The organism is Vibrio sp. Y29_XK_CS5, assembly GCF_024181835.1.
Classification (GTDB): Bacteria; Pseudomonadota; Gammaproteobacteria; order Enterobacterales; family Vibrionaceae; genus Vibrio; species Vibrio harveyi.
Window position 1 is genome coordinate 57,672 of record NZ_JAMZAM010000004.1, and the last position, 115,343, is coordinate 173,014.

88 protein-coding genes and 2 pseudogenes (2 of these 90 cut by a window edge) are annotated in these 115,343 nt (G+C 44.4%); 42 read left to right on the forward strand and 48 right to left on the reverse strand.

All coding sequences use genetic code 11. From position 1 onward, the window contains the following. A protein-coding gene (locus tag NL647_RS27260) for an ATP-binding protein (RefSeq protein WP_366777435.1) crosses the window boundary here: on the reverse strand, positions 1-360 show its 5' portion. The gene continues 828 nt to the left of window position 1, outside the view; the window shows 360 of its 1,188 coding nt (coding positions 1-360); its start codon is at positions 358-360; its stop codon lies beyond the left edge, outside the window. 296 nt (positions 361-656) lie between these two features. Further along, positions 657-728, reverse strand: a complete 72-nt coding sequence (locus NL647_RS27265; protein WP_227742443.1) for a sortase B protein-sorting domain-containing protein — start codon at positions 726-728, stop codon at positions 657-659. A 1,190-nt stretch (positions 729-1,918) separates the two neighbouring features. On the opposite strand from NL647_RS27265, the gene NL647_RS16605 reads away from it, so the two are divergent. Next, positions 1,919-3,511: an ABC-F family ATPase gene (locus tag NL647_RS16605; RefSeq protein WP_005427581.1), complete on the forward strand. Its 1,593-nt coding sequence runs from the start codon at positions 1,919-1,921 to the stop codon at positions 3,509-3,511. Between the two features lie 284 nt (positions 3,512-3,795). On the opposite strand, the gene NL647_RS16610 is transcribed toward NL647_RS16605, so the two are convergent. Then, positions 3,796-4,620 carry a formate dehydrogenase accessory sulfurtransferase FdhD gene (locus NL647_RS16610; RefSeq protein ID WP_005427802.1) on the reverse strand — a complete coding sequence of 275 codons (825 nt, stop codon included), beginning with the start codon at positions 4,618-4,620 and terminating at the stop codon, positions 3,796-3,798. A 327-nt stretch (positions 4,621-4,947) separates the two neighbouring features. On the opposite strand from NL647_RS16610, the gene NL647_RS16615 reads away from it, so the two are divergent. The 10 genes from NL647_RS16615 (at position 4,948) to cobB (ending at position 14,775) form a co-directional block, all read left to right on the forward strand. After that, positions 4,948-5,400, forward strand: a complete 453-nt coding sequence (locus tag NL647_RS16615) for a DUF3305 domain-containing protein (RefSeq protein ID WP_009697781.1) — start codon at positions 4,948-4,950, stop codon at positions 5,398-5,400. Beyond that, entirely contained in the window at positions 5,390-6,013 is a 624-nt protein-coding gene (locus NL647_RS16620) for a DUF3306 domain-containing protein (RefSeq protein WP_050938192.1), read from the forward strand. Before NL647_RS16615 ends, NL647_RS16620 begins: the two co-directional genes overlap by 11 nt. A gap of 310 nt (positions 6,014-6,323) precedes the next feature. After that, entirely contained in the window at positions 6,324-7,985 is a 1,662-nt protein-coding gene (locus NL647_RS16625; protein ID WP_253650419.1) for a 4Fe-4S dicluster domain-containing protein, read from the forward strand. 9 nt (positions 7,986-7,994) lie between these two features. Beyond that, positions 7,995-8,627, forward strand: a complete 633-nt coding sequence (locus tag NL647_RS16630) for a molecular chaperone (RefSeq protein ID WP_029788466.1) — start codon at positions 7,995-7,997, stop codon at positions 8,625-8,627. A 73-nt stretch (positions 8,628-8,700) separates the two neighbouring features. Beyond that, complete coding sequence (locus NL647_RS16635; RefSeq protein WP_005427585.1) at positions 8,701-8,901, forward strand: twin-arginine translocation signal domain-containing protein; 201 nt, start codon at positions 8,701-8,703, stop codon at positions 8,899-8,901. A gap of 10 nt (positions 8,902-8,911) precedes the next feature. Next, a complete protein-coding gene (locus tag NL647_RS16640; RefSeq protein WP_045452372.1) occupies positions 8,912-11,767 on the forward strand; it encodes a formate dehydrogenase subunit alpha in 2,856 nt (951 codons plus the stop codon). 11 nt (positions 11,768-11,778) lie between these two features. Continuing rightward, on the forward strand, positions 11,779-12,387 hold the full coding sequence (gene fdh3B / locus NL647_RS16645) for a formate dehydrogenase FDH3 subunit beta (protein ID WP_005427693.1): 609 nt from the start codon (positions 11,779-11,781) through the stop codon (positions 12,385-12,387). 13 nt (positions 12,388-12,400) lie between these two features. After that, complete coding sequence (locus tag NL647_RS16650; RefSeq protein WP_005445799.1) at positions 12,401-13,453, forward strand: formate dehydrogenase subunit gamma; 1,053 nt, start codon at positions 12,401-12,403, stop codon at positions 13,451-13,453. Further along, positions 13,437-13,853, forward strand: a complete 417-nt coding sequence (locus tag NL647_RS16655; RefSeq protein ID WP_005427687.1) for a membrane protein — start codon at positions 13,437-13,439, stop codon at positions 13,851-13,853. The genes NL647_RS16650 and NL647_RS16655 overlap by 17 nt, the downstream gene beginning before the upstream one ends. 190 nt (positions 13,854-14,043) lie before the next feature. Next, on the forward strand, positions 14,044-14,775 hold the full coding sequence (gene cobB, locus NL647_RS16660; RefSeq protein ID WP_009697787.1) for a Sir2 family NAD+-dependent deacetylase: 732 nt from the start codon (positions 14,044-14,046) through the stop codon (positions 14,773-14,775). A gap of 179 nt (positions 14,776-14,954) precedes the next feature. Here cobB and NL647_RS16665 read toward each other — a convergent pair whose 3' ends face one another. From NL647_RS16665 to potA, 5 genes are all read right to left on the reverse strand, one after another. Then, entirely contained in the window at positions 14,955-15,992 is a 1,038-nt protein-coding gene (locus tag NL647_RS16665) for an extracellular solute-binding protein (RefSeq protein WP_005445793.1), read from the reverse strand. Positions 15,993-16,243: 251 nt separating this feature from the next. Further along, positions 16,244-17,275 carry an extracellular solute-binding protein gene (locus NL647_RS16670; RefSeq protein WP_253650420.1) on the reverse strand — a complete coding sequence of 344 codons (1,032 nt, stop codon included), beginning with the start codon at positions 17,273-17,275 and terminating at the stop codon, positions 16,244-16,246. Positions 17,276-17,381: 106 nt separating this feature from the next. Then, complete coding sequence (potC, locus tag NL647_RS16675; protein WP_005389180.1) at positions 17,382-18,152, reverse strand: spermidine/putrescine ABC transporter permease PotC; 771 nt, start codon at positions 18,150-18,152, stop codon at positions 17,382-17,384. Next, positions 18,152-19,012 (reverse strand): spermidine/putrescine ABC transporter permease PotB, encoded by an 861-nt coding sequence (gene potB, locus NL647_RS16680; RefSeq protein WP_005441590.1) that lies wholly within the window; start codon positions 19,010-19,012, stop codon positions 18,152-18,154. The genes potC and potB overlap by 1 nt, the downstream gene beginning before the upstream one ends. Continuing rightward, positions 18,993-20,108 (reverse strand): spermidine/putrescine ABC transporter ATP-binding protein PotA, encoded by a 1,116-nt coding sequence (gene potA, locus NL647_RS16685; RefSeq protein WP_009697791.1) that lies wholly within the window; start codon positions 20,106-20,108, stop codon positions 18,993-18,995. The genes potB and potA overlap by 20 nt, the downstream gene beginning before the upstream one ends. Positions 20,109-20,509: 401 nt before the next feature. Here potA and NL647_RS16690 point away from each other — a divergent pair, with 401 nt between their 5' ends. The 4 genes from NL647_RS16690 to ttcA all read left to right on the forward strand — a co-directional run bounded on the left by NL647_RS16690 (position 20,510) and on the right by ttcA (position 23,908). Beyond that, positions 20,510-21,307: a hypothetical protein gene (locus tag NL647_RS16690; protein ID WP_009697792.1), complete on the forward strand. Its 798-nt coding sequence runs from the start codon at positions 20,510-20,512 to the stop codon at positions 21,305-21,307. Further along, positions 21,300-22,136 carry a glucosaminidase domain-containing protein gene (locus NL647_RS16695; RefSeq protein ID WP_114091948.1) on the forward strand — a complete coding sequence of 279 codons (837 nt, stop codon included), beginning with the start codon at positions 21,300-21,302 and terminating at the stop codon, positions 22,134-22,136. Before NL647_RS16690 ends, NL647_RS16695 begins: the two co-directional genes overlap by 8 nt. Positions 22,137-22,153: 17 nt before the next feature. Continuing rightward, positions 22,154-22,816 (forward strand): DUF2987 domain-containing protein, encoded by a 663-nt coding sequence (locus NL647_RS16700; protein WP_005445785.1) that lies wholly within the window; start codon positions 22,154-22,156, stop codon positions 22,814-22,816. Positions 22,817-23,014: 198 nt separating this feature from the next. Next, positions 23,015-23,908 carry a tRNA 2-thiocytidine(32) synthetase TtcA gene (gene ttcA / locus NL647_RS16705; RefSeq protein ID WP_009697794.1) on the forward strand — a complete coding sequence of 298 codons (894 nt, stop codon included), beginning with the start codon at positions 23,015-23,017 and terminating at the stop codon, positions 23,906-23,908. A 111-nt stretch (positions 23,909-24,019) separates the two neighbouring features. Here ttcA and uspE read toward each other — a convergent pair whose 3' ends face one another. The 10 genes from uspE to ccoN all read right to left on the reverse strand — a co-directional run bounded on the left by uspE (position 24,020) and on the right by ccoN (position 33,003). Next, positions 24,020-24,967, reverse strand: coding sequence for a universal stress protein UspE (uspE, locus tag NL647_RS16710; RefSeq protein WP_253650421.1), 948 nt, complete (start codon positions 24,965-24,967; stop codon positions 24,020-24,022). 181 nt (positions 24,968-25,148) lie between these two features. Beyond that, positions 25,149-25,895, reverse strand: coding sequence for an FNR family transcription factor (locus tag NL647_RS16715; protein WP_005445781.1), 747 nt, complete (start codon positions 25,893-25,895; stop codon positions 25,149-25,151). Between the two features lie 90 nt (positions 25,896-25,985). Further along, the gene (locus NL647_RS16720) at positions 25,986-26,663 is read right to left on the reverse strand and encodes a sulfite exporter TauE/SafE family protein (RefSeq protein ID WP_005445779.1); all 678 of its coding nucleotides are present in this window, start codon (positions 26,661-26,663) and stop codon (positions 25,986-25,988) included. 9 nt (positions 26,664-26,672) lie between these two features. Continuing rightward, complete coding sequence (ccoS, locus tag NL647_RS16725) at positions 26,673-26,837, reverse strand: cbb3-type cytochrome oxidase assembly protein CcoS (protein ID WP_005429857.1); 165 nt, start codon at positions 26,835-26,837, stop codon at positions 26,673-26,675. Between the two features lie 14 nt (positions 26,838-26,851). Then, on the reverse strand, positions 26,852-29,215 hold the full coding sequence (locus tag NL647_RS16730; RefSeq protein ID WP_005445777.1) for a heavy metal translocating P-type ATPase metal-binding domain-containing protein: 2,364 nt from the start codon (positions 29,213-29,215) through the stop codon (positions 26,852-26,854). A gap of 4 nt (positions 29,216-29,219) precedes the next feature. Next, complete coding sequence (locus NL647_RS16735; RefSeq protein WP_069687126.1) at positions 29,220-29,696, reverse strand: FixH family protein; 477 nt, start codon at positions 29,694-29,696, stop codon at positions 29,220-29,222. An 89-nt stretch (positions 29,697-29,785) separates the two neighbouring features. Beyond that, positions 29,786-30,760 carry a cytochrome-c oxidase, cbb3-type subunit III gene (ccoP, locus tag NL647_RS16740; RefSeq protein ID WP_253650422.1) on the reverse strand — a complete coding sequence of 325 codons (975 nt, stop codon included), beginning with the start codon at positions 30,758-30,760 and terminating at the stop codon, positions 29,786-29,788. Further along, positions 30,760-30,933, reverse strand: coding sequence for a CcoQ/FixQ family Cbb3-type cytochrome c oxidase assembly chaperone (locus NL647_RS16745; protein ID WP_069687127.1), 174 nt, complete (start codon positions 30,931-30,933; stop codon positions 30,760-30,762). Before NL647_RS16745 ends, ccoP begins: the two co-directional genes overlap by 1 nt. A 9-nt stretch (positions 30,934-30,942) precedes the next feature. Next, a complete protein-coding gene (gene ccoO / locus NL647_RS16750) occupies positions 30,943-31,563 on the reverse strand; it encodes a cytochrome-c oxidase, cbb3-type subunit II (RefSeq protein ID WP_009697800.1) in 621 nt (206 codons plus the stop codon). Between the two features lie 12 nt (positions 31,564-31,575). Continuing rightward, positions 31,576-33,003 carry a cytochrome-c oxidase, cbb3-type subunit I gene (ccoN, locus tag NL647_RS16755; protein ID WP_005445771.1) on the reverse strand — a complete coding sequence of 476 codons (1,428 nt, stop codon included), beginning with the start codon at positions 33,001-33,003 and terminating at the stop codon, positions 31,576-31,578. A gap of 256 nt (positions 33,004-33,259) precedes the next feature. Here ccoN and NL647_RS16760 point away from each other — a divergent pair, with 256 nt between their 5' ends. From NL647_RS16760 to NL647_RS16775, 4 genes and pseudogenes are all read left to right on the forward strand, one after another. Then, positions 33,260-33,616 carry a hypothetical protein gene (locus NL647_RS16760; protein ID WP_253650423.1) on the forward strand — a complete coding sequence of 119 codons (357 nt, stop codon included), beginning with the start codon at positions 33,260-33,262 and terminating at the stop codon, positions 33,614-33,616. A 113-nt stretch (positions 33,617-33,729) separates the two neighbouring features. Next, positions 33,730-34,917 carry an FIST signal transduction protein gene (locus NL647_RS16765; RefSeq protein ID WP_005445769.1) on the forward strand — a complete coding sequence of 396 codons (1,188 nt, stop codon included), beginning with the start codon at positions 33,730-33,732 and terminating at the stop codon, positions 34,915-34,917. Further along, entirely contained in the window at positions 34,907-36,637 is a 1,731-nt protein-coding gene (locus tag NL647_RS16770; protein WP_038898070.1) for a response regulator, read from the forward strand. The genes NL647_RS16765 and NL647_RS16770 overlap by 11 nt, the downstream gene beginning before the upstream one ends. Positions 36,638-37,062: 425 nt before the next feature. Further along, positions 37,063-37,542: pseudogene (locus tag NL647_RS16775) on the forward strand (ISNCY family transposase); the annotation flags it as partial. Between the two features lie 119 nt (positions 37,543-37,661). On the opposite strand, the gene NL647_RS16780 reads toward NL647_RS16775, so the two are convergent. The 4 genes from NL647_RS16780 to matP form a co-directional block, all read right to left on the reverse strand. Then, a complete protein-coding gene (locus tag NL647_RS16780) occupies positions 37,662-38,876 on the reverse strand; it encodes an HDOD domain-containing protein (protein ID WP_253650424.1) in 1,215 nt (404 codons plus the stop codon). Between the two features lie 131 nt (positions 38,877-39,007). Further along, a complete protein-coding gene (locus NL647_RS16785) occupies positions 39,008-39,331 on the reverse strand; it encodes a hypothetical protein (protein WP_009697844.1) in 324 nt (107 codons plus the stop codon). 115 nt (positions 39,332-39,446) lie between these two features. Continuing rightward, positions 39,447-39,758, reverse strand: coding sequence for a DUF3634 family protein (locus NL647_RS16790; RefSeq protein ID WP_005446826.1), 312 nt, complete (start codon positions 39,756-39,758; stop codon positions 39,447-39,449). Positions 39,759-39,768: 10 nt separating this feature from the next. Then, the gene (matP, locus tag NL647_RS16795; protein ID WP_005446823.1) at positions 39,769-40,218 is read right to left on the reverse strand and encodes a macrodomain Ter protein MatP; all 450 of its coding nucleotides are present in this window, start codon (positions 40,216-40,218) and stop codon (positions 39,769-39,771) included. 211 nt (positions 40,219-40,429) lie between these two features. Here matP and NL647_RS16800 point away from each other — a divergent pair, with 211 nt between their 5' ends. After that, positions 40,430-42,070 carry a Lon protease family protein gene (locus tag NL647_RS16800; protein ID WP_253650425.1) on the forward strand — a complete coding sequence of 547 codons (1,641 nt, stop codon included), beginning with the start codon at positions 40,430-40,432 and terminating at the stop codon, positions 42,068-42,070. A 70-nt stretch (positions 42,071-42,140) separates the two neighbouring features. Beyond that, positions 42,141-42,659: a bifunctional 3-hydroxydecanoyl-ACP dehydratase/trans-2-decenoyl-ACP isomerase gene (gene fabA, locus NL647_RS16805; RefSeq protein ID WP_005390081.1), complete on the forward strand. Its 519-nt coding sequence runs from the start codon at positions 42,141-42,143 to the stop codon at positions 42,657-42,659. 170 nt (positions 42,660-42,829) lie between these two features. On the opposite strand, the gene rmf is transcribed toward fabA, so the two are convergent. The 14 genes from rmf to NL647_RS16875 form a co-directional block, all read right to left on the reverse strand. Beyond that, the gene (gene rmf / locus NL647_RS16810) at positions 42,830-43,003 is read right to left on the reverse strand and encodes a ribosome modulation factor (protein ID WP_005446820.1); all 174 of its coding nucleotides are present in this window, start codon (positions 43,001-43,003) and stop codon (positions 42,830-42,832) included. Positions 43,004-43,174: 171 nt separating this feature from the next. After that, positions 43,175-44,977, reverse strand: coding sequence for a DUF3466 family protein (locus NL647_RS16815; protein ID WP_253650426.1), 1,803 nt, complete (start codon positions 44,975-44,977; stop codon positions 43,175-43,177). 7 nt (positions 44,978-44,984) lie between these two features. Next, positions 44,985-46,904 (reverse strand): ABC transporter ATP-binding protein, encoded by a 1,920-nt coding sequence (locus NL647_RS16820; RefSeq protein WP_005446816.1) that lies wholly within the window; start codon positions 46,902-46,904, stop codon positions 44,985-44,987. After that, positions 46,882-47,133 carry a glutaredoxin family protein gene (locus NL647_RS16825; RefSeq protein ID WP_009702647.1) on the reverse strand — a complete coding sequence of 84 codons (252 nt, stop codon included), beginning with the start codon at positions 47,131-47,133 and terminating at the stop codon, positions 46,882-46,884. The genes NL647_RS16820 and NL647_RS16825 overlap by 23 nt, the downstream gene beginning before the upstream one ends. Before the next feature lie 18 nt (positions 47,134-47,151). Further along, positions 47,152-49,275, reverse strand: coding sequence for a bifunctional 23S rRNA (guanine(2069)-N(7))-methyltransferase RlmK/23S rRNA (guanine(2445)-N(2))-methyltransferase RlmL (gene rlmKL / locus NL647_RS16830; protein WP_038898065.1), 2,124 nt, complete (start codon positions 49,273-49,275; stop codon positions 47,152-47,154). Between the two features lie 511 nt (positions 49,276-49,786). Continuing rightward, positions 49,787-50,329, reverse strand: a complete 543-nt coding sequence (locus NL647_RS16835; RefSeq protein ID WP_017190184.1) for a cell division protein ZapC — start codon at positions 50,327-50,329, stop codon at positions 49,787-49,789. A 169-nt stretch (positions 50,330-50,498) separates the two neighbouring features. After that, the gene (pyrD, locus tag NL647_RS16840; RefSeq protein ID WP_017190185.1) at positions 50,499-51,509 is read right to left on the reverse strand and encodes a quinone-dependent dihydroorotate dehydrogenase; all 1,011 of its coding nucleotides are present in this window, start codon (positions 51,507-51,509) and stop codon (positions 50,499-50,501) included. 304 nt (positions 51,510-51,813) lie between these two features. Next, complete coding sequence (locus NL647_RS16845; protein ID WP_253650427.1) at positions 51,814-56,655, reverse strand: NAD-glutamate dehydrogenase; 4,842 nt, start codon at positions 56,653-56,655, stop codon at positions 51,814-51,816. A gap of 199 nt (positions 56,656-56,854) precedes the next feature. Continuing rightward, the gene (locus NL647_RS16850; protein WP_005446806.1) at positions 56,855-57,073 is read right to left on the reverse strand and encodes a DUF2835 domain-containing protein; all 219 of its coding nucleotides are present in this window, start codon (positions 57,071-57,073) and stop codon (positions 56,855-56,857) included. Between the two features lie 66 nt (positions 57,074-57,139). Further along, complete coding sequence (gene pepN, locus NL647_RS16855) at positions 57,140-59,746, reverse strand: aminopeptidase N (protein WP_253650428.1); 2,607 nt, start codon at positions 59,744-59,746, stop codon at positions 57,140-57,142. 232 nt (positions 59,747-59,978) lie between these two features. Continuing rightward, a complete protein-coding gene (locus NL647_RS16860; RefSeq protein WP_005446804.1) occupies positions 59,979-60,644 on the reverse strand; it encodes a hypothetical protein in 666 nt (221 codons plus the stop codon). A gap of 209 nt (positions 60,645-60,853) precedes the next feature. Further along, a complete protein-coding gene (gene prc / locus NL647_RS16865; protein ID WP_059678565.1) occupies positions 60,854-62,848 on the reverse strand; it encodes a carboxy terminal-processing peptidase in 1,995 nt (664 codons plus the stop codon). Positions 62,849-62,865: 17 nt separating this feature from the next. Further along, positions 62,866-63,492: an RNA chaperone ProQ gene (gene proQ / locus NL647_RS16870; protein ID WP_005446802.1), complete on the reverse strand. Its 627-nt coding sequence runs from the start codon at positions 63,490-63,492 to the stop codon at positions 62,866-62,868. 98 nt (positions 63,493-63,590) lie between these two features. Next, complete coding sequence (locus NL647_RS16875) at positions 63,591-64,064, reverse strand: GAF domain-containing protein (RefSeq protein ID WP_253650429.1); 474 nt, start codon at positions 64,062-64,064, stop codon at positions 63,591-63,593. Positions 64,065-64,156: 92 nt separating this feature from the next. Here NL647_RS16875 and NL647_RS16880 point away from each other — a divergent pair, with 92 nt between their 5' ends. The 4 genes from NL647_RS16880 (at position 64,157) to rsmF (ending at position 71,443) form a co-directional block, all read left to right on the forward strand. Then, positions 64,157-65,953 (forward strand): ABC transporter ATP-binding protein, encoded by a 1,797-nt coding sequence (locus NL647_RS16880; RefSeq protein ID WP_253650430.1) that lies wholly within the window; start codon positions 64,157-64,159, stop codon positions 65,951-65,953. A 24-nt stretch (positions 65,954-65,977) separates the two neighbouring features. Continuing rightward, positions 65,978-67,225, forward strand: a complete 1,248-nt coding sequence (locus NL647_RS16885; protein WP_026000329.1) for a paraquat-inducible protein A — start codon at positions 65,978-65,980, stop codon at positions 67,223-67,225. Continuing rightward, positions 67,218-69,872, forward strand: a complete 2,655-nt coding sequence (locus NL647_RS16890) for an MlaD family protein (RefSeq protein WP_253650431.1) — start codon at positions 67,218-67,220, stop codon at positions 69,870-69,872. Before NL647_RS16885 ends, NL647_RS16890 begins: the two co-directional genes overlap by 8 nt. A 134-nt stretch (positions 69,873-70,006) precedes the next feature. After that, the gene (gene rsmF, locus NL647_RS16895; RefSeq protein ID WP_239923669.1) at positions 70,007-71,443 is read left to right on the forward strand and encodes a 16S rRNA (cytosine(1407)-C(5))-methyltransferase RsmF; all 1,437 of its coding nucleotides are present in this window, start codon (positions 70,007-70,009) and stop codon (positions 71,441-71,443) included. Positions 71,444-72,059: 616 nt separating this feature from the next. On the opposite strand, the gene NL647_RS16900 is transcribed toward rsmF, so the two are convergent. Continuing rightward, positions 72,060-72,896 carry a S1 RNA-binding domain-containing protein gene (locus NL647_RS16900; RefSeq protein WP_253650432.1) on the reverse strand — a complete coding sequence of 279 codons (837 nt, stop codon included), beginning with the start codon at positions 72,894-72,896 and terminating at the stop codon, positions 72,060-72,062. Between the two features lie 183 nt (positions 72,897-73,079). Here NL647_RS16900 and NL647_RS16905 point away from each other — a divergent pair, with 183 nt between their 5' ends. After that, complete coding sequence (locus NL647_RS16905; RefSeq protein WP_005446794.1) at positions 73,080-74,432, forward strand: hypothetical protein; 1,353 nt, start codon at positions 73,080-73,082, stop codon at positions 74,430-74,432. Between the two features lie 25 nt (positions 74,433-74,457). Here NL647_RS16905 and NL647_RS16910 read toward each other — a convergent pair whose 3' ends face one another. After that, entirely contained in the window at positions 74,458-74,949 is a 492-nt protein-coding gene (locus NL647_RS16910) for a DUF4442 domain-containing protein (protein WP_045489062.1), read from the reverse strand. Positions 74,950-75,345: 396 nt separating this feature from the next. Here NL647_RS16910 and NL647_RS16915 point away from each other — a divergent pair, with 396 nt between their 5' ends. Next, positions 75,346-76,398 carry a 3-deoxy-7-phosphoheptulonate synthase gene (locus tag NL647_RS16915; RefSeq protein WP_005446791.1) on the forward strand — a complete coding sequence of 351 codons (1,053 nt, stop codon included), beginning with the start codon at positions 75,346-75,348 and terminating at the stop codon, positions 76,396-76,398. Between the two features lie 32 nt (positions 76,399-76,430). Next, on the forward strand, positions 76,431-76,913 hold the full coding sequence (locus tag NL647_RS16920) for a YajQ family cyclic di-GMP-binding protein (RefSeq protein WP_253650433.1): 483 nt from the start codon (positions 76,431-76,433) through the stop codon (positions 76,911-76,913). Positions 76,914-77,070: 157 nt separating this feature from the next. On the opposite strand, the gene NL647_RS16925 is transcribed toward NL647_RS16920, so the two are convergent. Then, entirely contained in the window at positions 77,071-77,991 is a 921-nt protein-coding gene (locus NL647_RS16925) for a bifunctional precorrin-2 dehydrogenase/sirohydrochlorin ferrochelatase (RefSeq protein ID WP_005446778.1), read from the reverse strand. A 461-nt stretch (positions 77,992-78,452) separates the two neighbouring features. On the opposite strand from NL647_RS16925, the gene NL647_RS16930 reads away from it, so the two are divergent. The 6 genes from NL647_RS16930 (at position 78,453) to NL647_RS16955 (ending at position 84,339) form a co-directional block, all read left to right on the forward strand. Continuing rightward, positions 78,453-79,481, forward strand: coding sequence for an amino acid ABC transporter substrate-binding protein (locus NL647_RS16930; protein WP_005446777.1), 1,029 nt, complete (start codon positions 78,453-78,455; stop codon positions 79,479-79,481). Positions 79,482-79,561: 80 nt separating this feature from the next. Then, positions 79,562-80,767, forward strand: a complete 1,206-nt coding sequence (locus tag NL647_RS16935) for an amino acid ABC transporter permease (protein ID WP_005446776.1) — start codon at positions 79,562-79,564, stop codon at positions 80,765-80,767. 1 nt (position 80,768) lies between these two features. Next, positions 80,769-81,866 (forward strand): amino acid ABC transporter permease, encoded by a 1,098-nt coding sequence (locus tag NL647_RS16940; protein ID WP_005446775.1) that lies wholly within the window; start codon positions 80,769-80,771, stop codon positions 81,864-81,866. 23 nt (positions 81,867-81,889) lie between these two features. Next, a complete protein-coding gene (locus NL647_RS16945; protein ID WP_005443945.1) occupies positions 81,890-82,639 on the forward strand; it encodes an amino acid ABC transporter ATP-binding protein in 750 nt (249 codons plus the stop codon). Between the two features lie 354 nt (positions 82,640-82,993). Next, positions 82,994-83,656: a Bax inhibitor-1/YccA family protein gene (locus tag NL647_RS16950; RefSeq protein WP_005446774.1), complete on the forward strand. Its 663-nt coding sequence runs from the start codon at positions 82,994-82,996 to the stop codon at positions 83,654-83,656. A gap of 353 nt (positions 83,657-84,009) precedes the next feature. Then, the gene (locus NL647_RS16955; RefSeq protein WP_005446773.1) at positions 84,010-84,339 is read left to right on the forward strand and encodes a TusE/DsrC/DsvC family sulfur relay protein; all 330 of its coding nucleotides are present in this window, start codon (positions 84,010-84,012) and stop codon (positions 84,337-84,339) included. Between the two features lie 73 nt (positions 84,340-84,412). On the opposite strand, the gene yccX is transcribed toward NL647_RS16955, so the two are convergent. After that, positions 84,413-84,685: an acylphosphatase gene (yccX, locus tag NL647_RS16960; protein ID WP_005446772.1), complete on the reverse strand. Its 273-nt coding sequence runs from the start codon at positions 84,683-84,685 to the stop codon at positions 84,413-84,415. A gap of 90 nt (positions 84,686-84,775) precedes the next feature. Between yccX and NL647_RS16965 the strand changes: the two genes are divergently transcribed. Both NL647_RS16965 and NL647_RS16970 read left to right on the forward strand, forming a co-directional pair. Beyond that, positions 84,776-86,179, forward strand: coding sequence for a methyl-accepting chemotaxis protein (locus NL647_RS16965; protein WP_005446771.1), 1,404 nt, complete (start codon positions 84,776-84,778; stop codon positions 86,177-86,179). Positions 86,180-86,365: 186 nt separating this feature from the next. Next, entirely contained in the window at positions 86,366-87,559 is a 1,194-nt protein-coding gene (locus tag NL647_RS16970) for a class I SAM-dependent methyltransferase (RefSeq protein ID WP_005446769.1), read from the forward strand. A gap of 50 nt (positions 87,560-87,609) precedes the next feature. Here NL647_RS16970 and NL647_RS16975 read toward each other — a convergent pair whose 3' ends face one another. Continuing rightward, positions 87,610-102,198, reverse strand: coding sequence for an S-layer family protein (locus NL647_RS16975; RefSeq protein WP_253650434.1), 14,589 nt, complete (start codon positions 102,196-102,198; stop codon positions 87,610-87,612). A 403-nt stretch (positions 102,199-102,601) separates the two neighbouring features. Between NL647_RS16975 and NL647_RS16980 the strand changes: the two genes are divergently transcribed. Further along, on the forward strand, positions 102,602-103,918 hold the full coding sequence (locus NL647_RS16980) for a TolC family outer membrane protein (protein ID WP_026138255.1): 1,317 nt from the start codon (positions 102,602-102,604) through the stop codon (positions 103,916-103,918). Position 103,919: 1 nt separating this feature from the next. Continuing rightward, entirely contained in the window at positions 103,920-104,546 is a 627-nt protein-coding gene (locus tag NL647_RS16985) for an OmpA family protein (RefSeq protein WP_005445925.1), read from the forward strand. An 86-nt stretch (positions 104,547-104,632) separates the two neighbouring features. Here the strand turns inward: NL647_RS16985 and NL647_RS16990 are convergent, their stop codons facing one another. Continuing rightward, the gene (locus NL647_RS16990) at positions 104,633-106,174 is read right to left on the reverse strand and encodes a diguanylate cyclase (RefSeq protein ID WP_061065032.1); all 1,542 of its coding nucleotides are present in this window, start codon (positions 106,172-106,174) and stop codon (positions 104,633-104,635) included. Positions 106,175-106,613: 439 nt separating this feature from the next. Here NL647_RS16990 and NL647_RS16995 point away from each other — a divergent pair, with 439 nt between their 5' ends. From NL647_RS16995 to NL647_RS17005, 3 genes are read left to right on the forward strand one after another with little or no spacing between them, the layout of a single operon-like run. After that, positions 106,614-109,775 carry a response regulator gene (locus NL647_RS16995; RefSeq protein ID WP_154203694.1) on the forward strand — a complete coding sequence of 1,054 codons (3,162 nt, stop codon included), beginning with the start codon at positions 106,614-106,616 and terminating at the stop codon, positions 109,773-109,775. Positions 109,776-109,786: 11 nt separating this feature from the next. Continuing rightward, positions 109,787-110,266 carry a hypothetical protein gene (locus NL647_RS17000; protein WP_005445931.1) on the forward strand — a complete coding sequence of 160 codons (480 nt, stop codon included), beginning with the start codon at positions 109,787-109,789 and terminating at the stop codon, positions 110,264-110,266. A 1-nt stretch (position 110,267) separates the two neighbouring features. Next, entirely contained in the window at positions 110,268-111,371 is a 1,104-nt protein-coding gene (locus NL647_RS17005; protein ID WP_154203693.1) for a sulfate ABC transporter permease, read from the forward strand. 71 nt (positions 111,372-111,442) lie between these two features. Here NL647_RS17005 and NL647_RS17010 read toward each other — a convergent pair whose 3' ends face one another. The 6 genes and pseudogenes from NL647_RS17010 to NL647_RS17035 all read right to left on the reverse strand — a co-directional run bounded on the left by NL647_RS17010 (position 111,443) and on the right by NL647_RS17035 (position 114,848). Further along, positions 111,443-112,057, reverse strand: coding sequence for a sugar O-acetyltransferase (locus NL647_RS17010; protein WP_253650435.1), 615 nt, complete (start codon positions 112,055-112,057; stop codon positions 111,443-111,445). A 342-nt stretch (positions 112,058-112,399) separates the two neighbouring features. Continuing rightward, complete coding sequence (locus tag NL647_RS17015) at positions 112,400-112,720, reverse strand: hypothetical protein (protein WP_005445937.1); 321 nt, start codon at positions 112,718-112,720, stop codon at positions 112,400-112,402. A gap of 152 nt (positions 112,721-112,872) precedes the next feature. Further along, positions 112,873-113,421 carry a class IV adenylate cyclase gene (locus NL647_RS17020; RefSeq protein ID WP_047516717.1) on the reverse strand — a complete coding sequence of 183 codons (549 nt, stop codon included), beginning with the start codon at positions 113,419-113,421 and terminating at the stop codon, positions 112,873-112,875. A gap of 103 nt (positions 113,422-113,524) precedes the next feature. Then, positions 113,525-113,959 carry a DUF962 domain-containing protein gene (locus NL647_RS17025; protein WP_005445940.1) on the reverse strand — a complete coding sequence of 145 codons (435 nt, stop codon included), beginning with the start codon at positions 113,957-113,959 and terminating at the stop codon, positions 113,525-113,527. A 116-nt stretch (positions 113,960-114,075) separates the two neighbouring features. Continuing rightward, positions 114,076-114,294 (reverse strand): annotated as a pseudogene (locus tag NL647_RS17030) (MmcQ/YjbR family DNA-binding protein). Positions 114,295-114,365: 71 nt separating this feature from the next. Then, positions 114,366-114,848, reverse strand: coding sequence for a MarR family winged helix-turn-helix transcriptional regulator (locus NL647_RS17035; RefSeq protein WP_005445949.1), 483 nt, complete (start codon positions 114,846-114,848; stop codon positions 114,366-114,368). Positions 114,849-114,969: 121 nt separating this feature from the next. Here NL647_RS17035 and NL647_RS17040 point away from each other — a divergent pair, with 121 nt between their 5' ends. Then, positions 114,970-115,343: the start of a DMT family transporter gene (locus NL647_RS17040; protein ID WP_029788153.1), read on the forward strand. The gene runs 532 nt beyond the window's last position; the window shows 374 of its 906 coding nt (coding positions 1-374); its start codon is at positions 114,970-114,972; its stop codon lies off the right edge, out of view.

The following is a 115,343-nucleotide window of genomic DNA, read 5'->3' on the forward strand; positions in this document are numbered from 1 at the left end:
TGGGCAGTTCAAATAAAGTGGCTCGGCGTTCTTCACTTTGTTCAGGATAGTGCGAAGGAAGGTCGTTGTACCGACGCCACGCTCACCGGAAATTACACATACAGCAGGGCTATCTGTCAGTAGGTATTTAGACAGTTGTTTGATTTCGTCAGAGGCATACTCCACCAATTCGCTGTCTTCGCTACCAGGGAGAATGTACTCGAACGTTTGCTCGCCTTTGATTCTTACGAGATTGGTATCACCACCGTTATTACCCGTTTGTTTGGCTACTTCGATTCGGAACAAGTACGCCAGCGCTTGGCTAAACATGGTGTAGTTAGACAACATTGCGACAATGCGGTGTTTAAAGCTGTGCAGCATAATCCACACAGCACAAATAGCCGTACCGATGATGCTTAGCAACAAGGTATCTTTACGACGGATAGACCAGTTTACCCAAACAGGGCGATCAGAAAGCTTCTCCGCGACTTCAAATACCTTTTTACGCCATAGTCGCAATACCGACAGCGTCACCAATACAAACCAGAAGAACAGCGCGCTGTAGATCCACGAGTAGATGGTGCCTTTACCCAGCGTGCGAATCGAGATTTGCAGAATCACGCCAGCAACAATGGCGCTCCAAACGTAACGACGAATGGTTGAAAGACGTAGGGCAATCACCTCTTGGCTAGTACTGCGGCTGTTGCGATAAGTAAATTCGAGAATAAAGCTAATCGCGATAGAGCCACCTAGAACCCACCAAGTGAAGATTTCTAGAATGATCAAATGCTGCAAGCTTGGGATTTCTGATAGCACTCGAAGCGAGAGCGTAATCGCAATCAACCAAGCAATTGCTCTGTGCGCGCGGCTGATATACCAAATCAAACGAACCCAGATTGGCGGTTTAGCGACGTTATCTAGCTGCGTTTCGCGGAATAGGGTAATGATGCGCTTGCTGTTGGTTAGCCACCACACCAAACCGAAGTAGATAAACAGCACTTTGATGCCAGCCCAAACGACCGGAATCGGTGAAATCAGAATTTCTTTGATCAGAGATTGGAAAGAACGAATCTGGAAGAACACCAAGTATTCAACGTTAAGCTGAGTTTGACGCCACTCTTGCTTAAACTGCGTAACACCATAAGGACCAAAACCGGTCAGTTTGTCGTGCGTGATAGGGTCGGTTAGCTCTAATAAACGTTCTTTGCTTTGACCTAGGCTGTTGACCGTAAGGTAACTGGATTGCGTCTCAAACCATTCTTTGTCTTCACCAGACTCACGGAATGTCTTTAAGTGTTGATCAAAGATAAGGGTTTGTTTGCGCTGCTCACTCATTACTGCATTGAGCAGTTGGTTGACCTTACGTTTGTCTTGGTCAGACATAAACAAAGGCTCTGGCAGCTTGTTGATCTCCTTAGTGATCTCTTGCGCCACAGGGAGGATTTGAGGCTCAGGTTGGAATTCGTACTCCCACTCAGCGTGAGCAGGTAAAGAAAGCACGAGACCGACTAGCATTAAAATGCGCGCCATGAAATGCATAAAATTCTCTTAAAACTTATAAGGTTAGAGTTAGTGTAGTTGCTTTATCGCGATATGCGAGTTTTACCCGATGACCGTGCGTGATGTTGCGATTTCCTTTGAGAAACGGATGCTTAATAAAGGAATAACGTACGGAATTGATAAAAGGGGACGCACTATAAACCCAATCTCATGGGGTATGTCAATGGTTAGTCATGACGGATTTATGTCTCAGTTTTGAGTCGGTTAGAGTTAGAAACCTTAATAATGGCAAGGTTTATGTTAGCCAAATCTCAAAATCCAGCCCGCTAAAGAATGCTTTTTCTCATTAATTAATAAAAACAAAACTTGAAGTGTGTAGCCTTAAGCAGTAACGTTGCGCGGTTTTTCCCAATAAACTTGAATTGCTAAGGTAAAGGTTTTGATTTCCACAGCGAATATTACTCAACAATTTGGCGCTAAGCCGCTATTTGAAAACATCTCAGTTAAGTTCGGCGAAGGTAACCGCTACGGCTTAATTGGGGCTAACGGTTGTGGTAAATCAACCTTTATGAAAATCCTGAGCGGTGAGCTTGAACAAACAAGTGGTAACGTAAGCTACGATCCAAACGAGCGCGTTGCAAAACTGAACCAGGACCAGTTCGCATACGAAGAATTCACTGTAATCGATACAGTAATCATGGGTCATAAAGAGCTATGGGAAGTGAAGCAAGAGCGTGACCGTATCTACTCACTTGCTGAAATGAGCGAAGAAGACGGCATGAAAGTGGCTGACCTAGAAGTTCAGTTCGCGGAAATGGACGGTTACATGGCAGAAGCAAAAGCGGGTGAGCTTCTTCTTGCTGTAGGTATTCCAATGGAGCAACACTTCGGTCTAATGAGTGAAGTTGCACCGGGTTGGAAACTTCGTGTGCTTCTAGCGCAGGTTTTATTCGCAGACCCAGACGTAATGCTTCTTGACGAACCAACCAACAACTTGGATATGGACACTATCCGTTGGTTGGAAGACACGCTAAACGCGCGTAACTGCACAATGATCATCATTTCACACGACCGTCACTTCCTAAACTCAGTATGTACGCACATGGCTGACTTGGATTACGGTGAGCTACGTGTTTACCCAGGTAACTACGACGAGTACATGACAGCGGCTTCTCAAGCTCGTGAGCGTCTATTGAACGACAACGCGAAGAAGAAAGCACAAATCGCTGAGCTGCAAACGTTCGTTGCACGTTTCTCTGCAAACGCATCGAAAGCAAAACAAGCAACATCTCGTGCTAAGCAAATCGACAAGATCAAACTGGACGAAGTAAAAGCGTCTAGCCGTCAAAACCCATTCATTCGTTTTGAGCAGTCTAAAGAGCTATTCCGTAACGCTCTGATTGTTGAAAACCTAAGCCAAGGTTTTGAAGACGACCTGTTTGCTAACTTCAATGCGATTTTTGAAGTTGGTGAGCGCGTTGCAATCATCGGTGAGAACGGTGTGGGTAAAACAACCTTGCTAAACACGCTCGCTGGTGTACTAGAACCACGTACAGGTGAGTTCAAATGGTCTGAAAACGCGAACATCGGTTACTACGCGCAAGACCACGCACACGACTTCGAAGAAGACCTAAACCTAACGGATTGGATGGGTCAATGGCGTCAAGAAGGCGATGACGAGCAAGTGGTTCGTAGTTTCCTAGGTCGTATGCTGTTTGGTCAAGATGACATCAAGAAGTCAGTAAAAGTACTGTCTGGTGGTGAACAAGGTCGTATGCTGCTTGGTAAGCTAATGATGCACAAACCAAACATGCTGCTAATGGACGAACCAACCAACCACATGGATATGGAATCGATCGAATCATTGAACACGGCACTAGAGCAGTACAAAGGCACATTGTTCTTCGTATCGCACGACCGTGTATTCGTAGACTCGCTAGCAACACGCATCATCGAAATCCGCGATGGTAAAATCACAGACTTTAAAGGTACTTACTCTGAGTTCCTAAAATCTCGTGGTATCGAAGGCTAATCCTTCTTCCGAATAAAGAAAAAGACCTCATTGCGAGGTCTTTTTTTATGTCTATTCTGTGTTAGTGCTAATGCTTTGCTAGCGCTATATTGTGGCGTTCAATCCTTAAATTGCCTCATTAGATAAGCATAAATCCCAACGAGCCCGAAGGTAATGATCATCGAAACGATGATGCCGCTTGGGGTGAGTAGATAATTCCACAGCTGATCGTTGTTCATAGTTCACATCCTTTGTGAATCCACATGATGACTTAAGTCTAACTCATTTGGTGAATTAATGATGAGTTATTGATTTCCCTTCACGTCAAAATCAATCTTCTCTGCACCAGTGAAGACTTGGAAACGTAAGCCTTTCGCACGAGCGATAGTAGTGATGCCAAACTTTTTCGCCAGATCCAAACCCATTTGAGTTACGCCCGAGCGAGAAAGTAAAACAGGGATACCCATCTGCGCTACTTTAATCACCATCTCTGATGTAAGGCGCCCCGTTGTGTAGAAAATTTTATCTTCACCCGTTTCTTGATTAAGCCACATTTCACCCGCTAGCGTATCAACTGCGTTGTGACGACCAACATCTTCCACAAAAGACAGCACTTCGTTGCCTTTACACACGGCACAGCCATGCACAGCGCCCGCTTTTTTGTAGGTATCGTTGTAATGCGTTAATGCTTCAAGCGCCGCGTAGATTTCAGATTGCTTCAGCGGCACTTGTGGCACTTGGTAATCTTCAAGCTGCTTCATCACGTTGCCATACATAGTGCCTTGACCACAACCAGACGTCACCGTCTTCTTCTTCAGCGCGCCTTCTAAGTGCTCAGTATTTTCTTTGGTGATAACTGCAGCTGAGTGCGTTTCCCAGTCAATAATGACCGATTCAATCGCTTCAGGATCAGACAAGAAGCTCTGGTTCTTCAAATAACCCAACACAAGCGCTTCAGGGCGAGAGCCAAGCGTCATTAGCGTAACGACTTCCTTCCAGTTCAACATCACCGTAAGAGGGCGCTCACAGGCGATTTGCTTAGTTAGCTTCTCACCGTATTCGTCAAACACTTCTACTTCGATGGTCTGTAGGGGATTTTCACTGGTTTTAATAATGTTTGGTTTTACCACAGTCATGTCCTAATGAATGAGAGAGCCGATACACGCTCTCATTAATGGGTCTATTCGTCTTAACGCTACAACAAAGCAATTCTCATTCCAAAATAGCTGTTATAAGGAAAATTGCGAGGCATTGCTTCGATTCTGGATTAATTCTGCGATATCGCAGCAATGACACAGGTGCTAATTTGAATTTCTACTAGTTTTGAACTTATGAGCTTAGCGAAGGTAAGGCTTAATCTGGCGCGTTTATTGCTTTGTACCGCTAAAATGGTTGAAAGCAAAGTACAAAATGTCCTTTTCTGTCTTAAAGCCAACATAGAACAAACTGGGTGAGTTATGTCGGATAAGAAACAGTTCGAGAAAAATGAAGATTCATGGTCGATAGGCGTGGATCTTGTAGAGCATGAGATCAGTACCGGTATTTGGGTCACGACCCAATGGCAACTGACGGGATTTGAAATTAACCCAACCGAAGACACTCAACACGTGTGCTTGCTGCAATTGCACAAAGACGAGCGCACCGATTACCGCTTTAACCTGAGCTCGCAACAACCAAAGCTTTTTTTGGTTATGGATAATGTCGACTCTGGTGATACACCGACGATTCAATTGCTTACGGCGTCTCAAACTGTCGCTGCGCAATATATGGATGGCGATAACCTAGTATTATCTAATGATATGCCGTTAGCTATTCAAGCTTGGATGGAAGCCTTTATTGGGCGCCACGGTGAATTGTTAGAAGTAAGACGTAAGAAACGCAAAGGAGCGGGCAGAGCAAATGGCAACTAGTTTTTTTAGCCGTTGGTCGAAACGTAAATTAGAAGAAACCACAACCGAGCCTACAGACGCTAAGGTCGTGGAGTCTGTTGAATCTACTGAACCAGAAACCGCACAAGCTCATGAAGAATTAAGCACTGAAGCGCAAGCATTAGCTACTGAGGCTTCTGCGACAGAGACTGAATCTCAACAGGCATCAAACGAAACTACTGATCCTGAAGAGATGTCCGTAGCGCAGCTATTAGTGTCTGAGGCTTCAGAGAGCGTTAAGAAAGCCGCACTGCGTAAGATGTTCTTGTCAGAAGAGTTTAACGTTCGCGATGGTTTGGATGATTACGACGATGATTACAGTAACCTCAAGTCGCTTTCTGAAGGGGTGGCTGAAACACTTCGTGATTGGGTGAAAGAGAAAACGGAAGAAGAACCAGCAGAAGAAACGACACAATCAACTGAATCTTATGAAGAAAGTGATATTGAATCGGCTGATGTAGAACTTGCTGAAGGTGCAGAAATTCCCGAAGAACAAAAAGAACTGGATATAAATACAGTATCTGGTGAAAGTGATAATCTAGAGACAAAACTAGCCCCTGAAGAGGTGGGACAAAATATACCACACAAAGAATAGGTACATTTTGACTAAACGCTCAATGAACCGGCTGAGACAAAATGTCCCAGTCGGTTTTTTTATCCCTACAATTTCTAGGATAAATAGCTAACCTATTGAAAATTAGCTTATATTTAATTGGCACGACATTTGCTATCTGTTGCTCATTACCATTCTTGTTGAAGTTAGCCCATTTGCCTAACAGGCAGTGATAACTCGGGTGGGACTACCTAAAAGGGGTAGTTACTGACGAGTTAATCAGCAGAATCGCCTGCGCTAACTACAATGAAAGATGGAAGAAACTATCCATGCGTATAAATGGAACTGAGCAATGTTGAAACAACTATTAGAACAAGCAACTTCCAATAACGGTAAAGCGCGTCTGTATGCGTTTGAGAATACCGTAGAGTTGACCAATCTTATTCCACCAACGGTGAGCTACGAGAGTGGCGGTAATACACTGATTGTTGGACCGACTGCCATCATTGAGAGTGCAGCCGCGCAGCTATCTCAAATGAACAGCCTGACACTTCTTTCTACAGACGGAGAGAAAGGAACCAATCCAGAACTGTACTTTGCAAACTCTGTTCAGGTTTCTGGTTTCCTAGGTACGTTTGAAGTGCTTATCGAAAATAACGGTCTAGCAAGCAACCTAGCACAAGTCGCTATCAATAGTGATTGTTTCGATGTTGTTCTCGATCTTTGTCTAAGTAGCTGTATGTCAGAAGAGGTTCCTGTTCCGGGTTACTACCCAGTAGGGCGCGGTTATCCAAAACTGGCAGAAGCGCTAGAAGAAATCCCGACATTAATGGGTACGTTTGATAAGCCAAAGTTCTTCCGTCTGGACACTGATCTATGTGCGCACAGTTCTCGTGGCGTGAAAGGTTGTGAGCGTTGTGTGGATGCTTGTCCTGCTGGAGCGCTCTCAAGTGAAGGCAGTGATAAAACAGGTCACCGCATCGAGATTAACCCATACCTATGTCAGGGCGTGGGTACTTGTGCAACTGCTTGTCCGACAGAAGCGATTCATTACGCGCTACCTAATCCTGAAGATACGCAAAAATTCATTGAACGCACGCTAGCGAACTACGAGCAAGCGGGCGGTCTGGATCCTATCGTTCTTATCTGTAGTTCTCGTCACGAGACTTACAACGTGATGGCATTGAAAGCGCTACCAGATAACGTGATTCCAATTGTGGTTGAAGAGCTTCCTTCTATCGGTATCGATACATGGTTCGCTGCTCTAGTTAATGGCGCGACGCAAGTACTATTTGCGGCTTCTCGCTTTATGCCTGCAACCATCATTCGTGTTCTGAACAACGAAGTGGGTATCGCGCAAGAGCTATTGGATCAACTTGGTATCGCAAAAGAGACCATCGATATCCTTTACTTGGAATCGCTTCGTGAAGGTCCTCCAACACTATGTACAGATTCATTCGACCTTGCCCTTGGTGATCTTCAAGGTAACAAGCGTCAACGTCTGTTTACTGCGCTGGATGCGATGTCTTCTTCTCGTATTCCGGTTGAGAACATTGTTGAACTGCCTGCGAACGCGCCTTACGGCAATGTTTCTTGTGAGAGCAAAGATTGTACGTTGTGTATGAGCTGCGTGGCGGTTTGTCCAACACGTGCACTTCATACCGATGGTGAATCTCCATCACTTAAATTCGTTGAACAAGATTGTATTCAATGTGGTTTATGTGAAAAGGCATGTCCAGAGAAAGTTCTGACTCTAACGCCACGCATGAACTGGGTGAAAGAAGAGCGCCAAAAAGCGGTTGTGATTCACGAAGAGAAAGCCGCGGAATGTATTCGCTGTCATAAGCCATTCGCACCTCAGTCTATGATCGACATGCTACAAAACAAGTTACGCGGTCACTCTCATTTCTCCGATGAAGCGGCGATCAATCGTATCGCGATGTGTGAAGACTGCCGTGTGATCGACATGTTTGAGTCGATGGCAGAAGACCCAATGAAACAACTGAAATACTAGGAGCTCGCAGTGGATACACAACGAGAACAAGAACAAACACTGAGAACAGAGATCTACTTGGTTTTGTCAGCGCTTTTCCGTAGCGCACCAAGTGAGGAGATGATCGAGTTCCTGACTTCTCTAGAAGTTGAACCATCAGAAAGCGCAATGCAAAAAGCATGGATTGCGCTTCAGCAAGCGGCGAAAGATTCCAATCGCGAAGCGCTAGAAGATGAATATCAAGATCTTTTCATTGGTATCGGTCGTGGTGAAGTGATGCCGTTTGGCTCATGGCACATGACAGGCGCAATGATGGAAAAACCACTGGCTGAAATTCGTCACGATTTGGAACTGCTTGGTTTCGAGCGCGATGAAAATGTGAAAGAGCCGGAAGACCACATCGCGGCACTTTGCGAAGTGATGTCGATGCTAACGGGTGAAGAAGAAGATCTTCAACAAACGGTGTTTAACAAACACATCGCACCTTGGTTTAACTCTTTCACTCAGCAACTAGAAAACGCAGAGAGCGCGAACTTTTATAAGCCAGCAGCTCAACTGTGTGAGGCGTTCTTAACACTGGAACAAGTGCGCTTTAGCGTGAACACCAAAAGCAGTAAGCACAAATTAAAAATTGATGTGAAAAACGTCACTGATTACGAGTAATCGAGCAGTACTTGGTCATATCGATAGAGGGGCAATAGCCTCCAAAGATCTACCGTAAGGTAAGGAAGCAATGATGAAAGATAATAAAGAAATAAACACAAGCCGTAGGGATCTCCTGAAAGGCTTAACGACTGCAGCCGTAGCTGGTGCGGTTGTCGCTGGAACAACAAAAGTGGCAAGCGCTTCAGAGACGGTTGAGCCTTCTGAAAAAGACGTGAAGAAGAAAGGGTATCGTGAAACTCAACACATTCGCGATTACTACGACACACTTTAGGAGATAACGGATGAAACTTGTCAAACGCTCCGACAGTGTGAGCAAAGAAACCAATCAGCTTGGCGTTTCTCGCCGTGCATTCATGAAAAACACCTCGCTTGCTGCTGGTGGTGCGGTTGTAGGTGCAAGTCTTTTTGCACCGGGCATGATGAAGAAAGCACAAGCTAAATCGGTGGATCCAGAAGCGAAAACAGAAGTAAAACGTACCATCTGTTCTCACTGTTCTGTAGGTTGTGGTATCTACGCTGAAGTTCAAAACGGCGTGTGGACTGGTCAAGAGCCTGCATTCGACCACCCATTCAACGCTGGTGGACACTGTGCAAAAGGCGCAGCACTGCGTGAACACGGTCACGGTGAGCGTCGTCTGAAATACCCAATGAAGCTTGAAAACGGTAAGTGGAAGAAGCTTTCTTGGGATCAAGCGATCGAAGAAATCGGTAACAAGGTGATGGACATCCGCAAAGAGTCGGGTCCAGATTCCGTTTACTGGTTGGGTAGTGCAAAGCACAACAACGAACAAGCGTACATGTTCCGTAAGATGGCGTCGCTTTGGGGTACCAACAACGTTGACCACCAAGCGCGTATCTGTCACTCAACAACCGTAGCAGGTGTAGCAAACACTTGGGGTTACGGTGCGATGACCAACTCTTTCAATGACATGCACAACTGTAAGTCAATGCTGTTCATTGGTTCAAACCCTGCAGAAGCGCACCCTGTTGCGATGCAGCACATCCTAATCGCGAAAGAGAAGAACAACTGTAAGATCGTTGTTGCGGATCCTCGTCGTACTCGTACCGCTGCAAAATCGGATCACTACGTGTCTCTACGTCCGGGTTCTGACGTTGCGTTTATTTGGGGCGTGCTATGGCATGTCTTCGCAAACAACTGGGAAGACAAAGAGTTCATCCGTCAACGTGTATTCGGTATGGATGAAATCCGTGCAGAAGTCGCGAAATGGACACCTGCAGAAGTTGAGCGCGTAACTGGCGTTCCTGAATCTGAAGTTTACCAAACAGCGAAACTGCTTTCTGAAAACCGTCCGGGTTGTATCGTTTGGTGTATGGGTGGTACTCAGCATACTACTGGTAACAACAACACACGTGCTTACTGTGTACTTGAGCTTGCGCTAGGTAACATCGGTAAATCAGGCGGCGGTGCAAACATCTTCCGTGGCCACGATAACGTACAAGGCGCAACTGACCTTGGCGTACTATCTGATACGCTACCAGGCTACTACGGCTTGTCTGAAGGTTCTTGGCGTCACTGGTCGAAAGTGTGGGAAATCGATTACGAATGGATCAAAGGTCGTTTCGATGACAACGCTTACGGCGGTCAAAAACCAATGAACAGTGCAGGTATCCCTGTATCTCGTTGGGTGGATGGTGTTCTTGAAAACAAAGACAACATTCGTCAACGTGAAAACATCCGCGCCATGTTCTACTGGGGTCACGCAGTAAACTCTCAGACTCGTGGTCCTGAGATGAAGAAAGCGATGCAGAAGCTGGATATGATGGTTATTGTTGACCCATATCCAACAGTCGCAGCGGTAATGAACGATCGTACTGACGGCGTTTACCTGCTTCCTGCAACAACTCAGTTCGAAACACACGGCAGTGTGACAGCATCTAACCGCTCACTTCAGTGGCGTGATCAGGTTATCGAGCCATTGTTCGAATCTAAACCTGACCACGAAATTATGTACCTGCTAACTAAGAAGCTAGGTTATGAAGATCTGCTGTTCAAAAACATCCGTGTTGAGAACAACCAGCCAGTGATCGAAGACATCACGCGCGAATTCAACAAAGGCATGTGGACCATCGGTTACACAGGTCAAAGCCCAGAGCGTCTAAAAGCGCACCAACAAAACTGGCACACATTCCACAAGACGTCTCTAGAGGCAGAAGGTGGTCCTGTGAATGGTGAGACTTACGGTCTACCTTGGCCATGTTGGGGTACGCCAGAGATGAAACACCCAGGCACACACATTCTGTACGATACGTCGAAGACGGTTGCAGAGGGTGGCGGTAACTTCCGTACGCGTTTCGGTGTTGAGTTTGAAGGTCAAAGCCTACTTGCTGAAGATAGCTACTCAAAAGGCTGTGAAATCAAAGACGGTTACCCAGAGTTCTCTGACAAGCTAATCAAACAGCTTGGTTGGTGGGACGACCTAACGGCTGAAGAAAAAGCTGCAGCGGAAGGTAAAAACTGGAAAACTGACCTGTCTGGTGGTATCCAACGCGTAGCAATCAAGCACGGTTGTATCCCATTTGGTAACGCTAAAGCGCGTGCGATTGTTTGGACATTCCCAGACCGCGTACCGCTACACCGTGAGCCGCTATACACGCCTCGTCGTGACCTTGTAACGGATTATCCAACTTGGGACGACAAAGAAGCAATCTTCCGTGTACCAACGCTTTACAAGTCTATCCAGAAAGAAGACAAGTCCGGCGAATACCCAATCATCTTGACTTCTGGTCGCTTGGTTGAGTACGAAGGCGGTGGTGAAGAGACTCGTTCAAACCCATGGCTTGCTGAACTTCAACAAGAAATGTTCGTTGAAGTGAACCCGAAAGACGCAAACGATCTTGGCTTCAAAGATGGCGATGACGTTTGGGTTGAAGGCGCAGAGAAAGGCCGCATCAAGGTGAAAGCGATGGTCACTCGTCGTGTTAAACCGGGTCTGGCGTTCATTCCGTTCCACTTCGGCGGTAAGTTCGAAGGTGAAGACCTACGTCCTAAGTACCCAGAAGGTACGGATCCTTATGTTGTTGGTGAAGCAGCCAACACGGCAACCACTTACGGTTACGACCCTGTTACTTTGATGCAGGAAACTAAAGTAACCCTATGTAACATTCGTAAAGCGTAAGGAGTCTGACAATGGCACGAATGAAATTCCTATGTGACACCAAACGCTGTATCGAGTGTAACGGCTGTGTTACTGCATGTAAGAACGAAAACGATGATGCGCTTGAGTGGGGTATTCAACGTCGCCGCGTAGTAACACTGAACGACGGTGAACCAGGCGAAAACTCAATCTCTGTTGCTTGTATGCACTGTACAGACGCGCCTTGTATGGCGGTTTGTCCAGCTGACTGTTTCGAGCACACAGAAGATGGCATCGTCCTTCACAACAAAGATCTTTGTATCGGTTGTGGTTACTGTCTGTTCGCTTGTCCATTCGGTGCGCCTCAGTTCCCGAAACAAGCATCGTTCGGTGAGCGTGGCAAAATGGACAAATGTACTTTCTGTGCAGGTGGCCCAAACACAGAGCCAGGTTCTCTAGAAGAGCGTGAGAAGTACGGCGCGAACCGTATTGCTGAAGGTAAGCTACCTATGTGTGCGTCACTTTGTTCAACAAAAGCACTGCTAGCGGGTGATGCAGAGAAAGTTTCTGACATTTTCCGTCAACGTGTGGTTGAGCGCGGTGCGAAAAACGCAGGTTGGACAGACGGTAACGATCTTTCTTACGACGCAACTAAAAGCTAAGTAGGAGAGACACATGTTAAATACTCTTAAACGTGCGTCTCTTGTAATGCTGTCGATGATGACAGCATTACTGCTGACCTTTGCGATGCCAGCGTCTGCGCAAGAAGACACATCTCCAGTGGTACAACAGGAGATGACGCAACTTGCAGGTGCAGACTTTTGGCGTCAGGTCAAAGAGGGGCAAGAAGGCTATACCACGTCGAAATCAGCGGAACACGGTGTGCTGATCAGTACTCCGGGTGAGACTTGGTACATTCTTAAAGAGAAATGGATGTCTCCTGCGGGCGCTGTCGCAATTTTCGGCAGTATCGCAATGGTTATCATGGCTTACGTATTCGTTGGTCCTCTGATGCTAAGCAAGCCACGTACTGGCAAGAAGATGAAACGCTGGTCTCGACTAGACCGCGCACTACACTGGAGCATGGCGTTTACCTTCTTAACGCTAGCATTCAGTGGTTTGATGCTGGTTTACGGTAAGCACTTCTTAAAACCGTACGTACCGACTGAGTTCTGGGGCTTCATCGTCATGTTGGCGAAGCAGTACCATAACTACATGGGTCCGCTGTTCTTCATCTTGCTGATGTTTGTTCTACTGAAATGGTGGCGCAAATCTATCCCTAACATGACAGACATCCGTTGGTTCATGAAAATGGGCGGCATGGTAGGTAAACATAAAGGCACGCACCCATCGGCTGGCTTCTCAAACGGTGGTGAAAAGGCGATCTACTGGTTGCTGATCTTCTTTGGTGCTATCGCTGCAGTGAGTGGCTTAATTCTGGACTTCCCAATTTTCGGTCAGACTCGTCGCCATATGGAGTTGTCTAACCTTGTTCACGCGATTTCGGCACTGATTCTAATCTGTGGTTTCATCTTCCACATTTACATCGGTCTATTCGGTATGGAAGGTGCGCTAGAGGGGATGGTCACTGGTGAAGTTGACGAGACATGGGCGAAAGAGCATCACGATCTTTGGTATGAAGAAGTAAAATCCAAAGAAGCGATGGGCGAAACAGATACGGTACAAACGGAAGCAAAAGGAGCAAAAGCGAATGAACAAACCTCATAACGGGATTTGGGTTGCGTACATCCTGAGCTGTTTGACCCCGTTTACGTTTTTGATCTCAGGCGTTGTCGCAATCATTTACGCTGGGTACCGTTTGGATAAAGGCGAAGACAGCGACGTAGTGAACTCACATTACTACGGTTTGATTCGTACTTTCTTCCTGTACCTGACATTCTTTGTTGTTCTGATTGTAACGGTAGCAACATCAAATGGTGTGTTGATTGGTGTAAGTGATTACTGGATGCATAGTACGTTGCTAGACTCTGTTGCGTACTTTATTCCTTGGATTGGTATGTTGTTTGCTGCGTTGGCAATTCTTGTGTGGTTCCTACGCATGTACCAGGGTATGAACCAACTGCGCAATAACATGCCGCACAGACCGTCTACAGGTCCAAACCTGTAAACCGGAACCTTTGCTCAAAAGCCTCGCCATCGCGGGGCTTTTTTATGCCTGAAAGACGGAATGATTCCATCAGTTTTTAAACAGAAATTAGAGGCAAATCAGCAGGCTTACGACCATGGTCTAATCCTTATTGCTATTGTTGTTATTCTATCGGTGTTAAGCTAATGAAAAAGAACAACAAGGATAGGTTATGAATTTCCCTTATAGAAATATTGTAGTACTTACTGGCGCTGGCATCTCGGCTGAGTCTGGTATTCAAACATTTCGCGCTCAAGATGGTCTCTGGGAGAATCACCGTATTGAGGACGTTGCAACACCCGAAGGGTTTGCTCGCGATCCCGATCTTGTTCAATCGTTCTATAATCAACGTCGAAAAAAACTACAGGGCGAAGATATCAAGCCTAATGCTGCTCATATCGCGCTAGGGCGCCTAGAAGAGCAGTTGGAAGGTAAAGTGACTATCATCACTCAAAACATTGATAATCTGCATGAGAGAGGCGGTAGCGCCAATATTATTCACATGCACGGTGAATTGCTTAAAGCGCGTTGTAGTGAATCTAATCAAGTCATCGAGCATTCAGAAGACATTGAAACTGGCGAATTATGTCACTGCTGCCAGATTCCTGCTCAAATGCGTCCACACATTGTTTGGTTTGGTGAAATGCCACTGCGTATGGGTGAGATATACGCGGCATTGGAAGAAGCAGACTTGTTTATTTCTATTGGTACATCTGGCGTGGTATATCCAGCCGCAGGTTTTGTACATGATGCAAAGATGCACGGTGCACATACGATTGAAATTAATTTAGAGCCAAGTGCCGTCGAGAGTGAGTTTGAAGAGAAGCGTTACGGTAAGGCAAGCATCGAAGTACCGAAGCTTGTTGACGAGATTCTTGCTCTGGAAAACGAACCTAGCGCTTAAAAAAGAGTTATCCCCAAAATCTAACAAAGGCATCGAGTGATTCGATGCCTTTTTGTATCTTGAAACTTTGTATTCTGCCGCTTTGTAATTCGAGCAGTATAGATTGAGATGCAAAGCACGATCTTCAGATACAAGAAAAGCGACCGAAGCCGCTTTTCTAAACTATTTCGACAGACTGATTAGTTGTCTACTTTTAGCTTTTGGAAGTACTCATCGTAAAGCACGCTAGCTTCACCAACTTCGTCTTGCCATGTACCGCTGTCCATCACTTCTTGTGGTGGGAAGATGCTTGGATCGTTAGCAAATTCTTTCGGTAGTAGATCGTGAGCTGTTTTCACTGGAGTAGGGTAACCAATCTCTAGTGCAATCTTAGCTGCGTTCTCAGGGCGTAGTAGGAAGTCGATCATCTTATGAGCTGCATCAACGTTCTTAGCACCCGCTGGAATTGCGAGGCTATCCATCCAGAAAATAGTGCCTTTCTCTGGCCAGATGATATCGATGTTCGCGCCTTCTTGACGAGCCATGTAAGCAGAACCGTTCCAAAGCATACCAAGTGATACTTCACCTGCTAAGTATGGGTTCGCTGGGAAGTCTGAATTGAATACCAATACGTTCGGCATTAGCTTTTTCAGCTCTTCGTAAGCGGCTTTGATCTCGTCTGGGTTAGTGGTGTTTGGTGAGTAACCAAGCTTAGTCAATGCGATGTGGAATACTTCGCGAGAATCATCCATTAGCATTAGTTGACCTTCCCACTTGCTATCCCAGAAGTCATCCCATTTAGTCACAGAAGACTTATCTAGCATATCAGCATTGATACCAATACCGGTCGCACCCCAAATGTATGGGATAGAGTAGTTGTTGTTCGGGTCGAACGGCTTGTTCAGGAAGTTAGTGTCTAGATCAGCAAAGTGAGAAAGTTTCTCTTTGTCGATCTTTTGCAGCATGCCTTCTTTACGCATTTTAGATACGAAATAGGTAGACGGTACTACCAAGTCGTAACCAGAACCTTGAGTTTTCAACTTCGCGTACATGCTTTCGTTAGACTCGTACGTAGAGTAGATAACTTTGATACCAGTTTCTTTTGTAAAGTCTTCAAGAACTTCGTTTGGAATGTATTCCGACCAGTTGTAGAAATACAGTTCTTGATCAGCAGCCATTGCAGGGGTAGCGATTAGCGTCGCCGCACACAGTGCGCTTGCGTAGAATTTACTTTTCATTTGTTTTCCGTTTTGTTCAGCAACAGGACAAATCAATACTAGTAACAAATAACGATTTGAGCCAAATTGCGATAAGCACAATCCTGTTTATCTGAGCCACGAAAACCAGCATTAGGGTCAAAATAGAACGTAATGCTTGAACTCGAGTCAAATAAACCTAGCAACATACAATTATATCAGTCAATTACAAAAATAGGCAGCGTATTGCTGCCTATTTTCATTTAGTAGATGGCTTATTAAGCAAGATCAGATTATTGACCCGCTTTTAGCTTCAGGAAGTAGTCTTCATACTTCACTGTCATGTCGCCAACAGAGTCTTGCCATTCAACACGGTCAAGGTCTTCTTGAGAAGGAAACAGTGGTGCAACGTCTTTGAATTTAGCGTTAGATTCTGCAACCGCTGTTAGGTAACCCGTGTCCGCTGAAATTTGCTCTGCGATTTCTGGACGCAGTAGGAAGTCGATTATCTTGTGAGCCGCTTCTACGTTCTTCGCGCCAGAAGAGATTGCGAAGTTATCAACCCAACCGATGCCGCCTTCTTTAGGGAATACAAGTTTCAGGTTCATGCCTTCGTTTTGAGCAGCTGCTGCGCTGCCGTTCCAAAGCATACCAACGCCAACTTCGCCAGACATGTATGGTGCGCCTGGGTTGTCAGAGTTAAATACTAGAACGTTTGGCATTAGCTTTTGTAGTTCTGCGTATGCTTCGTCGATTTGTTTTGGATCCGTAGAGTTACCTGAGTAACCCAGCTTGCGTAGTGCAATGTGGAACACTTCACGAGTGTCGTCCATCAGCATTACTTGACCTTCTAGCTCTGGCTTCCATAGGTCAGCCCAGCTTTGGAAGTCGTTTGGATCATACATGTCTGCGTTAACCGCTAGACCTGTAATCGCAACAACGTGTGGAATAGAGTAGTCGTTATTTGGATCGTAAGGCTTGTCTAGGTAGTTTTTATCTAGGTTGCCGAAGTTTTTCAGCTTAGTCTTATCGATCTTTTGTAGCATGCCTTCGTCACGCATCTTCGCTACGAAGTACGTAGAAGGTACCACTAGGTCATAACCTTGGTTATGAGTTTTTAGCTTTGCATACAAAGTCTCGTTCGACTCGTAAGTCGAGTAGATCACTTTGATGCCAGTTTCTTTGGTAAATTGCTCTAGGATATTACTGTTGATGTAAGGACCCCAGTTCATAAATACCAATTCTTTATCGTTCGCTGCCGCTGTACCAGAGAACAGAGAAAGCGCACATGCACTACCAGCTAATAGAGTAGCCCATTTTTTCATTGACGTTAGCTCCAAACCAAACGTTGTCCAATTAATTTTGGACGATAGATAGAAAAACAGAATGGCATGTAACCATTCTGTTTCGTGATGTTAACGGGTGCGGATTTTACTTCACTTTTTCTCTTGCTAGCAACTGAGAAATTACTACCAGAACCAAAGAAACAATCAGCATGACCGTTGCTAGGGCGTTCACTTCCGGTGAAATGCCCACCTTAACCATTGAGTAAATCTTCAATGGCAAGATTTCGTATGTTGGGCCGGTTACAAACGAGCTGATAATTACGTCGTCCAAAGACAGCGTAAAGCTCAATAGCCAACCTGCAGCAACCGCTGGTTTAGCAAGAGGAAGGATGATCTGTTTCAAGATAACCCATTCACTTGCACCAAGGTCTTTTGCAGCTTCCAACATTTTCACATCAAAGCCATTTAAGCGGCTGTACACTGTTACCACAACGAACGGTAGACAGAAGGTGATGTGAGCAATCAATAGAGTAAAGAAGCCAAGCTGTGCGCCCAATACAAGGAACAGAGCAAGTAATGAAATCGCCATGACAATATCTGGAGACATCATTACGACAAACAGCATGCCGTTTACCGCACCTTTACCTTTGAACGAGTAACGGAATAGGGCAACAGCCGTCAAGCTACCAATAATGGTTGCTGCTGTCGCTGAGAATACCGCTACGTTCAATGAATGCCATGCAGCCTGCATTAGGCTGTCGTTATTTACTAAGGTTTCGTACCATTTCGTGGTGAAACCGCCCCATTTCATACCAAATTTGTTGGCATTAAATGAGTTAACAATTAAGACGATGATTGGCAGATACAAAAATGCATATACCAGCGCCATAAAGCTAAATCTAACTGTGCGTCCCATTAGTCTAGCTCCACTTTCTTATTCAATAGTTTGCCTGCTCTGTAGTAAGCGTAAAGCATCACAGCCATTGCGAAGGTGAGGGCGATACTGGTCGCGGCACCAAATGGCCAGTCACGAGCGTTCAATACTTGGCTCTTAATTACGTTACCGATCAGTAGGTTCTTCGCGCCGCCTAGAAGGTCAGAGATGTAGAACATACCTAGTGCTGGTAGTAGAACCAACAAACAGCCACCGATAATGCCTGGCATTGTCAGAGGCAAAATCACTCGTGTAATGGTTTGAAACTTGTTCGCACCAAGATCTTTTGCTGCCTCGATGTATGTGTTGTCTAGTTTCTCTATTGCCGAGTAAAGCGGCAAAATCATAAATGGAAGCAAGATGTACACAAGACCAATCATTACTGCTGTTTCGGTATACATTAAACGCATCGGCTTATCGATGATTTCCATTGCCATTAACGACTTGTTCAAAATGCCTTGAGTACCGAGAACAATCTTTAAGCCGTAAGTACGGATAAGAGAGTTAGTCCAAAATGGCACAATCACCAAGAACAACATGAACGGACGCCATTTTTCAGGCATTTTCGCTACGATGTAAGCAAATGGGTAACCAATCACCAAGCACAATAAGGTTGCAATGATCGCCATGTAGAAAGAGTGCATCAACACTTTTGCATACAGAGGATCAAGCAGGCGAAGGTAGTTGTCGAAAGTAAACGTTAATTCAATTAGGTTTGCTTCATCACGCGTCAAGAAACTCGTACCGATAATCATTAGGTTTGGAACTAACACAAACAGTGTTAGCCAGCCAACGATTAGGGTAATGATCGCGTTCTGAAGATTAAGCTTCTTGCTTATCATTTAGTACTACCTCCCAGCTCTCAACCCAAGTAATAGCGACTTTCTGGCCGAGTGAGTGGTCCACATCTGGATCATCTTCGTTAAAGAATTCGCTTACCATCACGCGCATGCCTGAATCCAACTGGATAACTGAATCAAGCGTCATACCTTTATAGGTACGTTCTGTTACGTGACCTACGATGCCTTTTTCTTCAGACTCTTTGATCTCTTCGATACGTAAGTCTTCTGGGCGAAGTAGTACTTGTAGTTTCTCACCTGCTTGAGCTGCTTGATCGTAGTAAACAACAGACTCAACGCCTTCAATTTCTGCTCGGATGCGTTTCTCGTCGATACGCTCTAGCATGGTTGCGTTGAATACGTTGATCTCACCGATAAAGCGAGCAACAAATAGGTTCTTAGGCTCTTCGTAAATCTCACGTGGGGAACCATCCTGCTCGATAACACCGTCGCGCATAACAATAATGCGGTCAGACATCGATAGGGCTTCCTCCTGATCGTGTGTAACAAAGATAAAGGTAATACCAAGTTGACGTTGAAGCTGTTTAAGCTCGATTTGCATTTGCTTACGTAGTTTGTAATCAAGTGCAGATAGAGATTCATCTAGCAGCAGTACTTTTGGTTTATTAACAACCGCGCGAGCGATCGCGATACGTTGTTGTTGACCACCAGAAAGTTGGTGAGGCTTACGCTGTGCCATTTTTTCTAGGCGAACCATGCGTAGCGCTTCCATAACTCTTGGTTCAATCTCAGCAGCAGGTGTTTTCTGCATGCGAAGACCGAAAGCAACGTTTTCAAATACGGTCATATGAGGAAAGAGTGCATAACTCTGAAATACCGTGTTGACGTGCCTTTGCTCTGCAGGAACCTGTGTTACATCTTGGTCATCTAGTACGATTTGACCGTTGTCTGCCGTTTCAAAGCCCGCGATCATGCGTAAAACCGTTGTTTTACCACAACCAGAAGGGCCAAGAATTGTCAGAAACTCACCATGATTAACATCCAGATTTAAATTACCGATGATTTCCTTACCATCGAAACTTTTGCTAATACCAGATAGACGAACTACTGGCTTTCCTGCTTGCTGTTTAGCGTTCAACGTCTGTATTTCTCCCACGTTCAAATTGGGGTGTATCCAATTGATGTGACATTAGTCATTCACTTTTGAGGCGCGCATCATAATCACCAAAATTGTGAAATCAAAGCATTTTCTTATCTTGAAACAGAAAAAATTTTGCAGGCAAAAGTAAACATTCCTTACCATACTGTTTTTGTAGGGGTATTTACATTTCAGCTATACATAAGAAAGGCATTAATTTCTTGTGCAAATGTTTTCAATTTCATAGATTTGCGAGTGGTTAATTATCGACCAAATAGCAGATATTGCAAGTATTGAGGCCGACTTATGATTTTAGACGTGCAAAGATTTCTTTATAATGACGCCCTTATTAATTAACTGGTTTTCCAGAAAAAATTTTACAAGTTAGCCTTGGATAAAATATGAACAACGATTTTGAGAAAGATTTCAATCTTGGAGGGAGTGTAGAGCGAGCTCTTTCTGGCAAGTATGAACTAAAAGCAGCAGCCGTTTTTAGCGAAGCTTGGCGCACAACCATCCAACAGTTTTTGTCCTTCTCGCCAGCGATTATTCTCCTCCTATTCGTTCAGCTGGGTATTTTCTATATTGCACTTCAACTTCAACTCGGAGATCCAAGTGTTATTTTGGATGCGCTTCAAAACCCTGAATCTTTTACCACAGATATCGTGTCCGCTATTTATGTCGCTAACTTCAGTTATGAAGTGATCAGTGCGCCGATTTATGCTGGTATTAGTTTAATGGCAATGAGCCACGTGGCGGGGTTGAAGACAAAGGTACGTCATGTTGGTAAAGGTCTTCAATTTACGGTTCCTGTGATTTTAGCAACACTATTTAGCCTGATGATGCAGGGTGTTGCTGGAATGATTTTCCCTTTGCTATCGCTATACCTTTCTTTAGCATTTAGTCACTCTATCTTATTGATTTGTGAGAAAAGAGTACCACCAATGCAATCGCTTTTATTGTCTCTTCGAGCCATAAACAAAAAGCTTTTTGTTGTCGCAGGGCTTTACTTAGGCGTGATGTTGATGTTTATTGTTGCTGCAATGTTCTACGGAATTGGCTTGATCTTCGTGTTACCGTTCTTCTTCCATTTGAAGGGAATCCTGTACCGCGAAATGTTTGGTATCAAGTTGAAGATCGTAGCGACACAACAAAACGATAACGATCACGATGGTAACTCTCAGGTGTTTGATGCCTAAATCTTTAAAATCTATGAGTTTACGAGTGGCGGCTATCACAATAGCCGCCACTTTTGTTTCTATTGGTCCTTATTTGCACTATGACCGTGAGTATCGCAAGGCGATTGATCCGCAAGTTGTGCATGGACCCGTTTCACACCCAGATTTGTCGCATCTTCCTTATATTGGTGACATTCCGGATTTTAACTCGATTAAGGACACGAAAGATAAGAAGACGGCATTCTTTGACTTTCTTCGTCCGAAAATCGCGCTAGAAAATAAGCGCATTGAAAAAGAACGTGTATTCCTAACGTCTTTGACGGTTGGAGAGATTAGTTCAGAGCAAACATCCTATGCCGAGCGTTTGGCTGTACTATATTCTTATCCTTTAAAAGATGGTGCGGTCACACAAGCTTGGCTGGATGAAATGCTTAAGCGTGTCAATGTGTTGCCGGAGGCGCTGGTGTTAACTCAAGCTGCCAATGAATCTGCGTGGGGTACCTCTCGTTTTGCTAAACAAGCAAACAACTTGTTTGGTCAATGGTGTTATAAGAAGGGCTGCGGAATTGTCCCTGCAAAACGTGGCGCTGGTAAAACGCATGAAGTAGAGAAGTTCGATACTGTTCAAGAATCTGTACATGGATACTTTATGAATGTGAACCGTAACCGCGCGTACGCAGATTTACGAGACATTCGTGCGAATTTAGCAGGGAAACACAAGGATTTGTTATCTGTGGCGACAGCATCGGAGTTGACTCATGGCTTGCTTGCGTATTCTGAACGTGGCATTGCCTATGTTAATGACTTACGTGCGATGATTCGCCACAATAACGCTTACTGGACACAATAAAAGAAATAACGGATCGGATGAAGAAGTTAAGCCTAAGTTTACTAGGCAGTGCGGTACTGGTCTTAGCATCGCCTGCAACTCACGCGCAAGAATACATGTTTACGTATTCCAAGCTCTACACACAATTGAAGAACAATGCGAAAGAAGGGCACGATGACGTTAAAGTCGGTGTGTTTTTTGTGGATGCAGATACCAAGCAACTGTGTGAGATAGAAAAAGCATGGATGGAAAAAGAAGAGCATTACGAAGAGTTTGTGATTCCAGCTTCTAAAGAGCTTCCAATTCCGATCGATAAGAACTTAAAGTCTGCGAACCCGCTTGTCTTCGTCCAAACACCAAAAGATACTCGATGTGATTATTCTTTAGTTGTAATGACCAAAGAACCATTACAGGGTAACGTATCTTACGAACAACTCACGCCTTTGATGCCTCAAATGCAAGCATTACTTGAAGATCTAGGCGGTATGTTTGCTGGTTGGTTTACACCTCAAGTACAAGGTGTGACGATGGAGTTTGCTGATGCTCTTAATGATACGATTACCTTCTCTAATGGGACAGAGAAAGCAATCGTGGATGGAAAAGTTCAAGTTGCACTGAGCGAAATTGGTGAAGGTGGGCACATGACACTCCCTCAACCAACAACTCGTGTATTACCTTATCTTCCCAACGCGAAAAAATAAGCGTTAAGAAAAGCAAGAAGGGTCGCAACTGCGGCTCTTTTTTATTTCCAACGTACTCTCACCATTTTTTCACACTATTTATTGACGACTCCATCACACAAACATTTAATCCTGCGCAAAAAGCTCGTATAATCCACGCCCCAAAGAAACCCATGTTAGGAAGCCCTGGTCGATTTATCGGCGATGTGAGAGCCCGCAATGAACCAAGTAGATACAAGAAAAGAAACCCTAGAATTCAACAAGCTTCAGAAACGCCTAAGAAGAAATGTTGGAAATGCCATTACTGATTACAACATGATCGAAGAAGGCGATGTTGTAATGGCATGTATTAGTGGTGGTAAAGATTCATTTGCGATGCTTGATATCCTGCTGAATCTACAAAAGGCAGCACCAATCAAGTTTGAAGTGGTCGCAGTTAACCTTGACCAGAAACAGCCAGGTTTCCCTGAACACATTCTCCCAGATTACTTTGAAACGCTGAACATTCCTTACTACATCGTAGACAAGGATACTTACTCAGTCGTTAAAGAGAAAGTGCCAGAAGGCAAAACGACGTGTGGTCTATGCTCACGCCTTCGTCGTGGTACGCTTTACTCGTTCGCAGAGAAGATCGGAGCGACTAAATTGGCACTTGGTCACCACATGGATGACATTGTAGAAACAATGTTCCTGAACATGTTCCATGGTTCTCGCCTTAAAGCGATGCCGCCAAAACTTCGTTCAGACGATGGTCGCAACGTTGTGATTCGTCCTCTTACTTACTGTCGTGAGAAAGACCTGATCAAATACGCAGAGCACAAAGAGTTTCCAATCATTCCTTGTAACCTCTGTGGCTCTCAAGAGAACCTTCAGCGCCAATCGATTAAAGCAATGTTGATCGATTGGGACAAGAAAACGCCTGGTCGCGTAGAAGCGATCTTCAAGTCAATCCAGAACGTAAGCCCAAGCCAACTTGCTGACCGCGAACTGTTTGACTTTGAAAACCTTCCACTAGATCGTGAAGGTAACCGTGAAGAATACGAATTCAGCGAAGCGATTGTGTCTTCGACGAACATTGACGAGTCAATGTTTATCGATGTCACCAACATTTGATTCTAGGAGGCTAAGTTAGCCTCCTTTTTATTACGTGTATAACGCAATGATAGACATAAAAAATCCCCCAGTTATTGGGGGATTTTTATTTCTGGATAACGTTACAACTTATTAAGTCGCCGTATTTGGATCAAGTGGACTGATATAACCGTTTGGTTTCAATGCCAGTACGTCACAATTGATCTTATCAATCACATGCTCAGCCGTGTTACCAATAAACACTGCAGAAAGCCCTGTGCGTCCGGTTGTACCAAGAATAACCATTGCCGCATTTAGCTTTTCAGCCGTTGCAGGGATGATGTCTTCTGGTAAGCCTTGCTCAACGATAGTTTGCTCTTCATCCAGTCCGTGTTTTTGGCGAAGCGCTTTCATTGCTGTTAAGTGATGACCACGCACTGCGTCGGTATACGTCGTTGGGTCAAACTCAGGCAATTCGATCGTGATATTCGCTGGTGTAACCGGATAAGCATTAACAAGATACGGGTCTGCATCAAGACGATTAGTGATTTCTTTTAGACGCTCGACCATCGAATCGTTCAAGTCAATGTGCGTAGGGTTTTCAGAACCAACATGGACAGAAGCAAGAATCTTCGCATGCTCTGGCCAATCAGCATTTTTAATCAAAAGTACAGGGATAGGGCACTTACGCAACAAATGCCAATCTGTAGGAGTGAAAATGACGGATTCTAGAACATCGTGTTTACGCGTTCCTTTAATAACGATGTCGTGACCGCCAGCAAAGACTTCAGCTATGATCGCTTCATAAGGGCGATTATGCCAAACAACACAAACATCAAAGTCGAAGCTATCGTCTAAATACGGTTGGGCTATCTTACGCATCCATTGTTCACGTTGGTAGATAACACCGCGACGCATAGCATCTCTTTCATCGACCGACAGCATTGAGGTCATGTCATACGAAAAATCGTAGATTGACAGAAAGAAAGTGATTCGGCTTCTGGATACACTTTTTCGAGCGAGTTGAACTGCTCTTGCAAGTGCTGGCTGCTCATCATTATTGATGTCAGCAACAACAAGGATCTTACTGTATATACTCATATCTAAGCCCACTTATTATTGTAAAACCAAATACTGAATATAAGGTAAATCAGTATATTGGAGTACACAAGGTACATTTTTACTGTAGCTCAGTTTGGGGAAGAATTTGAGGACTTTCGAAGGGATTTTGGAAGAAATATGATGTAGCTCATTTTCGAGCTACATCAATTGATAGGGCAAATTAGTCTTTGCTGACGCCAGCAAGTTCCATCAATGCATCGTGATCTAAGATGGTGATGTACTTACCTTTTACGCTCAGAATTTCAGATTTCTGGAAGCGACCAAGTAGGCGGCTGATGGTTTCAACTGTTAGACCGAGGTAGTTACCAATATCACCACGAGTCATGGTTAGACGGAACTCTCGAGGGCTAAAACCACGTTGCGAGAAACGTGTTGATAGGTTGTAAAGGAAAGCCGCAAGACGTTCTTCAGCATTCTTTTTAGAAAGCAGAAGGATCATTTCTTGGTCACCTTTAATTTCGCTACTCATTAGACGCATGATCTGCTGACGAAGCTTAGGCATTTTGCCTGATAGGTCATCAAGGATTTCGTAAGGAATCTCACAAACCATTGAAGTTTCAAGTGCTTGAGCAAAACTTGGGTGTAGATCGCCCGTGATTGCGTCAAAACCTACAAGGTCACCTGCTAAGTGAAACGCAGTAATTTGCTCATCGCCTTGTTCTGTAATGGTGTAGCTCTTGATTGTGCCAGAGCGGATAGCGTACAGAGATTTTAGCTCATCACCTGCTTTAAAAAGCTCTTGGCCTTTTTGAATTGGCTTTTTACGCTCGATGATTTGATCCAACTGATCCAGTTCAGACTCGTTTAGAGTGAACGGAATACACAGTTGGCTAATGCTACAATCTTGGCAATGAATCGCGCAACCACCTGATTGGATACGCTTTGTTGCAGGTTTTTCAGAAATCATAACAACCTTTCACTATTTGATATACATCAATATTTTATCACCGCTTACTTCTAAAGGGTAGCAAAAAAATGATGGAAAACGACTTTGATGCTATATGAAACCAAGCATTCGCATCGCGCCGGCGGCAGTATACATGCCATAGCTTATTAGGATTAATGCAGAGATGTTTCTAAATATTAACGATTTTTGCAACTTCTGAAAATGGCTCGCACCATATCCGATGGCAAGCATTGATGGAAGAGTTCCGAGACCAAACGACAGCATGATTAATCCGCCGTTTAAAGCGTCTCCTGAAACTGCAGACCAGGTTAACGCCGAGTATACTAGTCCACACGGTAACCAGCCCCAAATAAAGCCAAATGGAAAGGCATACATTGGGTGCTTCAGTGGCAACAAGCGTTTTCCTGCTGGAGAGATGAACTTCCAGATATGTTGACCAGCTTTCTCAATAACAAGCAGTCCTTGCCACCATTTTGCGATATATAGGGCGACTAAGATCATGAAAAGCGCGGCGACAAATCGAAGCCAAGCGAGAGACTGGGTTAAACCGCTCAACTCTGAAAGACCTGATATAGCACCACCAACAATTGCGCCAATTAACGCGTAGCTTGCGAGTCTGCCAACGTTATAGAAAAGGGGAATAGAGGAAGAAGGTTTATTGTTCGGTGCGCCCATGGAGAGTAGAGAGGCGATACCGCCACACATTCCCATGCAATGACCAGCCCCAACGAGACCGATCATAAATGCACCAATAAAGTCTGGGCTCATAAAATAACGCTATTGTTTTTTATTATTTGGTTTTTCGTCTTCATCAAGAAGAATGTTGTGACCTTGTCGCTCTAGATCTTCAAACTGGTCGCTACGAACAGCCCAAAGAAAAATAGCAACGGCGACACAGACCAACACAATGGCGATAGGGATTAATATGTAAAGACTTTCCATGTTTGATCTCTCACTTACTTCTCTTTAAGCAGTCGCAACGAGTTGGATACAACGATAATAGAACTCGCTGACATACCGACTACGGCGACGTAGGGGGCGACTAAGCCTGCAACAGCAAGCGGCAAAATTAGCAGGTTGTAGCCCAAAGACCAAGCCAAGTTTTCTCGAATTATCTTTCTTGTACGTATTGCAAGCAACCTTGCTTCTAATAGCTTTTCTAAATTATCGCCTAGGAGCGTCATATCTGCAGAAGCTTTAGCGACGTCCGTACCACCACCCATCGCTACAGAAAGGTGCGCACCAGCCAGCGTAGGCGCATCATTGATGCCATCGCCAACCATCATGGTGATATCGTCTTGATCTAGTCCTTTAAGATACGCGAGTTTGTCTTCTGGTTTTGCCGATGCGATCACATGGTCGATACCCATTTCATCTGCAACAGGCTGGGCATTTTGTAATGAATCGCCTGTCAATAAGGTAGTTGTAATACCAGCGTCAGCAAAGCGTTGGATGAATGCTTTACTCTCTTTACGAATGGGATCTCGGTAGTAAAAGGTCGCCACATGTTCTTCGTTTACAGAAAGATACACAGCATTGCTTTCATCTCGGTTTTCACCAACAACAAAATTAGCACTGCCAATTTTTACTGTCTTGTTGTTCCAAACACCTTGAATACCAGAACCAATGACGTTTTGAACCTCATCGACGTAGATATCTTCATGACCAAAACCAGAAAATGCTCGTGCGATAGGGTGATTTGCATGCGCCTCAAGTGCCGCAGCAAGAGCTAATGCCACTGACTTATCTAACTCAGCTAAAGTTTTGGTTTCACTAATCTCGATATCGCCTTTAGTCAAGGTGCCGGTCTTATCCACGACAAGATGATTAATCTTACACAGCGTTTCGAAAACATGCCCTTTACGTAACAAGATACCAAAGTTACCCATACGAGAAGTTGCACACGTTAACGCGGTTGGTGTCGCTAGAGATAGGGCACATGGACAAGTAGCAACCAGAACAGAGAGCATAATCCAGAATGCATCATCGGGTTTAGTTTGGTGCCAGTAGAACCAAGTCCCTGCAGAAATGATTAAAATTGCGCCAACAAAATAGCGCGCTACTACGTCGGCAATTTCTGCGATTTTTGGTTTGGAATGTTGGGCTTCATCTTGAAGACGAACGATATTAGAAATCATTGAATCTGCTTTAGAATTCGTCACTTCAAGTTCGAACGATTCGTCTCCATTTAATGTTCCCGCGTAAACTGCATCTCCTGCTTTCTTAACCACGTGAACAGATTCGCCGGTCAGCATCGATTCATCGATATGGATACGACCAGAAATCACTTTACCGTCGGCAGGAATATGTTCGCCAGGAAGAACGCGAATGCGATCGCCTACCTTTAGGGTTTTCACCGGAATTTGTTCACCGTCTAGTGTTGTCGCTATTGCAGGGATTAACTTAAGAAGGTTACCGCTAGCCGCAGCTGCTTTGCGACGAGCGCGCATTTCTAAGAATCGACCGACCAACAAGAAGAAGGTAAACATCGAGATAGATTCAAAAAACACTTCGCCTTGCTCAGTCACTGTTGCGACTAAGCTCGCCACATAAGCAAAAATCAGCGCAATGGAAACAGGAACATCCATACCAAGGGTTCGACCTTTGATACTTCGCCATGCATTGAGGTAAAAGGGAAGCGCTGAATAGAGCAGTACAGGTGTTGCGAAGATTAAGCTTACCCATCGAAAGTAGTTTTTAAACTCTGGCTCCAAATCGCCAAAAACTTCCAAATACAATGCTACTGCAAGCATCATTACTTGCATGGTTGCAAGACCTGCGATACCTAAACGATAAAGGTACTGTTTCATCGTATGGTGGTAGGCAGCTTCTTGCTTGTCTGCCTCAAAAGGTGCTGCTTTGTAACCAAGCTTGTGAATCACTGATAGTAACTCGCTCAGACGTACTTGTGTCTTATCCCATGCAAGTAAAGCTCGGTTAGTGGTGGTATTTACACGAATAGAAACCAATCCTTTAACGCCGGAAACTTGCTTTTCGATCAGCCACGCACAAGCAGCGCAGGACACGCCTTCTAAAGAAAGGGTTACTTCAGAAGTGTTCTCGTGGTTACGAACGAACTCTGACTGAACGTCCTCATTGTCATAATGGATGAGAGCTTGGAGTTGCTCGGGGACTAGATCCGCCTTTTCTGCTGGCGCAGTTCGATATTGGTAATAGGAGACAAGACCACTATCAACAATGGTTTGCGCCACCGTTTCACAACCCGGGCAACACATGTCGCGAATTTCACCTAATATTTCTACTTTGAAATCCGTGTTGGCTGGTACATCTTCACCACAGTGATAACAGGATTTACACATAGGCTTACTTCATTAATGTTGTTGGTTGTGCTGGGAATTCGACGCGACCTTGAATCATCCATTCTTTGTTATGCGGTTCAAGCTCAACGAACCAAGGACCTTGAATAGAGTTTTCTGGCGTTAAACGATAGTTACCTTTCGCATCAGCAGTAAGTAGCTTAGTGAAATCACGGTCTGGCAATGTACGGTGCGTGAATGTCGCTGTTAGTGCAGGGAAGTGCGGTAATTCACCTTTATTGAAAGAGATAACCACTGTGTTGTTATCAGACGAAATAGTAGCGTTAAGACCAAGGTCACGAGCGACATTCATTTTACTGATATCGATATTGATGCCTTTGCCTTTTTTATAGTAATCCTCGGCGACCAAAGAAACAGAGTTATTGGCGAATACGACCACTGTAACGATTGTCCATACCACAACAGTTAGAGGCAGGATGATCAGGAACCACGGCCAAAATTGTTTATACCAAGGCTTTACCATAAAAAAGTTCTCAACAGCTAAATGAAAAAATGTAAGGCTTTAAATTTAAAGGAAAGACAGCCCCTATGAAAGGGGCTGTTATTGAAATGTTACTTATTGTCAGAGTTGCTTAAACTCCAGACGTATGCCGCGACAAGTTGAACTTTGTCTTCGCCTAGGATGTCCTTCCAAGCAGGCATTACACCAGAGCGACCGTTCATAACTGTTTCTGTTACTGCAGCGCGTGAATCGCCGAATAACCAATCTTGGTCAGTTAGGTCTGGTGCACCTACAGCAGGGTTACCTTTACCATCGGTACCGTGACAAGCTGCACACACAACGAAACGAGCTTTGCCGGCTTCTGCTTCACGTACGTTCACTTTACGACCAGAAAGGCTTAACGTGTAGCTTACGACTTCTTGAACACCTTGTTCACCAAGTGCATCTTTCCACGCTGGCATCTGACCGATACGACCTTGCATGATAGTAGTCACGATAGCCGCTGGCTCACCGCCATATAACCATGCGTCGTCAGTTAGGTTAGGGAAACCTTTTTGACCACGAGCATCAGAGCCATGACATTGCGAACAGTTCTGTAGGAACAAACGTTGACCAACTTTAATTGCTTCAGGATCTTGCGCAATCTCAGGGATAGGGCGTAGACCATCTGCGTTGTGAGCAAGTGCGCGGAATGCTTCACCGAAGTATGCATCAGCATCATCTAGCTCTTTAGCGTATTGGTTAAGTTGCTTGTTTTCTTGTGCTCGTGCGATGGCTTCTTTCGACTCTTCCAACGTACGTACAGTTTGATCTGAACTCTGCCAGTTTAGGACACCTTTGAAGCTACCTAGACCTGGAAATAGGGTCAGGTATACAGCAGCAAACACAAACGTGCTCACAAACAAGTATGTCCACCATTTTGGTAGAGGGTTATTAAGCTCGCGAATACCATCGTACTCGTGGCCCATGTCTTCCCCTTCCTCGACGCCCATTTTGTCTTTAGCGCACCAAGTCAGGAGGATCGCACAGCCTACTAGCGTACCGACAGTAATCACGATAATCCAGAGACTCCAGAATGTAGTCATTACTTCTTCACTCCTTGGTTATTTGGGGGCGTTTGTTCTTCGTCAGCAAACACCAAGTTAGCATCTTCCTCAAAGCGTGCTTTACGCTTCTTACCAAATGCCCACCATACGATGCCAATAAAACTAGCGAAGAGCACAACGGTATAAATACTATGAATTGTACCGAAATCCATATGACCCCCTTACTTCATTGCATGACCAAGAGACTGAAGGTAAGCGATGATTGCATCCATCTCTGTTTTACCTTCTACTTCTTTAGCCGCATTCGCGATTTCTTCATCCTTATAAGGGACACCGAACTGGTCACGGAAGATTTCTAGTTTCTTCTGTGTCAGCTTGCCGTCTAGTACGTTCTCTTCAAGCCAAGGGAAGCCTGGCATGTTTGATTCTGGTACTAGCTCTCGCGGGTCAATAAGGTGAACACGATGCCATTCGTCAGAGTAACGTCCACCTACGCGTGCCAAATCTGGACCTGTACGCTTAGAACCCCATAGGAATGGGTGTTCCCAAACGCTCTCACCAGCGACAGAGTAGTGACCGTAGCGCTCTGTTTCAGAACGGAAAGGACGAATCATCTGGCTGTGACACACGTTACAACCTTCACGGATGTATATGTCACGACCTTCCATTTCCAGAGGAGTGTAAGCTCGTAGATTTTCTACAGGCTCCGTCGTTTGCTTCTGGAAAATCAGAGGAGTGATTTCAACAAGCGCCCCCCAACTGATTGCAAATACGATGAAAATAGCCAACAAACCGACATTGCGTTCTAGGATTTCGTGGCGATTATTCGAATTATTACTCATTCTTTAATCTCCTTATGCCGGTTGAGGGATAGCTTTTAAGCTTTCTTTAGGCGCAGTTACCGTCTTGTACGTGTTGTATGCCATTAAGAACATACCTGATAGGAAGATGAAACCACCTAAGAAACGTACGAAGTAGAACGGGTAAGATGCTTCTACAGATTCTACAAAGCTGTATGTTAGTGTGCCGTCAGAGTTAACTGCGCGCCACATTAGACCTTGCATTACACCTGAGATCCACATCGCTACGATGTAAAGAACAGTACCGATAGTCGCCAACCAGAAGTGAACATTGATTAGGCTTACAGAGTACATACGCTCTTGACCAAATAGACGAGGGACAAGGTGATATACAGAACCAATTGAAACCATTGCAACCCAACCTAGTGCACCAGAGTGAACGTGACCAATGGTCCAGTCTGTGTAGTGCGATAGCGCGTTTACTGTCTTAATAGACATCATTGGACCTTCGAAAGTAGACATACCGTAGAAAGACAATGAAACGATTAGGAAACGTAGGATAGGGTCGTAGCGAAGCTTATGCCATGCGCCAGACAGCGTCATGATACCGTTGATCATACCACCCCAAGATGGAGCAAATAGAACCAAAGACATCACCATACCAAGAGACTGAGTCCAGTCAGGTAATGCTGTGTAATGCAGATGGTGAGGACCAGCCCAGATGTATAGGGAAATCAGTGCCCAGAAGTGAACGATAGATAAACGGTAAGAGTAAACAGGACGTTCAGCTTGTTTAGGGACAAAGTAGTACATCATACCTAGGAAACCAGCGGTCAGTAGGAAACCTACCGCGTTGTGTCCATACCACCATTGAACCATTGCATCCACTGCACCAGAATAAATCGAGTACGATTTACCAAGTGACACAGGGATAGCCATGCTGTTCACGATGTGAAGTACTGCTACTGTTAGGATAAAGGCACCGAAGAACCAGTTAGCCACGTAGATGTGAGAGGTATTACGCTTGACCAATGTTCCAAAGAACACGACTGCGTAAGATACCCATACTATCGCGATTGCGATATCAATAGGCCATTCTAACTCAGCATATTCCTTACCAGAGGTTAAACCTAAAGGTAGGGTGATTGCTGCGGCTAGGATAATTGCTTGCCAACCCCAAAAGGTGAAGGCAACGAGTGGGCCACCAAAAAGACGTGTTTGACAGGTGCGCTGAACAACATAATAAGATGTTGCGAACAGAGCACTGGTACCAAACGCAAAAATTACCGCATTAGTATGCAATGGACGTAAACGACTGTACGTCAACCACGGCGTATCAAAGTTTAGCTGTGGCCAAACTAACTGAGCGGCAATCAAAACACCAACAGCCATACCAACTATGCCCCATAAAATGGTCACAAGGGTAAATTGGCGAACGACTGTATAGTTGTAGTTTTGTTCAAGCTGCTTTACTTGGCTCATTTGCATGCTTCCAATTTCTAATTAACTACACTTTACTTCCAACACGACTTGCGTCGTAACACCACCCAAGTAAACTCTAGAATTCAAGTGTTATCATCACTTTATTTCCATTGCTGACTTTAATAAAAAGTGGCATTTTCAGCGTGACACTATACTTGAATTAACATTTCAATGACAGAGTAGTAACCTTACAAGACCTCTGGAAATCATTTTTTATTTAAAAAGTTTGAAGTTTGTAACAAGGATATTAGGAATTATGGCCGCACAAAAGTTAACAAAGGCGAGACTTGCACAAATCTTAATCATGCTCAGTCTTTTAATCGGTGCCTTTTTCTGGCGCACCTTTACTTATGAGACGAGCAAAGGGGTGGACTGTTCACAAAAACAACGATGTGATGTAACAATTGGTGTATCAAAAATCACTATAAATAAGACTTCGAAAGGCTTTTCAATCGAAAGCCCAGAAAATCGCAGTATAAAAATTGATCTAAATCAATCTGGTGAATTTATTAATCTCAACGATAAATATCGAGACATCAATTGGAATAGTATTTCGGAAACAAAAGCGATTAATATCAAATTAAATGAAAATATTGTCCAAGTTCATTTATAAATCTGATCTGACGCGAGATAATTGCATCTTGTTTATGCAATTAATGCTTTCTTGCCTAGCAGTAAAAATTTGCAGTGGTATAACAGTAAAGTGATAACCAATAATAAAACCGTATGCAGTGCCAATCATTATTTACTCATATCACCGACGAATATTTAGCGATAGAAGAATTTCGCTCTGAACTCAGTGAGGAGAATCTCTCACATATCATTTGCTACTACACTGAAGAGTACGACTTCAGAGCAATTCAGTACGCATTCTCCGATCTGTTCCCTGACATTCCATTCCATGGTGCTAGCTCATGCCAAGCTATCATGACTAACCATGGTTACCATCAAGGTCCTACCATTGCGATACTCGCGATCTATGACTCAGGTTTACATTCTTACGGGACAGGAATTTCAACTTATAGTACGGATATTGAATCCAGCGTAGACCAAGCGCTGAATATGGCTTTATTTCATGCAGATAGAGTAGGTGAGGTTCCTAACTTAATTCTCTTACATGCGACACCTGGGAATGAAGAATCTGTCATAGAATGCATTGACAGTCGATTCGGAACATTAGTCCCAATCATTGGTGGTTCTGCTGCTGACAATAACATTGAAGGCAATTGGTCAATTATTACCTCTCAGGGGTACGAACAAAATGGCGTGAGCTTAACGTTGTTTTACTCCTCACAGCCAGTCGATATCGCATTCAGCGCAGGACACTCGCCAACAGGGATAACTGGTATTGCGACGAAAACGAAAGGTCGCATCTTACTCGAGATAGATAATCAACCTGCTCTCGATGTATATCGAGCGTGGACAAATCATCAAGAAACACAAACTGATAGAGAAAGCTTCCTGTTCACTAACTCAAGTGCATATCCGTTAGGGCGCATCGCGGGTCAATTGTATGAGAGACCTTATTACAAACTCTCACACCCGATAAGAGAAACTGAACAAGGTGGCATTGAGCTTTTCACCGATATTGAAGAAGGCGAAATGCTAACGTTGATGCAAGGTAGTCGCCAGCATCTTGTCGCAAGAGCGGCGAGAGTTGTGAACGCTGCATTCAATCAAAAGTTAGAGGAATCTCGAAAAATAGGGGTGATCAATATCTTTTGTGCTGGTCCTATGTTGCACTTAAAACAGGACATCAACAGTGTTTGTGAACAAATTAATCAGGAATTAGAGAACCTGCCTTTTATTTGCCCGTTTACTTTTGGTGAGCAAGGAAGATTTATAGGTGGTGAGAATGGACATGGAAACCTGATGATATCATCAGCGATATTCCATAAACCTTATGAAAGATAAATATTTAGAGATATACCAGCAGGAAGCGTTACAAGAGGCACTTGTCGAACTCAAAGAGGCAAGGCAACGTGAGAAGTTATTGGCTGATGAAAACAAAGCCATTCTGTCAGCAATCTCTGCAATGAGTGAAGCTCGAAACCGTCACGAGATTTTCTCTGGTCTAAACAGTGTTCTAAAGAAGTACATTGATTTTGATGACTTCATCGTCATTACCCGCGACTGTAATAGACAAAACTTCAAGACGCTATTATCAACAAATAGTGTTTTTGATAGAGCAGATTGGTTACCGGGTAACGCGTCGGAAAGGGCGCTTAATGGCGAATGTATTTTGTTGTTCGAGCCGATGCGATTAAAGGAGTTTGAGAGCTTAAACTCCTTTATTAAAAGCCACGTGAATTCAATGCTACTTACGGGCATTCGATCTGAAGTAACCCAGACTATTATCATCCTTGTTGGAGCTCAAAAAGGTCACTTCAGTATTGAAAACAAAGAAACGTTAAGGCGTTTTAGACCCTTAATTGAAAGGGCTGTTATCGATATTGAAACCAAAGAGAAGTTACAACGTATCGTTGAGGTGAGGACGTCTCAATTAGCACGGGCTAGAGAAGAAGCAGAAAGAGCTAACCAATCGAAGTCTGAGTTTTTGGCCATGATGAGTCATGAAATTCGAACGCCTTTGAACTCAGTTCTTGGGATGTTAGACATCTTGAGACAATCAACTTTAACCGATGCCCAGTCAGATGTATTGAACCAAATGGAATGCTCTGCAGATTTGCTATTGGCGATTATCAGCGACATTTTGGATTTATCAAAGATAGAGTCAGGAAGCTTCCATTTAAATGAACAGTGGACAGACTTAAGTGACGCGGTAACACTAATTGTTTCTCAACAAAAACAAGTGGCTACAAGCAAAAGTTTGAGCTTTGACCTACACTGCAATCTAGATAGAAATAAACAGTACTGGATTGATTCTACTCGTATATCGCAGGTGCTTTTTAACTTGATTGGAAACGCGATTAAGTTTACAGACTTTGGAGATGTGCATGTTTCTGTGCTAGAAAGCAATGGTGAAATCATCATATCTGTTGCAGATACTGGGATAGGAATCCCTCAAGCTAAAATTGGTCATTTGTTTACAGCTTTTCATCAAGGCGACAGCTCAATTACTCGTCGATTCGGTGGTACCGGGCTTGGACTTGCCATCACCAAACACCTTGTTGAGATGATGCGAGGTTCAATTTCTGTAAAAAGTGAAGAGAGAGTCGGCTCTCATTTTACAGTCAAAATCCCGGTTCTTACCAGGACTAACCAAGAAAGACCGGTAAAGATAGAATCAAATCAGCCATCAAAGTCGACCAACATTTTAGTCGTGGAAGATACTGAATCTAACCAGTTAGTGATAAAGCTTATTCTGAATAAACTCGGGCACAATGTATTTATTGCCAGCCACGGCGCGGAAGCCTTAACGTTTTTGGAGCAACAAACACAAGACATCGATATCATTTTAATGGATGTGTCGATGCCCGTTATGGATGGCATTACAGCGACAAGACTTATCAGAAAAAAAGGAATCAAAACACCAATCATTGCATTGACTGCACACGCGCTTGAGAGTGATAAAGCGACATGCATGAAAGCTGGCATGGACGGATTTGTATCAAAGCCAGTTCGCAGACAGGATATCTACGAAGCGATCCATTCATTAGTGGAGATCGCGTAGCGAATTAATATAGATCTTAACAATCGTAAGATTATTAAGATCTATATTAAGTATTTTATGGTAAATCGCGGTTATGTTTAATGACACTCATAAAAAGCCTTATATTTTAAAATCTGAGAGGGATAGGAGCCCAAACGAAGAAAGAATTGGCGTACGTTGATATTCTATTTAACATAATATACATAATGCGCACTTGGTGTGAGGTTAAATTGGCGTTCTGAATGCTGTGTGGTAAAAACCATTAAAAATGAGATTTGTACATCCTTTAAGATTTGATGGCTTGATAATAGACCATTGTTATTAATGAACTTTTATTGGATGCTAATGACTAATCACCACCTTTACATGCGAAAGCACCTTTGTTTTTTGCAAATCTAGTTGAGCTTTTTTACCAATGCTCAGTTGTTTTCACAAGCATATGAGATTTGTTGTTAGGAGTCGACGCGGCAGACATCCTTGATTTGAGTGTTCGCCAAGTTCAGAGGCTTATGAATCGCCTGAGAGAATTCGGTGCTGTAGGATTGACTCACCAAGCTTGAGGTAAGCCAAGTAATAACCGCTATCCCAGTGACTACCGAGACACAGTTTTAAAACTGATTCGTGATCACTATTCTGATTTTTCTCCAACACTTGCCAGAGAAAAACTAACGGAGTTACATAGTCTTCCAGTATCTAACGAGACCTTACGAAGTTGGATGATTGCAGATGGTTTATGGACGCCGCATTCGCAACGCAAGCCTAAAGTTTACCAACCTCGCTACCGACGTGATTGTTTAGGCGAGCTCGTTCAAATTGATGGCTCTTACCACGATTGGTTTGAAGGACGATCTGACAAATGCTGTCTATTAGTCTTTATCGATGATGTGACTGGACGTTTGATGAACTTACAGTTAAGCATTAGTGACGTCGTAACCTTGTGTTCTTCAACAATACTGAGGTGTCACTTGTTTATTCATTTTCTTATGACATTAAAAAAGCGACTTGTTACAGTCGCTTTGAGTTTTTTTGTGACACTGTGACTCTTTTACATCATAAGAGTCATCTTTCCTGGAGCACTCATTCTAATTGATGACAATGCTTCCCCTGATATCTGGACGTTAGCAAACCAAAATGGTTTGTACTTTTCTGCAAACACTTCACTTCTCGATAAGTTATCATAGATTGCATATGCCCTAGCCTGCGCTAAAGCTGCTCCATAGACACTGCGCTCTAAGATGGGTTTGCTTTCGATGTCTTCAAGAACAGCAACTTTTATATGTTCTACATTCTTCGACCAGTGAAAGTATTCTAAAAGTCTTTTAGTCACCAGAGCTTCCATATCGACAATGACTTTAGGCAAGAAAGCGGAATTTGGTCGGACATCGGCACAGGCATAATACTCATCTTTCCTGTTCGTTTTTCTATAGTTCAGCATGACTTCAATGAGTGCGTCTTCAAACGTATCTGTGAAGTGATTAATCAAGACGATGCTACCTAAGCTACGAAGCGTTCCGATCAAAACACCACAATCGGAATCTTGAACATCTGCCGATTCCAATCGCATTTTGGTGACGTTGGCAGTCAAAACCAATTGTTGCCAAAACTTGGGAGTCAGGATTTTAGTATTATTATCTGACCATCTCATCATTGGGCGCGCCATTAAAACCGGGAATAGCTTACGGCAATTTTCAATTCCAAGGCGCCCAATCGCGACTCTTGCATCTGAACTAGTTTTAGCCGCACTCCCTCGCTCACGCAGTCTTGAGTTCTCAATCAGATCTATAATCGTTGAGCTTAGCTGATGGCTATTGTTAGCCAAGTCTGTCAGTTTTGAAAAGCTTAGAGATGGAGAATAGGCAAACGATGCGAATAACTCAAATGCGGGTATATTGCTCGATAATTTATCAATTGGAAGCGTTTCAAGCTTCTTCATTAACATTCGATCGGCCACTTTCGATACATCGCTGATGACTTTTTGCAGTGTTTTCTGCTTGTCTTCCACGATTTGGCGTTTTTCTTTTACTCGCTCTTGTTCGCACATGAGAAGTATTCTTTGGTTGCGCGTGATTCTGTCTTCTTCACTAAAGATCACATCGTCACAATAACGCCCCTGTAAACTGAGGAGCTTATCCACTTGTGACTGATCCACTTGGTGGTTCATACTAGCTAGCCACTTGGCATGTCTAAGTTCGACTTCTTTCGATACTTTGACCGCGATGTCCATTGCTTCTGGTGTGTAATTTTTTTGCGTGAGCAACAAACTGATATTCCTAACGTTGTTTTTATTTTCCTGTCGGCAAGTTTATCTATAAAGACACATGCAGTAAATGGAATGTGATATTAATTCCACTTATAAATAAATACTAATTATCGAAATATTATTAGTGAATGCTAATTGCCCGTTGTTATGTGTAGTCGTATGTACTTTTCAGAGAATTTATAACGATAACGTTTGCCAATTTTCACATTTGATTTGGTGAACTGACATACGCGTTTATCACCACTTCCTTTAACTCTCTTGATCGTTGCACTCTTGCCTTTGTGTTCCATTTCAATCATCAAGTCACAATATCCGTGGTAACCATCAAATGCCCTATCTGTTTTCTTCTGAAGCTCCGCTTTGATTTTTTTCGCTACAGGATTGATTTCTGAGTCGTCAGCTATAGCAACAGAAATTCCAAATAAAAAGCACAAAAACGTGACAGTGTATCGCATGAAGTTCCCTTTCAATTCGTAAAAAGTGAAACTTTAACTCACTGACTTTGCTGATATAAAAATGGGACACATTAAATGCGTCCCGTTTAGCACGAATAAGTAATTGATAGTTTTCTTAAGCTCGCTTTTTACCTTTGGTGGACTTAAAGCCTTGGTGAGGAAAAACGTTTCTAATGCGTTGTTGAACTTTTTTCGGCACGTCTTTGGAAAAGGTTAAGCGCATACCTGTACGTTGGTTATAGACTTTCATTTCGCCATCAAACGGAGAATGCTCAGCGATGTCTTGCAGGTTGTGTTTAAAAGAAGGCGGTATGTGACCTTTCACCTTCGATATTTGCCCTTGTTCAAACTTAACTTTTAGGACAGGTCTATCTACGGCGATAAGCCAAAAAATGACAACAGCAGCAATCAATATTACGTAAAGCATTTGATACTCCTTAGCTAGAAAGCAATTTACTCAAGTCTTCTTTCAGCGACGATACCTTCATACTGGCTTTTTCACTTCGAGATGCCTCTGATAACAAATACTCAATAGCATCGGATAACGTACAGCCTAGCTCGTTCGCTCGATTGGAGAGTTTTTCCCACACTCGATAATCTAGATCGATGGACTTTTTCTTCGTGTGGACTTGTTCTGCATTGAAGTGACGTTTACGCTTAGCACGGATCGCTTGCTTCAGCTTATTATCAAGCTCTTCAGACATGTGGTTTTCAATCCAAGTAAGAACTTGGGTTGGCTCATGCTCAAGTTTACGAAGTTCGGCAATTGCGGCATCGGCTTCGCTCGTATCGATGTATCGGGTAACGGCTTCACCATCCTTCCACTTTTTGATGAGATACTTCCATTTCCAACCACATTCTAAATTTTCAAGCTGTTGATATTTCATCCTTCTGACCCTCAATACACTTATGGTGACAGCGTAACCCAAGTGTGCAGATTCGGCAATTAAAACTCATAAAAGTATCGATGTTGATCACTCATTTGTCGAAGGTTTAATCAACTGAATTTGCAGAATTTTTGGATTGGTCAAATTGTCGCTAGGGAGTTGATCGTCGTTTCGCTATAATGCTTGCAAGACTAAATTATGATGAATTTGAATGAACCAAGTTAACTGGCAAGATGTCACCCCTTCTTTCGAGCAGTACGAAGAGATTTTAAGTAAAGCCACTTCTCTACCGATTAAGCCCTTTATTGACCTTCAGCCTAGGCTTGAGGCGACCATTGACCGATTTACTCGTGTTCGAGGATTAACCCGTATTTTATTAGTGAATTGCACTGATAATGCGCTTTATCGTGGTTTCGTCAGCGAAGTATTGAAGAATAAGTCGTCAGCGCCTGTTGTGACAGTTGAGTCACTCGATGCCAAAGAGTTATTTGATCGCTACAGCGTGAATCAAGATGGTCAAACGACATTTGAGTCTGGCTTACTGTCTAAAGCAGATGGCGGTTATCTTGTTGTTCCTGCCAACTTAGTGCTTGCAAACGCTGCGCGCTGGCCAAGCATTAAAGCAGCAGTTCAAGGTGGAAGCTTTGCCCCGATTAACCTTACACCAAATCGAATTGCGTCATCGCCTTTTGCACCACAAGACTACGATGTAAAGCTGATCATTACAGGCGATCGAAACCAGTTAGCGGAAATCGAATATGTCGATGAAGACTTTTCTACAGGTCTGACGATGTATACTGAGGTTGAAGAAGATATCCACTTATCTCAAGAAAACCTAAGTAAATACGTTGGTTTGGTCAATTGGATTTGCCATGAATACCAACACCCTGCATTGAGTAACGAAGCCTTCCGAAGATTAATTATTGCCGGCATGCGCTATACAGAAGATCAACACTATCTGCCTCTCGGTGTACTGTGGCACAACCAGCTGTTAGGTCTTGCTGGTCAGTATTCAAACTCATCGAGTATCGAGTTTGACGATATTGATCGTGCTATTGATGATAAATATTACCGTGAATCTTACCTACCACAACGTGCTGTGGACGATATTCTTGATGGACAAGTGATCATTGAGACGACCGGCGAACAGGTTGGGCAAATTAATGGTCTTACAGTGATTGATATGGCCGGACACCCTGTCTCCTATGGGGAACCTGCGCGTATTTCTTGTGTTATTCACTTTGGTGATGGTGATATTTCAGACGTCGAACGCAAAGCAGAACTTGGCGGCAACCTACATGCTAAGGGCATGATGATCATGCAAGCGTTTGTGAGTTCAGCACTGAATCTTGATGAACCACTACCATACTCCGCTTCGATTGTATTCGAGCAATCATACAGCGAAGTCGATGGAGACAGTGCCTCCTTAGCAGAGCTATGTTGTTTGGTGAGTGCCTTGTCAGAATCTCCAGTGAATCAACAGATCGCGGTTACTGGTGCAGTGGATCAATTTGGTCGCGTGCAAGCCGTTGGAGGCTTGAATGAAAAGATTGAGGGCTTCTACCAAGTATGTAAACACCAAGGCTTTACGGGAGAGCAAGGTGTGATTATGCCTAAATCTAACCTAAAACATCTCGCGTTACATAAAGATGTCATACAAAGCATTAAGAATGGTGAGTTCCATATTTGGTCAGTTTCTACTGTTGATGAAGCGATTCCCATTCTGATGTCTAAACCATTTCGCGGTGAAGACGACAGCATCATTGGTAAAATTGCCGAACGTATTGAAAACTTTGAAAGACATGAGCATCCAGAAGGAATTGTGGAGCGCATCAAAAACTGGTTTGTCTAGTACTGATCGGAGTTGTTTAGCGTACACGTGTTCACTAAGATGCAGCTATCAAAAATTGGAGTAATTGATAATGCAAAACAAACGTGATTCTTACAACCGTGACGATCTTCTCGCTTCTAGCCAAGGTGAGCTATTTGGACCAGGTTACCCTCAGCTTCCTGCGCCAAACATGCTAATGATGGATCGTGTTACTAAAATGTCTGAGACTGAAGGCGATTTTGGTAAAGGTTTGATCCTCGCAGAATTGGACATTACTCCAGATCTTTGGTTCTTTGACTGTCACTTCCCTGGTGACCCAGTAATGCCTGGCTGTCTTGGTCTTGATGCTATGTGGCAGCTTGTTGGCTTCTTCCTAGGCTGGGTTGGCGGTAAAGGCAAAGGTCGAGCTTTGGGTGTTGGCGAAGTGAAGTTTACGGGTCAAATCCTACCAACAGCGAAAAAAGTAACGTACGAGATCCACATGAAGCGCGTTGTTAACCGCAAATTAGTAATGGGTCTAGCTGATGGTCGTGTATGTGTAGATGGTAAAGAAATCTACGTAGCAAAAGATCTGAAAGTGGGTTTGTTCCAAGACACTTCAAGCTTCTAATCTCCTACTCTGAAGTATTTTCAAGGCTCCTATCAAAGGAGCCTTTTCTTTATCTTATGGCATTTAGTTTAGACACACGCGTAAATTGCTACATTTAAAAACATCCGCTTTAAACGCAGAAAAGGCTCTTAACGAGCCCTTTCAAATCCTTCTGTTTGTATGTGGAGAGTTTATTTGTAGAGACCAGATTGTCTTTCATCTCTGGCATCACGCCAACCACCTAACCAATACGACCGAGCATCAATTTGTTGATATGGGCAAGCCTCTTGAGACCTTCCATTCAACCCAGCTTTATAGCCTTGAGATTGAGCTCGTTCTAGGCGATCACGCTTTTGTCTCTTCATAGTTAATTCCTCATACAGGTCCATTTACAAACGTACTACTGTTATTGTGAAACTTTGATGGAGTTTTTATGACTCCATCTACAAGAATCGATCAAATTGCGCATTTTCTCAAGGCATAAAAAAAGCAGAGGCTCATTTCTGTGAACCTCTGCTTGATTTAAAAATTACTGACTATTTTCTACGGAACCCGAATAGACCCAGCATGGTCAAAGCCAGCCATCCTAGACCAGCACCTTGGCGCTCAGCGGCTTCTTCTTCGACACTTCTTGGCTGGATATCGTTATTCTCAGCGCTTGCACCAGCAATTGGTACCAGCTTAACAGCAACAATTTTTTCTTCCCCGTTACTACAGAAAGAGTTGTGAGCCGTTGTGTCATAACCGCCTGCACACTTCATTGCTGTCGCGGAGATCACGCCGGCATCGTTGATATCTGAAGCGCTAATTATACGGAACTCGTTGTTGCGGTCAGAAATATCTCTAGCGCTTGCGCTCTGATCGTTTGCACCGTTGGTGAGATCGTCGAGGAACCAAGCTTTGCCATCGAAGATTTCTTTAGCACGCTCACTAACTGTTCCACCTTGAGCATATGGATAGATAAATCCACGCTTACGACGAGGTTTACCCTCTTCTTCACGAGTCTTCTCAGCATCTAATTGACCAACAATCTCATTGTATGAGTTGATGCCACCCATTTGACCGCCAGCACCGCTAAAGAATATACCAGAAGTTGGGTAGAAGGCACTTACTGAGCTCTTAGTCACATCGTCAACAACAAAGAGACGATTTGGTGCTGACCCTGTTGGCATTAAGTAAGCCCCCGAACGTTTGGCTTCACCAATCGCAACAAAATTTGCATTTACGTCAGTTAGACGTGAGTTGGTATGAACCGTATCACCACTGATTCTTTGTTGGGCACCATCAACTTCTTTATTTACCCATGTAGAATCAACGACCGAGCCTTCTTTTGCCAACGTTCCTACGAACACGGTTGCGTTCATGTAGTTGTTGTCACTGTCATAGGTGTTGTACCCAACACCATAAACAGTTGAATCTTTTACAACAAAATCTCGCATGCTACCTTGCGCCAGGCGTTCATCTTCTTGAGCTTGTCCACTTGGCCAACCTAATTCGACCGCTGAACCTGTAGCATCCCAAATGGCTGCTTTAGATGTCGAGTGGTCGCCATTATCATTGTTGGCAAATCTCGAAACGCTACCTACAGTAAATGTTCCATTTGTTTTCCAAGCCCTGCTTTCTAGAAGCTTTGGAACTGCGTCGCTTGTGTCAAAGTTAGGACTAGTTCCTGGTGCAACAACCGTATTTCTTGTTTCTAAAACAGTTGGATCGGTTGTACTGATAACACTTTGATTGCCTACAGGCTTCCCTTCAGCAGTCAGACTGTTGATGATATTGTTGTACTTATTGGTATACGCTGCAGAATCGATTGTATTGGCGGTATTTCCCTCGACATACGCAAGCGCGTTTGAAGTAAAGTCTCTGGTAAATGCTTCTTTATTCCACGGAGTCCAATGCACGGATGCCCAAGATTCACACGTTGAGTAACGACGTTCGTTGAAACAGTATCTTTCAAAATCGTCATACTCTTGTACGTAATAGAAACCAGAATCCAAAGCAAATGGCACTTCTTCGCGGTAGCTAACACCGTCGACTTCTTGCCCTGTTGAGATTGGGGTTACTCGTGTTTCAAGCGCTAGTTTGAAATGTTCAGACTCAGGGGAATTTACCGGTTTACAGCCGGATTTAGCACCTTCATCAAAACAACCAAGCGCATACGGAACGTCGCCTTGTTGAATTGCAACTCCGTATGATGTTCGAGCTGTTTCTGTATCAACACTATTTCCATTAATCTGAGGATCAACTTCAAGGACTTGATACAGGGCTGCATTAGCATTCATTGCCGTACCCACCATCATAGCGATGGCGGTTAATTTGAATTTGTTACTACAATTCATCGAATTCTTAACTATCCTGTTGCATTGCTTCGAGTTCTTCCCATCTCTCGAACGCGATTTCCAACTCCTGCTCTACCGCAGCGAGCTGTTCCAATACCGGTTGAGTCTGTTCTACAGATTTAGTGAAGAACTCTGGGTCGTTCACTTGTTCTTGTAGAGTCTCAATATCCGCCTCTAATTGTTCTAGTTTAGCTGGAAGAGCCTCTAATTCTCTTTGCAGCTTATACGATAACTTCTTCGAATTGTTCTTAGGTTGCGTAGTTTTGGGAGTTTCCTCAACCACTTTCTCTTTCTTCGCTGCTTTTTCAACCTGACTGCGCGAAGCAAGAACTTGATCACGCTGCTGTTTTGCGTCGTGATAACCACCAACAAACTCTTCGATTATGCCGTTACCTTCAAAAATCCAACTGGTCGTCACCGTATTGTCTACGAATTCACGGTCGTGGCTCACTAACAGTAACGTACCCTGATAATTGGCAAGCATTTCTTCTAAAAGTTCCAACGTTTCGATGTCCAAATCGTTGGTAGGTTCGTCAAGAATAAGCAAGTTGTTAGGTTTCAACAAGATACGAGCCAGCAACAAACGGTTTTTTTCGCCTCCAGACAAGGCTTTTACTGGCGTGCGAGCACGTTTTGGTGCAAACAAGAAATCTTGTAGGTAGCTCAATGCGTGACGCTGACGCCCTCCAACCATCACTTCTTGCTTACCATCCGCTAAGTTATCAATAACCGTCTTTTCAGGATCAAGAATTTCGCGGTACTGATCGAAGTAAGCCACTTCGAGCTTTGTTCCACAATGAAGACGACCGCCTTGCGCTGATAATTGCCCTAATAGCAACTTGAGAACGGTACTTTTACCACAGCCGTTAGGACCAATCAGTGCGATTCGATCACCACGCATAATGTTGAAGCTAAAGTTATCAACGATTTTTTTGCCTTCAAAAGCAAAAGAGACATTCTCAGCTTCAAATACGATCTTACCTGAGCGCGAAGCATCGTCGATGTTAAGGTTAACTTTACCTTGAACCTCACGTCTGTCACGACGTTCTTCACGAAGCTTTTTAAGGGCACGAACACGACCTTCGTTGCGTGTACGGCGTGCTTTAATGCCTTGGCGAATCCACACTTCTTCCTGAGCTAGCTTTTTGTCGAACTCTGCATTTTGCATTTCTTCGACACGAAGCATCTCTTCTTTGTCATTTAAGTATTGGTCATAATCACCAGGGAAAGAAGCGAGTTGTCCGCGATCGAGGTCAACAATGCGTGTCGCCATCGATTTGATGAATGCACGGTCGTGGGAAATGAAGATGATCGAGCCTTTGAAGTCCTTTAGAAAGTTCTCTAACCATTCGATGGTCGTTACATCAAGGTGGTTAGTTGGCTCATCAAGAAGCAATACATCAGGGTCACAAACAAGTGCCCGAGCGAGAGCGGCTTTACGTTGCCAACCACCCGATAGATCAGTCAGTTTGGTTTCAGGGCTTAGCTTTAGCGCGCCAAGTACATTCTTAACACGATCATCAAAGCGCCAAGCGTTAAGGTGATCCAACTGTTCTTGAATCTTAGCAAGACGATTAATGTTCTTTTCACTTGGGTCCTGAGCGACAAGATCGAGAAGATCATGATAGATCTTCAACTGCTCACCGATTTCAGCTAAACCACCAGATACGTATTCGTAAACTGTGCCTTCTTGATTGCGTGGTGGATCTTGTTCAAGTCGAGAAACAACGACGTCTTGGGTGATTTGAATCTTGCCATCGTCCAACAAAATGTCGCCAGCAAGCACTTTCATTAACGTAGACTTACCTGCACCGTTGCGACCAACTAAACAAACGCGTTCATTTTCTTGAAGAGCGAACTCTGCTTTGTCTAGTAATGGGTGGTCGCCAAATGCAAGTTGTGCGTTATGAATGGTAAGTAATGCCATTATTATCCAACCAATGTTTGAGTTTTTCTAAGTCAAACGGCCAGTTCAACTCAGAATCTTGATATTTTAATACGGGAATTGTTACGCCGTAACGAGAAAAGAGAGCATCGTCGAACGCTATGTCGACGATGTGTGTTTGTTCGGCGAGACCAATCTGACTAACGAGGTCAAACGCCATCTCGCAGAGATGGCATCCTTCAGTGCTGTAAAGCGTTAGCACGTTCAACATCCTTTTACTGTTCCGTCCCTATTCTACGTGAGTAACCAACCAGCAGTTGTGAATCTGTTTGTTACGAGAAAAATCCAATGGCAGAGTTTGAGAAGAAATGTTCTGCGCTTTTAAGCCCAGTTCTGCAAGCCCTGCTTCGTCCATCTTGAAGTGACGTTTGTTGTTCGAGAAAACAATCGTACCGCCAGCACGCAACAGACGCTTAAGGTTTGTCATTAGCTTAATATGATCGCGTTGTACATCGAACGACGTTTCCATGCGTTTAGAGTTAGAGAACGTCGGTGGGTCAATAAAGATAAGATCATATTCACCTTTGGCGTTCTCAAGCCACTGGAGACAGTCAGCTTGCTCAAAACGATGCTGGCGACCAACACAACCGTTTAGCTGCATGTTGTCTTTCGCCCAGTTGAGGTACGTGTTAGACATATCTACCGTAGTTGTAGAACGCGCTCCACCAACTGCAGCGTGTACTGTTGCACTGCCAGTGTAAGCAAACAAGTTAAGGAAATCTTTACCCTGTGCCATTTCGCCAAGACGACGACGAGTTATCTTATGATCCAAGAACAAGCCCGTGTCTAGGTAGTCATGAAGGTTTACGATCAGCTTCACTCCGTACTCGTTCACTTCAAGCGTCTCTGAAACTTGACCTAATTTTTGGTACTGGCTACGACCCTTTTGCTTCTCACGAACTTTAAGTACTACGTTATTCGCTTCTACACCTGTTACCTGAATCGTTGCACGGATGATGTCCGTTAGACGGCGCTTGGCTTTTTCTTCAGGGATATTCTTAGGTGCTGCGTATTCTTGAATCACAATTTGATCGCCGTACACGTCGATCGCTACATTGTATTCAGGAAGATCCGCATCGTAGATACGGTAACAGTCAAGTTTCTCTTTACGAGCCCACTTACCAATCTTGCCAATGTTTTTCTTCAAACGGTTTGAGAAGTCTGGTGCAATTTGAACATTAGTGTCCGCGCCTTTCACTTCATCAATGCTGCGCTCTGCAATGCTGTAGTTCTTTTGGTGACAAGGTAACGCACCATTGTTCAATTTGAATTGTTTGTCCGCACGCATACGAAGACAGCTTAGTAGCTCGTCTGAACTTGAGAAGATAGACGCTTTACAGCCGCCAAATTCTGCTTTTAGCTGACCACCAAACGCTGTGTATAGCGCGATCAGACCAGGCTCAGTGCCAAGACGCTCACCATAAGGCGGGTTAGAAACGATAACGCCAGATTCGAAACCAGCCGGACGAGTAATGGTTGCTGCATCGCCTTGTGCAAATTCAATCAACTCTTCAACACCAGCTCTACGAGCGTTGTCTCGTGCAACCTTCAATACTTTCGGGTCGTTATCGAAGCCGAAAAACTTAGCGTCAACTTTTTTGACACCGCGTCGAGCTTGTACATTTGCCTCTGATTTAATCTCTGCCCAAAGCTCTGGTTCAAAATCTTCTAGCGCTTCAAAGCCCCACTGTTTGCGCTTAACGCCTGGTGCCATATTGGCTGCCATCATCGCAGCTTCAATCAGCAACGTACCAGAACCACACATTGGGTCTAGAAGCGGTTGTGAACCATCCCAGCCACAACGCATTACGATTGCTGCTGCAAGCGTCTCACGTAACGGAGCTCGACCTGATTCTGGACGGTAGCCACGTTGATGAAGACCACTACCCACCATATCCACACCAAGAATGGCTTTGTCTTTGTGCAGACGAACGTGAACGCGGATATCAGGGCGTTCTTTGTTAATGTTTGGACGAGGAAGTCCTTTCTTCTCAAAGCAATCTACGATGCCGTCTTTTACTTTCATTGCACCGTATTGGCTGTTGCGGATTTCGCGGTTCGTGCCATTGAAGTCGACCACAAAGCGCTTTGAACTATGGAACTGGTTTACCCAGTTGATTGAAGACGTCGACAGGTAAAGATCCATGTCGTCGTTACAGGTAAATTCCGATAAAACACGTACAAATCGAGACGCCAAGCGGCTCCACAAACAGCAACGGTAAATCTGTTCATTCGTCGCCTTAAATTTAACGCCTGCCTGTACTGGTTTGGCGTTTTCAATGCCTAGTTTAGTCAGTTCTTCAACAAGCAAGTTTTCCATGCCGTTTGAAGTTACCGCGAGATATTGATTCATAGTGTTCTTTCGTCGATAAAAAATGGCTTTGATTATACCTGACTTTACGATCAATGCCTCGTTTTTAAAGGCATTTTTACTTTATTAGCTCAAACAGTCGCCAATCTCATCTGTTGAAAATCAAAACACAGCACATCTACAAACAGAATACGTCTCTTTATCACTTTCTAGTAAAGACAAGCATCATAACGAGAGTGAATACTTATTTACATTATTTTTGGTCTATACCAACCGCCCATTTTGCGTGTAATTAACTTACAAAATGAGCGTATAGGGGAACAAAAGGTGAAATATTAGGCGTCTGGTTGCCTAAATTAAGGAAACGCTAAAATGAAAAAAGTGGAATAAAAGTGAGCTACTTCATATCTGAGATACAAAATAGCCCTCACCTAGGCATGTATTTGGCGTGCACAAGAGGAGATATTCAGAAAATTCTAGGCAAAAAAAATCGACCTAATGAGGTCGATTAATGCAAACAAAGGAACGAAAATAAAGAAAAATCAAAAGGAAATTAACCCACCATCGCCATTGGTGCCATCGTGAATAAGTGATTGGCACACACCATGCGATCGTGCATTACTTTAATTGGTTGCCCAAATGGCAGTACTTTGTTGCCATCAAGTAGAAATTCATCCTGCCCTACGTAAGCACATAGGCTTGATGTTTCACCTGGTTCTAGAACGATGAATACGCCTTCTGAATATCGATTTGTTAGGAAGACCATATCCCCTTCTTCTGGCTCATGTCCATCGCATTGGGCGTCGAAGAACCAGCTCTTCGGTTGAACAGGTTTATGAAAGCGTTTTGCAGCTACGCAATAGAGCGTAAGTTCGGCTTGACGGTATTCGTTGATGTCGAGACAACGGATTCGTTCGTTGTACGTTTGAAACGCGCTTGCGTCATCAACAGTGAATTCATTGTCTGAGAAGGCACAATTGACCAACAGCTTACGGCATAGATTGGTTTGGAAAATCATCTCCTCCCCCAAATCCAGCATTAGGCAAGCTTTCTGCTCGTCAAAATACCAATTCCATTTGTCGCTGGGTTTAAGCATTATTCCGTTCTCTTGTTTGTGACTAGTTAATCAGTAATAAGAGGTAAGACGCTTAATTACCTACTCATGATTTTTAAATTTTACAAACGAACGGGCAAAAAAAAAGAGGAAACGAATTCCTCTTTTTTTAGTAACAAGCGTCGATTTCTCAACGATTTAGCGATTGCTCTTATAGATTTTTAACAATATCGCGTACGAGACCTGGTCCGTGGTAGATGAAACCAGTGTAAACTTGAACAAGTTGTGCACCTGCCATCATTTTCTCTTTCGCTGCAACGTATGAGTCAACACCGCCCACACCGATTATCGGAAGTTTATCGCCAAGCTCTTCATGAAGTTTACGAACAACTTCTGTTGAACGTGATTGAACCGGACGTCCGCTTAGACCACCCGCTTCGTTCGCATGTTTCATGCCTTCAACGACTGTGCGATCAAGCGTTGTGTTTGTTGCAATCACACCGTCGATGTTATTCTTAATTAGCGACTCACAGATCTGGCTGATTTCGTCATCGCTCAAATCCGGTGCAATTTTTAGCGCAAGTGGTACGTACTTACCGTGCTTTTCTGCAAGTTCTGCTTGTTTCTCTTTGAGTTCAGATAGCAATTCGTCTAGCGCTTCACCGTACTGAAGTGAACGAAGCCCTGGTGTATTTGGTGACGAGATGTTCACGGCGATGTAACCGGCATACTCGTACACTTTTTCCATACAAATCAGGTAGTCCTCTGCCCCTTTCTCAATTGGTGTATCTTTATTTTTACCAATGTTGATACCAAGAATGCAGTTGTATTTTGCCTTTTTCACATTCTCAACCAGATGATCCACACCTAGGTTGTTAAAGCCCATACGGTTGATGATACCTTCCGCTTCAACTAGGCGGAACAAACGTGGCTTGTCGTTACCTGGTTGCGGACGAGGCGTAACAGTACCAACTTCGACAAAACCAAAGCCCATAGCGTCAAACGCTTCGATACATTCGCCGTTTTTGTCCAAACCAGCAGCAAGACCCACTGGGTTACGGAATGTAAGCCCCATGCATTCTACTGGACGATTTGGTAATTGTTGACGATAGAAAAGATCGAGAGGAGTGCCGTTAAAGCGTTGGAAGTTTTTGATTGCAAGATCATGTGCCTTTTCGGCATCAAGTTGGAAAAAGCCAGTTCTGGCTAGACGGTAAAGCATTGTGCCTCCGAAAGAAAAAAGCCCCGTGTAAACGGGTCAATATTATTTACTGTTTTTCAGTGCAATTCAATGAAAATGAGTGAATTCAGCAAAATAGTATGTCTCATTTTAATTTTGTTCATAAAAACAGTTGATTAGCACTCTATTCTCTATACAAAATTGCTAGCTTTTTATTTAAAAGCAAACGATTTCATGCCAGGAAAACTCAAATTTCACGTTACGGCGTCACTTGTTGTGTGGAGTTATAGTGATTTGAACATAAAAAAGCCCCGCGATTGCGAGGCTTTTGCTAAAGTCACTTACCCTATTCGTTCGAAGAACAGTTCAGGTTAAGTAGAACCAATTCTCGAAGTGCAACAGAGAACTTAGCGAACTCATGAACGGAACCAACTTTGAATTCATTTAAGATGCTCTCCCAACGATGCAATGACAATTCATTCGTTGTCATCCAATCTTCGAGTGCTTGCATCACGTCTAGATCTTCTGTTGAGCAGCCGCAAGTTAGAACTTGAGCAGTCAATTGACGTTGTTGCCAATCAAGATCCTCACGGAATGCTGCACGGGCAAGAGCTTGCCAGTTATTATCAACCGCTTGGCTATTGATCTGTTTCAAGAACCAGTGAAGTGATAAACGGTCACCTAGATTAAAGTAAAGCTTCGAGGCTTGTTCAACCGTTTTACCCGTTTCGCTTGCTACTGTTGAAATATCCAGTGCAGACTGTAGGCTAGAGAGACGAGCTACGTGGTGTGCCAGTTTCTCCTCTACTCCGCGCTCAATCCATTTCTGAGCAAGTTCGTTATGCTCTTCCACTTCTGATGCAACTAGCATGGTGTCCAGCGTTTCAGTAATAGTGTGAACATCGTCTTTATATAGCGCAACGAGCTCGGTTACTGTGCTCTTACCGCTGCGATTGCGAAGTAACCAACGAGAGATACGGCGCAATGCGCGACGTACATAAAACATGATCTCATACTGTGCTTCTGCAGTTGCAACGTTATCGAGTGCACGAGTTTGCTTAAGAATATCTTCCAGTTCGAAGATCTCACGTGTTGCACTGTAAGCGTTCGCAATATCAACGACACTCGCGCCCGTCTCTTCTTGAAGACGAGTCACGAAGTTACAGCCCATTTCATTAACCATTTGGTTTGCTAGCGCTGTTGCGATGATTTCAGCACGCAGCGGGTGGTTTACCATCTGATCTTTGTAGTTACGGCGTAACTCACTTGGGAAATAAGCAACTAACTGTTTTCCATGGAATTCATCATTTGCAATTTCGTCAGCAACCAATTGTTCTTTCAGAACCATCTTACCGTAAGCTACTAGTACTGAAAGTTCAGGACGTGTCAGACCAAGACCTTGTTTCTCTCGCTCAATCAAGGTTTCATCGTCTGGAATGTACTCAAGAGCACGATCCAAGTACCCTGCTTTCTCCATTGTATGGATAAAGCGGATTTGCTCTTTAACGATGCCAACACCTTGCTGTTCGGTCACCGAAATAGACTCAGATTGACGGTATGCATCGTCCAATACGATTTCGCCCACTTCGTCTTCCATCGATTCAAGAATCTGGTTGCGTTGTTTAACCGTTAGATCGCCATTCGATACTAAACCATTCAAGAAGATCTTAATGTTCACTTCGTTGTCCGAACAGTCTACGCCACCAACGTTATCCACAAAGTCCGTATTTACACGACCGCCTGTGCTTGCGTATTCGATACGACCAAGCTGAGTCATACCTAAGTTACCGCCTTCACCAACCACTTTCGCTTTTAAATCACGTCCATCGATACGGAGTACGTCATTTGCACGGTCGCCAACATCAGTGTGTGTCTCGCTAGAAGCTTTAACATACGTACCGATACCACCATTCCAAAGCAGATCCACTTCCATTTGCAGGATCATCTTAATCAGATCGTTTGGCGCTAGAGACGCTTTCTTCGTGCCCAGCATTTTTTGGATTTCTGGCGTTAGTTGGATCGATTTAGAGCGACGAGAGAAAATACCACCGCCCTGCGAGATCAACTCGGCGTTGTAATCTTCCCAGCTTGATCGTGGGAGATTGAACAAGCGATTACGCTCTTCCCAGCTGGTGGCTGAATCCGGATTTGGATCAATGAAGATGTGCATATGGTTAAACGCAGCTTGTAGACGAATATGCTTAGATAGCAGCATACCGTTACCAAATACGTCCCCTGCCATATCACCCACACCAATTGCTGTGAAGTCAGTGGTTTGACAGTTGACGCCCATTTCTCGGAAGTGGCGTTTCACCGATTCCCAACCACCTTTCGCAGTGATACCCATTGCTTTGTGGTCATAACCGTTAGAACCACCTGATGCAAACGCGTCACCTAGCCAGAAGTTGTACTCATCCGATACAGAGTTCGCCAAATCAGAGAATGTTGCTGTACCTTTATCGGCGGCAACAACTAAGTATGGGTCGTCTTCATCGTGACGCACTACACTCTTCGGCGGAATAACTTCGCCTTCGATAATGTTATCGGACACATCGAGAAGCGCGCGAATGAAGCGTTTGTAACAACGTTGACCTTCAGCGAAGATTTCATCACGGTTAGTTAGAGTTGGCTGACGTTTACATACGAAGCCACCTTTTGCACCCACAGGAACAATAACCGTGTTCTTAACTTGCTGTGCTTTAACCAGACCAAGAATTTCAGTACGGAAGTCCTCTTGACGATCCGACCAACGCAAACCACCACGCGCAACTTTACCTCCACGTAGGTGTACACCTTCAATATCAGGTGCGTAAACGAAGATCTCAAACGCAGGCACTGGCTGAGGAATATCTGGGATTTCGCTTGGTTTCATCTTCAACGATAACCAAGGTTTCGGCTGCTTATTTTCGTCCAATTGGTAGTAGTTAGTACGTAGCGTTGCCGTGATCATTTCCATGTAGCGACGGATGATACGATCATCATCTAGGCTTTCAACACGATCCAGTTGCTCGGTTATTTTCTTGATAAGATCGTTCTGACCTTTCTCGCTGCCTTTGTGTTTTGGATCGAATCGTTTGGCAAACAAGTTTACTAGACCCGTTGCCAAATCTGGGTAATGGCTAAGGGTATCTTCTATGTATTGTTGGCTGAATGGGAAACCAACCTGGCGCATGTAGCGCGCGTATGCACGAAGAATTGAGATTTCACGACCAGACAGTGAAGCGCCTAGTACCAAGCGGTTGAAGCCATCACTCTCTAGGTTACCAGCCCAAATCGCTGCGAATGCTTGTTGGAAACGATCGCGAGCTTCACGAAGATCAACGGTCTTGTCGCTCTTATGCAGCATTGAGAAATCTAGGATCCAGAATGTTTGACCATTGTTGGTTTCGATCTCATAAGGCGATTCGCCGATCACACGTAACCCTAGGTTTTCCAACATTGGCATCACGTCGGATAGGTGAATTGGCTCGTCGCGGTGGTATAGCTTCAAGCGAACTGCTTTCGATTCAGCCGCTTCTTCTTGCGGACGATAGAACAACATGCCGAGTTTGTTGTCGTCGCTTAACGCTTCTAGACGTTCGATATCTGCAACCGCAGAACCTGGCATCATGTCTTCTTTATATGAACGTGGGAATGCGCTCATGTACTCTTTCGAAAGCGGAAGACCTTTGCTTTCACCAAAGTTAGCAATGATAGACTCTTTTAGGCGGTCGTCCCATGAAGTCGATACTTCCATTAAGTTCTGCTCAATCTTTTTCACGTCTACATCAATGTTGTTATTGTCTACACGAACAATGTAATGGGTTCTCGCCAACGGGCTTTCTGAGAAGAAGGTTGTGAATTCAACCTCTTGTTCACAGCCAAAGTACTGCTTAAGAATGCGTTGCGTTTGACGACGAAGTTCTGTGTTGTATCGATCTTTTGTCACGTAAACCATACAGCTGAAGAATCGGCCAAACGGGTCTTTACGAACAAATAGACGTAACAAGTCACGATCTTGCATTTGCACGACACCCATCCCCACTTCTAATAACTCTTCTTCACGAGCTTGAAGTAATTCGTCACGTGGGTAGTTTTCTAGAATGTTGTGCAGGGCTTTGTACGAGTACGATCCGTTACGGTAACCACTCGCTTCTAGAATACGATCCACTTTCTCGCGGATCAGAGGAATACTTTGTACGGCTTGGTTGTATACAGCAGAAGTGTAAAGACCTGTGAAACGGTGCTCACCAATCACTTTGCCGTTCTTATCGAATTTCTTAACGCCAATGTAGTCAGTGTAAGCTGGGCGGTGAATACGAGATGCTTGATTGCCCTTAGTGATGATCAATGCGTAAGGCTTTTTCGCTTCTAGGCGTGCAGAGTCGGACAGTTCAGAAAGCTTGATGCTGCGAATGCGATTGTCATCGGCAAAGAGACCAAGACCTTTCTCTTTAACAGGTTGCAGCTCAGTGTCACCATTGACGCTAACAAGATCATACTCTTTGTAACCCATGAAGGTGAAGTTATGATCCCCTAACCAACGTAGGTATTCGATCGTCTCATCTAAACGATCAGTCTTCATCGAAACTCGATCTTTGTTCTTTTCAAGATCATCAGTAACGATCTTAAGTTTATCAACCATTTGTTTCCAATCATCAACCACTAAACGCGTGTCAGACAAAATGGTCAGTAGCTCATTTTTCAGCTCTTGCATTTCACCTTTACTGGTTAAGCGGTCAACTTCGATATGGAACAGAGATTGAAGGACACCACCCTCGCCATTAACGTCCGTCACTTGCCCTTTTTTATCGCGTTCTAGTTGCGTTGGGTTGTTGAGCATCAAGTGAGAAACAAGGTCAAGTCGCGTTAACGCCATCTTGATGGAATCCACCAAAAACGGGCTGTCCGGAACAACAATTTCAACAATAGTGTGTGTTGATTGCCAACCTTGGCGGCTGACAGTTGGGTTGAATACTCTGACAGAAATGTCTTCTGGTTTCTTTTCATTGACATGATGCCACAGGCTAACAACGGCACCATATAGGTCGGATTCGTTTCGCTGAATCAAGTCATCATCAGCAATGTTACTAAATAAGTGTTGAGCAAGTTTAGTTACAAGCGGTTGGTGAGAAAGCTCGAGTTTGTCTTGAATTAGTTGGTATACCTTTTCAAGCAGAACCGGCACTACATTTTCACGCGCGGTCATATTCACACTCCACATTAGAATTGTTGTTTTGTAGGGGGACTTAACTTCGGGTTTTAGCCTCGAAACTAAGCATAGGTAATGCATGCACTTATTGTAAAAGCATAATTACAAATGTTTAACAAAAATTCGCTGTGGTAGGAGGTGAAATGTTTGATTATGTGACTAAGATTCCTGTTTAACTCACTAGGAATATCAGGCATCACAGAGTTTCTAACTTTAGAAACTTATTATTTTGGTCAGTTGTGAGTCTAAAACGACCTCTAATGCCTAATTGACTAAGAAATGGTCGAAATTTTGATGCATCTAGTTGCACCCTCAAACCATTGTCAGTAATGACTTGTACAGAACTTGCGGCACCAGAGTAGTGTGAAAGAAATGTTTGATAAGAGATGTTGAGAGAGAAGTAATACTGGTTCATGAAAATGGATTGTTGTCAGAACAAAAAACTAGGGTGATCGTAATGACCACCCTATTCTTTTGTCGATTATTCGTCTAGTGCTTTAGTCACTTTTTCGAATAAGTCTTTCGCTAGATTGTCCATCGCTTTAAGCTTTTCAAGCTCTGCACGAATAAGCGCTTGACGACCTTCATCGTATTTACGGAATTTCAATAGAGGATCGATCATGCGGGACGCCACTTGTGGGTTACTATCATTCAACTGACGAAGGATCTCACCAGCAAATTGGTAGCCAGAACCAGATTTATCATGGAAACGTACTGGGTTTGCGTTCAAGAACGAACCAATCAAACTGCGCGTGCGGTTCGGGTTCTTCAAGCTAAACGCTTCGTGGCTCATGGTTTCTTTTACTTTCTCAAGTGCGTTCTCAATTGGGTTGCTGCCCTGAAGAACAAACCATTTGTCCATAACCAGACCATCGTGCCTCCACTTGTCGCTGTAATCCGCCATTAACGCTTCACGACATTCAAGTTGTGCACTGTTCGCTGCACTCATCGCCGCAATTGTGTCGGTCATATTGTTTGATGATTCATACTGCGCTTTTGCTAGCTCGTTACCCTTTTCAGTGTAAGCCAAGAACTGCAAGCACTGGTTGCGTAAAGCGCGTTTGCCAATCGCTGCATGGTCAATGCTGTATTCTGTTTGGTTCAATGCGTGATAAGTAGCACTCAGTTCATCTTCTAGTTCTTTAGAAAGTGACGCTGTAATGCTATTCAGTACCGTATCTACCGCATCAATATCAATCTGCTTGTACCAACCTGTGATTTCGTTGATGGAAGGCAGAGAAAGCACTTGAGCAATAAACGCAGGTTCAAGGTTTGCATCAAGTAACACGCCACGGAATGCATCGATTAAGTCTTCTGATAGCTTAACCTCACCACCCGCTTGAACGTTAGTTACGTTTTGACGAATGTATTTCGCTAGCAGCATTTGGCTTGCATCCCAACGAGCAAAATCGTTCGTTGCGTGCTTCATCAAGAAAATCAGTTCATCATCGCTGTAATCGTATTCCAATTTAACCGGTGCAGAGAACTCACGAAGCAATGATGGTACTGGTTGTTCTGCAACGTTTTCGAATACGAAAGTCTGCTTGTCTTGCTTCACGTCCAAAACGTTGTGTACGGATTCACCGTTGATAACCAGTGGAATCACATCACCATTTTGTGCGTATAGTTCAATATCGAATGGAATATGTAGCGCTTGTTTTTCTGCTTGGTCGTGCGTTGCTTCAGTAAATTGCTCAACCGTTAACGCGTAAGTTTTTGCTTCAGCGTTATATTCGCTGTTTACGCGAAGTGTTGGTGTACCCGATTGGCTATACCATAAGCGGAATTGTTTAAGATCAACGCCTGTTGCGTCTTCCATTGCAGAAACAAAATCTTCACACGTTGCCGCTGTACCATCATGACGTTCGAAGTAAAGCTTCATGCCTTTTTGGAAGCCTTCTTCGCCAAGTAACGTGTGGTACATGCGGATCACTTCGCTGCCTTTTTCGTACACGGTTAGCGTGTAGAAGTTATTCATTTCAATAACTTTATCTGGGCGAATTGGGTGTGACATTGGGCTTGAGTCTTCCGCAAACTGAGGACCACGGATAATGCGAACGTTGTCGATGCGGTTTACTGCGCGTGAACCAAGATCGGACGAAAACTCTTGGTCACGGAATACCGTTAGACCTTCTTTTAAGCTCAGTTGGAACCAATCGCGACAAGTCACGCGGTTACCCGTCCAGTTGTGGAAGTATTCATGACCGATTACCGCTTCAATGCCAAGGTATTCGCGGTCAGTCGCGGTTTTTTCATTCGCAAGCACAAACTTCGAGTTGAAGATGTTTAAACCTTTGTTTTCCATTGCACCCATGTTGAAAAAATCAACCGCAACGATCATGTAGATATCAAGATCGTACTCAAGACCAAAGCGATCTTCGTCCCACTTCATTGAGTTGATCAGCGAAGTCATTGCATGACCCGCGCGATCGAGGTTGCCTTTGTCGACAAAGATTTCTAGGTCTACTTCACGACCTGATGTGGTTGTGTATTTATCACGTAGTACATCAAAGTCACCGGCAACCAAAGCGAACAAGTAAGCAGGTTTTGGATGTGGGTCTTGCCATTGAACCCAATGACGACCATTTTCTGCCTCACCTTCAGCTACGCGGTTACCATTGCTTAATAGAAATGGATACACGGTTTTGTCTGCGATCACTTTTGTTGTGTATTTCGCAAGAACGTCTGGACGATCTAGGTAGTAAGTAATACGACGAAAGCCTTCTGCTTCACACTGTGTACAGAACGCACCACCTGATTTGTAAAGACCTTCAAGTGCGGTGTTTGCTTCCGGGTCGATCTTAGTAACGATTTCTAAATCAAATTCTGCTGGCAGATCGGTAAGAGCTAAAGAGGCTTCTTTGACTTCATGATGAGACCAGTCTTCACCGTTCACTTTTACAGAGCGTAGCTCTAGCCCTTCACCATCGAGTTCTAATGTGGTTAATTCACCCTTTTGAACTACTTTTGATACTGCTGTAACGATCGTGTCGTTGTCATAAAGATCAAACGTCAAATCAATATCGGTAATTGTATGAGATGGCGCTTTATAATCTTTGCGATATTTCGCTTGGGGAGCTTGAGACATGTCCATAAATCCTTGTATATAGAACCACAAAAATACCAGGACTAGAGGCTCAAACACCTCTTACTGGTATCACGATATAAGCTATTTGTAGGGGTTGTGGTATCAGAATACAAGTCTTTCTATAAAAAAACGGAGCTTTTAGTGTCTTAGCTCCGCTTTCTGTTTAACATTTAATCAACATCAGAATATTTCACTATTAATAACCCTGCGTGAAATAATGGTGATGAATCATTTATGGTGTTACTCGATTAAGTACCGCGTACATATCACCGTTAGAATCTTGAATCGTCAGCTCGTTTTGGTTCAATGTATAGCGGGTTCCGTGCTCTCCGTTCTCGTACAAAAGAACTAGATGCTCACCTTCTGTGTAAAACACGCCTTGTTTCACTGCCTCTTCACCTTCTTCATTTGACACTCTAAACATAAATACAAAGTCTGGCTGAAGAATTAAGTCCATTTGGTTGATGTTATTTGCAAGCATGCCATCCCCTCCAACTTGAGAGCTTGACCAAATACCCGCAAGTGCATTCGACAGCCCCTTAGTGAAGGTGACACCATTCAAGTCTAGGGTGTTGTGGTTATTACGATATGCATAAATTTGCGGTTCATCAGTATTCAACCCAAGGACGATGGTGTCCTCATTGGCGTTATAGAGTCCTTCCCAATGGTCGATTGAGTAATCTTTTTTCTGAATGTCGATAGAGAACGTGTAGTCCGAGCCAAGGGTGAGTTTTATCGCTCTAAAGTTTTCTGAAGAATCATCAGGGTTTGGATTCATCAAATACCAATCTCCGATCAAGAATGGAGTGTCAAAGTGACTAAGTTCGTCTTCCTTGTTGGTCTCCGCGCTAGAAACACTAAAGCAGCAAAAGCTAAGTAAAATAATGAACCATTTCATAACGGTATCCTTATCGTTTTCTTTTAGCTTAGGCTCTAGATCTCATTTTCGCGAAATATTTGATCTACATCACGTAAATTGTTGGTGCAAATTAAGCGCAGGAACAACCTATTTTTATAGAAACGCCGCTTTATAAACACATAAAAAAAGAGCGAGTCGCTATGACTCGCTCTTTATATAGAGAATTATTAGTCGTTTTGACTGAATTTTTAGCCTTTCAGCATATCAACCATAACAGCAACTGATTCATCTAGATAAACGTCTGGCGCTTCGTAATCTTTTGGCACATCATCAAGTGTTTTGAATGGTTTTTTACCCATTGCTGCTTGACGTTCATTGATGCGCTCTAAGCGTAGAGCCTCGGCTTTATCTGATTCGTCTTCGCGCACTTTCTCGTTAAGAGACAACAAATTATCGTCTTTCTCTTTACGGTACTTCTCAATATCTTCTTTGATGAAACGGAACTCCATCTCATCAGCAATACGTTTATTGTGAAGCTCAGTTAGTTTAGTAACAAGCGCGTCGTTGCTTGGGAATGTCTGATATTTTGCTTTATCAATGCTGTCCCAAGGTAATGCGTTGTCTTCAACACTCTCACCTGTTTCGCTTGGCTCAACTGGAGTTGGGTAAGCGATGTCTGGTGCAACACCACGGTTCTGAGTACTGCCACCATCGATGCGGTAGAACTTTTGAATCGTGTATTGTACGTAGCCAAGTTCTTTGTCGAAAAGATCGTAGATATGATTCAATGAGCGGTGTTGTTGAACGGTACCCTTACCGAAAGAGTTTTCACCAAGAATAATCGCACGGTTGTAATCCTGCATTGCTGCCGCAAAGATTTCAGACGCTGAAGCACTGTAGCGATTGATCAACACTGTTAGTGGACCATCGTAACTCACTTGACCATCGGTATCTGCATTTACTTTGATGCGACCATAGCTATCACGAACCTGAACAACTGGACCTTCTTTAATGAAGAGCCCTGTTAATGCCGTTGCTTCAGTCAGCGCACCACCGCCGTTGTTGCGTAGATCAACGATAACACCGTCGACGTTTTTCGCCTTCAATTCAGATAGCAGTTTATCAGTATCTTTTGAAAGACCGACGTAAAAACTAGGAACCTCAAGAACCCCAATCTTCTTACCGTCTTTCTCGATGATTTCAGACTTAACCGCACGGTCTTCTAAACGAACTTTATCACGTACAATAGTGACAACGTAACTCTTCGCATCTTTACCTTCTGGCAAGACTTGTAGGTTAACTTTGGTTCCTTTAGGACCTTTGATTAGTTGAACGACATCATCAAGACGCCAACCGATCACATCGACAACTTCTTCGCCATCTTGACCAACACCGATAATGCGGTCGCCCTCACCTAGCTGTTTACTCTTAGATGCTGGACCGCCAGCAACTAATGAACGAATAACTGTATAGTCGTCGGTCATTTGAAGCACAGCCCCAATACCTTCAAGAGACAGATTCATCTCTGATTGGAACTGTTCCGCGTTTCGTGGAGATAGGTAGCTAGTATGTGGATCAACTTCACGAGCGAATGCATTCATGTAAAGTTGGAAAGCGTCTTCATTGCGAGTTTGCGTGATGCGTTTCATCGCGTTGTTGTAACGTTTCGCTAGAACCTCTTTGATTTCTGGCCATTCTTTACCAGTCATTTTAAGGTTGAGAGCATCGTACTTAACGCGTTTTCGCCATAATTCATTTAACTCAGCTTCATTCTTGGGCCATGCGGCTTCTGAACGATCCAGTTCAATAAACTCATCAGTATTAAACTTGATTTCTTTATCGAGTAGAGTCAATGCGTAGGCAAAACGATCAAAACGCTTCTGCATCGAAAGATTATAAACATCAAATGCAATCTTGTTATTACCAGCTTTAAGCTGATCATCAAGGCTGACGGACCAATCTTTGAAAGAGTCGATATCGGCTTGAGTAAAAATATTTCTATTGTAATCAAGCATTTCTACGTAGCGCTCAAAGATCGCTTTGGAGAAATCATCGTTTAGATTGAAATGCTTATAATGAGAGCGGGTAAATCGAGAAGTTACTCGTTTGCTGGCTGTTTCATGCTGAACTTCAGGTGCAAGAACCGGCAAATCATCTTTGTTTAGTTTGGCTTCTAGAGCCTGAGCTGATGCTGCTAGCCAGAAGCTAGCAGCAATCAGTGTCACTTTTGAACGGCAATTCATGCGTAGGAGTATCTCCCTTATGCGCGCAAGTGCTCCGCTTTCACAACCATTTGTAGGCCGTTAGCAAGTTGAACACGTACATCATCCTTATTGACTTCAACAATGGTCGCTGCCATGTTTCCTTTGCCCATGTTCACGTTAACTGCGTTGCCGATTGTGATTTCATCAGCGTTTAGCGCGCGTGTTTCTACAGGCTTACTTTCTTTTTGTACTTTTGGTTTGTTAGCACGACGAGGCTGTTGTGGCTTTTTAGCCGCAGGTTTCGCTTTCGCCTTACCCTCTTCGCGAGCTTTTTGAGCTTGCTCTTTACGACGAGCCTGAACTTTCGCTTTGCTTTCAGCAAGTGTCGCTTTAGCGTGTTCTACGTGTTCTTCTTCTAGCTCACCACATGGGTTGCCATCTAGATCAACACGTACTGCACCTGGTTTTACGCCGTGTAGGTAACGCCATGATGAAGTGTACTGTCTTAACGCTGCACGAAGCTGAGTTTTGCTTACTTTTTCGTCTTCATTTAGACGTTCCGCAAGATCTTGAAAAATACCAATTTTCAGAGGCTTTGCTTCACCTTCTAAAGTAAAGCACTTAGGGAAACATTCAGCAATGTATGCGATAACTTCTTTGCTGTTTTTTAACTTTTCAGTCATGAGGGTTCCTGGTTTGAGCGGATTTCCGCGAAGCATTAAGAAAAAATATTCTCGTATTATAGTGACATGCCAAGGAAAAACCACACTCGAGGGCGAATTTATGCGTCGTTAGCGTGCGAATTAAGCAGCTTTTCTACTTCAGCCATAAAATGAGTGAGGCCTTCTTCATCAATTTCATTGAATCGACCGATATTTGGACTATCAATATCCAACACGCCAGCCACTTCCCCATTGATAGTAAAAGGAATAACAATTTCTGAATTACTTGCTGCATCACAAGCAATGTGACCTTCAAATGCATGCACATCGTATACTCTTTGTACGCTGTTAGTTTGTGCAGCAGTACCACAGACGCCTCGTCCCATTGGGATACGAACACAAGCAGGCTTACCTTGGAAAGGGCCGAGCACCAACTCATCACCTTTCGTTAGGTAAAAACCCGCCCAATTCAGGTCTTCAAGTTCCATAAATAGAAGAGAGCTGATGTTGGCAAGATTTGCGATGTAGTCTTTCTCTGATTCGATAAGCGCAACTACTTGCTTGGTAAGTCTTTGGTATTGTTCTATGTTCATATTAACTTCCTACTTTTTATTTAGGCTTCCATTCTGTTGGTATGGCGCTAAAATGCAGCCCTACTTTTTAATAGGACTTATTCTCAATTACAATGAATCCGAAAAACGACACTATTAGCCGTTCTTGGTTGATAACACAAGTGAAAAAGCACAAGTCCAAGCTGATTCTAGCGAACTTGATAGCTGTACTTGCGACCTTGATTAGTGTTCCAATCCCTCTTCTTATGCCTCTCATGGTGGATGAAGTCTTATTGGACAAACCGGCATCGGGCTTAGCAGCAATGAACGCGGTTTTACCTGAAGCGTGGCACACACCTACGGGTTATATCTTCTTTACTCTGTTCTTGGTTGTGCTGATGAGGGCAGCAAGCCAAGGGTTTAATATTCTTCAAAGCCGACAATTTACCTTGGTTTCAAAGACAATCACCTTTGAAATGCGAAGTAAAATGATCGACAAGCTTGGTCGTATTAGCATTCGACAGTACGAAACAAAAGGCAGTGGTGGCATCAACGCTCACCTTATCACCGACATTGAGACCATTGATAAATTTATTGGTTCTACATTAGCTAAATTTGTTATCAGCCTACTGACGGTGATTGGTACAGCCATCGTGCTACTTTGGCTCGATTGGCGTCTGGGTCTGTTTATTCTTCTCGTCAACCCTATTGTCATTTACTTCTCACGTAAGCTGGGAAGTATGGTTAAGCACCTTAAGCGCAAAGAAAACCATTCATTTGAGATTTTCCAGAACCGCTTAGTCGAAACTCTTGACGGCATTTATCAACTACGAGCGGCTAATAAAGAGCGAGAGTTTCTCCAGCAGTTAAAAGGCAGCGCTGACCAAGTTCGTATCGATGCTGACAAGTATGCATGGCAATCAGAGGCTGCGGGACGTGTCTCTTTCCTTCTGTTTTTAATCGGTTTTGAGTTGTTCCGTGCGGTTGCAATGCTAATGGTAATGTTCAGTGACCTTACCATTGGTCAAATTTTCGCGGTGTTTGGTTACCTTTGGTTTATGTTGTCTCCTGTTCAAGAACTATTGGGTATCCAATTCTCTTGGTACAGCGCAAAAGCGGCACTTAAGCGAATTAATAATCTACTCGAATTGGAAGAAGAACATAGACCTGTCTCGAAAGTAAATCCTTTCAGAGAAAATCGAGAGGTTGATGTAAAAATTGAACATGTTGATTTTTCATACAACAATGAAAACAAGGTGTTGGATGATCTCTCGTTGCACATTCCTGCTGGTAAGAAAGTGGCGCTTGTGGGTGCGAGTGGTGGTGGTAAATCAACCCTGATTCAATTATTGATCGGCGTTTACCGTCAGAATTCTGGTTCTATCCGTTTTAATGATGAGTTAACGGAAGACATCAGCTTTGAAGTAATACGCGACAAAATTGCCGTGGTTTTACAACAACCTATACTATTTAATGACACCTTAAGGCATAATCTGACCCTTGGTGGTGACTTTGATGAAATGTCATTATGGCGAGCACTAGAAGTCGCTCAGCTTCAGGACGTGATTTCGCAACTTAACCACGGATTGGATACTCAAATTGGTCGTAATGGTATTCGCCTATCCGGCGGTCAGCGTCAACGCTTAGCGATTGCACGTATGGTGCTGAGCAACCCACAATTTGTTATCCTAGACGAAGCAACGTCAGCACTGGACACCGCAACTGAAGCGGCTTTGCATAAGGCGTTAACGGAATTCTTACGCGGTCGAACGACTCTTATTGTCGCCCATCGCTTATCGGCGGTGAAGCAAGCAGATTTGATTTATGTGCTTGAAGATGGAAGAGTGACGCAAACAGGTACCCATGGTGAGCTCGTTGAGCAAGAAGGCTTATATCAAACCTTATATGGTGGCATTCAGTCCCACGCTTAAACCATTCAGTTTAGAGAGGTCGTTGTGACCTCTCTGTCTAAACACGCCATGCAACCGAATAGCGTCCGCTTGTGCCAAGGTTGCGAATTGCCTGTCGATATCGTCGATCTACCTAATGGCAAAAATGCACATTGTCCACGTTGTGGTACTCAGCTCTATCGTGGTGGTAGTCCTAGCCTATCTGGTAATCTCGCTATCGCTGTTACTTGTATTCTACTTTTTATACCTTCGCACTTTTTTAACTTCATCAGTATTCGGCTATTCGGTGTGATGATTCCGGCGACACTGCCATCTGGAATGATAACGTTATTTCAAGAGGGCTTCGTCCTCCTTTCTATCCTCATTCTTTTTTGTAGTTCTCTTGCCCCACTTATTGTGTGCAGTTCTGTCGTAACAGCACATTGGTCGTTGCATAAACGTTGGTTTAAAGGGCTTCGCGTTTCATTATGGTTAATCCAACACCTAAAACATTGGGTAATGTTGGATGTGTTCCTTGTGAGCATCGCAATCTCTTGTTTTAAGCTGCAAGATTACTCCGATATTTTTGTTGGACCGGGCTTAATTGGTCTTGTTCTATTACAAGTTTTTACGGTTCTGTTGATCTCTCGCATTAGTGTTCGTCGTTATTGGGAAGCATGGCAACCTGAAAACAGTTACGACTTCGAACACAAAGATGTGCATTGTCACGAGTGCCACTTATCGCAACCTGAAGGCGAAAACTGCCATCGTTGCCATCACGCACTTTACCACCGTAAACCAAATTCTATCCAAAAAACGTGGGCATATTTAATTGCAGCGACGATTGCGATCTTCCCTGCCAACTTGATTCCGATTTCAATTTTGCTGACAAACGGTAAGCGCTTGGAAGACACTATTTTTTCAGGCGTGGCAGGCTTAGTTAAAAACGGTATGTACGGTATCGCGGTTATCATTTTTGTTGCCAGTATCGTCGTTCCTGTGGCTAAGATTCTCGGTCTGACTTACATCTTGTTATGTATCAAATTCAAACGTTCGGTGTTTAGAAGACAACGAATGATGGTTTACTTTGCAGTAAAATGGATCGGCAAATGGTCAGTGATGGATTTGTTTGTTATTTCTATCATGATGACGTTGGTCGATCGTGGACAAATTCTCGACTTCACACCGGGTTATGGCGCTGTTGCGTTTGGTCTGGTGGTCGTTTTAACAATGCTTGCGGCGGAGAGCATTGACCCAAGGCTTATTTGGGACCAAGCCCCAACACAATCAGAAAAAGAGTCAATTAATGAGTGATCAGAACAGTTCTCAAACGTCATATGTGCCAGATGTAAAGAGGAGTAAAGGTATTTCTCCCCTTTGGTTGTTGCCGATTTTGACTATGGTCTTAGCTGGCTGGCTTGTTGTGAAATCAATTCATGACGCAGGACAGCGTGTACAAATCTATTTTTCCGATGCTGCGGGTTTGGTCGCTGGACGAACCACTATCCGCTATCAAGGTTTAGAAGTGGGAATGGTGCGCGACATTAACCTGTCTGAAGATTTAGGCAGCATTTATGTCGACGCTGATATCTACCCTGAAGCGACGAAACTGCTGAACGATAAAACGCGTTTCTGGTTAGTAAAACCAACAGCAAGTTTAACCGGCGTGTCTGGTCTTGATGCGTTGGTTTCTGGTAACTACATTTCTATCCAGCCAGGTGATGGTGAACAGTTTGAAACCACTTTTCATGCTTTGGAATCGGCTCCTACCGACTTACGAGTCACTCAAGGTCTGAACATTAAGTTGAAAAGCCGAGACTTGGGCGGCGTTTCTATTGGCTCGCAAATCGTCTACAAAAAGATTCCGATTGGTGAAGTGTTCAGCTATCAACTGAATGATGATGCGAAGTCCATAACCATTCAAGCCAATATACAAGAGCAGTATCAGCACCTGATTAATAGCCGCAGCCGTTTTTGGAACGTAAGTGGAATTGGTGCAAGCATCGGTTTTGAAGGTGTTGATGTTCGTCTAGAAAGTATGAGCGCCCTACTTGGTGGCGCTATTGCTGTTGACTCGCCAGATGATGGCGAACCCGTTGAAGAGAATACCGAGTTCCGTCTTTATAAAGACCTTAAAACTGCGGGGCGCGGTATTCCAATCAAAATCGCGCTTCCTGATGACAACAAAATTAGCGGCGAAGGCGCGCCTATCATGTACCGCGGGATTGAAGTAGGACAAATCACCGATTTAAGCCTATCTGAAGGTCGTGAAGTGATTTTAGCGTCTGCTGCAATCCAACCTGCTTTCAGTGACATGTTGACTTCTGGCACACGTTTTGTTCTTGAAGAAGCAAAAGTTTCCCTTTCTGGTGTTGAGAATATCGCAAACCTTGTCCGCGGAAACTTTTTAACCATCGTCCCGGGTGAAGGTGAAAGATCTCGACGATTTACTGCCATTCGCCAGAATGTATTTAATCAGCAACAGCAGAAGTCGATTGCAATTCGCCTCGTTTCTGACAACTCCTTTGGCTTAGACAGCGGTGCAAACGTACTTTACAAAGGCATTGTCGTTGGCTCGATCATTAAAGTCGGTTTGCTTGATGAAAAACAAGCGCAAGCGGCAAAGCATGAAGTGTTCATGGATGTCCTTATCGACAATGAGTACAAGCATCTAATAAAAGCGAACAACCGTTTCTACGTGACAGGCAGTGCTTCTGCAGAACTTACAGAGTCAGGATTGAGTGTCACAGTACCTCCAGCTAAGCAGCTTCTCACTGGTTCAATCAGCTTCGTTAGCCAAGGACAAGAGCAAATCCAGAAAGAATACCAATTGTTCCAGAGCGCTTCTCTAGCGGAGCTTGCACAGTACAATCAATCTGGCTCTAAGACGCTGACTCTCTTTGCATCTGAGTTACCACCGATTTCTAAAGGTAGCCCTCTGCTCTACCGCAATTTGCCAGTTGGCAGCGTATCTGATTTCAGTCTGGTCGATGGTGGCGTGATCGTCAAAGCAACCATTGAAAATCGATACGCGCACTTACTCAGTGAACAGACGGTATTTTGGAACCGTTCTGGTGTAGAGATTGATGCCTCTCTTGCTGGTATCACCGTCAAAGCTCACCCTCTTAAAACGTTGATCAAAGGTGGTATTGCTTTTGACTCCATTCCGGGCATTGAGAATAAAGTGGGTCAACGTTGGAAGCTATACAACGATCAGAACCAAGCACGTAAGTTTGGTCGTGTTATCGCGTTAGAAACCGATGGCAGTCAAGAAGTAACCAAAGGTATGCCAATTAAATATCAAGGTGTTAAGGTCGGTGAAGTTACTCTAGTCGTTCCAAACTTTCGTCGTGAAATGGTGGAAGTCACCGCGCGCATTCTTCCTGAATATGTCGACAATATCGCCGTTACCGGGTCACACTTCTGGCTAACAGAACCTGAAATTGGGCTGGGTGGCGTGAAGAACTTAGGCGCGTTAGTATCAAAATCCATCAGTGTTGAACCTGGTCATGGCGCCGCGAAATTCAAGTTTGATTTAGCGAAAAGCCAGCAAGCACAACAAGGAGTGTCATTCACACTACAAAGTGAGCAACGTGGTTCAGTTCAAGTTGGAACCCCTATCCTATATCGACAAATGGAAGTAGGCAGTGTAACGAGTGTCAACTTGGGTGAGTTTGCTGATCGAGTGGTAACAAAAATCGAGATAAAGCCCGCATATGCATATCTTGTTCGTCAAAACAGTGTGTTCTGGAATGTCTCAGGCGTTGATGTCTCTATTGGTCTAGGAGGCGCAAACATCAAAGCAGGTACATTTGACAGCTTAGTTCGTGGCGGCATTGCTTTCTCAACCCCTGAGCAATCACAAATTCCACCAGCGGCAAAACAAGGGCAATCTTTCTACTTATACCCTCAAGCAGAAGAGAGTTGGACTCAGTGGCGCACTGCTATTCCAAAACCATAGTGCTTTTAGAGAACATTATCGACGTAAAGAGCAGCAATTGCTGCTCTTTTTTATTGCTCAAACCTTGCTGGCTATTCGTTTCTGATCCGCTTTCGTATATTATTTGCGGCAAATTCTGCAATCGAGACTTCACTTTGCATTCTAACGTTTACATCCCAGAAGCTTTTCTGGAAAAAATCCAAACTATTCTCCCTGCTCACCTCAACATGGAAGACTTTATCGCGTCGTGCCAAAAGCCATTACGCAAAAGTATTCGTGTTAATACGTTGAAGATCAGCGTAGAAACGTTTTTGGAGCGTGCAGAATCAAAAGGCTGGACGCTTTCTCCGGTTCCTTGGTGTGATACGGGTTTTTGGATCGAAGCGGATGAATCGGTTGTCCCACTAGGTAACACTGCTGAGCACATGTCAGGGCTATTTTATATTCAAGAAGCAAGCTCAATGATGCCTGTCTCTGCCCTGTTCATGGATGATGAATCCTACGACGCGGTTCTCGATACCGCAGCTGCCCCTGGTTCTAAAACAACGCAAATTGCTGCGTTGATGAACAACGAAGGCGTTTTGGTCGCGAATGAATACGCTGCGAGTCGTGTAAAAGTACTTCATGCCAACATTGAGCGTTGTGGCGTGCGAAACGCGGCGCTAAGTAACTTCGATGGTCGTGTGTTTGGTGGCTGGCTCCCAGAACAATTTGACGCGGTTCTGTTGGATGCGCCATGTTCTGGTGAAGGTACGGTTCGAAAAGATGAAGACGCAATGAAGAACTGGACGCAAGCGTCGGTGATTGAAATTGCAGACACACAAAAAGATCTGATTGAAAGTGCTTTCCACGCTCTTAAGCCAGGTGGCGTGATGGTTTATTCAACCTGTACGTTGAGTACCGAAGAGAACCAACAGGTTTGCCATCACCTTAAAGAAACTTTTGGTGACGCAGTTCAGTTCGAGAGCTTAAAAGATCTGTTTGAAAATGCAGAAGCGGCGCTAACAGAAGAAGGCTTCTTACATATCTTCCCTCAGGTTTATGACTGTGAAGGCTTCTTCGTAGCTCGAATTCGTAAGCTTGCAGCAGTAGAAGCGCCACAAGTAAAAAAACGTATGGGTAAATTCCCATTTGTAAAAGCGTCTAACAAAGAATCAGCAGAAATCGCTAAGCAGTTACAAAACACGATGGGCATCGAACTACCAGATGACAGCACGGTTTGGGTTCGCGATAAAGACGTTTGGCTTTTCCCTGACGCGCTAGAACCTATGATTGGCGAATTACGCTTTTCGCGTATGGGCATTAAAATCGCCGAAGCGCACAAAAACGGTTACCGCTGGCAACATCAAGTGGCAACTGCCCTAGCAACTGGTAACGAGAAAAACGCAATTGAGTTAACGATTGAAGAAGCTCGAGAATGGTACATGGGTCGCGATGTTCGCCCGCAAAACATTCCAACAGATATGAAAACGGGTAAAGGCGAAGTGCTCGTGAAGTACGAAGGCGCGATTATTGGTCTTGGGAAATGGGTAAGTAACCGCGTTAAAAATGGTCTTCCACGTGAATTAGTGCGAGATAAGAACTTATTTTAGTAGCAAAGTGAAATACTATAAATAAATGAAAAGCCATCGTATTTACGATGGCTTTTTGGTTCTAAAGCATGATTGGAACTGGGTTCACTAGCGATCCGAGTGCCCTGTACTAAACTGAATGTATCAAAGCATCGCTTTGAAACGGCATTTCTCTCTATGTTTAACCGACAATATGTGTTGGTCAAAAAGTTTAGCGCAGGCTCTATAAAGGAGCCGTTTCCCCTAGGCCCAAAATAAGGACGAGTTTGGGCCATTTTTTTGACTGATGCATTCCCTATATGAGCTATACCCAAGTGACTTCAAGATGCAGGATTCAGAGCGTTGTCATTGATTCGAGAGTAAGGAAAACAACGCAGTGTAATAGCTAGCTCTTTCCAAGTTGTTTGACGTAGCAATCGGGTCAATGACACGCTCCCAAAGGGCGAGCTGCCTTGGCTTGTATACTTTGTTGCCGATTCTTGATTTAGAATGACTAGATCTTTAAATCGCCGCCGCGTCTACAAACCAAGTCATTCTCGCTGAACCTAGCATCTCGAGGTTACTTGGGTATAATTACCCAAAAGGAAAAACTCACTAGTCCACCAGCCAACACTATTTTCATCAGTTGTGAATCTGTTTACTCGGCTAAACGGATACCGTCTTTTTCAATAACGATCTTACCTGCTTTATACAAGCCACCAATGGTTTTCTTGTAAGTACCTTTACTGGTACGGAACGCTTCAAAAATCGCTTCAGGAGAAGATTTATCGTTTAGAGGCAAGAAGCCGCCTTTCTTTTCTAGTAACTCAACCACTTTACTAGAAAGATCATCCATCTTCGCTACGCCAACTTTTTGTAGCGCTAGATCAATCTTGCCATCTTCACGAACTTGCTTAATATAACCTTTCAGCTTCTTACCAATAAACAGCTTACCGAACACATCCGATGGGAAGATCATGCCCCAGTGTTCGCCGTTCACGATGGCTTTATAACCAAGTTGGCTACGCTCTGCGATAATCAGATCAACTTGCTCATTCACTTCGTAGTTAGCCGGCGTTTTATCTAGCCATTTATTGAACTTAGTTGTACCTACAATACGACCAGATGCCTTATCTGTATAAACGTAAACTAGGATGTTTTGACCTGAAGTAAAGCGAGCGCGTTGCTCACTGAATGGGATAAGAAGGTCTTTTTCTTTAATACCCCAGTTTACGAACGCACCAGTCTTATTGATGCCTTCGATCTTCATTAGTCCCCATTCGCCGACTTGAGCGATTGGTTTATCAATGGTCGCAGCTAGCTGACTTTCTGAATCAAAGTAAAGAAATACATCTAGGTGCGCGCCAAGTTCTGTACCTTCAGGTACATACTTATTAGGCAGCAATACAGAACCGTAGTCTTCGCCATCCAGAAATACGCCAAAATCAGCCGTTTTAATGACTTCTAAGCTGTTAATTTGACCAATTTTAATCATCGAATTTGTCTCTTTTTAAATTTACAGGGAATTATACCCAAACTAACAAGAAAATCAGAGAGAAAAGCAAACCTCTCTGTTATGCTGTGTTAGTTCAACAATTTATCCTAGTCCGATCTTAAGTTAATTCAATTAACGGGCGCTTATGGGTATAGGATGCTTTAGCAAAATCAGGAGCTTTCCTTGGTCACTGTCGACAAACAAGACTCGGTAACTTTGAAAATTAGCCATGCGTTGGCAAAGAGTAAAACGCTCGACCTTGATATCTATATTTTCATCCCTGGTGAGTTAGGTTTAAATTCCGACATCATCAGTGAGTCTGAGTTCTACTACACTTCGATCACGCAAAAACGATCTTATTACAGTACTGAAGTACTGCTTCCTTTGGTCCACAGTCGCCTTGCTAAACGTGGACGCTTATCTAACCGTCAGTACCGTGTAAGTTTGAGTTTGTTTGCGTATCAATACGTTATCGCGCTCGACAAAGCTGTTGCCGCACTAAATAAACATGAGAGTGACAGCGTCACGGCAGAGGAAGTAGATGAAGTCATTGAACTGACGCTCGACATCCTTAAACGTCTTCGCCGTTCGATTCCTTATGAGGAAAACCTTAAGCGCTACTACGTTAACATCGATAATTACTTGTCTTGGTACACAGAGCAAAAATTCCTATCCCTTGTGGCTCACCTGCCTCGTGAAGGAGATTACAGCACGATCAAGGAACGCTTGATTACACTGTGTGAGAAAGAGCAAGCGCACCGAAAGCTAAACAATTACAACTCTGCAAGCGTTGTTGAAGATGTGACCCGTTTATCGAACAAAATGCGTTTGTTAAGACGTTTGATTGAACACCCTATCGTTTTGAGTGAAAAAACGATGTCGATGGGTAATAACATCAAACGAGCGATTAAAGGCATCGCAACAGGTCTGGTGATGGTGGTCGTGACGAGTACCGTTATTCTTGCCCGAGATTACTTAGGAGAGATTTCTGCATCTTTCATCATCGCGATGTCGTTTATCTACGCCCTACGTGAAATCTTTAAAGATGACCTGCGCGACGCTATGTGGCGTTGGATCCGCAAAGGTAAGCCAAAGTGGCGTAAGAAGTACATGGACCCAACAACAAAGAAAGTTGTGGGTCGTAAATTGGAATGGTTAGATTACCGTTCTCTTTCAAGCCTACCTGATCGTATTCAGAACATTCGTAAAAAACGAGTTGTTCAACGGGAAGAACAAATCCTTCACTATCATGCGAAAACAGAGATGGCGACATCATTGTTCTTGAGTGGTTACGAGCAAACTCGTGAGACATTAAACATGAGTTTACGCCCGATTATTCGTTTAATGGACAAAAGCTCAAACCGCGTATATCGATTAAACGAAGGGCAAGTGAGTAAGGAGTCTGTTGAGAAACGCCACTTGCTCAATGTGATTGTCAAAGAAGACAACCACACCGATGAACCTGTTTACTATCGTTGGAAAGTGGTTTTGAACCGTTCGAAGATTGTGTCTATTGAGAAAATAGAATTGAACTAGAACGTCATAAGTCGTTATTGAGAAATTAAGCAGCTTGTCTTTGAGCAGCTTTTTTTATGGAAAGCGTCAAGGAAAACTCCGCCATTGGTTCGTCACCATTAATACTTGGACACAATGCGGTGATCTTAACGTCTCGATTGATACGTTCACCTGTTTCTAGAGTCATACGAAGCATTTCATCAATCAAAGGACCATCGTGACATACAAAATGCACATCGCCTTCAGGGCGTTTTAAAAACTCAGCCGTTACTCCTTTAAATGCCAGAGAAATGCGCTCCCCTTGTTCTTGGGCCTTACTCATCGCAAGAAAACCACCTGCCACATCAGCACCAACGGCAAGCGCGCCAAAATACATGCTGTTAAGATGATTCTTGGTTCTTCTTCTCAGTGGGATTCTAACCTCCACATGTTGATCATCGATCGCAAGAATTTTCGGGCGGCATAACCAAATGAGCGGAACTTTTGAAAAACCGAATAAGTTGAGATAAAGGTTTGCACGGCGAACAGCAGATAACATTTTGGTCTCCTTACCAAACTAGTCTGACCAGTTAATCAATGAAGCACCAAAATGTCAAAGAATTGTTAATAGCAAATCGATCTAGCTACGGAATTTCGCAAACGGTTTCTTTCTATCGAGTTCTAAAGTTGGATATGAAACACCCAGAATACCTAGCCTCCAAGCTTCTTTTTGCAAAAATACGTGTTATCGAATAGAAAAAGTAGTTATAAATTCAAACGACTATGTATTGATCTCCTTAGCAGTTTTTGTCATTTATACATAACTATCATTAATGAATAGCCACAGCATTACATACATTTCGGTATTTAACAGATAAGAATCCCGTGAAACGGTTTATTCCTAACTATAATTCCGTTATCTTTACCGCTTCGCAATAGAGAATAAAGCTATAACATGCCTATAAAAACAGATGAATTGAGAACCCAACCTTTGGGTCCAATGCCGACACCCGCAGAGCTAGGCAGCGTACATCCAATCACTGATGATGTAGCTGATCGCATCGCTCAATCTCGTCGTCAAATTGAAAAGATTTTAACTGGTGAGGATGACCGTATCCTTGCTATCGTTGGTCCGTGTTCTGTGCACGACACTGAAGCGGCAATCGACTACGCAACTCGCCTTGCGAATATCCAAGATAAGTACAAAGACGAGCTATTTATCGTAATGCGTACTTACTTTGAAAAACCTCGTACTGTTGTTGGTTGGAAAGGTCTTATCACTGACCCTAACCTAGATGGCTCATACGCACTTGAAGCGGGTCTTCATAAAGCACGTAAACTGCTACTGGATATCAACAAGCTTGGTCTTGCTACAGCTACTGAGTTTCTTGATATGATCACAGGTCAGTATATTGCAGATCTGATTACGTGGGGTGCAATTGGCGCTCGTACGACCGAGTCTCAAATCCACCGTGAGATGGCCTCTGCTTTATCTTGTCCAGTAGGCTTCAAGAACGGTACTAACGGTAACGTAAAAATCGCAATTGATGCGATTCGTGCGTCTAAAGCATCACACTACTTCTACTCTCCAGATAAGAATGGGCGTATGACGGTATACCGCACTAGTGGGAACCCTTATGGTCACATCATTCTTCGTGGTGGTGAGAAAGGTCCTAACTTTGATGAAGCGTCTGTAAAACAAGCGTGTGATGCACTTGCTGAATTCGACTTACCACAACGTTTGATTGTAGACTTCAGTCATGCGAACTGTCAGAAGCAACACCGTAAACAAATTGATGTTGCACAAGACATTTGTGAACAAATTAAATCAGGCAGCACTCGCATTGCGGGTATCATGGCAGAGAGCTTCATTATTGAAGGCAATCAGCCAATGACTGATATTAACAACCTAACTTACGGTCAGTCGATTACTGACCCATGTCTAGGTTGGGATGATACTGAAACGATGCTAGACATGCTGGCAGCCGCAGTAAAATCCAGTAAGTAATTTCCCTATAACAAGATAATCAAGGAATCTTCATGCCATCGTTTGATATTGTTTCAGAAATCGATACCGTTGAACTACGTAACGCGGTTGATAACGCTAACCGTGAACTGTCTACTCGTTTCGATTTCCGCAATGTGAATGCGAGCTTTGAGCTAGTAGAAGAAAATGTAAAAGTGTCAGCAGAAGGCGAGTTCCAGCTAAAGCAAATGCGTGACATCCTACGTAGCCACTTGGCGAAGCGTAACATTGATGCGAACGCTATGGATGCAAAAAATCCAGAAGCGACGGGTAAGAACTGGCACCAAAACATTGCGTTCCGCCAAGGTATCGATACGCCTACCGCGAAAAAGCTAGTTAAACTAATCAAAGACGCGAAGCTTAAAGTTCAAGCATCTATCCAAGGCGACAAACTGCGCGTAACGGGTAAGAAGCGTGACGATCTGCAAGCAACGATTGCAACGATCCGTGAAGCTGAGACGGGTATCCCATTCCAGTACAACAACTTCCGTGATTAATTGCGCTCTCCTACTCTCTTAATGTAGAGAATGAGAACAGTGGAATAAAAAACGCCGGCGAGATATTCGTCGGCGTTTTTGTATGTGTTGTGAGTAATCTAAGCGTCTATTTTTGATAACTAATTTAGACAACGAACTTGTATCTAGATAACAAAGCTTAGATTACCAAGTCTTGCCCTTGCAGAAGTGAAAACTCACTTGTTCCATAAGGAACGAAGATACAAACACGAAGCTTCTCTTCTTTGGCTTTTCTGAGCATATCTGAGAGCTCTGTTGCACTCGAAAATGCCTCACGCTCCGCATCTCTTCTTACTAACTCCATCACATTTGCTTCGCATTTGGTTGAGTGAAGCGCTAACTCCGCCTGCTGCATGTAGCGCACGGCTTTAATAGGCAGCATTTCAACGTCTTTACCTACCTGAATCCAAGTGCAGCTTCCTGTCTCGTCTAATGGCTTAGTCATGGTTTCTTGATAGATGGTTTCCAGCTCACGGTTATCACGTGCATTTTCCACCTCGGGGTGCGAAAAGTAGTTCTCCCAAAATTTACGACGCAAATCGACACTTGGTAATGCCTCTTTAATAGAGTTACGTTTTGAGTTGGCGAACTCTGCCATCAGTCCCATATTTTGCGGCAGGATGGCTTCTAACTTTTCGCGGATGTTTCGGATCAATACTGGAGATGCACCGCCACTCGAGATGGCAATTTGAATACGACCGCGGTTAATCATCGAAGGCGTAATGAAATCACAATAAGGTTTGTCATCGACGACGTTTACTAAAATACCTAACTCTTTTGCGTCTTTATACACTTGATGGTTAAGCTCCGGGTTATCCGTTGTCGCCCATACTTGAATGAATGAGTTAGTGACAATGTCACTTGAATAAAAACGTTGAATCCATCGCACTTGCTGCTCTTGAGCAAGCTTATCAAGAAAGTCGACAAGGCTTGGGGAGACAATCGTGACGTCTGCTCCGGCTTTGAGCAATGCTTCCACTTTGCGGCTTGCTACTTCACCGCCACCAACAACCAATACTGGTTTATTTACTAAATCTAAGAACAGAGGAAAATATCGCATTTCAATCCATGATCACTTCAAATAACTGTCTAAATTCATGCTACCAAAAATGGGGCAACCACTTCACCTTGTTTCGGCTTCACAAATAATTTTTGTTCAAATTTTCGGCTGACATAGCCACCCTACACTAATGACACTTTTAATAACAAACTTTTATCCTTCTGTTTTAATCACTCTTTTATCGATTGTTCTGATGCACCAATCTGACAATTAGTTGCACTATTTACAAACAATTAACATTTCGTCATCCTAAATCGCAAGGCGCTTTGTGACTTCTCTCCAAAACTCTTTTTAAATTATATATTTGAGAATTAGCAAATCCTTTCCTACGCTTATAACTGATTGATTTAGCGATTGCCGTTTCTTCGAAAATCAATCATGTAGGACGAAAACACTAACGAATTGGACACGTTGTATCAGGTCGCTCCTGATTAAACATGGATCATACAGGAAGGATACAAATGGCAAACAAACTAACAGTTCTTGCTTCCGTCGTAGCGGCTTCTACTGCAATGATGGCTACCTCAGCTCAAGCAGCAGACACTACTCTGGACAAAGTCACGAAACAAGGCTTCCTTACTTGTGGCGTAAGTACCGGTCTACCTGGTTTCTCAAACCCTAACTCAAAAGGTGAATGGGAAGGTATCGACGTAGAATATTGCCAAGCACTGGCTGCAGCCGTTCTTGGGGATAAAACAAAAGTTAAATATGTACCCCTAACCGCGAAAGAACGATTCACTGCGCTTCAATCGGGTGAAATCGATGTGCTTTCACGTAACACCACCTGGACTCTACACCGTGATACGGCTCTTGGTCTGAACTTTGTTGGCGTAAACTATTACGACGGTCAAGGTTTCATGGTTAAGAAAGATCTTGGTGTTTCAAGTGCGAAAGAACTTGATGGCGCATCAGTCTGTGTGCAGTCAGGTACCACTACCGAGCTTAACCTTGCGGACTACTTCCGTAACCAAGGTATGGCGTATAAACCTGTAGTATTTGATACGGCAGCGCAAACCTCTAAAGGTTTTGATGCTGGTCGTTGTGACGTACTAACGACAGACCAATCTGGTTTGTATGCGCTACGTCTGAACTTGAAAGACCCTTCTTCAGCTAACGTTCTTCCTGAAATCATCTCTAAAGAGCCTCTAGGTCCTGTTGTACGTCAAGGTGACGATCAATGGTTCAATATTGCGAAATGGACTCTGTTTGCGATGGTGAACGCAGAAGAATACGGCATTACCTCTAAAAATGCCGATGAGATGTTGAAATCAAAAGATCCAAACATCAAACGTATTCTTGGCGTAGATGGTCCGAAGGGTAAAGGTTTAGGCATTCGCGACGATTGGGGCTACCAAGTGATCAAGCAAGTTGGTAACTACGGCGAAAGCTTTGAGCGTACGGTTGGTACAGGTTCACCTCTGAAGATTTCTCGTGGTGTGAATGCACTTTGGAATGCGGGCGGTTTTATGTACGCACCACCAATCCGCTAATACAACGATTATCACAGGGCGGTTTATGCCGCCCTTTTTCGTGAGTGAATCTATAAATAAGGGTTTGAGGTTATCGCTGTATGAAGCCGACGAATGATACATCGCCAAGTACGATGTCCAAACCAAGCGGAAGTAAGAGCCTGATTTATAATCCAGCTTTTCGTTCCGCTATTTTCCAGATCATTGCCGTAGCTGCACTGGTATTTTTCTTTTACACAATCATTAATAATGCACTGACGAACCTTGATGCCCGTGGTATCGCAACAGGTTTTGGTTTTCTTAATCAAGAAGCAGGCTTTGGTATTGGTCTGACTCTTATCGAATACGACGAAACGTTTTCTTATGGGCGTACTTTCGTCGTTGGTCTACTCAATACGGCGCTGGTTTCAGTGTTAGGTATTGTCCTAGCAACCGTTATTGGTTTTGTTATGGGTATCGCTCGTCTCTCATCAAACTGGTTGGTGAGCCGATTAGCAGCGGTATATATTGAAACTTTCCGAAATATCCCACTACTTCTGCAAATCTTTTTCTGGTATTTCGCGGTTCTTCAAGCTCTACCATCACCAAGGCAAAGTATGAGCCTTGGCGAAGCTATCTTTTTGAATGTACGCGGGCTGTATTTCCCTGCACCTGTCATGGAGGCTGGTAGTAGCTTCGTCGTCGCGGCACTAGTCATAGGTATCATCGCAAGCATTTTGATCAATGTATGGGCGAACAACAAGCAACGTTTAACAGGTCAACAAACTCCGATGGGTCGCATCGTATTTGGCTTAGTAATCGCGCTTCCTTTAGTGGTTTACTTCCTTGCTGGCATGCCAATTTCTTTGCAGTACCCAGAATTAAAAGGTTTTAACTTCCGAGGTGGTATCAGTATCATTCCTGAACTGGCTGCACTTCTACTTGCGTTAAGCGTTTATACTGCATCGTTTATCGCAGAGATTGTACGCTCTGGTATTAACGCTGTGAGTCATGGTCAAACTGAAGCAGCAATGTCGCTTGGTTTACCACGCACAAAAACTCTGAAGCTGGTCGTGATCCCTCAGGCATTACGTATCATCATCCCTCCTCTTACTAGCCAATACCTGAACCTAACCAAGAACTCTTCCCTGGCAATGGCGATTGGTTACCCAGATTTGGTTTCTGTGTTCGCAGGAACTACGCTGAACCAAACTGGACAAGCGATCGAAATTATCGCGATGACCATGGGCGTTTACTTGACGTTGAGTTTAATCACTTCTGCGTTAATGAACTTGTATAACCGTAAAGTTGCGCTGGTGGAGAGATAATATGAGTACACATCAATTTCAGCCTGATCTCCCGCCGCCAGCAAACACTGTTGGTGTCGTAGGTTGGCTACGCAAAAATCTATTCAATGGACCAATCAACTCCATCGTGACGTTGATTCTGGCTTATATCGTATTTTCTGCTCTTTGGAACATTGTTGATTGGGCGTTTATCAATGCAGACTGGGTTGGCACAACGAGAGACGACTGTACGCGTGAAGGCGCATGTTGGGTCTTTATTAGCGTCCGTTGGGAACAGTTCATGTATGGCTTCTATCCGGAAGCGGAACTCTGGCGCCCTCGCCTGTTCTACATCACATTGGCGATTTTTACTGCGCTACTTGCTTATGAGAAAACGCCGAAACGCATTTGGATTTGGTTGTTCTTCGTAAACATTTACCCATTCATTATTGCAGCCTTGCTTTATGGCGGAGTATTCGGTCTTGAAGTGGTTGAAACGCACAAATGGGGTGGTCTACTAGTAACCTTGATCATTGCACTCGTTGGTATCGTCGTCTCCCTTCCAATCGGTGTTGCGCTTGCCCTGGGTCGACGTTCAGATATGCCAATCATCCGCAGTATCTGTACTGTATACATCGAAGTGTGGCGTGGTGTCCCACTCATTACTGTACTGTTCATGGCATCAGTGATGTTACCTCTGTTCTTGGCTCAAGGCTCAGAAACTGACAAGCTAATCCGTGCACTTATCGGTGTGGTTATGTTCAGTGCGGCTTACATGGCAGAGGTGGTACGTGGTGGCTTGCAAGCGATCCCGAAAGGACAATATGAAGCGGCAGACGCCCTCGGTCTTACCTATTGGAAGAAGATGGGACTGATCATTTTGCCACAGGCGCTTAAGATCACTATCCCTTCTATTGTGAACACTTTTATCGGTCTCTTTAAAGACACCAGTCTTGTGCTTATTATTGGTATGTTTGACGTACTGGGCATTGGACAAGCTGCGAATACCGACCCTGAATGGCTAGGTTTCGCAACAGAAAGTTATGTATTTGTCGCGTTAGTGTTTTGGGTATTTTGTTTTGGCATGTCACGTTACTCGATATGGCTTGAAAACAAATTGCATACCGGTCACAAACGATAACTCATCAAGATCAAGGACGTATTATGACGCAACAACAAGATTATATGATCCAGTTGAAGGACATGAATAAGTGGTATGGTGAGTTTCACGTACTAAAGAACATCAATCTAGACGTTAAGAAAGGCGAAAAAATCGTCATCTGTGGACCATCCGGATCTGGTAAATCGACCATGATTCGCTGTATCAACCGTCTGGAAGAGCATCAAGCTGGCAGCATCTATGTGTCGGGTACTGAACTTACAGAAGACCTGAAAAACATTGAGGCGGTTCGTCGTGAAGTGGGTATGTGCTTCCAGCACTTTAACCTTTTCCCTCATCTAACGGTTTTGGAGAATTGTACGCTTGCCCCTATCTGGGTGAAGAAAATGCCAAAAGAAGAAGCCGAAGCCATCGCAATGCAGTACTTAGAGCGCGTTAAGATCCCCGATCAAGCGGACAAGTATCCGGGGCAGCTCTCCGGTGGTCAGCAGCAACGTGTAGCCATTGCTCGTTCTTTGTGTATGAGCCCTAAAGTGATGCTGTTTGATGAACCAACTTCTGCACTGGACCCAGAAATGGTGCGTGAAGTACTGGACGTAATGGTAGAACTGGCGGAAGAAGGCATGACCATGCTGTGTGTAACGCACGAGATGGGCTTTGCAAAAGAAGTCGCCGACCGAGTCATCTTTATGGACGCGGGGGAAATCATCGAAGAAAACAATCCTGTCGATTTCTTTGAGAACCCGCAATCGGATCGTACACAGAACTTCTTGGCTCAGATTCTTCACCATTAAACGCATTCTGAACACCGAGATAACCGACAAAGCGCTGAACTAAATATCAGCGCTTTTTCTTTACTCTCATACTGGCAAACAGACCATGTTACGAAAGTCCAGTTGATTCAACGCGTTGTAAATTTGCGCAACGTTACAACATTCTACGTGAACTGGTCTTCAGAGCTTTGAATAATAAGCCTTTCTCCGCTAGGCAAGGCGGTAATATTGTGTTACAAGTTGCCACATACATAACACATTATTTCTATTATTATTTTGTTCTAGATGTACATGTGGCGGGCTTGATTTTTTGAACTATCGGGCCCATATATGTCTATATATTAAAGATAAGACAGTCCCTTATAGAGGAAGATTATGAACAGTCCTATGTTTTCTCGCACTACTACTCAAGAGAGTGCTCTACAAACCAACAAAGTATTGCGTAATACATATGCACTACTTTCTATGACTCTACTATGGTCAGCACTGGTTGCTGGCGTATCGATGGCGTTTAACCTACCACGTCCAGGTATCATCCTAATGTTGGTCGGTTTCTACGGTCTACTATTCCTGACTGAAAAGAACCGTAACAACAGCATGGGTCTTGTATTTACATTCCTATTTACGGGTTTCTTAGGTTACACCATCGGTCCAATTCTAAACATGTACATCGGTGCTGGCATGGGCGACGTTGTGCTAACAGCACTTGGCGGTACTGCTCTGTCATTCATGGCAGCTTCTGCTTACGCACTGACAACTAAGCGTGACCTATCTATGATGGGTGGTCTAATGCTGTCACTGTTCGTTGTTCTAGTTGTGGGTATGATTGCGAGTATCTTCATCCAATCTACTATCCTGCACCTAGCAATGAGCAGCTTGTTTATTGTTTTCTCTACCATGGCAATCCTGATGACTACTCAAGGCATCATCCGTGGCGGCGAAACAAACTACATCTCTGCGACAATTACGCTGTATGTTTCAATCTACAACATCTTCATCAGCCTACTAAGCATTCTAGGTATCATGAACGACGACTAAACCGTCAGATTGAATTGAAGCTCCAAAAAGCCCGAAGTTGTACTTCGGGCTTTTTCTTTGCACCTTACCTTGTGGATGTTACCTTCCTTTTTACACCGCCCCTCAAACAACAAATTGAATACTCATGCAAAAATAGAAATACTCACCCCGAGAATTTTCTAACAACCTGCATAGGTTTACATTTTCTTGCATAACTCGAAAGGTGTAAGCTTAACGATTGTCTCCCACAGTTTAATATTTTGAATCGTATGAATTTAATTCGCTCAGTCGACTCAACAGATTCTTTTGTTGAGCACAAGCCAGCCTCTACGCTACCCTATACTTATCAATGGTTACTTAGCGGAAATAGAGCTATGTTCGTTTATAACGGCAAAGAAATTGAAACTGATGCTCAAGGCTACCTACTTGACCACACACAGTGGGAAGAAGGCATGATTGAGCTTCTAGCAAAAGAAGAAGAAATTGAACTGACAGAGGCGCATTTGGAAGTGGTTCACTTCGTGCGTGATTTCTATGAAGAGTTCAACACATCACCAGCTGTAAGAATGCTGGTTAAAGCGATGGAAAAAGCGCATGGTCCAGAGAAAGGAAACAGCAAGTATCTGTTCAAACTTTTCAAGAAAGGTCCCGCAAAGCAAGCGACTAAGCTAGCTGGTTTGCCAAAACCTGCTAAATGCTTATAAACCGCCCGCCTCAACGCCACGTCGACAAGCCCAGCGTGTGAAGCTGTTGCTTATCGAGTTATTGCGCTTGGAGCTATAAGATCTTAAATCCGCGGAAAGGCTTATAAGACACACTCTCTTGAGTAACACTGTCAACCGTTGCCGTCCGCGGACCATCTTCCAACCACTTAGAAAACGCCGCGATTTGTTCATCGGTGCCGCAAGCAATCACCTCAACATCCCCATTATTTAAGTTCTTCGCGTACCCGGTTAAACCCAGTTTCAAGCCTTGATGTGATGTGTGGTATCGAAATCCTACACCTTGTACGTGACCTACTATCAGAAACTTCTCACACTTTAGTACCATCCGTATACCGCTCCCTAAATTTGAGTGATATATTATTTCCGTCTATTTACCCCACTAAGGATAGTGGGTTTTTATATGGTTATAATAATTATGAAAGAAATTCCTTTCCGTTGGATTGACAAATATCTCATCCATTTAAAGATTCAAGAAAAGTTCTACCTACTCTTCTTGCTCCCTCTCATCGCATTAGTCATCCTAACTCTCGTTTTGAACAGTGCCGCAGACTCACTTATTACTGACTTATATCAGGAAGAGTTGATGTTAATGAAAGGTCTTATCGAGGCAGGCAATCTCTCGCAATCTCAAGTTGCTAGCCTAATCTCAAGTTCAGATACGATTGCTTTCGGTACAGGTCCAGAAGCTGTTTCTGTTATGAATGGGGCTTTTAGTCTCGTTGCTAACCACGAACAGTCGCTATGGACAGCACTATCTACAACGCAAGTAAGCATTATTCTTATCACTCTGTTTATCATTGCAATGGGCGTTTACTACATCATGACGTTCATCGGTGGTGCGATGTTCACAATGAACAAAGCACTAAACACATTGGCAAACGGTGATTTAACTGCTCGTATGAACTTTTTCCCTGTTCGCGACGAGTTTAGTGAGATTGCTATTACGATCGATAAAGTTGCCGATCGTGAACAAAAGATGGTTCAGTCGATTCAGGAGTCTGTGGCGCTTATGCAGCAAATCAGCTCAGATCTAAACCTATCTATTCAAAACAGTTCTGAAATCTCTAACACGCAACAAGAGCACTTGAATTCGCTGGCAAGCGCAACAGAGGAAATGGCATCAACCATTCGCGAAGTAGCAACACTGGCTCATGACTCAAGCACTCAAACTGATGATGCTCGCAGCGTCGCTCAATCAGGTCAGGTGAAAGTGGAAAACACGCTTCACTCTATCTCTAACCTTTCCACTGAGATCCAATCAGCATCTCAAGCGGTAGAAGAGTTAGATGCAAACGCAGCGCAGATTGATGAAGTGGTAACAACCATCAACGGTATCTCTGAACAAACGAACCTTCTTGCGCTAAACGCAGCCATTGAAGCGGCGCGTGCTGGTGAGCAAGGTCGTGGTTTCGCGGTCGTAGCCGACGAAGTTCGTGCTCTTGCTGGCAGGACTCAACAAGCAACCGTCGAAATTCAAGCAATGATTGAAGCGCTACAACGTAACAGTCAATCACTGACTAAGTTGATGGAAGTAACAGTTCACAATGCGAATGAAGGTCAAACTCTAATGGCCGAAGTGAACCAAGAGATTGGCTCACTTGCAGACAAGAACCAAACTATTTCTGACAGCAGCGTTCAAATCGCTACGGCAGCTGAAGAACAAGGCGTAGTGGCTGACAACATTGCATCGAGTGTTGAAGAGATCCGCATTCAAGCTAACAATGTGTGTACGATGATCAGCACCACATCTCAGAATGTCGAGCAGCTTCGTGCCCAAAGTGACACTATGGAATCACTGCTGACTGGCTTGAAAGCTTAATCACATACACTAATAGCTAGGGTCACTTCGGTGGCCCTTTTTTGCGCCTGGAAAACCCGTCCGTTATTCCACTCACAAGTTTATAATTAAAGCCTCTACAAATGATTGGATTGTCGATGGATATTGCTTTTGCGGGCAACATCCCGGACAATACGCCCCTTTCAAAATTCAACAAGAGCTAAAGAAATGACAGCTGCTATCTATTTGGTTAAAGGTCGTGAGAAATCGGTTAAGCGTAAGCACCCATGGATCTTCTCCCGAGGCATCAGTAAAGTTGAGGGCGAACCTGCTCTTGGCGAAACCGTTGATGTATTTACTCACGACGGGAAATGGCTAGCTAAAGCGGCATATTCTCCAGCTTCTCAAATTCGTGCTCGTATTTGGAGCTTTGAAAAAGAAGAGATCAACAAAGCATTCTTCGTTAAGCGCTTCAACAACGCTCAGCTTCTTCGTGAAGACGTTATCGACCGGGACGGTCTTACTGGCTACCGCCTTATCGCAGCAGAGTCTGATGGTATGCCAGGTGTTACGATCGACCGTTACCAAAACTTCTTTGTGTGTCAGCTTCTAAGTGCAGGTGCAGAATACAACAAACAAGCTATTGTTGATGCGTTAGTTGAGTGTTTCCCTGGTTGTAACGTTTACGAGCGTTCTGACGTCGCGGTACGTAAGAAGGAAGGTCTTAAAGAAACAACCGGCGTATTGCACGGTGAAGAGCCACCAAAATCAGTGGTAATTGAAGAAAACGGCGTGAAGATCAGCGTAGATATTGTTGGTGGTCATAAAACTGGTTTCTACTTAGACCAACGTGATAGCCGTCAACAAGCGATGAAGTACGTGAAAGATAAAGAAGTTCTCAACTGTTTCTCGTACACAGGTGGTTTTGGTCTGTACGCGCTAAAAGGTGGCGCGAAACGTGTTATTAACGCCGATGTATCACAACCTGCTCTCGACACAGCAAAATTCAATGCAGAGCTGAATGAGTTTGATATCTCTAAGAAACGTGCTGTATTCCTAAACGCCGATGTGTTCAAACTGCTACGTGAATACCGTGACCAAGGTACGAAGTTCGACGTTGTTATCATGGATCCACCGAAATTTGCTGAAAGCAAAGCACAACTAAATGGCGCGTGTCGTGGCTACAAGGATATAAACATGTTGGCCATGCAAATTCTAAACCCTGGTGGCACACTACTTACCTATTCTTGTTCTGGTCTGATGGACCAAGTTCTGTTCCAAAAAATTATTGCCGATGCCGCAGTAGATGCAAATCGCCAAGTAAAATTTGTGGAACGTTTCGAACAAGCAGCGGATCACCCTACTGATACCGCTTACCCAGAAGGTTTCTACCTAAAAGGCTTTGCGTGTAAGGTCCTTTAATCGCTGGCTATTTTAGATTCAAAAGAAAACGGAGCTTTCGCTCCGTTTTTTTATTCTCTCAATTGCTCAAGATTAGTAATGATACTGTTGGCAATATCTGCAGCCGATGCGCCATCGAAGTTGATATCTAACTGCTGCCCCCCTTTATTAATGGTTAGGGTCGAGTCTCCAGAATCTTCCGTTACAGACAAGGTAATACCATTCACTTGTCCAGAGAAGTCACCAGACTCAAAATCATCAAGCAGCGTCGACATATCGGTACCAGAAACATCATCGAACAAATCTCTAAGTTCGAGTTTGTCGCCTTCCGACGCATCAAAGTCTGTGACTGAATCCACTGCATTATCCATTTGAGTCCAAACAAACACATCACCATCCGCACCACCGGTCAGGATATCATCGTCTAGACCTCCTATGATGATATCTTCCCCCGCATTGCCCGAGATAGTATCTTCTCCTTCCTCTCCAAGTAAGATATCGGCACTAGCTGTACCAACAAGAGTATCATCACTATTACCACCCACTCCTGAAGGCGCGCCTACACTTGCAGTAACAGACACCGTAAGTGCCCCTATATCAAAATCACCGTTTGATGACTCAGTTCGATAAGAAATTCTTGCACTATCTCCATCATCCAAACTATTTGAAGGGATAAATACCAACTGATTATCTACAACGAGTACTTGACCTTTACTTGGATCAACAACTGCGTCAGCCAACATTAGTGTAGCCGCATTGTCGCTGTTGGTATCGTTTGAAAGTACATCAACCACAATTGGCGTCCCTTCAGGTGTTGAAGCTGTGTCATCTACAGCTTCAACAGAGTTTGGCTCCAAATCAAATGAAACGGTTTCTGCTGTAGTATCACCATCGCCGTCAGTCAGTACGTAATCAAAGTCAAACTGAGTAGCAACCGCAATCGATGAAGCAAAGAAGGTGTATTCACCCGTGTTTAAATCAATAACTACAGAGTTTTGACTGTCCACTACAATCGTCACGGTATCTTCAACTGCATCAACAATGGTTGTCGCTCCAGTGTTGTTCGCGTCATCATCCACCGTAATAGTCGTACCATCAAACGTCACCGTAATACCCGTTGCGCCACCATAGTTAAATGACGATACATAGCCGCCATCAGCACCAAAGAACGACGAACTTCCCCCCATAACAGTCGAACCTAAAGCACCAGTTATTGGCGTTACGATCGATTGGATGAGTATCGCTGGAAGGCTATTAATATCCGGAACGATAATTGGGTCGATTTGTTTATCTATTGGATTATTAGCGTCATAAGCAACAGGCTCTAAGAACTGAGTTGCAGCTCCGGTACCAATACCGTAAGCGAGCGCTGTTACATTATATTGCTCTAGCTGCGCTTCCCAATCCGACTGTTCTGTTGCATTAATCTGATTCCCGGTAGAGCTAGGATTACCATCCGATAGGAAGTAGCTAAGGTTGTTTGCATCCGCAAGTAGCTCAGGATTACCCCAAACATCATCTTCGGCAGCAAGTGCAACGGCATCGTCGTAATCCGTACCGCCACCTGCAGTTAAGCTATTAATCAGTGCGATAGCTTGATCAACATCCATCCAAATTGTTGTTAAATCATTAGGTAAGCTGTTATCTGATGATTCAACACCATCTTCGCCAAGTACATTTGCATTACTACTGAAGGTTGTGATTTGAACTTTAGTATCTCCAAGTAATTGGTATTCTAATAACAAGGCTATCGATGCGCTTTTCAGTACATCAAGACGCGAAGTTACAACATTTGAACTTGAACCAGTAACTGAATCCCACCCCATCGATCCTGATACATCCAGGATCAACTGAACGTTGGAACCTGTTGTTTGCATCGCATTAACGTCTTCAACAACCGTTTCAGCAAATGGAGAGTCATCTTCAATGGCGACCGTAGCAGTTGCAGAGCTAGTAATACCAAGTGCGTTTGACGCAATCACTGGAACTTCTAAATCAATTACGTCTTCGCCACCACTATCCGGATGATCGACTTTTCCTAGTAGCTCTGTCGATAAATTACCAAGATCGTCAACCGACACCTCAATAATTGGCTGACCGCTTGCAGAGCCCGTAAGTGTCTTATCGTTGTTTGAGAGCGTCCAAACTAATGCATCTCCATCACTTGAAATTAGCGTCGTTGGTAAGCCCAATGTGACGGATTCCACAGTTGCTCCCAATGTAAGTGAGCCAGTATCATTCGTGGAATCTGTTGTATCAATAAAACCAGCTAATGCTCCATTGTCGGCATTCGCATCAGGTAAACCTTCTTCAGACACATTAAGTGCTACTGCACCAGAAATGGTTGGTGGGATAGCAGGGTTAACTGCAAATGATCCCGTAACATTGTCTCCATCGGCATCCGTTACTGTGTACTCGAAGTCAATATCACCATCACCAATAGGTTCGCTGAGTGGCTCATATTGGATGAACTCCCACTTGCCTGTGCTCGGTGTAAACTGCACTTCGAACGCAACACCATTATCTGTTGAACCAACTAAACGATTAGGGTTTTGCGCGTCGACGCTGACTGTAATATCGTCTCCACCTGCCGTCTGTAAACCTGATTCCGCACCCGTTAAAGCTGTTACGCCCGGACCATCTGCACCGTATGTAGAACTAATTGTTCCCTCTGCGGATGCGATTGGAATACCACCATCAGAACCGATAAAGGTAATGGATTTAACAGTAAAATCACTATTGTCTTCAATATTCGGTCCATTACCGTTATCCGTTGCTTCTAGAATGATCTGATCAAAGCCACCTTGCTGAACACTAAAGTTTGCTGCGAAATCACCACTTTGAGCATCAGAAGTAAAGGTTTGTTGAGCAATTAGCACGCCATCTCGATAGAATGATGCGACCCCTTCTTCTAATTCACCTCCAAACATTTTGGCAAACTCAATTTCCGCACCAAATGCAACTTTATCACCCAAGTCTATGATGAGTTTTTCAGATACACCTTGATTGTTAGCAAAACGGTAATCGACCTCATTATCTAACGGGAAGCCGTTGTCACCTGAGCTTTTAACCCCAATACCATCCGAAGACTGATTGACTTGTGCTGCGCCAAGCGTCACCGATTCATCCGAAATAAAACCTTCGGCTGTTACAACAACGTCACCAAAGGTTCTACTGAAAGAATCTGCACCATTACCTGTAAAGCTCACTTGTCCAGTTATAACATCGGGGATATCCAAGTTTGTAACGTCTACTACTGGCACGTTACTTGGTACTGATGGACGGTCATCTTCAACAATAACATTGAGGCTTTCAGACGTTGTGGTTTGACCATCACTGACCGAGATCTGCAAATCAAAGTCAATGATATCCTCAACATCATTCACCGGATGATCGAGTGGTTCAAACAGTGTGATGTTGTAATCCCAAGAACCTTGTCCTGAGACAGCGGGCTCCGTGAGAACAACAGTTGCAACAACAGCTAAACTCGCAGTAGAAGCCGTCAATGTTTGAGTATTGCTGTTCCATGCCCAAGACACAGGCTCTCCACCTGATGTGAGTGTATTTGGACCAGAAAGAACGACTGAAACATTCGCTGTATCCGGGTCTCCAACTGTAAATGACCCTGAGAAGCTGGCTGCATTTGTAGTATCGGTAGGAGAACCCGTGGAATCAGGTATACCATCGGTTAACCCTTCTTCTGAAACAACCGCATCGATAACGTCGGAAATAGCTGGAGGTGCATCATTATCGATAATTGTTGCATTACCGACATCAGAGCCCAATACAGGACCAACGCCTACAACAGAAACACTGAAGTCCTCATCCTGCTCAAACACTGCGTCGTTCAGGGTATCAATTCGAACATCAAATTGAGTCGAGCCTGCTGGTACCGTGACTAAACCATCATTCGGAACTGCAACCCAGCCGGAACCAGTATTATATTCAAGCGTGCTTAGATCACCCACTCCGGTGTCACCAGTGTTAAGAGTAAGCTGAACCTGAACCGCAGCTTCAGACTCGTTAGTGAGCGAGACAACGAAGTTGGCAGTGTCACCTTCGTTAATCGTGCCAGCATCACTAATAGATACCGTTGGGCGGTCGTCGTCCGGATCGGGATCAGGGCCAGTACCATCATCGACAATGGTTGCGGTCCCCGTATCAGTACCTTGGACAGCACCGAGACCGGTCACATCTACCGTGAAGTTCTCTGGGCCTTCGTAGACTTCGTCGTCAATCGAAGCGATTCGAACATCGAACTGAGTCATACCAGCAGGAACACTCACCACACCATTAACAGGAACGGCTACCCAACCTGAGCCAGTGTTGTATTCGAGAGTGCCGAGGTCGCCTGCTTCGGTGTCACCAAGATTAAGGTCGAGTTGAACTTCGACTGGGGCTTCTGATGCATTAGTTAACGAGACAACGAAGTTGGCGGTATCGCCTTCGTTGATCGTGCCAGCATCACTAATAGACACCGTTGGACGGTCATCATCTGGATCGGGATCAGGACCCGTACCATCATCGACGATGGTTGCGGTACCCGTGTCGGAACCTTGCACAGGACCTAAACCAGTTACGTCTACCGTGAAGTTTTCAGGACCTTCGTAGACTTCATCATCAATCGAAGCGATTCGTACATCGAACTCAGTTAATCCTGCAGGTACAGTCACTACGCCATCGACAGGAACGGTCGCCCAACCTGAACCGGTGTTGTACTCAAGAGTGCCGAGGTCACCCACTTCGGTATCACCGAGGTTAAGGTCGAGTTGCACTTCAACTGGGGCTTCAGAAGCGTTAGTTAACGAGACAACGAAATTGGCGGTGTCACCTTCGTTAATTGTGCCAGCATCACTAATAGATACCGTCGGACGGTCATCATCCGGATCGGGCTCAGGACCCGTACCATCATCGACGATAGTGGCTGTGCCCGTGTCAGTGCCTTGAACAGGGCCAAGACCGGTCACATCTACCGTGAAGTTCTCTGGTCCTTCATAAACTTCATCATCAATAGAATCGATTCGTACATCGAACTCAGTTAAGCCTGCTGGTACAGTCACTACGCCATCGACAGGAACGGCAACCCAACCTGAGCCAGTGTTGTATTCAAGGGTACCAAGGTCGCCGGCTTCCGTGTCACCGAGATTAAGATCCAGTTGAACTTCCACTGGGGATTCAGAAGCGTTAGTTAACGAGACAACGAAATTGGCGGTGTCACCTTCGTTAATTGTGCCTGCATCACTAATAGAAACCGTTGGACGGTCATCATCCGGATCGGGATCAGGACCCGTACCATCATCAACGATGGTTGCGGTACCTGTGTCTGTGCCTTGGACAGGACCAAGACCAGTTACGTCTATGGTGAAGTTCTCTGGACCTTCATAGACTTCGTCGTCAATCGAAGCGATTCGAACATCGAACTGAGTCATACCAGCAGGAACACTCACCACACCATTAACAGGAACGGCTACCCAACCTGAGCCTGTGTTGTATTCGAGAGTGCCAAGATCGCCGGCTTCGGTATCACCGAGATTAAGGTCGAGTTGCACTTCGACTGGGGCTTCTGATGCATTAGTTAGAGAGACAACGAAGTTGGCGGTGTCACCTTCGTTAATCGTTCCAGCATCACTGATAGATACCGTTGGGCGGTCGTCGTCCGGATCTGGGTCTGGCCCTGTACCGTCATCGACGATAGTGGCTGTGCCCGTGTCAGTGCCTTGAACAGGGCCAAGACCGGTCACATCTACCGTGAAGTTCTCTGGACCTTCGTAGACTTCATCATCAATCGAAGCGATTCGAACATCGAACTGAGTCATACCAGCAGGAACACTCACCACACCATTAACAGGAACGGCTACCCAACCTGAGCCCGTGTTGTATTCAAGAGTACCGAGATCGCCCACTTCGGTGTCACCAAGGTTAAGTTCGAGTTGCACTTCCACTGGGGCTTCAGAAGCGTTAGTTAATGAGACAACGAAATTGGCGGTGTCACCTTCGTTAATTGTGCCTGCGTCAGTGATAGATACCGTTGGACGGTCGTCGTCCGGATCGGGATCAGGACCTGTACCATCATCGACGATGGTTGCTGTACCCGTATCGGAACCTTGAACAGGACCAAGACCTGTTACGTCTACGGTGAAGTTCTCTGGTCCTTCATAAACTTCATCATCAATCGATGCGATTCGAACATCGAACTCAGTTAAGCCTGCTGGTACAGTCACTACACCACTAACGGGTACTGCAACCCAACCTGAGCCTGTGTTGTATTCGAGAGTGCCAAGATCGCCGGCTTCGGTATCACCAAGGTTAAGGTCGAGTTGAACTTCGACTGGGGCTTCAGAAGCGTTAGTTAATGAGACAACGAAATTGGCGGTATCGCCCTCGTTGATCGTGCCAGCGTCGCTAATAGAAACCGTTGGGCGGTCGTCGTCCGGATCTGGGTCTGGTCCTGTACCGTCATCGACGATAGTGGCTGTGCCCGTGTCAGTGCCTTGAACAGGGCCGAGACCGGTCACATCTACCGTGAAGTTCTCTGGACCTTCGTAGACTTCGTCATCAATCGATGCGATTCGAACATCGAATTGAGTCATACCAGCAGGAACGCTTACTATGCCATCGACAGGCACTGCAACCCATCCTGAGCCTGTGTTGTATTCGAGAGTGCCAAGGTCGCCGGCTTCGGTATCACCAAGGTTAAGGTCGAGTTGAACTTCGACTGGGGCTTCAGAAGCGTTAGTTAATGAGACAACGAAATTGGCGGTATCTCCCTCGTTAATCGTACCAGCATCACTAATAGATACCGTTGGACGGTCGTCGTCCGGATCTGGGTCTGGCCCTGTACCGTCATCGACGATAGTGGCTGTGCCCGTGTCAGTGCCTTGAACAGGGCCAAGACCGGTCACATCTACCGTGAAGTTCTCTGGACCTTCGTAGACTTCGTCATCAATAGAAGCAATGCGCACATCGAACTGAGTCATACCAGCAGGAACACTTACTACGCCACCAACAGGGACTGCAACCCAACCTGAGCCGGTGTTGTATTCGAGAGTACCGAGGTCGCCCACTTCGGTGTCACCAAGGTTAAGATCGAGTTGAACCTCGACTGGGGCTTCTGATGCATTAGTTAACGAGACAACGAAGTTGGCAGTGTCACCTTCGTTAATTGTGCCAGCGTCGCTAATAGAAACCGTTGGACGGTCGTCGTCCGGATCTGGGTCTGGCCCTGTACCGTCATCGACGATAGTGGCTGTACCCGTGTCGGAACCTTGCACAGGACCAAGACCTGTTACGTCTACGGTGAAGTTCTCTGGACCTTCGTAGACTTCATCATCAATCGATGCGATTCGAACATCGAACTGAGTCATACCAGCAGGAACACTTACTACACCACCAACAGGGACGGCAACCCAACCTGAGCCCGTGTTGTATTCGAGAGTGCCAAGGTCACCGGCTTCGGTATCACCAAGGTTAAGATCGAGTTGCACTTCAACTGGTGCTTCAGAAGCATTGGTCAGTGATACAACAAAGTTTGCAGTATCGCCTTCATTAATCGTGCCAGCATCGCTAATAGATACGGTTGGACGGTCATCATCCGGATCGGGATCAGGACCTGTACCATCATCGACGATAGTGGCTGTGCCCGTGTCAGTGCCTTGAACAGGGCCGAGACCGGTCACATCTACCGTGAAGTTCTCTGGACCTTCGTAGACTTCGTCATCAATCGATGCGATTCGAACATCGAATTGAGTCATACCAGCAGGAACGCTTACTATGCCATCGACAGGCACTGCAACCCATCCTGAGCCAGTGTTGTATTCAAGGGTACCAAGGTCACCTGCTTCGGTATCGCCAAGGTTGAGACCTAGCTCGACTTGAACATCATCTTCAGAAACGTTTGCCAAAGTAACGACAAAATTAGCCGTATCACCCTCATTGATGACACCAGCATCACTAATAGTAACGCCAGGGCGATCGTCGTCCGGATCTGGACCAGGTCCCGTACCGTCATCAACAATGGTTGCGCTACCCGTATCGGTACCTTGGACAGGACCAAGACCGGTCACGTCTACCGTGAAGTTCTCTGGACCTTCATAAACTTCGTCATCAATCGAAGCAATACGCACATCGAACTGAGTCATACCAGCAGGAACACTTACTACACCACCAACAGGGACGGCAACCCAACCTGAGCCAGTGTTGTATTCGAGAGTACCAAGGTCACCTGCTTCGGTATCACCGAGGTTAAGGTCGAGTTGCACTTCTACTGGGGCTTCTGATGCATTAGTTAACGAGACAACGAAGTTGGCGGTATCGCCTTCGTTAATCGTACCAGCATCACTAATAGATACCGTTGGACGGTCATCATCCGGATCGGGATCAGGCCCTGTACCATCATCGACGATGGTTGCTGTACCCGTATCGGAACCTTGAACAGGGCCAAGACCTGTTACGTCTACCGTGAAGTTTTCAGGACCTTCGTAGACTTCATCGTCAATCGATGCAATTCGTACATTGAACTCAGTTAACCCTGCTGGCACAGTCACTACGCCATCGACAGGAACAACTACCCAACCAGAGCCGGTGTTGTACTCAAGAGTACCGAGGTCACCTGCTTCCGTGTCATCGAGGTTAAGGTCGAGCTGCACTTCCACTGGAGCTTCTGAAGCATTAGTTAGAGATACAACGAAATTGGCGGTGTCACCTTCGTTAATTGTGCCAGCGTCACTAATAGAAACCGTTGGGCGGTCGTCGTCCGGATCTGGGTCTGGCCCTGTACCGTCATCAACGATAGTGGCTGTGCCCGTATCGGTACCTTGCACAGGACCTAAACCAGTTACGTCTACCGTGAAGTTTTCAGGACCTTCGTAGACTTCATCATCAATCGAAGCGATTCGTACATCAAACTCAGTTAACCCTGCTGGTACAGTCACTACGCCATCGACAGGCACCACAACCCAACCTGAGCCTGTGTTGTACTCTAGACTACCGAGGTCACCTGCTTCCGTGTCACCGAGGTTAAGGTCGAGTTGCACCTCAACTGGGGCTTCAGAAGCATTGGTCAGTGAGACAACGAAATTGGCGGTGTCACCTTCGTTAATTGTGCCAGCATCGCTAATAGAAACCGTTGGACGGTCATCATCTGGCTCAGGCTCTGGTCCCGTACCATCATCGACGATGGTTGCAGTACCTGTGTCTGTGCCTTGGACAGGACCGAGACCGGTCACATCTACGGTGAAGTTCTCTGGACCTTCGTAAACTTCGTCATCAATCGATGCAATACGCACATCAAACTCAGTTAACCCTGCTGGCACAGTCACTACGCCATCGACAGGAACGGCAACCCAACCTGAGCCGGTGTTGTATTCGAGAGTACCGAGGTCACCTGCTTCGGTATCGCCAAGGTTGAGACCTAGCTCGACTTGAACATCATCTTCAGAAACGTTTGCCAAAGTAACGACAAAATTAGCCGTATCACCCTCATTGATGACACCAGCATCACTAATAGTAACGCCAGGGCGATCGTCGTCCGGATCTGGGTCTGGCCCTGTACCGTCATCGACGATAGTGGCTGTGCCCGTATCGGTACCTTGCACAGGACCTAAACCAGTTACGTCTACCGTGAAGTTCTCTGGACCTTCGTAGACTTCGTCATCAATCGATGCAATACGCACATCGAACTGAGTCATACCAGCAGGAACACTTACTACGCCACCAACAGGAACGGCTACCCAACCTGAGCCGGTGTCGTATTCGAGAGTACCGAGGTCGCCCACTTCGGTATCACCAAGGTTAAGATCGAGCTGAACCTCCACTGGAGCTTCTGATGCATTAGATAATGAGACAACGAAATTGGCGGTATCGCCCTCGTTAATCGTACCAGCATCACTAATAGATACCGTCGGACGGTCATCATCTGGCTCAGGCTCTGGCCCCGTACCATCATCGACGATGGTTGCGGTACCTGTATCAGTACCTTGGACAGGACCGAGACCAGTTACGTCTACCGTGAAGTTTTCCGGACCTTCGTAGACTTCGTCATCAATAGAAGCGATTCGTACATCGAACTCAGTTAAGCCTGCTGGCACAATCACTACGCCATCGACAGGAACGGTCGCCCAACCTGAACCGGTGTTGTACTCAAGGGTACCGAGGTCGCCTGCTTCGGTATCACCGAGGTTAAGATCCAGTTGAACTTCGACTGGGGCTTCAGAAGCGTTGGTTAATGAGACAACGAAATTGGCGGTATCGCCCTCGTTGATCGTGCCAGCGTCACTGATAGATACGGTTGGACGGTCGTCGTCCGGATCTGGATCAGGGCCAGTACCATCATCAACGATGGTTGCTGTCCCCGTATCAGTGCCTTGAACAGGGCCGAGACCGGTCACATCTACGGTGAAGTTCTCTGGACCTTCGTAGACTTCGTCATCAATCGATGCAATACGCGCATCAAACTCAGTTAACCCTGCTGGTACAGTCACTACACCACTAACGGGTACTGCAACCCAACCTGAGCCTGTGTTGTATTCGAGAGTACCTAGGTCACCAGCTTCGGTATCACCGAGATTAAGGTCGAGTTGAACCTCAACTGGGGCTTCAGAAGCATTGGTCAGTGATACAACGAAATTGGCGGTGTCACCTTCGTTAATCATGCCAGCATCGCTAATAGATACGGTTGGACGGTCATCATCCGGATCGGGATCAGGACCTGTACCGTCATCGACAATGGTTGCTGTACCCGTATCAGTGCCTTGAACAGGACCAAGACCTGTTACGTCTACGGTGAAGTTCTCTGGACCTTCATAAACTTCGTCATCAATCGATGCGATTCGAACATCGAACTCAGTTAAGCCTGCTGGTACAGTCACTACGCCATCGATAGGCACGGCTACCCAACCTGAGCCTGTGTTGTACTCAAGAGTACCGAGGTCACCTGCTTCGGTATCACCGAGATTAAGATCCAGTTGAACTTCCACTGGGGATTCAGATGCATTGGTCAGAGATACAACGAAATTGGCGGTATCGCCCTCGTTGATCGTGCCAGCGTCACTGATAGATACGGTTGGACGGTCGTCGTCCGGATCTGGATCAGGCCCCGTACCATCATCGACGATGGTTGCGGTACCCGTATCAGTGCCTTGAACAGGGCCGAGACCGGTCACATCTACCGTGAAGTTTTCAGGACCTTCGTAAACTTCGTCATCAATCGATGCAATACGCACATCAAACTCAGTTAACCCTGCTGGCACAGTCACTACGCCATCGACAGGAACGGCAACCCAACCTGAGCCGGTGTTGTATTCGAGAGTACCGAGGTCACCTGCTTCGGTATCACCAAGGTTAAGGTCGAGCTGCACTTCCACTGGGGCTTCAGAAGCGTTAGTTAATGAGACAACGAAGTTGGCGGTGTCACCTTCGTTAATCGTACCAGCATCACTGATAGATACGGTTGGACGGTCATCATCTGGGTCGGGTTCAGGGCCCGTACCATCATCAACGATAGTGGCTGTGCCCGTATCGGTACCTTGAACAGGACCAAGACCTGTTACGTCTACCGTGAAATTCTCTGGACCTTCATAAACTTCATCATCAATCGAAGCAATACGCACATCGAACTCAGTTAAGCCTGCTGGCACAGTCACTACGCCATCGACAGGAACGGTCGCCCAACCTGAACCGGTGTTGTACTCAAGAGTGCCGAGGTCGCCAGCCTCTGTATCACCGAGGTTAAGGTCGAGCTGCACTTCCACTGGAGCTTCAGAAGCGTTAGTTAACGAGACAACGAAATTGGCGGTGTCACCTTCGTTAATTGTGCCAGCATCGCTAATAGAAACCGTTGGACGGTCATCATCTGGCTCAGGCTCTGGTCCCGTACCATCATCGACGATAGTGGCTGTGCCCGTGTCAGTACCTTGGATGGGACCTAAACCAGTTACGCCTACGGTGAAGTTCTCTGGACCTTCGTAGACTTCGTCATCAATAGAATCAATTCGTACATCGAACTCAGTTAAGCCTGCTGGCACAGTCACTACGCCATCGACAGGAACGGCTACCCATCCTGAACCAGTGTTGTATTCAAGGGTACCAAGGTCACCTGCTTCGGTGTCACCGAGATTAAGATCCAGTTGAACTTCCACTGGGGATTCAGATGCATTGGTCAGTGATACAACAAAGTTTGCAGTATCGCCTTCATTAATCGTGCCAGCATCGCTAATAGATACGGTTGGACGGTCATCATCCGGATCGGGATCAGGACCTGTACCATCATCGACGATGGTTGCTGTACCCGTATCAGTGCCTTGAACAGGGCCGAGACCGGTCACATCTACCGTAAAGTTCTCTGGACCTTCGTAGACTTCATCGTCAATCGAAGCGATTCGTACATCGAACTCAGTTAACCCTGCTGGTACAGTCACTACACCATCAACAGGCACTGCAACCCAACCGGAGCCGGTGTTGTATTCGAGAGTGCCGAGGTCGCCTGCTTCGGTGTCACCAAGGTTAAGGTCGAGCTGCACTTCCACTGGAGCTTCTGAAGCATTAGTTAGAGATACAACGAAATTGGCGGTGTCACCTTCGTTAATTGTGCCAGCGTCACTAATAGAAACCGTTGGGCGGTCGTCGTCCGGATCGGGACTAGGACCAGTATTGTCATCGACAATCGTTGCACTACCTGAATCAGAACCTTGAACTGAGTCCAAACCTGTCACACTAACACTGAACTCTTCAGGACCTTCAAACACTTCGTCATCAATAGTAGCAACGCGAACATCAAACTCGCTTAATCCCGCAGGTACCGTAACTACACCATCGTTTGGTACTGCAACCCAACCTGAACCAGTGTTGTATTCTAGGACGCCAAGATCGCCCGTTTCGGTATCACCAAGATCAAGACCTAGTTCTACTTGGACTGGAGAATCAGCTTCATTAGTTAGAGACACAACGAAGTTTACCGTATCACCTTCATTAACAACTCCCGCATCGCTAATGGATACCGTTGGACGGTCGTCATCAGGGTCAGGTCCCGGGCCAGTACCATCATCAACAATGGTCCCTGTTCCCGTCTGAGGAATCGCTTGATTGCCAGTGTTTCCAGACAAAGTAAATGTTTCTGAGCCTTCAAAGAGGTCGTCATCAATCGTACTAATAGTGACACTGTAGCTTATATTGTTCGCTGGCACGGATACATCAAAGCTACCATCTGGATTGACGTTTACGACTTGAGTGCTGTTGTCTTCGAAAGTAATCGTAACGGATGTGTTGGTGTAATCTATTCCACCTTCAGCGCTACCATCAGCCAGATTCATACTGACCACAGTATCGGTCGTACTTAGGTTACTAAGCGTCACATCTAATCTGGCTAAATCGCCCTCATTAACCGTAGTATCACTAATAGATGCAACTGTCGGTCTATCGTCATCCGGATTGGGACCGGGACCAGAACCGTCATCAACGATGGTTCCCGTTCCTGACGTTGTGCCATTTTGATTCTCTGTTGAGCCCGATAACGTAAACGTCTCCGTTCCTTCAAACAAATCATCGTCTATCGTATTTATCGTGACATTGTAACTAACCTCATTCGCAGGGACAGTGACAGCAAAGCTACCGTCTGGGTTTACATTAACAATCTGAGTGCTGTTATCCTCGAACGTAATAGTGACGGAAGTGTTTGTGTAATCTAATCCACCCTCCGCAGTTCCATCAGATAACGTCATGTTCACCGTCGTTTCTGACGTACTCGGGTTGCTAAGCGTTACCTCAAGCACAGCTTCCTCACCCTCGTTTACGGTTGTATCGCTGACAGAAGCAACGGTCGGTCGATCGTCATCAGGCTCTTCACCCGGACCAGTGCCATCATCTGTTATTGTTGCCACACCTGTAACGGGTTCCGGCTGGTTCTCCGTACCACCGCTTAACGTGAAAGTTTCGTTTCCTTCAAATACGTCGTCATCAATCGTATCCACCGTGATTACGAACGACTCATCTCCAATGGGGATTGAAACAGAAAACGTCCCATCTTCTCCGACATTTATTTGATCCGTACTTCCATCTTCAAAAGTAATAGTAATAACCGAGTTGTCGTAATCAGCTCCCCCTGTCGCAGAATCATCACTAAGGGATAATGTCACCTCAGTCTCTTGCTGTGTGGGCTGGTCGAGAGTGACTTCAAAAGACGCTTGATCACCTTCGTTTATTGTCGGGCTGGATATGTCCTGAACGATAACCTGAGCAGGGATAATTATTTGTTGGTTGATAAACTCAAGCAACGAAAGCTCTTGAGTTTCTGATAGGGTTATTGCTGTACCGACCGTTTCGAAATCCGTACTAGCAAGGGCTTCTGCGCCTGTACGATCAATTGCTCCAGTCGACTGTGGACTCGAACCATCGCTTTCACCCGCTGCAGGTTCAAAGTCACCTTCAAGCTGTGCAGGGTCTTCCCCGGCTGCGATTGCCTCAATTAGTGCGGTGATATCGTCCGTTACATTAATTGAGCTGCCATCAGGGGCTATTTGTTCGAAATTCAATTGAGAAGTGTCAGACACTTCAGTGATAACCAATTCCCCAGATGCAGGGACCTGACCTGGTTCTAAGGTCCTAATTTCCCCGTCAATTCCAATAACTACGATATTACTCGCAAGCGAGCTAAAGGTTACTCGATCCATAAATCACCCCACCAGGCTTTCAAGTTGTCAAAAGTTTGTCACCCCAACAAATACGACTATAGTTTAGTCAAAATCATCGTGTTTTCTTTGTATATGGCGACAACGAGATGGGAACGAGTTCCATAGGCGGGGATCGTTTTACTTTAGGCGCGAAACAGGTTGTAGGACGCTATGATATTAAGAATTCAAGCTTTTCTTCTGATAAAGGCTGCCAACCAAATGAGCACTCTGGCTCATATGTGCTAAGGTTTTATTAGGCGGATCACTGGATTTTCTGAATAAAAGCCTAGGGTTAACAGAATGTTGATTAATTCATCGACGATAAGCTGTTATTTGTGATGTTTCGTCTCAATCTTGAGATGAAATAACTAAAAAGCTATACAAATTTTCTAGGAGAACCACTGTGAAATGGAATCGACTAAAAATAGCTTGCTGCTGCAGTTTCATTTTGACGTCACCCGTGTTCGGTCAAACTTTAGAGCAAGCCGTAGCGCTCACGTTGAAGAATAACCCAGACATCAAGAGTGCGTTCAATGAGTTCAACAGTCGTAAATACATCAACGAAGCCTCATCTGGAGCATATTTACCATCCATAGACTTGGATGCGGGCATCGGTTATGAAGGGATTGACCCGGCTGAAGAAGTGAGCCGTGGAGACACGGATTTAACACGAAAGGAAGCGTCCATCACTTTAACCCAGCTCATATGGGATGGCAGCGCAACACTGAATGATATGGACCGAACTGCAGCAGATGCTGAATCGGTAAGATTTCAACTACTCGCTGACGCTTCAGACACCGCGTTAGAAGTAACCAGAGTTTATTTAGACTCAGTGAAAGCGTACGAAATATTAACTCTGTCAGAGAACAACCTTGCAGTGCATAAGAAAATTTACGCAGATATTAAAAAGCGCGTAAATTCTGGGATTGGATCGACTGCCGATTTAACGCAAGTTGAAGCTCGTTTAGCGAAAGCGCACGGTAACTTGGCGGCTGCACAGAACAACCTTTTCGATTCTCATACCATGTTCACTCGTTTAGTGGGTCAAACACCACAAGGTTTGATCTTTCCACGTGCCGATGAAAACTTCCTTCCTTACACCGTGGACGAAGCAATCGGATTAGCATTTGAAGTCCACCCAGTCATCCAAGTCGCGTTGGCTGATGTGGATTCCGCAAAGTTCCAGTACAAACAATCTAAGGGCGTTAACTACCCAACCATCTCAATTGAAGCTTCTCAGACTTGGCGTGATGATGCGGACGGTCTAAAAGGCAGAAGCGACGAAACACTGGCTATGCTCAGATTGCGTTATAACCTTTACAACGGTGGTAGCGACGCAGCGAACTCTGAAAACTTCGCTTACCAACTCAATAAAGCAAAAGACCTTCGTGAAGGTGCATATCAAAATGTTGAAGAAGGTTTAAGGCTGTCTTGGAGCGCATTGGATCTTACGCTGCAACAAAAAGAGTTCCTATCCGATCACGTAGATTCAGCCGCAAAAACAGTCATTGCCTACGAGAAACAATATCGTATTGGTAAGCGTACCCTACTCGATTTGCTCAACACAGAAAATGAGCTGTTTGAAGCACGTAAGGACTACTTGGATGCCAAATATGCTGAGCAATACGCAAAATACCGCGTAATGAACGCAACCGGTCAACTGCTTAACTCTTTGCGTATCGATATACCACGAGAGTGGCTAGAGAAAGTGGAGTATTAATATGAAAGTAATACCTATTTTTTTCATGGTTGGTTTGATTTCCGCTTGTAGTGGCTCTAATTCAAACAGAGTAACCGGTGATGAATACGAATACATGGAAACACCGACAGCTAACCAGATTGCTGACTTAATCGACGATGACAGAGACGGTGTTATTAATGCACGAGACCTGTGTCCTGGAACACCAGAAGGCTCTTTGATCGATAACGACGGCTGTGGGGAATACGCGAAATCATCCCAAGAAATGCAGATTCGAGTTCTATTTGCTAACGACTCTTCTGAAATCAACCCTGTCTTTGCTCAGCAAATTAGCGACCTTTCTGATTTCCTTAAAGAGTACCCAACAACGTCAATTGAACTGCAAGGTTACACCAGTATCACTGGTACGGATGAATACAATCTTGCCCTTTCGAAACGCAGAGCAGAAAGCGTTCGCAACGAGCTGATTCAAAATGGGATATCACCAGATCGTCTAAGAATCGTCGGCTTTGGTGAAACCAAGCTTGCCGCTCAAGGGACAGATGAAAGAAGTCATGCACTCAATCGCCGTGTAACCGCAACCGTGGTCGGATACAAAGGTGAAGTCGAGAAAGAATGGACTATCTTCACAACGCTACCTAAGAATTAATAGTTAAAGCCTCTCTGTTAGGTAACCATCTCAAGCAATAACAAAAAAGCCAGCAAGATATCATCGCTGGCTTTTGTTTGGGCTTTCTACACCGAACTGACCAAAGGTACTTCAATCATAGATGAGTGGTAAAACTTGTAGCGCCCCTTACCTAGTTGTTTTGCGCGGTACACCGCCATGTCTGAGCAATGGAGAAGCGTCTCAATATCTCGCTCTACATCCTCAGTCATCACAACACCAATCGACGCGGTTAGATTAATATCAATACCTAAACGGTCTGCGGTTGCTTGGAGTTGGTGAAGAAACTGATCCAACTTTAATTCTAGCTCTCGCTTACTATTAAACTCTTGAGTTAGAACAACAAACTCATCCCCACCAAAACGACCGATGAGGTCTCGTTTGTGAGCAAAGTGTTCTCGCAAGACTGCCACAAACAACGCAATAACTTTATCCCCAGCCATATGACCATAGGTGTCGTTGATAAACTTCAGGTTGTCCATATCAAAGAAGATACATGCTTTAGGACTGTTACTGAGCGACAGTGACTTTTCAGCGCCACGCAAGAAGTATTCACGAGTCAGCAAGCCACTTCGTGAGCAAAAAACACCATTCCGACTTGCTTGAAGAACTTGTTCAAAATGTTCCTTTAGCTCCATGGACGTGTCGTTGAACACAACTTGGCTCTCTTCTAAAAATCGGTCAAGGGGCTGGGTCAAACCAACCACTTGTTTCCCCATCATACGAGCAATCACAACGTAAATAGCAATGATCATGAGAACATTCACACCAAACATCATGGTGCCTTCACCCAATAAACTGCTGAACTTAGCTTTGGATAACAGAATCCAAGGTGTTCCATCTACTTTAGTGAATTCAACGTAAGATAGATCAAATGGCGAACTGTAAGTAAAGAATCCCCCATTATTTGCCCTGGTAAGTGCTTTTAGATTCCCTTCACGATCAAACAGCTTCTCATAACCGTAGTTGAATAAGTTTACCCCTACATAGAACTCATCTTTAGAATGGCTGATGATATTCAGATCTTCATCCAGTAAAACGCTGTAGATATCATTTTCGCTATCGCTTTGGAGCGCGGTTTGAATTTCGCCAAAATGAATAGAAGCTGAGATGGTACCCATTAGGTCTCCCAATTCATCGAACATAGGGCGACATAACACGTATACGATATTGCCGTTTGAGATATCAGTGAGAACGTCGGTCATCACTGCTTTTTTACTGCGAATCACTTGATGAAAGTAATCTCGATGAGCGATGGAGTGCACCTTATTGTTGTGCGTGCTCACCATGTTCCCGACTCCATCACTAAAGCCAATACCCGCAAGCTCAAAGGCTTGCTTGTAAGGGACCGCACGATTTGCCCGTTCTTGCAACGTAATATCGGGTTCGATGAAGTGTTCGTCTTTGCTCATTGCTCGTAGTAAATCGCGGTATCCATCGACGATGGTTCCTAGGTTGATCTCCGCCGATTTTACATGGTATCGAGCTAGGTTTTTCGCCTCATCAACTTGTTGATACGCCCAATAAGTAAAGTTAGTAAAGAGTGCTATCAACACTATTGGGACAGTGTAACGCAGGGTGACTGACTGAAGACTTCGAGATACGTTCATGATTTAGTTATTGTTATTTGCCATCGATTAGCGGTTTATTTAAGCCTTTTTCCAGCTCATGGGCCTTGAATGTTGGCGTACAGATTTTAAAAAATACAAGTACGTTTACACTACGGTCTCACCAGCAAGAAAATCCGCCAATTATACTCACCCCTGTATATCGAAACAGACATTTTAGTAGTCTTGACGACAAAACATTTTAATCATTCAACAAATGAAATTTGTTTATAAATATCAGTAAATTGAATAATTCTCACCGAATGAGAAACGCAGTTTTTATTGATAGATTTAAAGTTTTATATCCTTAACAAATCGAACTTTTGTCGCAGGTGTCACAGTTTTCATATGGCAAAAGTACGAATTTTTGTGCTGAATTTCTAACAATTGAGATAGTTAGCCTACACTTTTCATATCAACTTATTGGATATGGACGTGCACAGTGGTCGGATCGTTTTCATGGAATAACCTATCGGTAAAACACAAGCTATTTAGCTTGGTTTTCTTACCCATCATTTTGCTTCTCTTTCTAGCCGGACAGCAAGTTCATCGACTATCTAGCCAAGCGCAAGATCTTGAGAAAGCGCAACTGTTCTCTGACTATATGGACAAAGTCTCTTATCTCTATAATTTGCCGAATAACACTGAAGTTACCGATGTTGAAGCAGAAATAAAATCGGTAACTCAATCACTCAGCAATGGTGCCAATGGCATGTTCTTGGATAAAGGCGCTGAGATGAAAGACCTTCTTTCTAGCCTCGAAGAAGCGAACCTCTCTCTGTCGGCAGCCACCGACATGGACGAGCGTCTCGATATCGCAGAGTGGCGTGCAGATACCTACAAACAGATTTTATTGGCATTAGAAAAGGTGCCATTCAATGATGCAACTTTTGAAATTCAAGCCCACCTTTCAGCATTGATGCAAATTGAGTGGTTAATGTTCTGGTCTCAAGAAGAAAACCTGCTCAGTCAATATTTAATTTACTCTATTGAACAAAATCAAAGCTATGACGTAGATGTCAGCAGCGAGATCGACTCCTTAGTTAAGAATCAGCAACTGTTCTTAGAACGCTTCGTCACATTAAACGCCAATCAACAGCAAGTTGAATTGCTTATTGAAACTTTCACCAATGACGTCTTTGTACGCAGTCAAGAATTTAGAAGCTTCCTTTTAAATGAAGAAGCACTTAGTACACTTCCACCACAAGAAATCGCAGCTGGTTTAACAGCTCTAAACGGTCGACTCGCTCTGCTTAAGGCGGTCGACAACAAAATGACGGAGCAATTGCAAGCAGACGTAGAACATGCCATTTCCGCGGCAAACCAACAACGACTGATGTTCATTAGCGTCATGTCAGTCATGACAATTCTCGTCGTGAGCTTAGCCGTGCGTTTGGTTCGAAAAGTAACCAGTAATCTTCAACTGGTTCTTGAGTTCTTACGTCGTGACAGTTACAGCGAAGAATCCCCCCTTGTCGAATTAGTCAAAGGTAAAGACGAGCTGAGTAAGTTTGCCCAAGAAGTCGAGAGGCTCAGTTATGAACGAGAACAAGCCAAGGTTAAATTAACTCAAGCGAAAGAAGACGCAGAGCGCGCAAAAGACGATGCAATTAAAGCAAGCAAAGCGAAAAGCAGCTTCTTAGCCAACATGTCCCATGAAATCCGCACCCCTCTTAATGGCGTTATTGGTATTTCTGAAGTGCTATCTGATACATCATTAACCGCAACACAGCGCGACTATGTTGATACGATTGAAACGTCCTCCCAACTGTTACTTAGCTTGATAAACGACATACTCGATTTCTCTAAGATTGAATCCGGTATGTTATTGATCAGTCCGCACTCGACCTGTGTGCGCGAATCCATTTACGATATTGCTTCTATCGTTTCACCAAAAGCAAAAGAGAAAGGCATCGACCTTAAAGTAAACATCAGCCGCAACACGCCTTTCCGCTTAATGATCGACGATCACCGTTTACGCCAAGTCGTAATGAACTTTATGTCTAACGCCGTTAAATTTACTGATAAAGGAACGGTGCTCCTCTCTGTTACAACTCATGTTGTTTCTGGTTCAAATGCCGTAATGGAGTTTTCTGTTCAAGATTCCGGTATTGGTATTGATGAGCAACAACAGAAAAAGATCTTCGAACCATTCGCACAAGAAGATGACTCCACTACCCGCCAATTTGGCGGTACTGGGCTGGGCTTAGCCATCAGCACTCAACTGGTTGAGTTAATGGGTGGGCAAATTCAACTTGAATCAGAAAAAGGCAAAGGTAGCCGCTTCTTCTTCCAATTGAACCCTTCTGTTGTTCAACTCGACTTTGATGCAAAACACACCGCAAATTATGGACAAATTTGGTTGGTCTGCGACGACACCAACATGGAAACAACGCTTCGTGATGAATTGAACTTCTACCGTATCGCTGTTCACCAATCGGTTACGAGTTTAGAGAGTTTACCAACATGGATTAATGACAATGAGCACATCATTGTTATCTACGCTGAAACTCGACCAAATGCTGCAATGGAAAGCGAAGATCACTTCAACAAGCTTGAATCGCAGAACGTCCGCTTATGCTTGGTTAAACACCTTCATAGTGACCAATTTGATTTTGGTGAAAGTGTCAGTGCCATCATTACGCAACCTCTTCTTGGGCAACGTCTGGTCAAAGCGCTTGAAAATTGCGAGACCAAATTCAACCAAGCAAATTTACAAGCAGTGGTGGGTACATCAGAACCGTCGCAAAGTAAGATTTTGGTGGTCGACGATAACACCGTAAACCAGAAAATCGCAGGCTTGCACGTAACCAAAGCGGGTTTTACTTTTGACCTAGCAGCAAATGGACTAGAAGCGGTCGAGATGTTCAAAAAGAATCAATACTCCTTGATTCTTATGGATTGCATGATGCCAGTTATGGATGGATTTGAAGCCACGCAGAAAATCCGACAGCTGGAACACGAACAAAATCGCAGTGTGAAGATCCCAATTATCGCGTTAACGGCAAGTGTGGTCGATGACGACATCCAGAAATGTTTTGATGTTGGCATGGATGATTACGTACCGAAACCTTTCAAAGCCAACATATTGAAAGAGAAATTAGCAAAAGCGACGGCTGTTCCAATCGTTGAAGACAACGTATCGTCTGCCTTCTCTGGTACTGGCATTAGCGCGAAATCTAAACCGCAAGATAAACCGGAACCGACCTCTATCAATACACTTCCAAGCCGATCTGAGCGCATTTTGCTTGTAGAAGATAATACGGTGAACCAGAAAGTTGCCTCGTTATTGCTGAGTAAAGCTGGGTATCAGTTTGAGATTGCCGAAAATGGTCAGATCGCCGTTGATATGTTTCAACAAGATAACGGTTTCGACATCATTTTGATGGATTGCATGATGCCTGTAATGGACGGCTTCGAAGCGACGAAAGAAATCCGTGCTTACGAAAAAAATTCGGGATTACCCAAAACGCCGATTATTGCACTGACAGCAAGTGTTGTGGACGATGATATCCAGCGTTGCTACGACTCTGGCATGGATGCATACGTACCGAAGCCTGTCAGAAAAGAAAAACTTCTGCACCAGATTGAAAGCGTCATTTAAGGGGTAATAGTATGGATACCCACTTCTCTATAGCTAAAAATAACGTTCTCAAATCGCTCTCTACAGCTTTGATGGCTTTTGCTTTGCTGATGTCGTTCGATAGTGAAGCTCTCGCAGCCGATAGCTATGCGATTTTTTCCCTCGACTCTAATTTTGATGAGCTCAACATAACCAAAGCGAGAAAACTGTATCGTGGTAAAACCAAGCGTTTACAAGGTAAGCGAATCGAGCTGTCTGATTGGCCGGATGCATCATCTGAACGTTCAGAGTTCTACCGTTATTTACTCAATAAAAACGCGGCGCAAATGAATGCGCACTGGGCGAGCTTGTCGTTTTCAGGAAAAGCTCGCCCACCGAAAGTCATTGATAATTCCAGTATGGAAGCCCTTTTAGAATGGATGAAAGAAAAGCCTAACCGCATTGGGTATGCACCAGTGAGTAGCCTTCCTTCAAATGCTCAAATCCTCTACGTTGTAAGTTCGGAGAAATAATATGAAGAAAACACTCATCGCATCCATCACGGCAACAACACTAAGTAGCGTCGCTTTCCCGAGCTTGGCAGCAATCGAACTCACCGATAACTTATCGTTAAGTGGCTTTGGCTCAACCTCATGGGCGACAACAGACAACAAAACGCCAGTATTAGTGAATCGTTTTATCGATGACGAAAACTGTTATGACTGTGACACAACATTAGGTGTTCAACTGGATTTTTACTACGACGCGTTTAAAGCATCCGCGCAGGTGGTGAAAAGACCGCAAGACCATTGGAGTGACCCGCAACTAGAGTGGGCTTACCTCGCCTATACCTATGGCAATATTGAGTTTCGTGGCGGTCGCCTGAGAATGCCCGTGTTCTTAGCCTCTGAATACTACTATGTCGGACACGCATTTACCCCTGCTCGCCCACCTAATGAAGTTTATGACAGTATCTTAGGCATCACCGCGTTTAACGGCATTTCATTCTTGTGGAACTATGACATCAATGACAGCATGACACTGACGACTACGCCATTTGTCGGTTTCCACGATGAAAGCACGGTCGACTTCAATGACAGGACTGAGCTAACATTTACGACCAATGAAATGTACGGTATTAACTTCATTTTAAGTGGCGATTATTATCGATGGAACTTCACGTACATGGATTCAAGTTATGACCAAGAGACGAAGTTAAGTAACTTCCCGGTACAGTTGCCAGATGGCTCAGTGATGGTTCTACCTTCCTTTACTGATAAACTGAAAGATCAAAGCATAAAGCTGTACTCATTAGGTGCAGAATATGAGTTTGATGCCTTCACGTTAACCGTCGAAGGTCAAACCAATGATATCGCTTCCTCCTGGTATGCTCAGGGCGCGTATAACCTGAACAAATTTACCCCTTACGTGACTTATGGTCAGCAGTTTGATGACCACGAGCACAAGGTTGGGGACAGCTACCTACTTGGTGTGAGATACGATCTTCACTACAACGTGTCACTCAATGCAGAATGGCAACACTTCAAAGCTTATCACAATGTATCTGGCGCATTCGTCGATACACCAGAGGATGATAATGCAAACATGTACACCATCATGGTGAACTTTGTCTTTTAGCGCCATGGCAGGTCGAGTAATACCGACCTGCCCGCTTTTCCGAAATGCTCAAACGATGTTCATGTAACGGGCTAACCATTAAACATGTTTTGCTCAATCTTACGATCTCTAAAGTAAAACTCTTTATCGTGCTTGCCGATTTCTCGTAATACTCGACAAGGATTGCCAACCGCAACAACATTAGCTGGGATATCCTTTGTCACGACACTCCCCGCGCCAATTACGGAGTTTTCGCCGATTGTCACGCCCGGTAATACCACCGAGTTCGCCCCTATCCAAACGTTATTACCAATATGAACTGGGATATTAAACTGAGCGATGTCGCGCCTTAGTTCCGGAACAATTGGGTGCCCAGCAGTCGCGATGGTGACATTCGGTCCAATCATGACATGATCGCCGATATAAATATGAGTGTCGTCAACTAAAGTCAGATTAAAGTTAGCGTAAACATTGTCACCTAGGTGAGTATGGCAGCCCCAGTTAGCTCTCAATGGCGGTTCGATGTAGCAATTCTTTCCAACCGATGCGAGCAAGTGATTCAATATGTTAGAGCGCTTCTCTCCCTCCGAAGGACGTGTTTGATTGTAGTCGTATAAGGTCTCTAGACATTCAGTTTGCATTGCTGCCAACGCTTCATCATTGCAGAAGTACACCTGTTGGCTGTGTAGCATGATTTTCTTATCCATTGCCGTTCCTGTTTAGGATGTTCTTTGCAAAAATCTAGCAAAGAGACGCTCACGAAATCTTAGCCAAAATCATGAAAGTAGCACCGCATCGCAATCAGAAATAAATAATGCCATCAGGCGCACAATTTCACGCGATACGAGCAACAGACAAAGATGGGAGATGGTTAAACACTAATTGAATGGAGATAAAACAAGACGAAAGAATGAAACGTTGAAATGAAAGTTGCCATCAAAAATGCCGCGAAAATCGAATCTTACGGCTTATGCCCAAGTGACTTTGATATGCGGAGTTCAGAGTGTTGTCATTGATTCGAGGTTACTTGGGTATGTTATCAAACGGTCTTATTTCTTCTTTTTGCGGTTTTCTAATCGAGCTTTAAACTTCTTGTTTCGACGCTTTAGAGCACGGAAAAATTTAGACTCTTCGTGATACCAACCTATCACGCTAATCGGAAAGCCCACCAGCATCACGATAAATAAATCCGCAGGAAACTGCTCCGTGATGTCTTTAAAGGTTTGCAGCTCACCGAATATAAACAAGCCAATGACTTTGCCAAGCAGCAACGCACAGCAGATCATCAAGAAAGACTTAATAATATAGTGCCACTTGCCTTTCTTGCGCTCTTCTCGCCAATACACGTATTTGTGCTCGCGGTTGTACATTGTCCCTCCAAATTCGTGACATTGTCACGGACACTATCGCGAATGGTTACCTATTTTGTTAATGGGCGTAGGCGCATTGCTTACGCACTACTTCTAATCATAGTGCTGTTGGAGGGAGTTGCTTGTCAGACCAATAAGAAATGACGTGAATTTTACCTAGACTGCCACATCTGCTTGTATGAACGGAACTCCTTGTTCGACTCATCCAAACCAAAACGTGCCGCAAGTGCTTCTAACTCTTGCTTATAACGAACAAGTGAACTTTCGTCATCGGTCATAATGGCGAATTCCGCAAAGTGCCCAATGCCTTCTAGATGGTCGAGAGTAATATGGAATGAGCCGATAAAGTAAATGCTGCGTACTTTTTTGGTTTGAAGAATCACTTCGTAGCCCATGTTTCCTAGCATACTTTTGGCAGCATGTGACTTAGTAATATCGGTGGCTTCACAGCGATCCTCTTCCGGTCCTTTGACAATCCAAAGTTTGATACCAGACGGCTCGATTTCTCGGATTACCAGACTTTTTCCTTCATGACTGAGTTTGCGTTCTGGCGTGTCGTAGAACCAATCAGACTCTTGATTGTCTTCAAACATGACTTCATGTTCTAAACCACTCAACACTGCTAAAAAAGCTTGTTTATCTTGTACACGGTATTTCAATTCGACTTCAAACTGACCTTGAAAATGCTGATCTGCACTCATGTGGCAACCTCATTACTGCTCTACACCTCATACCTCTGGGTGTTTCAAAGCAGCAGGATGGTAGCACAGCCTAAGTCGCGAATCTGATAAACAGACCTTTCTTTTAATGTTTACGAAAGACCCAGATTGGTCCTATCAAAAGAAACTGAATATCTTCGAAAAACGAGGGCTTCTTCCCCTCTATCTTGTGCCCGATAAACTGGAATATCCAAAGGATTCCAAATAGCAGCATTGAGATGTGGAGTACCGGCCAACCGAGTATCTCCATTGACCATATCAAGCCAATACACGCAACCGTGTAGCCGATCATCATCATAAATACGCTTAGTGAGAGTCGGAAATAAAAGATCCAAGCTGGTAACGCCGCCAGCCATACCCAATTGAGATTGAACCCAAACAAAGGAATCTGCGGAATGGACCATATCAACCCGACGACAGAAAGAAAGATGCCAGGGACAGCAACTTTATGAATTTTCTGGTTGATTGGATTTTGATGGCTTTCACCGTAAGCTTCTAACCATTCAGAGAGTGCACGCATAACTTCACCTTTAACATCACCATAACATTTATATAGTCGGTGCGAGTTAAAGGTGCGAGTTTTTGTTTATTGATATTGATAATAAGCCGAATATCTGTGAGCAATAACAAACTATCTTACTGATATCCCAATGAAATACGCTGAGCTTTGGTTAATTTGGCGACCACAAGATCATATGAGCGTTCACACAAATCTTGTACTAACCCGTCTTCAGGCGTTACTTTAACGCTTACGTACTCTCTCCCATTTCACTCGGCTAGAATGGCGAGCATCTTCTCTTTGATTTTAAAAACCAACGCATCAGGACCGAACGGAAAGTCACTTTCTGCACACATCAATGTATCGAGAAACTGCGCTAACTATCTAATGCTCGCGATTCATCCCTATCCTAAACCTTTGAATTCATTTATTCATATTGAGGCAATAACAATTTTAATGCCTGATTAACCTGTGCTCTTTCATCACGAGTCAACGACCCCATTAATTCATGCTGAGCCTGTAAATGTTGCTCAATCAGCGCATCGATCAGCTCAAAACCTTTTGAAGTAAGCTGAACACTCACACTGCGGCGATCTTCTTTGCTGTGCTCGCGAGCGATCAATCCTTTTTTTTCCAGCTTGTCGAGTCGATTGGTCATGGCACCAGACGTCAGCATCATCGATGAGATCAACTCCGAAGGGGTTAAACGATAAGGTTCACCACTACGACGCAACGTAGCTAATACATCGAACTCACCCATTTTAAGATCGTAGCGCTTATGCACTTCGGCAACGTGGTTTTCCATATATTTAGCAATCCGCATTAAACGCCCCATAATCGCCATTGGCTCGGTATCGAGATCAGGCTTTTCCTTAGCCCACTGACTTACCACTCTATCAATTGCGTCCATTTATCCTTTTATCTCCAAAGACATTTTGATTGACCAATTTATTTTAACATAAAGATACTTTACAAGAAGCAATAACGAGCGTACCTTTACAACAAATTATCTCAACGTAAAGATATTTAACATGAACATTTTACTCGCGATGATTCCGGCGTTCTTCTGGGGTACAACGTACGCTGTGACGCAGTTTACTTTGCCAGACTGGCCGCCAGTGTTACTTGGTGCACTGCGAGCATTGCCAGCTGGTCTATTGCTACTTGCTATCAAACCTTCATTACCAAAGAAACAAGATTGGAAGATCTTGCTTGTGCTTGGCACGATTAATATTGCCCTCTTTTTTGGTCTCATTTTCGTGATGGCGTTAACCTTGCCTTCTGCAATCTCTGGTGTGGGTATGATTTCAGTACCTGTCTTTGCCATGCTGTTTGGGTGGGTGGTTTACAAGCGCCAACCGAGCCTTATTCAAGGAGTCAGCGGGGCCACCCTTATCGCCCTGGC

What these genes read in the sequence shown, in the direction of transcription:
- ttcA (WP_009697794.1), top strand. Translation starts at nt 23,015, where the DNA reads ATGAACCAAGTAGATACAAGAAAAGAAACCCTAGAATTCAACAAGCTT.
- NL647_RS16735 (WP_069687126.1), bottom strand. Translation starts at nt 29,696, where the DNA reads ATGGTAAAGCCTTGGTATAAACAATTTTGGCCGTGGTTCCTGATCATC.
- NL647_RS17020 (WP_047516717.1), bottom strand. Translation starts at nt 113,421, where the DNA reads ATGAGTGCAGATCAGCATTTTCAAGGTCAGTTTGAAGTCGAATTGAAA.
- NL647_RS16640 (WP_045452372.1), top strand. Translation starts at nt 8,912, where the DNA reads ATGAAACTTGTCAAACGCTCCGACAGTGTGAGCAAAGAAACCAATCAG.
- NL647_RS16945 (WP_005443945.1), top strand. Translation starts at nt 81,890, where the DNA reads ATGACGCAACAACAAGATTATATGATCCAGTTGAAGGACATGAATAAG.
- NL647_RS16910 (WP_045489062.1), bottom strand. Translation starts at nt 74,949, where the DNA reads ATGTTATCTGCTGTTCGCCGTGCAAACCTTTATCTCAACTTATTCGGT.
- proQ (WP_005446802.1), bottom strand. Translation starts at nt 63,492, where the DNA reads ATGACTGAAAAGTTAAAAAACAGCAAAGAAGTTATCGCATACATTGCT.
- NL647_RS17000 (WP_005445931.1), top strand. Translation starts at nt 109,787, where the DNA reads ATGGATACCCACTTCTCTATAGCTAAAAATAACGTTCTCAAATCGCTC.
- NL647_RS17010 (WP_253650435.1), bottom strand. Translation starts at nt 112,057, where the DNA reads ATGGATAAGAAAATCATGCTACACAGCCAACAGGTGTACTTCTGCAAT.
- ccoN (WP_005445771.1), bottom strand. Translation starts at nt 33,003, where the DNA reads ATGAGCCAAGTAAAGCAGCTTGAACAAAACTACAACTATACAGTCGTT.
- uspE (WP_253650421.1), bottom strand. Translation starts at nt 24,967, where the DNA reads ATGAGTATATACAGTAAGATCCTTGTTGTTGCTGACATCAATAATGAT.
- potC (WP_005389180.1), bottom strand. Translation starts at nt 18,152, where the DNA reads ATGGGACGCACAGTTAGATTTAGCTTTATGGCGCTGGTATATGCATTT.
- NL647_RS16880 (WP_253650430.1), top strand. Translation starts at nt 64,157, where the DNA reads ATGAATCCGAAAAACGACACTATTAGCCGTTCTTGGTTGATAACACAA.
- NL647_RS16900 (WP_253650432.1), bottom strand. Translation starts at nt 72,896, where the DNA reads ATGATTAAAATTGGTCAAATTAACAGCTTAGAAGTCATTAAAACGGCT.
- NL647_RS16860 (WP_005446804.1), bottom strand. Translation starts at nt 60,644, where the DNA reads ATGAAATGGTTCATTATTTTACTTAGCTTTTGCTGCTTTAGTGTTTCT.
- pyrD (WP_017190185.1), bottom strand. Translation starts at nt 51,509, where the DNA reads ATGCTTTACCGTCTAGCCAGAACTGGCTTTTTCCAACTTGATGCCGAA.
- NL647_RS16690 (WP_009697792.1), top strand. Translation starts at nt 20,510, where the DNA reads ATGAACAACGATTTTGAGAAAGATTTCAATCTTGGAGGGAGTGTAGAG.
- yccX (WP_005446772.1), bottom strand. Translation starts at nt 84,685, where the DNA reads ATGGTACTAAAGTGTGAGAAGTTTCTGATAGTAGGTCACGTACAAGGT.
- NL647_RS16620 (WP_050938192.1), top strand. Translation starts at nt 5,390, where the DNA reads ATGGCAACTAGTTTTTTTAGCCGTTGGTCGAAACGTAAATTAGAAGAA.
- NL647_RS16720 (WP_005445779.1), bottom strand. Translation starts at nt 26,663, where the DNA reads ATGAGCCCAGACTTTATTGGTGCATTTATGATCGGTCTCGTTGGGGCT.
- NL647_RS17015 (WP_005445937.1), bottom strand. Translation starts at nt 112,720, where the DNA reads ATGTACAACCGCGAGCACAAATACGTGTATTGGCGAGAAGAGCGCAAG.
- NL647_RS16985 (WP_005445925.1), top strand. Translation starts at nt 103,920, where the DNA reads ATGAAAGTAATACCTATTTTTTTCATGGTTGGTTTGATTTCCGCTTGT.
- NL647_RS16915 (WP_005446791.1), top strand. Translation starts at nt 75,346, where the DNA reads ATGCCTATAAAAACAGATGAATTGAGAACCCAACCTTTGGGTCCAATG.
- cobB (WP_009697787.1), top strand. Translation starts at nt 14,044, where the DNA reads ATGAATTTCCCTTATAGAAATATTGTAGTACTTACTGGCGCTGGCATC.
- NL647_RS16890 (WP_253650431.1), top strand. Translation starts at nt 67,218, where the DNA reads ATGAGTGATCAGAACAGTTCTCAAACGTCATATGTGCCAGATGTAAAG.
- NL647_RS16950 (WP_005446774.1), top strand. Translation starts at nt 82,994, where the DNA reads ATGAACAGTCCTATGTTTTCTCGCACTACTACTCAAGAGAGTGCTCTA.
- fabA (WP_005390081.1), top strand. Translation starts at nt 42,141, where the DNA reads ATGCAAAACAAACGTGATTCTTACAACCGTGACGATCTTCTCGCTTCT.
- NL647_RS16920 (WP_253650433.1), top strand. Translation starts at nt 76,431, where the DNA reads ATGCCATCGTTTGATATTGTTTCAGAAATCGATACCGTTGAACTACGT.
- NL647_RS16930 (WP_005446777.1), top strand. Translation starts at nt 78,453, where the DNA reads ATGGCAAACAAACTAACAGTTCTTGCTTCCGTCGTAGCGGCTTCTACT.
- pepN (WP_253650428.1), bottom strand. Translation starts at nt 59,746, where the DNA reads ATGTCTCAAGCTCCCCAAGCGAAATATCGCAAAGATTATAAAGCGCCA.
- NL647_RS16925 (WP_005446778.1), bottom strand. Translation starts at nt 77,991, where the DNA reads ATGCGATATTTTCCTCTGTTCTTAGATTTAGTAAATAAACCAGTATTG.
- NL647_RS16790 (WP_005446826.1), bottom strand. Translation starts at nt 39,758, where the DNA reads ATGCTTTACGTAATATTGATTGCTGCTGTTGTCATTTTTTGGCTTATC.
- NL647_RS16825 (WP_009702647.1), bottom strand. Translation starts at nt 47,133, where the DNA reads ATGTTGAACGTGCTAACGCTTTACAGCACTGAAGGATGCCATCTCTGC.
- matP (WP_005446823.1), bottom strand. Translation starts at nt 40,218, where the DNA reads ATGAAATATCAACAGCTTGAAAATTTAGAATGTGGTTGGAAATGGAAG.
- NL647_RS16975 (WP_253650434.1), bottom strand. Translation starts at nt 102,198, where the DNA reads ATGGATCGAGTAACCTTTAGCTCGCTTGCGAGTAATATCGTAGTTATT.
- NL647_RS16670 (WP_253650420.1), bottom strand. Translation starts at nt 17,275, where the DNA reads ATGAAAAAATGGGCTACTCTATTAGCTGGTAGTGCATGTGCGCTTTCT.
- NL647_RS17025 (WP_005445940.1), bottom strand. Translation starts at nt 113,959, where the DNA reads ATGCGTGCACTCTCTGAATGGTTAGAAGCTTACGGTGAAAGCCATCAA.
- ccoP (WP_253650422.1), bottom strand. Translation starts at nt 30,760, where the DNA reads ATGACTACATTCTGGAGTCTCTGGATTATCGTGATTACTGTCGGTACG.
- NL647_RS16835 (WP_017190184.1), bottom strand. Translation starts at nt 50,329, where the DNA reads ATGCTTAAACCCAGCGACAAATGGAATTGGTATTTTGACGAGCAGAAA.
- NL647_RS16850 (WP_005446806.1), bottom strand. Translation starts at nt 57,073, where the DNA reads ATGAACCAGTATTACTTCTCTCTCAACATCTCTTATCAAACATTTCTT.
- NL647_RS16715 (WP_005445781.1), bottom strand. Translation starts at nt 25,895, where the DNA reads ATGATTTCTGAAAAACCTGCAACAAAGCGTATCCAATCAGGTGGTTGC.
- NL647_RS16955 (WP_005446773.1), top strand. Translation starts at nt 84,010, where the DNA reads ATGTTCGTTTATAACGGCAAAGAAATTGAAACTGATGCTCAAGGCTAC.
- ccoS (WP_005429857.1), bottom strand. Translation starts at nt 26,837, where the DNA reads ATGGAAAGTCTTTACATATTAATCCCTATCGCCATTGTGTTGGTCTGT.
- NL647_RS16970 (WP_005446769.1), top strand. Translation starts at nt 86,366, where the DNA reads ATGACAGCTGCTATCTATTTGGTTAAAGGTCGTGAGAAATCGGTTAAG.
- NL647_RS16615 (WP_009697781.1), top strand. Translation starts at nt 4,948, where the DNA reads ATGTCGGATAAGAAACAGTTCGAGAAAAATGAAGATTCATGGTCGATA.
- potB (WP_005441590.1), bottom strand. Translation starts at nt 19,012, where the DNA reads ATGATAAGCAAGAAGCTTAATCTTCAGAACGCGATCATTACCCTAATC.
- NL647_RS16760 (WP_253650423.1), top strand. Translation starts at nt 33,260, where the DNA reads ATGGCCGCACAAAAGTTAACAAAGGCGAGACTTGCACAAATCTTAATC.
- fdh3B (WP_005427693.1), top strand. Translation starts at nt 11,779, where the DNA reads ATGGCACGAATGAAATTCCTATGTGACACCAAACGCTGTATCGAGTGT.
- rmf (WP_005446820.1), bottom strand. Translation starts at nt 43,003, where the DNA reads ATGAAGAGACAAAAGCGTGATCGCCTAGAACGAGCTCAATCTCAAGGC.
- NL647_RS17035 (WP_005445949.1), bottom strand. Translation starts at nt 114,848, where the DNA reads ATGGACGCAATTGATAGAGTGGTAAGTCAGTGGGCTAAGGAAAAGCCT.
- NL647_RS16845 (WP_253650427.1), bottom strand. Translation starts at nt 56,655, where the DNA reads ATGACCGCGCGTGAAAATGTAGTGCCGGTTCTGCTTGAAAAGGTATAC.
- NL647_RS16875 (WP_253650429.1), bottom strand. Translation starts at nt 64,064, where the DNA reads ATGAACATAGAACAATACCAAAGACTTACCAAGCAAGTAGTTGCGCTT.
- NL647_RS16770 (WP_038898070.1), top strand. Translation starts at nt 34,907, where the DNA reads ATGAAAGATAAATATTTAGAGATATACCAGCAGGAAGCGTTACAAGAG.
- NL647_RS16655 (WP_005427687.1), top strand. Translation starts at nt 13,437, where the DNA reads ATGAACAAACCTCATAACGGGATTTGGGTTGCGTACATCCTGAGCTGT.
- prc (WP_059678565.1), bottom strand. Translation starts at nt 62,848, where the DNA reads ATGAATTGCCGTTCAAAAGTGACACTGATTGCTGCTAGCTTCTGGCTA.
- NL647_RS16745 (WP_069687127.1), bottom strand. Translation starts at nt 30,933, where the DNA reads ATGGATTTCGGTACAATTCATAGTATTTATACCGTTGTGCTCTTCGCT.
- NL647_RS16785 (WP_009697844.1), bottom strand. Translation starts at nt 39,331, where the DNA reads ATGCGATACACTGTCACGTTTTTGTGCTTTTTATTTGGAATTTCTGTT.
- NL647_RS16700 (WP_005445785.1), top strand. Translation starts at nt 22,154, where the DNA reads ATGAAGAAGTTAAGCCTAAGTTTACTAGGCAGTGCGGTACTGGTCTTA.
- NL647_RS16990 (WP_061065032.1), bottom strand. Translation starts at nt 106,174, where the DNA reads ATGAACGTATCTCGAAGTCTTCAGTCAGTCACCCTGCGTTACACTGTC.
- rlmKL (WP_038898065.1), bottom strand. Translation starts at nt 49,275, where the DNA reads ATGAATCAATATCTCGCGGTAACTTCAAACGGCATGGAAAACTTGCTT.
- NL647_RS16625 (WP_253650419.1), top strand. Translation starts at nt 6,324, where the DNA reads ATGTTGAAACAACTATTAGAACAAGCAACTTCCAATAACGGTAAAGCG.
- NL647_RS16800 (WP_253650425.1), top strand. Translation starts at nt 40,430, where the DNA reads ATGAACCAAGTTAACTGGCAAGATGTCACCCCTTCTTTCGAGCAGTAC.
- NL647_RS16935 (WP_005446776.1), top strand. Translation starts at nt 79,562, where the DNA reads ATGAAGCCGACGAATGATACATCGCCAAGTACGATGTCCAAACCAAGC.
- ccoO (WP_009697800.1), bottom strand. Translation starts at nt 31,563, where the DNA reads ATGAGTAATAATTCGAATAATCGCCACGAAATCCTAGAACGCAATGTC.
- NL647_RS16815 (WP_253650426.1), bottom strand. Translation starts at nt 44,977, where the DNA reads ATGAATTGTAGTAACAAATTCAAATTAACCGCCATCGCTATGATGGTG.
- NL647_RS16665 (WP_005445793.1), bottom strand. Translation starts at nt 15,992, where the DNA reads ATGAAAAGTAAATTCTACGCAAGCGCACTGTGTGCGGCGACGCTAATC.
- NL647_RS17005 (WP_154203693.1), top strand. Translation starts at nt 110,268, where the DNA reads ATGAAGAAAACACTCATCGCATCCATCACGGCAACAACACTAAGTAGC.
- NL647_RS16650 (WP_005445799.1), top strand. Translation starts at nt 12,401, where the DNA reads ATGTTAAATACTCTTAAACGTGCGTCTCTTGTAATGCTGTCGATGATG.
- NL647_RS16965 (WP_005446771.1), top strand. Translation starts at nt 84,776, where the DNA reads ATGAAAGAAATTCCTTTCCGTTGGATTGACAAATATCTCATCCATTTA.
- NL647_RS16695 (WP_114091948.1), top strand. Translation starts at nt 21,300, where the DNA reads ATGCCTAAATCTTTAAAATCTATGAGTTTACGAGTGGCGGCTATCACA.
- NL647_RS16730 (WP_005445777.1), bottom strand. Translation starts at nt 29,215, where the DNA reads ATGTGTAAATCCTGTTATCACTGTGGTGAAGATGTACCAGCCAACACG.
- NL647_RS16940 (WP_005446775.1), top strand. Translation starts at nt 80,769, where the DNA reads ATGAGTACACATCAATTTCAGCCTGATCTCCCGCCGCCAGCAAACACT.
- NL647_RS16820 (WP_005446816.1), bottom strand. Translation starts at nt 46,904, where the DNA reads ATGGCATTACTTACCATTCATAACGCACAACTTGCATTTGGCGACCAC.
- NL647_RS16635 (WP_005427585.1), top strand. Translation starts at nt 8,701, where the DNA reads ATGAAAGATAATAAAGAAATAAACACAAGCCGTAGGGATCTCCTGAAA.
- NL647_RS16765 (WP_005445769.1), top strand. Translation starts at nt 33,730, where the DNA reads ATGCAGTGCCAATCATTATTTACTCATATCACCGACGAATATTTAGCG.